Source organism: Janthinobacterium pasteuri (genome assembly GCF_051380775.1).
GTDB lineage: Bacteria > Pseudomonadota > Gammaproteobacteria > Burkholderiales > Burkholderiaceae_D > Janthinobacterium.
The window spans coordinates 1-115343 of record NZ_JBNYXS010000014.1; the positions used below are offsets into that span (position 1 = coordinate 1).

Consider the following 115343-nt stretch of genomic DNA (forward strand, 5'->3'; position numbering starts at 1 on the left):
CCCGTTCGCCACTCGCCACCAGAGCAAGCTCCGTGCTGCCGTTCGACTTGCATGTGTAAGGCATGCCGCCAGCGTTCAATCTGAGCCAGGATCAAACTCTTCAGTTTAATCTCTGTTTAATGTCATTTCTGACAGGTCGGATAGTATTACTACCATCCAAATCTTTTACATTGCAAAAGATTCGCTCACTCAAAAAACTGACAGGCTACTTCCGAAGAAGTATCCTATTTCATTATTTCTTGTGAACATTTGATATTTTAAGTTTTACAGCGATCCGAAGATCGCTGCTGCACTTACATCAAATGCCCACACTTATCGACTGTTAATTGTTAAAGAACGGTATTCGGTACTGCTTTCGCGCTATTGACAAAGCGTTGTGTTTGTCAGCTGCGAAGAAGGAAGAGTATGAAGCGTTTTCAGCATTTCGTCAACCTTCTTTTTTACCCGCTTCACTCAGCATTTGCATGCATCGTTCAGCGAGGGGGCGAATTATAGCGCTGCCCCGCGAACCCTGCAAGGGCTAATTTGATGCCGCAGGCTCCCCTCACCGCCCAGTAAGCCTTGCCTTCACTTCAAGCACCTTTTTGTGCAGCCTGTCGCAATCGACTGGCGTAGTTCGTGGTCTTTAGGCACAGTGGCAACATCAGACTCTGACGCTACTCAACAAGAGGTTAAACTTGCCCGCTGCGTCGATTAACTCTTGTACTTGAAAGTGCCCCCAATGCTTCCGATTTCCAGCCTGCCCCAATTGTTGAAAACCATCCTCGCTTGGTTACAACAGGCATTCGATGCAACGACGACCTGGGTTACTCAACTGTCCTGGTGGAAATTTTTCCTGTTCGCGGCGCTGGCCCTGATCGCGGGCTCCATTTTGCAAGATGAGCTGTTCTCGTCCAGCCCGGACGAAGAAGTTGTCATCAAGTCGCATAAACGCAGCAGCAAGGGCACGGGTGAGACCAATATCCTGATCGATGATACCGGCATCCATTTCAATCCTCGCAACAGCAAGAACCGGCGTAGCAGCACGGCCGATGCCGCCAGTGATCCAACCGATGCCGCCGAGGCGGACGAGCAGGCAAAAACGGTGCCGCCAACACCGCCCGAACCGCCGGCCGCCCCCGCCAAACCCAGCTATCCGGTGACCACCAATGCGTCAGGCGAAGAAGTCCATATCGAATTGCCGCCACAGATCGGCGAAGAGTTGTCGAATGCCATAGAAGAAGCGGTCGATGATGCGGCAGAACAAAAAGTGTCACGCTATCACCAGCAAGCCTCGACCTGGTTCAAGAGCTTTGTATCCTTGCTGGTGCTGGCCCTGTTCGCCATGAAAGCCTTGGTTGGCGGCAAGAAACGTGCGGAAGCGCAAACCGTCACGGCGAACCAGGCAGCCGAACGGGAATCCATGCAGCGCCAGCTCAGCGAAGCGAAGATGCAGATGATGCAAGCGCAAGTCGAGCCGCACTTCCTGTTCAACACGCTGGCCTCCGTCGAGCATTTGATCCAGGTTGATCCACCGCGCGCGGCCAAGATGCAGCGCAGCCTGATCCAATATCTACGCGCCGTGCTGCCGCAAATGCGCGACAACGCCCTGATTACCAACCTGGGCCGTGAAGCGGACATGGTGCAAGCGTACCTGAACCTGCTGAAAATGCGCATGGAAGAACGCCTGACCGTCGATTTCCAGATTCCCGATGGCCTGCGCAGTGCCGCCTTCCCGCCCATGATGTTGCAATCAATGGTGGAAAATGCCATCAAGCATGGCCTGGAAGTCAAGCCGGAAGGCGGCACCCTGCGCATCGTGGCCGAAGTGGCGCACAGCAAGCTGCGCGTTATCGTCACCGATGACGGCCTGGGCTTTGGCGTGGTGCCCAGCGATGGCACGGGACTGGGTTTGCCCACCATCCGCGAACGCCTGAAGCTGCTGCATGGCGACCAGGGCAGCCTGACCATCACGCCCAACCAGCCCAGCGGCGTATGCGCCGTGATCGAAGTGCCATATCAGCTGTCTAAATAAGACTGTTGATAAAAACGCTAAATCATTGAATAATCAATCTTCGCCTGTTCACACTTGAGACCTATGCCTACCGCTATTATTGCCGACGACGAAAGACTGATGCGCGACCAGCTGCGCCTGCGCCTGGGCCAGGCCTGGCCCGAACTGGAAATCATCGGCGAAGCCAAGAATGGCGACGAAGCGATCGAACTGGTGGAGCAACTCAAACCCGACTTTGCTTTCCTCGATATCCGCATGCCGGGCAAGACAGGCATGGAGGCGGCGCAAGTGATAGGCAGCAAGACCCATATCGTCTTTGTCACGGCCTATGATACCCACGCCGTGGAAGCCTTCGAGCGGGGCGCCGTCGATTATGTACTCAAGCCGCCCGAGCATGAGCGCTTGCTGGTGACGGTGGAGCGCCTGAAAACCCACTTGAACAAGCCGGCCCTGGACGTCAACAGCAGCGTCACGGCCATGCTGTCGCAGCTGGCGGAAAAAATAACGGCCAAGCCCACTTACCTGCAATGGATACAGGCCAGCATCGGCCAGGACTTGCGCATGATCCCTGTAGAAGAGATTTTATTTTTCCGTTCTGACGAGAAATACACCTGCGTGCAGACAGCCAAGTATGAGGCGCTGATCCGCAAGCCCGTGCGCGATCTGGCCGAAGAGCTCGATCCATCACTATTCTGGCAAATCCACCGCGCCACTCTGGTCAACGTGAATGCCATCGAAGGCGTGACGCGCGATATCCGGGGTCGCCACCTGGTGCTCATCAAAGGAAAATCCGACAAGCTCGAAGTGAGCCGCAGCTTCTTGCACCTGTTTAAGCAAATGTAAGTCTCCCGCCGCCGCCCGGCCCTGGCCGGCGCGGCGTATAGCTCTCTTCTTTCCCCATCCTGCGCCATATCAAGCCGCGCCTCCCCAGCAGGCATAGGCTATATAAAGTCCCGTCCGCCATTCCTGCCCTGCATTCGTTCACGTTCGCAAGGAGAATCCCATGCCCGACCGAGGCAGTTCCACACTGCTGCGCATCCTGCCGTTGTGCATGGCGGCGGCGCTATTGTTGTGCTTGTTTCCTCCGCTGAAAGCCCGCCGGCAACGGCAGGCGCGTGGCCAGGCCATCATCGACAGCGCCAGCGACGCCATCATCAGCATCGACAGCGGGCAAATCATCCTGCATGCGAACGCGGCAGCAGCCAGATTGTTCGACGACACGCCAGCCGGCATGCGCGGCAGGCACCTGGGCCACTACATCCTGCGCGACTTGCGTACCTTGTGCAGCATGAGCAAGCACGATGGCGATCCGCCGTTTAGCGACATCAATCAAGGGCTACGCCTGACAGGCCGGCGCGCCACCGACTACACCTTGACGGGTCGGCGCAGCGATGGCGCCATGTTCCCCCTCGAAGGCTCGCTCTCAGCCATGCAAGAGGACGGCCAGAGCGTATTTACCGTCATCGTGCGCGACATCAGTGCGCGACAACAAATGCATGAACAACTGGCCCGCTCCTTTTCGCAGCTGCGTGAATTGTCGAGTGCGCTGCAATCCATCCGCGAAGAAGAGCGCAAGCATATCGCGCGCGAACTGCATGACGACCTGGGGCAGTTGCTGGCCACCCTGCGCGTCGACCTGACCCTGGTGCGCCAGCAAACGGACACGACCCCGCCCCTGCAGACCCTGCTGCACAGCATGGACGCCTTGCTGGTGACGGCCATCACCTCGCTGCGGCGCATCGCCAGCAACCTGCGCCCGCGCGCGCTCGATGAAGGCGGATTGTATTTTGCACTACAGAAGCTGCGCCACGATTTCCTGCAGCGCCGCGCCGTACATTTTGACTTGCTGGCCGACGAGGCCGACCTGGTGCTCGACGACGCGCGCAGCACGGCCATCTACCGCATCGTGCAAGAAGCGCTGACGAATATCGCGCGCCATGCCGAGGCGAACCACATCACCATCGCCCTGCACCGCATCGATTCCTCGCTGGCGATCACCGTCCAGGATGACGGCCGCGGTATTGCCGAACTCGACCTGGAAAAAGCCACGGCTCTGGGACTGCTGGGCATGCGCGAACGGGTGTGGGGCTTGAACGGCAGCATCCATATCGGCGCCGATAGCAATCAGGGCGGCACACGCATTGACATCTCGCTGCCCATGCAGGCAGAGGGGGCTACGGCGACGATGCAATAAAAAAGGCGCCCGCAGGCGCCCTTGTCATCCATCACATCAACTGATGCTTAGAATTTGTGTGCGATACCAACTTGGTACGAAGTCAGCGACTTGACGCGCTCGCGGCCAGCGTAAGCGTATACGTCGGTGCGCTTCGACAGGTGGTAGTCGTAGCCGATGCCGAATTCCTTGATGGTGTCCTGATCGTTGACTTTGTTGTTGCTTTGCTCTTGCTTACCATACGACACTTTGGCATCGCCGCCGCCAACCGTATAGTTCAGACCAATCAGGTAGGACTTGTATTCGCCGGTGGTAGCCACCTTGGTGTCGCCTTTCGAGTAAGCTGCCGTGATCTTGGCTGGGCCGAATTTATAGCCGCCACCGATGGACCACAGGTCAGCCTTGGCTGCCGTTGGCGTTGCTTGCACGGCTTTTTCGTAACCGGCGTGCAGGCTGATCGGGCCATTATCGTAGGTTGCCAGGCCGATCACGCCAGCGTCAGCGCTGTTGACTTCGCTCAACACGTATTGCAGGCTGCCCACGAAACCTTCAAAGCTTGGGCTGTTGTAGGTCACGGCATTGTTGACGCGCGACGTGCCGACGCCCGAACGCAGCAGGGCTTCATTGTTCTTGCCGACCACGCCATAGGTGTTGAAAGGGTCGACGCGGGCGATGGTGCCATCGACCAGATTCTTGGTGCGGCCCAGGATGGCGGTACCGAAAGCGCCTTTCAAGCCCACATAAGCTTGACGGTCGAACAACACGCCTTTTTGCGCGCCGGTGTCGGCCAGGAATTCACTTTCCAGATTGAAAATTGCGGACAGGCCACCACCCAGATCTTCCGTACCCTTGAAACCGAGGCGCGACGCATTGTTTTCGCGTTCAACGGTCGGCTGGCCAGTGGTCTTGGCGATGCCGAGGTCAACCAGACCATACACGGTGACATTCGATTGTGCTTGCGCCGTAGCTGCTGCGAAGGTGCCGATGATCAATGCTGCCAGAGTAATTTTTTTCACTTGAGATTCTCTACATTAGGTTGGACAAGTTGAGCTGCTGCTGAGCTGCTTAGCTGCTGAACCGAATCATGCCCACGAAATACTTCAACAATATGACATCGACAAGATGTTGCTTTTTAGCACAATAGCGTGTCACATAAAAACAACAGACGAAAAAAAACCGCCCAAAGGCGGTGGATGTTGCCGTTCTGGCTTTACTTCAGGCGGCAGCTCAGCAGCCAGTAATATTCCAGGCGCTTCATGCGGATCTCGCGGGCCGAGTGGGCAAACTTCTTGCGCAGATGGCTATCCGACGGGAAATTCTTCAGCACTTCATAGCGCTCGCCCCCATCCGTCGTACGGAACTGGTGGGTATTGCCTTCCAGGTCGGTGCGCGCAATCACGGTGCTGCTGCCATCGACATAGGAATTGTCGATCAGCACCAGCAGGATGTCCTTGCCCAGCTTGCTGCGCAATTGCTTCAGGTATTTATCCTGGTCTTCGCGCTTGACGTGCGACCACCAGAAGCCGGCGAACACGGCCGTGAACTTGCCCAGCATGTCATCGGGCAAATTGAACGCATCAAGCTTGGCGAAGGTAACGTTGTCGGGCAAGCCGCGTGCCTGTGCCAGCGACAACATTTCATCGTTGATATCGGTGGCCAGCACGGACTCGGCCGACTCGGCGACCACATCTGTCCAGTAGCCGGTGCCACAGGCCAGTTCCAGCACGGTGTGGCCTTCCAGCACGTCGGCGACCTTGTCGCGTAACACTTCCAGGTCTTCCTGGCGTTCGGGCTTGTCATAAACGCGCTCGTACTGCTGCGCGATGGTAGCGTAATATTTGGCAAGCTGATCGGTAATCATTGTTTCTTCTCTTCTTAAATAATCTTGGCCAGGCACATCGCCAGGCCGACTTCATGCATTGTTATAGTTCGTAGTGCTCTTTATCACCGCTCATCGCCTGCTCGATGAGCTTGCGGTTCAAGGTCGGCGTCAGCAACTCGATAAAGGTATAAATATAGCTGCGCAAATACGCGCCCTGCTTGACGGCCACACGCGACACATTCATGCCGAACAGATGGCCGACAGGGATGGCGCGCAAGCCTTTGTCGCGCTCGGCATCGAAGGCCATACCCGCTATGATACCAATTCCCATACCCAACTCGACATAAGTCTTGATGACGTCGGCATCGATGGCTTCCAGCAAGATGTCCGGTTTCAGGCCGCGCAGCACGAAAGCGTGGTCGATCTTGTTGCGTCCGGCAAATGCGCTGTCATAGGTGATCAGGGGGAAAGCGGCGATTTCTTCCAGGGTCACGGACTTCGATTTGAGCAGCGGATGGTCGACCGGCACCACCACCACGTGCTCCCATTGATAGCAGGGCAAGGTAATCAAGCCGTCGATGGCGGCGATCGATTCCGTCGCGATGGCGAGATCGGCCTGGTCGCGCTGCACCATCTCGGCGATCTGGCGTGGGTTGCCTTGCAGCAAAGACAAGCGTACCTTGGGGAACTTCAACATGAACGCTTGCACGACCTTGGGCAAGGTGTAGCGCGCCTGCGTATGCGTGGTGGCAATGGTAAAACTGCCGCTGTCCTGCGCCGCGAACTCCTTGCCGATGCGCTTCATGCTGTCGATTTCCTGCATGATCAGCTCGACCGATTCCAGCACCAGGCGGCCAGGCTCCGTCAAGCCACGGATGCGCTTGCCGTGGCGTGTAAAAATATCCACGCCCAGCTCTTCCTCCAGCTCGATGATGGCTTTCGATACGCCCGGTTGCGACGTAAACAAGGCCTTGGCGGCGTCCGTCAGGTTATAGTTCTGCCGGACCGCTTCGCGCACGAAGCGCAGTTGATGGAGATTCATTGCTGGTTTGCCCTAGATTGCTGTAATTTGCCGAGTTTCCGCCCCACCCAAGATTTTGCGTTCATGCATATACGCATATCGCATATAAGCAAATGCGTACTAAGTAGTTTGGAATAAACACTAAGTTTATTACTATTGTGGGTACTTTGGGGGTGCAAGCATGACTTTGTCTTATATAGTCTCAGGATTTGCCGTAGGATTACTCGTAGGAATGACCGGCGTGGGCGGCGGCTCGCTGATGACGCCGCTGTTGACCCTGCTGTTTGGCGTACCGCCCTCCGTGGCGGTGGGCACCGATCTGGCGTTCGCCTCGATCACTAAGAGCGCCGGCACTCTGACGCACCGCCTGCGTGGCACCATCCGCTGGGATATCGTCAAGCGCCTGTGCATCGGCGCCCTGCCTGCCGCCGTCGTGTCGACCCTGGCGCTCAAATCGTTCGGCACCCTGTCGCCGGAAATCGGCAAAATCATCCGTTACTCGATCGCCGCCTCCGTGCTGCTGACAGTCGTGGCGCTGATCTTCAAGGGCCGCATGCTGGCCTGGATCAACGCGCACCCTGAAAAACAATTGCAAGGTAACAAGCTTGCTGCCGCGACTATTATTTCCGGCGCCGTGCTGGGCGTGCTGGTGACGGTCTCGTCGATCGGCGCCGGCGCCATCGGCGCAACCCTGCTGGTGATGCTGTATCCACGCATGAGCTCGGCCGAAGTGGCAGGCACCGATATCGCCTACGCCGTCCCCCTGACGGCCATCGCCGCCCTGGGCCACTGGTGGCTCGGCTCCATCCACTGGGAATTGCTGGCCTCGCTGCTGGTCGGCTCCCTGCCCGGCATCACGCTCGGCTCCTGGGTGGCCCGCTCCGTGCCGGAAAAGTTTTTAAGAGTGCTGCTGGCGATGACCTTGACCGGCGTGGCAGTGAAGCTAATCTATTAAAGACAAGAGCATTATCAAGAACATCATCCCAGGCAGTCTTCCAGTACCCCGGCTTTTTTAGGAATTGATATGTACCATTACGATCAGTACGACCACCTCATCATCAAAGAACGCATCGCCCAGTACCGAGACCAGGTTGCGCGCCGTATCGCCAATGAACTGACGGAAGAGGAATTCATTCCGCTGCGCCTGCAAAACGGCCTGTACATGCAACGCCACGCCTACATGCTGCGCATCGCCGTGCCGTACGGCTTGCTGTCGTCGAAGCAGATGCGCATGTTCGCGCACATCGCGCGCAAGTATGACCGCGGCTATGGCCACTTCACCACGCGCCAGAATATCCAGTTCAACTGGATCGAGCTGGAACAGACTCCCGATATCCTGACGGACCTGGCGTCCGTGGAAATGCACGCGATCCAGACTTCCGGCAACTGTATCCGTAATACAACATCGGACCCGTACGCCGGCGTTGCCGCCGATGAAATCATCGATCCGCGCCCGTACGCGGAAGTGTTGCGCCAGTGGAGCACCTTCCACCCGGAATTCATCGCCCTGCCGCGTAAATTCAAGGTCGCCATCAATGGCGCAGAGGAAGACCGCGCCGCCATTGCCGTGCACGATATCGGCTTGACGGCCGTGCGCAACGAGGCTGGCGAAGTGGGCTTCAAGGTGATGGCCGGCGGCGGCATGGGCCGCACGCCGATTTTGGGCAGCGTCGTGCGCGACTTCCTGCCATGGCAGCACCTGCTGACGTACATCCAGGCCATCATGCGCGTGTATAACCTGCACGGTCGCCGCGACAACAAATACAAGGCGCGCATCAAGATTTTGTTGAAAGCCATCGGCGTGGAAGAATTCACGCGCCAGGTGGAAGCCGAGTGGGTTGACCTGAAAGACGGTCCGGAAACATTGAGCGCCGAGGAAATGCAGCGCGTGGCGAACTTTTTCAATCCACCCGCCTACCTCCCCCTGCCAGAACTCGACTACAAGGCCGAACATGCGGACAACAAGGCGTATGTGAACTGGCTGGCGCGCAACGTCAAGCCGCACCAGCGCCCCGGCTACGTGGCCGTGGTGCTGTCGCTGAAGAAGACTGGCGTGCCGCCCGGCGACGCGACGGCCGAGCAGATCGACTTCGTGGCGGATCTCTCCGACCGCTACAGCTTTGGCGAACTGCGTGTCACGCATGAGCAAAACCTGGTGCTGGCCGACGTCGAACAATCGAAACTGTTCAAACTGTGGCAGGAAGCCAAGGCACACGGCCTGGCCACGCCAAACATCGGCTTGCTGACCGACATGATCTGCTGCCCGGGTGGCGACTTCTGCTCGCTGGCGAACGCCAAGTCGCTGCCAATCGCGGCCGCCATCGCGGAGCGCTTCGACAGCATCGACTTCCAGCACGACATCGGCGAGATTGAACTGAATATTTCCGGCTGCATCAATGCCTGCGGCCACCATCACGTCGGCAGCATCGGCATCCTTGGCGTCGACAAGGATGGCAGCGAATGGTATCAAGTGTCGATCGGCGGCGCGCAGGGCAACAACGCCGCCATCGGCAAGATCATCGGACCATCGTTCTCTTCCCTGCAGATGCCTGAAGTCATCGGCCGCCTGCTGCACGTCTACGTGCGCGACCGCCATGAAGGCGAACGCTTCGTCGATACGGCCCAGCGCCTGGGCCTGGCGCCGTTCAAGGAACACGTATATGCAACGCCGATCACGGTCGGCAACCTGGTGGGAGAAGACGAATATGTTTGAAGTACGCGAAGAAATCATCAAGAACGCCGCCGTGGTGCCGAACACCTGGGGCTTGCTGCGCCTCGATGAAAACGACACGCCGGAAACGGTCGTCGTGCCTGCCGGCAAGGTCATCGTGCCCCTGACCGTGTGGCAAGCCCAGCGCGACACCCTGGCCGCCCGCCTGCCCGACATCGGCGTCTGGCTGGCCAGCGACGAGCGCCCGGAAGAACTGGCCGCCGACGTGGCACAACTGCCCCTCATCGGCGTGGATTTCCCGAAATTCACGGATGGCCGCGGCTATTCCATCGCCTTCAACCTGCGCGCCCGCCTGGGTTTCCAGGGTGAACTGCGTGCCATCGGCGACGTGCTGCGCGACCAGCTGTTTTCCATGCACCGTGTCGGCTTCGATGCCTATGCGACGCGTCCGGACCGCAGCATCCATGACGCCCTGAAAGGTTTGTCTGTGTTTTCGGAAACCTACCAGGCGTCGTGGGATCAAAAATCGCCGCTGTTCCGCCGTCACCAGCGCGAAGGCCAGAATCCTGACCTCGACAACGCGGCTGGCATCTGAGGGCCAATCATGAGCGATCTGACTTCTTTAATGAACGCCACCGAGCAAACGCTGACACGCATCGCCGCAGACTTTTCGCCGGCCGTGTTCGCATCCAGCCTGGCAGCCGAAGACATGGTGCTGACCGACATGATTCTCAAGGCGAAGCTACCCATCGGTATCTTTTCTCTGGAAACAGGCCGGCTGCACCAGGAAACCCTGGCCGTGCTCGACAAGGTCAAGGCCCGCTACGAGCACGACATCACTTTGTACCGTCCACAGCCGGAAGCGGTGGCTGCCTACGTGGAACAGAATGGTCTGAACGCGTTTTACAACAGCGTCGAGATGCGCCGCGAATGCTGCCGCATCCGCAAGGTCGAGCCACTGGGACGCGCCCTGGCCGGCAACAAGGCCTGGATCACGGGCCAGCGCCGCGCCCAGTCGACCACGCGCGCCGAACTGCACGTGCAGGAAGACGACGCGGCACACGCGATGACGAAATTCAATCCGCTGGCCGACTGGTCCGAGCAGGATGTGTGGGACTATATCCGTGCCAACGACGTGCCCTACAACGCGCTGCACGACCAGGGCTACCCGTCGATCGGCTGCGAACCGTGTACGCGGGCAGTCAAGCCGGGCGAAGATGTGCGCGCCGGACGCTGGTGGTGGGAAAACCCGGATTCCAAGGAATGCGGCCTGCACATGGTGGACGGCAAATTGATACGCATCAAATCCGTGGCAGCCTGAACAGACACAACAGACTCAGCAGAACAAGAAAGCACTCCATATGAGCAATATTTTGAACCAGCGTCACCTCGACAGCCTTGAATCGGAAGCCATCCACATCATGCGCGAAGTGGCGGCCGAATCGGCCAACCCTGCGCTGCTGTTTTCCGGCGGCAAGGATTCCGTCGTCCTGCTGCGTTTGGCCGAAAAAGCCTTCCGCCCAGGCAAGTTCCCCTTTCCCCTCGTGCACATCGACACGGGCCACAATTTCCCGGAAGTCATCACTTTCCGTGACAAGAAAGTGGCCGAACTGGGCGAGCGCCTGATCGTAGGCTCCGTCGAAGATTCGATCCAGCGCGGCACGGTGCGCCTGCGCAACCCGGCCACGGATTCGCGCAATGCGGCGCAAGCCGTGACCTTGCTGGAAACCATCGCCGAACATACATTCGACGCCTGCATCGGCGGCGCCCGCCGCGATGAAGAAAAGGCCCGCGCCAAGGAACGCATCTTCTCGTTCCGCGACGAATTCGGTGCCTGGGACCCGAAAGCCCAGCGTCCCGAGCTGTGGGACTTGTATAACACCCGCGTACATCCAGGCGAAAACATGCGCGTCTTCCCCATCTCGAACTGGACCGAACTGGACGTGTGGCAATACATCGCCCGTGAAAAACTGGAATTGCCGCCGATCTACTTCGCGCACGAGCGCCAGGTGATCGCGCGCAATGGTTTGCTGGTGCCGCTGACGGATTTGACGCCGCCGCGCGATGGAGAAACGGTGGAAACGCAAGTCGTGCGCTTCCGCACGGTGGGCGATATCTCGTGCACCTGCCCCGTGTCGTCCGATGCGGCAACGGTCGATGCCATCATCGCCGAGACGGCAATCACGCAAATCACGGAGCGGGGCGCCACCCGCATGGATGACCAGACTTCCGAAGCCTCGATGGAAAAACGCAAGAAAGCAGGGTATTTCTAATGAACGCAGCAATCTCCAGCACCACTCTCACCGACAGTGTCGAACGCGGCATGTTGCGTTTTATCACGGCCGGTTCCGTCGATGATGGCAAGAGCACCCTGATCGGCCGTTTGCTGTTCGACAGCAAGGGCATCTTCGCCGACCAGCTCGACGCCATGTCGCGCTCCAAGCACAAGCGCACGGTGGGCGACACGGTCGACCTGTCCCTGCTGACGGACGGCCTGGAAGCGGAGCGCGAGCAAGGCATCACCATCGACGTGGCCTACCGTTACTTTGCCACGCCGAAACGCAAATTCATCATCGCCGACACGCCGGGCCACGAGCAATACACGCGCAACATGGTCACGGGCGCCTCGACGGCCGATGCCGTCATCATCCTGATCGACGTGTCGAAAGTCAAACTCGGCGACGATGGCAGCGTGGAACTGTTGATCCAGACCAAGCGCCATTCGACGATTGCCCACTTGCTGCAGATCGAGCACGTGGTCGTCGCCGTCAACAAGATGGACCTGGTCGACTACGATGAGACGATATATAACCGCATCGTCGCCGCCTACCGCGAATTCGCCCAGTCGCTGGGCTTGAAGGACATCACGCCGATCCCCCTGTCCGCATTGACCGGCGACAATGTTGTCGAGCGCGGCGACAAGCTGGGCTGGTACACGGGCCCGACCCTGATTGAGCTGCTTGAATCCTTGTCCGTCTACGACGAATCGCACGACACGCCATTCCGCTTCCCCGTGCAGCTGGTGGCGCGCCACAACGGCCACGAAGCGAACGACTTCCGCGGCTACATGGGCCGCATCGAAGCGGGCAAGGTCAGCATCGGCGACACCCTGGTGGTGCAGCCGTCAGGCCAGACGGCAACAGTAAAAGATATCGTCACCCTGGACGGTTCGCTGCCAACGGCCGTGGTGGGCCAGTCCGTGACCTTGCTGCTCAATGAATACCTGGATATCTCGCGCGGCGACTTGCTGGCCAGCAGCGAGCGCCCTGCCACCCTGCTGAAACAGGTAGTGGCCGACGTATGCTGGCTGTCGGAAGACGCGCTGGACCTGCGCCGCAAGTACTGGATCAAGCACGGCACCAAGCAGACAGCGGCGAAAGTGACGGCGATTGAATCGATTCTCGATATCAATACGCAGCAGCGCCATCCAGCCGAAGGCTTGAAGCTGAACGATATCGCGCGCATCAGCCTGAACGTGCAGCAGGCGCTGGCAGCCGACGCGTATGCCGATATCCGCGCCACGGGGGCGTTTATCCTGATCGATGAAGTGACCCACCAGACCGTCGCGGCGGGCATGGTTCGGCTGTAACCCGCGTCTCGACTGAGGAAAGCAAACACCATGAACAACTCCACATCTCTCGCTGGCAAGGTCTACCTGATCGGCGCCGGCCCCGGTGCGCAAGACCTGATGACCTTGCGCGGCGCGCGCCTGCTGGCGCAGGCGGACGTCGTGCTGCATGACGCGCTGGTCACCGAAGAGATGCTGGAGCTGTGCCCCCAGGCGCAAAAGATTCTTGTCGGCAAGCGCTGCGGCCAGTTGTCGACGGCGCAAGCTTTCATCAACAAGCAATTGGTCGACAATGCGCGCAAGCACGCCATCGTGGTGCGGCTGAAAGGGGGCGACCCCATGCTATTCGGCCGTGCCGACGAGGAATTGCGGGCACTGGAAGAAGCGGGCATCGCTGTCGAAGTGGTGCCCGGTATTACCACGGCGCTGGCTGCCGCGGCGGTCACACAGCAACCGCTGACCAAACGGGGCGTCTCGCGCAGCGTAGCCTTCTTTACCTCCAGCACGGCGCCGGGCGAACCGGACCAGACGCGCATTTCCGACTGCGATACCTTGGTGCAATATATGGGCGGACGCGAAGCCATCGCCACGGCACAGCGTCTGCTGGCCCAGGGCCGGCGCGTCGACACGCCCGTGGTGGTGATTGAAAACTGCAGCCGCCCGGACCAGCGCATCGTGCGCCTGCCGCTGAGCGCGCTGGCGCATGGCCTGGGCGACACGCACGGCCCAGTACTGGTGATGCTGGGCGACGCCATGGCCGCGCGCGCACAGCAGGCAATCGAAGATGGGGCCACCGCTCTGGCGCGCCATGCTTGAATAAACACACCGTATTTTACCGACTTTAAAGTCAGTAACCGACGTCTTCAGAAGAAACATGATACGATGCCCACGCATCTTTTCTCGGGAAGTTATTGCGTAATAGCAATTAAATTCCCGCTACACGCCGCCATAGCGCTTGCTGTGCGCGCCACCCCTCTGACGGGAAACGCGTAGCATTCTCCCCGAAAAAAGCTGCGCCCGCAGGCTGCAATACCGCGCCGCGCAACTTTAGCCGTTACGATCCGACCATGAATTTCACTTCCATGCGCAAAGCCCTGACTTCGCTCTGCCGCAGCAATGCCGGCGTGGCCAGCGCCGTACTCCTGAGCATGGCAACCTCCATCGCCCTGTGGACGGTATTTCCGAATATCGACGATGAAAACCATTTACTGGAATGGCTGCAGGCGCTGTTCCTGGCCTTGGCCTGTGTGGTGCACGGCGTGCGCGCATGGCAGGACCCCGACCGCCAGTCCCTGCGTTTCCTCATGCATGCCGGCTTGTCGGCCCTGCTGTTCGGCTTCCTGCTGCGCGAACTCGATATCGACCAATTCGGCACGGCGCCCGCCTGGGCTCAGGCTGAAAAAGCCTTGCGCGTAGTGGAGTTGCTGATCCTGATACGCCTGCTGATCTTTTTCGCGCCGCGCGCTCGCAAGGTGTTTGCCCATGCGCCGCAGATTTTCAGCATGCGCATCACCATCCTGACGGCCATCGGCGGCTTGCTGATGGTCGCTGGCTGGCCTTTCGACAAGAAGGTATTTCACGGCATGCCGGACGCTTACGCGCTGCTGGGCGAAGAAGTGCTGGAACTGGGCGCTTATTTGCTGCTGTTCCTCGCGTCGCTGTCCGACAGCACGGCCGCCGCCCGCATCAGCCTGGCGCCGAAGGGCAAACGCTAACCCAATTCAAATGAAGATGGCAGCGGCAGCAGCCGCTGCAAGGTAGCGCCCACGCGCAACAGGCGCGGGTCGTCGTTCTCGGCCTCGTCGCAGGTATCGTTGATACAGAAAAACGGCAAGCTGCCGAAACGCGCCGACAGCTGCGCAAGCTGCTGCGGCGCCTGCGCATCGCCGCTGGCGATATGCAGCGGGTCGAGCATGTGCGACCGCGCCAGTCCCTGATGCACCATCCAGCGCGGCACCAGGTCGGGCAGCAATGCCGGCACCTGCCAGGAGCGAAACACTGTCGCGCGCACGCCGGCAAACATGGCCGGTGCCAGCCCTTCCAATGCATGCAGCGCACTTTTCAGCATCGGCCGCGGCGCGTGTGCATACAGACGTGGCTCATGCAAGTAATCGGCATACTGCGCCGACAGCCATTGCCGCGACAGAGTGGCGCAATTGACGGGCGCCGCCACGTCGGCACGCAAGTCCTGCACCTCATCGTGCAGCGCGCTCTCCGTAAACACCCTCAAACGCCGGTCGCCTTCCCCGCCAAACCAGAATGCGGGCTCGAACGGCGCGCCAAAAAATACGTCGTCGTTCAAATACAGGAAACGCTCGGACAGGCCAGGAATATGATGCAGATACGATTCGATATGGCCGGAATCGAACACAGGCAGCGATGCGCCGGGCATCAGGCTGGCATGATCTATCACCGTCAGGTGCGGCGAGGCGCGCAGCCAGGCGGGCACCTGGCGGTCCGTCAGCAGATAGACATGGCCGTGGTCTGGGAAGAAGCGCTCGAGCGCGCGCAGGTTGTAGCGCAGTTCGCCATTGTCGCGATAGCGCCCTGCCACGTTGCCGTGCAGGGCCAGCTGGCCGGGATGCGCCTGCTCCCAGGCGGCATACGCCTGCTGCCGGCGCGCCTGCCACGCCGGGTCGGCGCCATCGACCCACAGGTAGACGATGTCGATGTGCGCCGCAGGCATCGCGCTGGCGGCGCCGCTCAAGGGACAGGGCTGGAACCTGGCGCCGCCACGCAGTAATCGGCGATGGCAGCGAGCACGCTGGCGTTCTCGCCCACCGCCTCAACCACCTTCAGGCGCAATGGCGGATGCTGCTGGCGCAGTTCTTCCACCAAGAGCGGCAAGTCGCGCAGCACATGCCCGCCCTGCCCCAGGAACACCGGCACCACCGTGACGTCCAGGATGGTGCCGGCGGGCAGCTCGGCCAGCAGCGTCGCTACCAGTTCGGGCAGGCGCGGCGTCATCAGTTCCAGGAAGGCCAGGTGCACGCTCGTATCGGGCATGCGCGCCTGGGTCAGGTCGCGCAGGCGCTCGAAGGGCGCGGCCCACGATGCGGCGCGCGCGCCATGGGCAAACAAAATGAGTGTCTGTTGCACGTTCGTCTCCATCAGTGCCGTTCCACCCACCACAAGGCGCCCAGCGCCAGCAGCAGGTACAGGGTGCTCGGCGCCACCGCCGTCAGGAAGGCTGGCCAGGTGCTGAGCAGCCCAAGATGCGAAAAGAGGGTATTGACCAGCATGAAACTCACGCCGATCATGATGCCGATGAATATCTTCAGGCTGATGCCGCCGCTGCGGGTGTGCATGTAGGCGAACGGCAGCGCCAGCGCCATCAGCACGAAGATGGCCAGCGGATCGATCAGCTTTTTCCAGAAGGCGATGCGGAAACGCTCGGTTTCCTGCTTGTTCTCGGCCAGGTGGCGCGTGTACACGGCCAGTTCGCTGGCCGACATGCGCTCGGGATCGGAAGCCGACACCGTCAGGATCTTCGGCGTCACTTCCGACACCATGTCCTTGCTGGCGCTCTGCACCGTGCGCACCAGGCTCGTTTCCTGCCCAAAGTAGTTCGCCAGCTTCGGCTCGAAGCCGGGCGACGTTGCCGCACTGTTCGAGAACGACGTCTCCGTCACGTCGGTCAGGCGCCAGATATTATTGCCCTGATATGTCGCGCCCTTGGCCACGGTCAGGGTGCGCAAACGCATATCGGTGTCAAATTCATACAGCTTGACGTTTTTCAGCTGGCCATCCGGACGCGCTTCGCCGACATTGAAAAAGCGCGAACCGGTGACGGTGCCCGTCAGGCCGTCGCTCTTGACCATGTCCTTGGTCCACAGGCCGGAGCGAAATTCGCTCGACACGGCCGCGCCGCGCGACGTCAGCTTGAGGCGTTCGGCCAGCGGCTCTGTGCGCGGCGTAATCACCTCACCGAAGATGAAGGTAATGACCACGAAGACGATACCGATGCGTAACAGGAAACTGGCCGCCATCGCCGTCGACATGCTCGAGGCGCGCATGATGGTAAATTCGGAACTGGCCGCAAACTGCGCCATCGTGTAGATCGTGCCGATCAGTGCCGCAATCGGCATCACCTCGTACACATGCCCCGGCACCAGCACCAGCACATACAGGAAGGCATACTGGATGGTGTAGCCGTTGCGCCCCACCTTGGGCAGCTCTCCGGTCAGGTCGATGAAGGCTTGCAGTGCCAGGAAGGCCAGCAGCACGAACAGCACCGCCTGGAATATCGAGACCGCAAAATAGCGCTGTAAAATCTTCATTTCGATGCCGCTTTACTTGGTTTGCCGGCGCGGCGCGCGCGCTTGAAGGACGCCAGCAGGACCAGCGGATGATAGCGGTGATTCACATTCAGGCGCCACGCAAACAGCGCCACCACGGCCAGTGCCGCCAGCAGGTGAAGCGGCCACCAGGCCAGGCCGAATGTCAGGCGTCCCTGTTTCACGCTCGCTTCGACGACCTTGATAAGGTTGCTGTACGTAAAGAAAATCAGCAGGGCCACGATCAGGTTGGCCGAACTGCCGGCACGCGGGTTGACGAAGCCCAGCGGAATGGCCAGCAGGATCAGCATCAGGCCGATCAGGGGCGCACTGACGCGCCACAGCAGTTCGGCCATGGTGTAAGGATTCGGATCGGCGACCAGCGCCATGGTACTCATGGCGCGCACGCCCAGTTCCGCGCCCAGTTCCTGCTGCTTGCTCTCGATACGCATGATGTACTGCTCGAATTCCATGGTCTGGAAGTCCGCCTGCGTCGGCACGCCCTGGTAGCGGCGGCCGCTCTTGAGCACCAGGAAGCGTTGGCCCTTGGCATCGGTATTGATCACGCCTTCCTTGGCGACGACGACGACAGCGCTGCCTTTCTCATCGACGGTATTGACGAAGACGTTCTGCACCACGTTCTTCTCGCCACTGACACCCTCGACAAAGAAGATGCGGTTGCTGCCGGCTGATTCGCGGAACTGACCCGGCGTGACTTTCTGCAGGTCTTCGCGCTTTTCAAAGCGCGCCACGTATTCATCGCTTTTCTTTTGCGCCCACGGCGTGGCGTACAGGCTCAGGACGCCCGTGGCCAGCACCAGCGGCAGGCCGAAGCTCAGGACCGGCCAGATCCAGCGCGACAGGCTCAGGCCGGAAGCGAACCACACCACCATCTCCGACTCCTTGTAGCTGCGGGTGACGACCATCAGCACCGAAATGAAACCGGTAAGGATGATGATGGTGGGCAGCTGCATCAGGGCGGAAAAAACCATCAGCGACATGACGTCGGCCGACGCGATCTTGCCGCCCGCCGCCTTGCCGAGAATGCCGATCAGCATCCAGGTGAGCAGGATGCTGAACAAAACAGTGAAGGTGGCCCCGGCGGCACTAGCCAATTCACGTCGAAGGGCGCGTTGAAAGATCATTCGGAGTTTATAATTCGGGTCAGTTAGTTGAGTAACACGTTACTAGTAAATGAAAACGGAGAACCAAATGGACTTTAGCATAAAAGCATTCGATACCAAGAGCACCCTCGGCACGGCCAAAAGCGGATGCATCGCGGTTGCGGTATTCGAAAACAAAAAACTGTCGCCAGCGGCAAAATCGCTGGACAGCAAGGGTGCGATTTCGGCTGCGCTGAAGTCCGGCGACATCAGCGGCAAGCCTGGCAGCACCTTGCTGCTGCGCGCAGTCGATGGCGTCGCCGCCGAACGTGTTCTGCTGGTAGGCATGGGCAGCGATGAAACTGTCAGCGAAAAAAGCTTCGCTACCGGTGTACACGCGGCCCTCAAGGCTTTCGGCTCGCTGGGCGCTGCGGACGCCATTATCGCATTACCGCTGACGGAAGTGAAAGAGCGCGACGTAAATTGGGCAATCCGTTGCGTGGTGCAAGCCGTACATGACAGCGAATACCGCTGCGACTCGCAAAAAAGCAAAAAAGATCCGGCACCAGCAGGCGTGCGCAAGATCGTCCTGGCGGCGCCAGCAACGGCAGCCACGCGCGGCGCGCTGGCGCAAGCCATCGCCATAGCCAATGGCTCCGACCTGACGCGCAATCTGGGCGACCTGCCAGCGAACATCGCCAATCCGACCTACCTGGCCAGCACGGCCAAGCAGCTGGCCAAGGATTACAAGTTCGAAGTCGAAATCCTGGACCGCAAACAGCTCGAAGCACTGAAAATGGGCAGCTTCCTGTCCGTCACCAACGGCAGCGAGCAACCGCCGAAATTCATCGTCCTGAAACACATGGGCGGCAAGGCCAAGGATGCGCCAGTGGTCCTGGTCGGCAAAGGCATCACCTTCGACACGGGCGGCATTTCGATCAAGGCCGGTCCTGGCATGGATGAAATGAAGTACGACATGTGCGGCGCCGCCTCGGTACTGGGCACCTTCCGCGCCATCGGCGAAATGAATCTGAAGCTGAACGTCATCGGCGTCATCGCCGCCTGCGAAAACATGCCATCGGGCCGCGCCACCAAGCCAGGCGACATCGTCACCTCGATGAACGGCCTGACCATCGAAGTACTGAACACCGACGCCGAAGGCCGTCTGGTGCTGTGCGACGCGCTGACCTACGCCGAACGCTTCAAGCCGGCAGCCGTGGTCGATATCGCCACCCTGACGGGCGCTTGCGTCGTCGCCCTGGGCCACCACAACAGCGGCCTGTTTACGCGCAGCGATGCAGCACATGACCAACTGGCCAATGAACTGCTGGCAGCGGGCAAACAGTCGAGCGACACGGCATGGCGCATGCCGATCGAAGAGGCGTACAACGAGCAGCTGAAGTCGAACTTCGCCGACCTGGCCAACATCGGCACGCCAGGCGGCGGTTCGGTCACGGCAGCGGCGTTCCTGGAAAACTTCACCAAGAAGTACACCTGGGCGCATCTGGACATCGCCGGCACGGCATGGAAATCGGGCGGCTCGAAGGGCGCGACCGGTCGTCCAGTACCCCTGCTGACGACGTTCCTCATCAACCGGGTCTAAATTGACGCCTTGCCGGTAGCGCCCTGCGCTATCGGCGTCGCGAAGCAGCCGCCATGGTCACTGACCCTGGCGGCTTTTTTATGCGTAGTTGAATCAGTAGACGACGGGATTGGGCAAAGGCGATGGCGCCACTTTTGGCTGCATCACCGTTTCCGGCACGGCGGCCGCAGGCGGCGGCGCGGAAATCGGCGCGGGCGGCGGCGCCAGGCGCGCGGGGTCCTGCATGACGATGGTCAGGATCGACGGGTAGTCGAAGCCGGCGCCCGTGTTGCGGTCGACGAAATAGCCGACGCCCAGGGTCAGGATGACATTGCCCCAGACGCTGCCATTGAGCTTGGGATCGATGTGGTCGTCCGTGGCGATGGCGGGCGAGCCATGCTTGCGGCAATCGACTTTTAACGGTTCCTGGCTCTTGCGGATGGTGATGCGTCCTGGCGTGGTGACAAACCACTTGCCCACGTCGTTGCTGAGGATGCAGCCGGCGCCGTTCAGCTCGCGGTTGTCCTGGATGGTTTGCACCAGCACCATCTGCTCGGTGTTGCCAGTCAACGTGGCGCAGCCGCCCAGAGCGAACAGCAGCGTCCCGGCGGCAAAGGCGGCAAGGAGGGCAGACAGCGGCACACGCATGACTGACTCGCTTAACGGACGGGAATCGGCTGGTCGCCGGGCACGGCGACGGCGGTAACGCTGTTTTTCGGACTGCCCTCGATCAGGCGGTCGGAATACACGAGGTAGACCAGCGCATTGCGTTTGCTGTCGACCATGCGCACCACGCGCACATGCTTGAAGAAGATCGAGGCACGCTCGGTAAACACTTCTTCCTGGCGCGGCAGCTTGCCCTTGAATTGCAGCGGCCCCACCTGGCGGCAAGCCACGGCCGCATCGGCCTTGTCTTCAGCCAGGCCGACGGCGCCCTTGATGCCGCCCGTCTTGGCGCGCGAAAGATAGCAGCTGACGCCGGCGACGCGCGGGTCGTCGTACGCTTCGACGACAATCTTGTGGTCAGGACCGATCAGTTTGAACACCGTGTCGACCGAACCGATGGTTTCGGCCTGCGCTGCGGTGCAGGCAACACCCAGCACAAAAGCGGCTGACAGCAATTTATACATGAAGATAATCCCGGGCACGCACGCAGGCGGCCATCAGTTGATGGGAGCGAAACGCTGGACCATGACGCCGTCGACTTCGATCAGCTGAAAGAACACGTCCTTCGGCCGGGTCCAGATGGAACCGTCCGCGGCGCGATACACGATCATCGGCGTCAGATCCGCTTCCAGCGTGGCTTCGCACACCAGTTCATAAATGCCGCCCTTGTAGTGCCGATAACGCATCGCCGTCCCCTCAAGCCGTTGAATCTTCGCTCTTGTCGTCGGCCAGTGCCTTCTGCTTCATCTTCAGGCCCTGGATCACTTTCAGTATGCCTTCCATGCCGGCAGCGCCATCGGCGCCGCTGAAGGCGTCGAGCACCTCATTGAGCACCTTGTTGCGCACGGTCGCTTCATCGGAGGACATTTCCAGCGCGCGCTGGGCTTTCGCCGCCTTTTCGGCCGCGCTCACGCGCGGCTTGGCCGCCGTCTTGCCATGCGTCAGAGCTGCCTGCCAGATAACCCAGCGACGCTGGGTCTCGAAAATCAGGTACTCATCCGGTTTGTCTTCTCTTCGCCGCACAATGTGGCCGTCACGCTGCGCCCACGCTTCAAATGCAGTTCGCATTTTCTTCCTTTGCAAATGCTACGCGCAAGTCTCACTATTAAAACTGCAACATTTCAAAATAGTACCATCTATTGATGTCGCAAAACAGTCTCATAGATATAGTACTGCAATTTATATAACAAGTCTGGCGGCACCAAGGGCGGAATTAACGCTCCGCCCCGGGCACAGTGGTCATGTAATCGGAATAGCAATTACAACTAATTACAACTGCTTCCTGTTCGGTTCTTAACTTGGCAGTAACAAAGCCGTGTGACACAGTTGTTACATTCTGCCATTTTAGTAGTTTTTATAGCTTTTTAGCGAGAAACTTTACACCTTTGTCGCGTTAAATGGCGAGACGCAGCGTGCCACGCCAGCCACTTATGCCAAATCAAACATAGTGGTTGATCAATGATACACAAAAACATAATATTCATGCGCCACGATTGGTTAAATGTAAATACTTTATTGACACCCTTTTTCCCTGCAAGCAAATAAAACATACGCTCGGCAAGCGGGGAGCAGGACGCCGGCGACACGCATGCGGTAAGATTCGCGCCTATCGATACCTATTCAAGCAAGGATTTTTCCCATGAAACTCGCCACCTGGAACGTCAACTCGCTCAAAGTGCGCCTGCCGCAAGTGCTGCAGTGGCTGACAGACAACCCGGTCGACATACTCTGCTTGCAAGAGACCAAGCTCACGGACGACAAGTTCCCCGTCGCCGAGATCGAGGCGGCCGGCTACCAGGTAGTCTTCAGCGGCCAGAAGACCTACAACGGCGTGGCCATCCTGTCGAAGCTGCCGATCACCGACGTGGTGAAGAACATTCCCCGCTATGAAGATGCGCAGCAGCGCATCCTGGCCGCCACCATAGGCGGCATGCGCGTCGTCTGCGCCTACGTGCCGAACGGCCAGAGCGTCGACTCGGACAAGTACGAATACAAGCTGGGCTGGCTGTCCGCCCTGCACGACTGGCTGGCCGAAGAAGCGCTGCAGCACCCGCAGCTGGCCGTCGTGGGCGACTACAATATCGCGCCCGACGACCGCGACGTGCACGATCCTGTCGCCTGGGCCGGCCAGGTGCTGGTCTCGGACAAGGAACGCGCCGCCCTGCAGCGCCTGTTCGACATCGGCCTGACGGACGCCTTCCGCCTGTTCGAGCAGGCGGAAAAATCGTTCAGCTGGTGGGATTACCGCCAACTGGGCTTCCGCCTGAACAAGGGTTTGCGCATCGACCATATCCTGCTCTCGCCAGCCCTGGCGGCCCGCTGCACGGCCTGCGTGATCGATCGCGTGCCCCGTAAATGGGAACAGCCGTCCGACCATGCGCCCGTCATCGCCACCATCGACTGATCATTCAAGAACGCCTGACAGAAGCGTCGCGAGCGGAAGGTAGAGGTGGCCGAGAAGCACAGCCGTGCTCGAGCACGGTAAGCATCGCAGGCTACCTATACCGACGCGCAGCAGCTTATGTCACGCGTTCCAGCAGCGATTGCGCATTTGCCGCTGGAACAGGCGCGGAAAACAGATAGCCTTGCGCATAGCGGCAGCCCTTCTCCTGCAGCAGGGCGAACTGCTCTTCCGTCTCCACGCCCTCGGCAACGGTCGACAATTGCAGGCTGTCGGCCAGCGCGATGATGGCCGACACGATTGCGCGGTCTTCCGCGCTGTGTTCCAGGTCCTTGATGAAGGCACGGTCGATCTTGACCTTTTTCACGGGGAAGCGCTTCAGGTAGGCCAGGCTGGAATAGCCGGTGCCGAAATCGTCGATCGACAGGCGCAGACCCATGCCATTGATCTGCCGCAAAATCTCCAGCGTATGCTCGCCGTGCTGCATCAGCGCCGTCTCGGTGATCTCGAATTCCAGCAGCGCCGGATCGATGCCCGTTTCACGCACCACGGCGCCAATGGCCGCCACCAGGCCCTTGTGCATGAACTGGCGCGGCGACAGGTTCACCGCCAGGGGCACGGGCTGCAAGCCCTGGCGCTGCCAGGCCATGCTTTGCTCGCACGCCTGGCGCATGACCCATTCACCCACCGGTACGATCAAGCCGTTTTCCTCCATGATGGGAATGAAGCGGTCAGGCAGCACCAGGCCGTGGCCGGGTCGGCGCCAGCGCAGCAGCACTTCCATGCCATGCAGGCGGCGCGTGGCGATATCGATGATGGGCTGGTAAAACAGTTCGAACTGCTGCAGCGCCAGCGCCGTGCGCAAGCTGCTTTCCAGGTCGAAGTGCAGGGCCGCCGCCTGGTTCATCGTCTGCGTGAAGAACTGATAATTATTGCGGCCATTGCCCTTGGCGTGGTACATGGCCGCATCGGCATGGCGCATCAGGGTGTCGACATCGCCGCCATCGTCCGGATACACGCAGATGCCGATCGAGGGCGTGACGTGCAGCACATGGCCATCGAGCGGAAAGGCGGGCGTCAGCGCCTCGATGATCTTCTCGGCCACGCGCGACGCTTCGTCGGTGTCGCGGATGCCGGGTACCAGCACGACGAATTCATCGCCCCCCAAACGCGCCACCGTATCGCTGGCGCGCACCGCGCGGCACAGCCGGCCGGCCACTTCCTTGAGCAGCAAATCGCCCGTCATGTGGCCCAGTGAATCGTTGATGGTCTTGAAGCGGTCCAGGTCGATGAACATCACGGCCAGCTTGCGCCCGGAGCGCTGCGAGGACAGCATGGCCCGTTCCAGGCGGTCCGACAGCAGCGCGCGGTTCGGCAAGCCCGTCAGGTTGTCGTGGTAGGCCATGTGATGCACGCGCGCCTCGGCCTGGCGCCGCTCGACGATCTCGCCCTGCAGCAGCAGATTGGCGCCGGCCAGTTCGGCCGTGCGTTCGTGCACGCGCAGTTCCAGTTCGTCGCGCGCACGGCGTACCGCCTCGGCCGCCTCGCGGCGCGCCGTCACGTCGTCGACCAGCCACACGGAACGGCCATGCGCATGCGCCAGGTCAAACGGCCGGCCGGACAGGCGCGCCCAGAAGCGGCTGCCATCCTTGCGCACCAGCTGGTATTCCGACATGTGCACGCGGCCCGCGCCGAAATCGCGCGCCGTCTCGCCGCGCGCCGTTTTCCACGCGGCCGCGTCCGGATACAGGGCCTGCACCGACAGGCCGTTGATCTCGCCGGGGCCATAGCCGAAAAGCTCTTCCATCTTGCTGTTGGCACGCAAATTGTAGCCGCCCTCCACCACCGATATGCCCAGCACGGCGCTATCGAGGATGGCCTGGTTTTCCAGCAGCGCATTGCGCAGGGATTCTTCGGCGCGCTTGGCTTCCGTGCGGTCCTCGATGATCCAGATGGTGCCTGCAGCGGGATCGTCCGGATTGACGACGTAGGCGATCAACTGCGCCCACAAGGTGCTGCCGTCGCGGCGCATCATTTCCACTTCCGTCTGGAACGGCTTGGCCACCGACAGGAAGGGGAAGGCCGCCGCACCCAGCAAGTCGTAGGACTGCTGCGACACGTACAACGCGCGCCCGGGCAAGCCCAGCGCCTCGTCGCCACTGTAGCCGAACATCGCGGCAAAGCCCAGGTTGTAGCGGGTGATCAGGCGGTTCTTGGTATACAAGATGCTCACCGAGGCATTCGTCATGATGGCCGCCACCTCCATCTGCGCCTGGCGGCTGTCCGTGACGTCTTCGAGTATCCAGATGGTGCCCTGCTCGCTGTGCGCCTGGTCGACGGCCTTGGCGCGAATGCGGCACCAGAACAGGCTGCCATCGCGGCGGCGAAACAGCGCTTCATCCTGCTCGTACGGCAAGCCCTGCCCCAGCAGCGGCGTGGCTTGCACGCCAAACTCTGCGTAGGCAGCGGGCGAGGGAAACAGCTCGGCAGCGGGCAAGCCCGTCATCTCCTCCTGCGCGTAGCCGAACATTTCGGCGAAGCGGGGATTGCAACGCAAGACCAGTCGCGAACGCGAAAACAGAATGCCGACGGAGGCATTGTCGAGGATGGCCTGCTGCTCCAGCATCAGCTGGCGCGTCGCCTCCTCGGCGGCCTTCTGCGCGCTGCGGTCGTCGAACAGCCAGATCGTGTCACGCAAGCCGCGGTCAGTCTGGCTCTCCGGGTTCAGTACATAGCCATACGCCAGCGCCCAGAATGTGGAGCCATCGCGGCGGCGCATCTCCATCTCGCCCTGGAACGCCTGCCCGCGCCGCAGCAGTGGCGACGCTTGCCGCACCACGTTCTCATACGCCGCGCGCGACGGATACAGATCGGCGACGGCCAGACCCACGCCGCTGTCGCCATCAAAGCCGAAACATTCGGCAAAGCGGCGGTTGTAGCGCAGCACGCCCTTGTCGCGCTGAAAACCGATGGCCAGCGGCGCGTTGTCCATCACGGCCTGCATTTCCAGCATGGCGCGGCGCAACTGATCTTCATCGCGCCGGTGGTCGCTGATATCTTCGATAATCCATACCGTGCCGTCATGCGTATTCAAGGGATCGATGGCGCGCCCGTGCAGCCGGCTCCAGAACAAGGTGCCATCCTGGCGCCGCAATTCCAGTTCGGTGCGGTACGGCTTGCCTTTGGAGAGCAGTGGCGCCGCCTCCAGCCCCAGGATGCGGCAATGCTCGGCGGAGCGGTACAGCACCGCGCCCGGCATGCCCGTCAACTGGTGGCGCGCATAGCCGAGCATCTCGGCGGCGCGGATATTGCACTCCTCGATGAAGCCGCCCTTGGAAAACATGATGCCGACGGCAGCGCTTTCCAGGATGGCCTGCTGTTCCAGCAAGGTCTTGCGCAAGGCTTGCTGGTCGCGCTGCTGCACACTGATGTCGGCAAACACCAGGGTCGCACCCGGCAAGCCATCGCCCACCGGCAGCGGCTTGGCCCATACCTGCACGGCGATGGCCGCATCGCTTCCCTGCAGGCTGCTGTCCCAGTGCCGTTCGCGCCCGGCAGCGCCCAGCGCGCCACGCAGCATGCTGCTGCTCGACGCGCGGTAGGCGTCGGTAAAACAGTCGGCCAGCAGCCGGCCCGACACATCCCTGCCCAGCAAGACGCTCAAGGCGCCATTCACTGCGACCACCATACCGCAAGCATCGCAGGCGCAGGCGGGCAAGGCGATCAGCTGCAAGGCATCGGCGATGAAATCGGGACTGGTCGGTACGCGGTTCATGGACACCATGGATGGTTAAGGCAAAGTGAACAGACGCCTGGGCAAAAAAATTTTCAAGCATCATGCTGCTGCTAGATCATAAACCAGTTTCCGTGGGTTTTTTCATATTCCTTATTGGCAATATCTGAAACACCACAGACCACTTGCAACACGCCCGTTGCACAACCGTTGCATGGCAATAAAATGAAACAAATCGTTTAGAATAAAGCATGCGCCGCCCTCCCCAACCTCCGCTCGACCACCGCGACAAACCCGTCATCTGGACCGTCTCCGTCTCGCGTCTGTTCGACCTGTTCCGCGACATCACGCTCGAATACGACGACCTGGCGACGATCGAGCCGATCAACCTGGGCTTCGACGACGCCGTGCGCCACATCCGCGAACGCATGGCTACCGAGCGCTGCGACGCCGTCATCGCGGCCGGCTCGAACGGCGCCTACCTGAAAGGCCGGCTATCGGTGCCCGTCATCATCGCCAAGGCCAGCGGCTACGACGTGATGCAGGCGCTGGCGCGCGCGCGGCGCATCTCGCCGCAGATCGGCGTAGTCACCTACCAGGACCCGATGCCGGAACTGGCCGAATTTGCCGCCACCTTCGGCTTCCAGATTGCCCAGCGCACCTATGCCACCGAGGAAGACGCGCGCGCGCAGATCAACGAACTGAAGGCGGCCGGCGTCAAAGCCGTCGTCGGCGCGGGTCTCGTCACCGACCTGGCAGAAGAGGCGGGACTGGCCGCCGTCTTCGTATATTCGGCCACGGCCATCCGGCGCGCCTTCGACGACGCGCTGGAACTGGCGCGCCTGACCCAGATCGAATCGAACCGCGGACGGCGCGCGGCAGTGGCCGACACTTTGCGCGCGCGCCATGGCCTGCACGATTTGCGCGGCGAATCGGAAGCGATGGAAGCGCTGCGCCAGTCGGTGGTGCTGTATGCCCGCTCGCCGGCGACGGTGCTGATCCAGGGCGAGACGGGTAGCGGCAAGGAACTGGTGGCGCAGGCCATCCACCGCGAAAGCCCGCGCAGCCTGGGTGCGAACCGGCCCTTCATCGCCATTAATTGCGGCGCCATCGCCGAGTCCTTGCTCGAATCGGAGCTGTTCGGCCACGAGGACGGGGCCTTTACTGGCGCGCGCCGGGGCGGCCATGCGGGCCTGTTCGAAGCGGCCAACCACGGCACCCTGTTCCTCGATGAAATCGGCGAAATGCCGCTGGCCCTGCAAACGCGCTTGCTGCGCGTGCTGGAAGAGCGCGAAGTGGTGCGCGTCGGCGGCACGCGGCCCATCGCCATCAATGTGCGCATCATCAGCGCCACCCATTGCGACCTGGAGCAGCGCATCCGCGAAGGACGCTTCCGCGCCGACCTGTTCTACCGACTGGCCGTGCTGCGCCTGCATTTGCCCGCCTTGCGCGAACGCGCCAGCGATATTCCCAGCCTGGCTGAATGGTCGCTGAAAAACGCGCTGGCTGCGCTGGGCGCCCGGCCGCACCCCAACCTGCACGCGGAAATCCAGGCTTGCGCGCCGCTGCTGCGCCGCTACGACTGGCCCGGCAACGTGCGCGAACTGCGCAACCTGGCCGAGCGCCTGGCGCTGTTCCTGGCTGCCGAACCGCTGCAGGCGCTGACGCCGGCCTTCGTGCTGGGCGTGGCGCCGGAACTGGCCAACGGCAGCAGCACGCTGGCGCTGCAGCCGGCGCCGGCCGCCAGCGTGCCGCTGCGCCTGGAAGACGAAAGCGCCAGCGCGGTGCTGGCGCGCTTCGGCGGGCGTCGCGACGCCGCCGCCCATTACCTCGGCATCAGCCGCACCACCCTGTGGCGCCGCCTGCGCGCCGGCTGAGGAGGGAAACAGGGCCGTTCATCCCTGCCTGCCGCCGCTCATCCCGCAGTGCTGGCGGCGGGCCGCCTGGCCCGCTAGCATCGTCGTCAAGGAGGAAACACCCCATGAAAAAAACGATACCCGCATTGACCTTGCTTGCCAGCGCACTGCTGACAGGCGCCGCCCACGCGGCCACGCCAACGGCGTTCACGGTCGACGTCACCGGACAAGGCCGCCCGTTGATCCTGATTCCCGGCCTGGCATCCTCGGGCGAAGTCTGGCAAGGCACGGTGGCGCGCCTGTGCGGACCGAAAACAGGACGCGCCTGCCATGTGCTGACCCTGGCCGGCTTTGCCGGCGTGGCGCCCATCGAAGGCGACTTGCTGGCGCAGGCGGAGCAGCAACTGGCCGACTACATCAGCACCCAGAAACTGGGCCGGCCGGCCATCATCGGGCATAGCCTGGGCGGCTTCCTGGCGTTGAAAATGGCCATCGACCATCCTGCCCAAACGGGCAAGCTGCTGATCGTCGACTCGCTACCGGCGCTGGGCGCGACGCAAATGCCAAACGCCACGCCGGAACAGCTGCAAGCCATGTCAAGCCAGATGCAATCGGCCATGCGCGCGCAGGATGCGGACAGCTCCAGCGCCAGCCAGCGCCGCACCGTCGCTGGCATGGCCAGCGCGCCGGCCGACGTGGAGCGCATCATCGGCTGGGGCCAGCGCTCGGACCGCGAAACGGTCATCCGCGCCATGGGCACGCTGATGGCCAGCGACCTGCGCCAGGACGTGGCGAAAGTGCAGTCGCCCACGCTGGTGCTGGGTACCTGGATCGCCTACAAGGATTATGCGCCGCGCGCCGCCATCGAAGCGACCTTCCAGCAGCAGTATGCACAGCTGCCGGGCGTAAAAATCGCGCTGGCCGACACGGCGCGCCATTTCATCATGTACGACCAGCCGGACTGGATGCATGCGCGCATCGAACAGTTCCTGGAGTAGGCAGTGAACGCGCCCTTGCACCGGCCGCCGCTGCTGACCAGGATCAACTGGTACTGGACCTTCCAGCTGGCCGGCTGGGGTGCGCTCACCCTGTTCAACAGTGTGTATGGTGGCTCCTCGCAGCTGCGCATCGTCGTGACGATTGCCTGCTGGGGTTCCTTGGGCGGGCTGTTGCTGTCGCACCTGTGGCATGGCGTCCTGCGCCGGCGCGGCTGGGCGGCGAACGGCTTGCGCTGGAAACGCATCCTGCCCTCGCTGGCCTTGCTGGCCGCCATCCAGACGGCCAGCGTGACGGCCGCCTTTCACGTCATGTATCCGCCCGACGTCCTGCGCGGCCTGGCATGGCTGCCCGGCGCGCTGCTGTTCTGGTTCGGGGTATTCCTGACCTGGACGGTGTTTTACTTCACCGCGCTGTCGCTGCGCCGCGCCACCCACCTGGAAGCGGAAACCCTGCGCCTGCAGCTGCATGGACGGGAAGCGGCACTGCGCGCGCTGCAGGCGCAAGTCAATCCGCATTTTTTCTTCAACAGCCTCAATAGCGTGCGCGCCCTGATCTTCGAAGACCGCGAGGCGGCCGCGTACATGATCGACCAGCTGGCCAACCTGATGCGCCACGCGCTGCAGTCCAGCCAGCATGCGACGGTACCGCTGTCGACCGAACTGGATGCCGTGCGCGCCTATCTGGCGATCGAGGAGTGTCGCTTCGAGGATCGCCTGCGCGTCAGCTTCGCGATCGAGATAAGCGCGCCCGAGCTGGAGCATGTGCGCGTGCCGCCCATGGCCCTGCAAACGCTGGTGGAAAACGCCGTCAAATATGGTGTGGAGACAAACGCCGATGGCGGCGACATCAGCATCACGGCGCAGCGCAGCGCTGGCATGGACGCACTGCAGATCGAGGTGGCCAACACGGGCGAGCTGCGCAACGCGTCCGGCTCCACCGGCATCGGCTTGCGCAATGCGCGCCAGCGTTTGCAGCTGGCCTGCGGCGAGCACGCCAGCCTGGAACTGCGCCAGCAGGCGGGCTGGGTATATGCCACCATCCATTTGCCGGAACTGGCATGAACAGCCTGCCGCTCAAGGTACTGCTGGTCGATGACGAGCGCCTGGCGCGCGCCGAGCTGCGTCGCCTGCTGGCACCGCATGTGCAGCGCGGCGCCGTGGAGATCGTCGGCGAGGCGGCCAGCGCGGCCGACGCCATCGCGCAGATCGGCAAGCTGCGGCCCGACCTGCTGCTGCTCGACGTGCAGATGCCGGGCGGCTCCGGCTTCGACCTGCTGGCCGCGCTGGATGATGCACCCGACGTCATCTTTTGCACGGCCTTCGACCAGTATGCGTTACAGGCGTTTGAAGTGAGCGCCCTCGACTACCTGCAAAAACCCGTGCAGGCGGCACGCCTGGCTACGGCCCTGGCGCGTGCCGGCGCACGGGCGCAAGCCATGCCGCCGCCCGCGCCGCGCAAGGTCTTCATCAAGGATGGGGAACGCTGCTGGTTTGTCGCGTTTGACGATATCCGCCTGCTCGAATCGGAAGGCAACTACACGCGCGTGCATTTCGGCACGCAGCATCCGCTGATGCTGCGCACCCTGAACCAGCTGGAAGAAAAGCTCGACCCCACCCTGTTCTTGCGCGCCAACCGGCGCCAGATCGTCAACCTGGCGCAGGTGGAACAAGTCATACCCAACACCAGCTATGGCCTCGACCTGCGCCTGCTGGACGGTAGCGTGATCGAGGTGTCGCGCCGCCGCGCGCAGCAGTTCAAGGCGGCCACCGGCCTATAGCCGGGCTACTTCAGCGCAGGTATCGGCTGCGCCTGGAACGCGGGGCGCGGCTGCTCCCTGAGCTTTTTCGCCAGCATGTCAAGTGCCACTTCCAGCTGGCGGTCGGCGCCATTGAAGGTGGCGTGCGGCGGATTTTCCACCTCGACATCCGGCACCACACCCACGCCTTCGATCAGCCACTGGCCATCGATGCCGAACTGGCCGTTTTCCGCCACGCGCGCCATGCCGTTATCCAGCAGGCGCGTATTGTCGCTGAGCCAGACGCCGGCGCCGGCCGTGCGCTTGCCTACCAGCGGTGCCAGTTTCAATGCCTTGATGCCGGCGGCGAAGGTTTCGCCATCCGAGTACGTGAGTTCATCGACCAGCACCACCAGGTGGCCGCGGAAGGTGTTCTGCATGTTCGACGACGGCTGCACGCCCGGCGGCGCCCAGTAGGCCCAGGCCTTGCGCAGCAATTTTTCGATGATCCAGCTGTCGATATTGCCGCCGTTATTGCGCCGCACATCGATGATCAAACCTTCGCGGTTGACGTTGGCGTAAAAGTCGCGCGCGAACGAGGCGATGTCGTTCGCGCCCATGGCGCGCAGGTGCAGGTAGCCGATGCGCCCCTGCGAGGCGGCCGCCACCTGTTCGGCGCGGCTCAGTTCCCAATCGCCATAGCGCAGCGCCGTCTGTTTCGCCATGTTGACGGGCGTGACAATGACGGCGCGCGCCGCGCTCCCCTTGCCATTGCCCCGTTTGACCTGCAGCAGCACCTGCTTGTCGGCCTGGTTCAGCAGCAGGTCGCTGATATCGCGCGCGGCCAGCACGTCCTTGCCATTGACAGCCGTGATCACGTCGCCCGCCTTCACATCCACTTCGGGGCGCGACAGGGGTGCCCGCGCCGAGGGCAATTCCGCTTCGCTGCGGTAGACATGCTCGACCTGATAGCCCTCGCTGGTACGTGCCAGCACGGCGCCCAGGCCAGCCGGCGTGCCCTCCTGCTCCGTGCGGCGCAATTCGCCGGGACGGATCTGCGAATGCAGGGCCCCCACTTCGGCCACCATCATGCCCAGCACGTCATTGAGCTCGGCCCGGTCCGTGACCCGTTCGACCAGCGGCGCATATTTGTCGCGCGCCGCCTTCCAGTTCACGCCGCGCATCTTCGCGTCGTACAGGAAATCGCGGTGCAAGCGCCAGGCGTCATTGAACATCTGCTTCCATTCCAGGCGCGGATTCGACACAAACGTCCAGTCGTCTACTTTGACTTTTGCCTTCGACAGGTCGGCCGGCAACTTGGCACCCGCCTCGATCACCAGCATCTCGCCCGGGCCGGTGGCCGCCGCCGTCCTGTAGTACAGATGTTTTTTATCCGTCGCCAGGTCGAATTCACGCACATTGGCCACCAGCAATTCCGGCTTGGAGCCGGTATTACCGATGGCGAGAGTCTTCAGGCTGGACTTGTTCTCGCCGCTGTCGCGCTCAAGGAAATACAGGCGCTTGTCGTCGGCGGCCAGCGCGCTGTAGTTGCCCGCCGCCAGCGGCACCTCATACAGGCGCTCGGCCAGTCCCTTGAAGACGACGTCCGGCAGCGCCGCCGGCGCTTTCTTCACGGCCGTCTTGCCGCCGGCCTTGTCCAGGGCCTTTTCCGCCGCCAGTTCGGCCGCCTTTTCATCGTCCGTTTCCGCCGGTTTCACTCCTGGGCGGCTCAGCTCATCATCGGGCTGGAACGGGAAACGGTTACCCGGCTGTAGCGCCAGCGCATACACGCCGATGCGCTTGTCGAACACGGGTCCCATGTTGCGGTCGCCCCACGGCGACCCATTGGCCAGCTGGAAATTGCGCGCCGACATGAAATACAGCCAACGCCCGTCGGGCGAAAACACGGGCGAGCCGGACGTATAGCGGTCGCTGGTGACGAATTGCAACTGCTTCGAGGCGAGGTTATACAGGCCGATCTGTTCGCGCTGCTCGTTGCTGGCCACGCGCACGATGGCCAGGTTGCGGCTGTCGGGCGACCATTGCACTTCATCGTGCTTGTCCACGCCCGCCTTGCCCGCGTCGTCGATCAGCTGGTTGCCACGGGTCGCCAGGTCCAGCAGCCAGAAACGGCCTTTCTTGTCCGTATGCGCCAGCCAGCGCCCGTCCGGCGACGGATACAGTTTCCAGCGGTGGTTGTCGCCCTGCGTCGTCAGCTGCTCGCCCTTGCCCGAGCCATCGGCGGCATACTTCCAGATTTCATTTTCGCCGCTCGTGTCAACGATGGCGAAGACGGATTTCTCGTCGCTGGAAAAGACGGCATCGCGCGCCCGCGCCCCTTCGGGAATGGCGATATCGACGCGGCGCAAGCTGCCCGTGCCGGCGATGCTGACGCGGCCCCTTGCGGTGAGGATGATGCGTTCATCCTTGCCCGACAGCTGGACATTGCTCAAGGTATCGAGCGGCGAGCGGATCTGGCGCGCGCGCTGCTGGTCGAAGTCGGAAACGAGGCTGATGGCCAGCGGCTGCGAGGTGGACGAAGAGGCCGACGCGCCTGGCGCGTTCAGGTCGAGCACGTGCAAATCGGCACCCAGCTGGTAGACGACCTTGCCATCACCCAGCGCGGCATTGCGCACGTCCCACTGCGTGTGGCTGGTCAACGCGCGGCGGTCGGAGCCGTCGGGCAGCATGCTCCATAAATTGTCGCTGCCGCCCGCGTCGCTAATATAGTAGACGCGGCCCTGCCACCACATGGGGCGCTTGTTGTTGCCCGCCAACACGCTGGCATCCGTGTGCATGCGCACGGCCTCGCCTTTGCCGTCCAGCGCATAGCGCCACAGGGTGGCATGCGCGCCGCCCCGGTAGTTGCGCACATTGTCGTTGGTCATGGCCAGGCCGAAACGCGTGAAGAACAGCGTCTTGCCCGCGTCGTCGAGCACGGCATCGTTGGCGTCGGCCACGGGAAACACGCGCCGCGTCTGCTTCACGGGATCGATGGCGGCGACGATGCGACGCGAGGCGGGGCCATCCGTATTTTGCGTGCTGACCAGCACCTCGCCCTGCGCCGTCCAGCCCAGCACCAGCACGCCGCCATTGTCATACGAAATACGGCGCGGCAAGCCACCGGCCAGCGGCATCACATACGCTTCCTGCGCCCCTTCATAGGCGGCGGAAAACGCCAGCCACAGGCCGTCGCGCGAAATAGCTGCATTCGTTTCATAGCCTGGATGCGTGGTCAAACGCTGCGCTGCGCCACCGCGCACGCTGCTTTTCCACAAATCTCCTTCAGCCGTGAAAACGACAGTGTCGCCGCGCACGGCGGGAAAACGGAAATAGCTGCCGGCAGGAGCGGCGGCAGCGGCGGCAGCGGCGGCGTTGCCCAGCAGGCCGGCGGAAAACAGGAGGGAAGCGAGAGTGCGGGAAATTTTCATTGAGCAGTCTTTCAAGAGCCAGGGACACGAAACGATGTGGGGCATGGCCGACACCGGGATCCTGATTCTTGCATAGCTTGTGCAAAAGCAATACCTATTTTTAAACAAGGTTATTTCAACAACACTTTTCTTGACTGATGGCATGCACGTAAAAAAACCCGCGCCACTTGCGTGGGCGGGTTCTTTTGAAAGCAGCCAGGCTGCGCTTATTCCACTTCCACCGTTTCCGGAGCAGCCGTCGGCGCCGCGTCTGGCGGTTCCGGGAATTCCAGCAAGACCTGGTCCTTGTCGTCGAGGTCGACCGTGACCCGTCCGCCGGTGACCAGGCGACCGAACAGCAGCTCGTCGGCCAGAGCCTTGCGGATCAGATCCTGGATCAGGCGTGCCATCGGCCGCGCGCCCATCAGCGGATCGAATCCTTTCTTGCCGAGGAAAGCACGCAGCTTCTCGGTAAACACGGCTTCGACCTTTTTCTCGTGCAACTGTTCTTCCAGCTGCATCAGGAACTTGTCGACCACGCGCAGGATGATTTCCTGGTCCAGCGCGCGGAAACTGATGGTCGCGTCGATACGGTTGCGGAATTCCGGCGTGAACATGCGCTTGATGTCGGCCATCTCGTCGCCTGCCTGCTTGGAATTGGTGAAACCGATCGAAGCTTTCTGCAAGCTTTCCGCACCCGCATTGGTCGTCATGATGATGATCACGTTGCGGAAATCGGCTTTGCGGCCATTGTTGTCCGTCAAGGTGCCGTGGTCCATGACTTGCAGCAGGATATTGAAAATGTCCGGATGGGCTTTTTCAATTTCGTCGAGCAACAAGACCGCATGCGGCTTCTTGGTGATCGCTTCCGTCAGCAAGCCGCCCTGGTCGAAACCAACGTAGCCCGGTGGCGCGCCAATCAAACGGCTGACCGCGTGGCGCTCCATGTATTCCGACATGTCGAAACGGATCAACTCGATGCCGAGGATGAAGGCCAGTTGCTTGGCCACCTCGGTCTTGCCCACGCCGGTCGGGCCGGAGAACAGGAAGGAGCCGATTGGCTTGTCCGTCTTGCCCAGGCCCGCGCGCGCCATCTTGATGGCCGAGGCCAGCGCATCGATGGCGGGATCTTGCCCGAATACCACATTGCGCAAGTCGCGGTCGATGGTTTGCAGCTTGCTGCGGTCGTCCTGGTTGACCGTTTGCGGCGGAATGCGCGCGATCTTGGCGATGATGTCCTCGATCTCGGCCTTGCCGATGGTTTTCTTTTGCTTCGACTTCGGCAAGATGCGCTGTGCCGCGCCCGCTTCATCGATGACATCGATCGCCTTGTCGGGCAGATGGCGGTCATTGATGAAGCGCGCCGCCAGTTCGGCTGCCGTCGTCAGGGCCGAAGCCGAGTATTTCACGCCATGGTGCTCTTCGAAGCGCGATTTCAGACCACGCAGAATCTGTATGGTTTGCTCGACGGTTGGCTCGTTGACGTCCACTTTCTGGAAACGGCGGCTCAAGGCATGATCTTTCTCAAACACGCCGCGGAATTCCGTGTACGTGGTCGCGCCGATGCATTTCAACTGGCCGTTCGCCAGTGCCGGTTTCAGCAGGTTCGATGCATCCAGGGTGCCGCCCGAGGCCGAGCCCGCACCGATGATGGTGTGGATCTCGTCGATGAACAGGATGCCGTTCGGATTGTCCTTCAATTGCTTCAGCACGGCTTTCAGGCGCTGTTCGAAATCACCGCGGTATTTGGTCCCGGCCAGCAAGGCGCCCATATCCAGCGAATACACGACGGCATTCTGCAGGATTTCCGGCACGTCGCTTTGCGTGATGCGGTAAGCGAGGCCTTCGGCGATGGCCGTCTTGCCCACGCCCGCCTCGCCGACCAGCAGCGGATTATTCTTGCGGCGACGGCACAGGATCTGGATCACGCGGTCGACTTCTTCCTCGCGGCCGATCAGGGGATCGATCTTGCCTTCGGCAGCGGCCTTGTTCAGGTTTTGCGTGAACTGGTCGAGCGGGCTTTCCTTCGGCTGGCCATCGACGGGCGCTTCTTCCACGCCTTCGGAGGCTTTCGCACTTTCCGTCGACTGGTCCTTGCGCACGCCGTGCGATATGAAATTGACCACATCCAGGCGCGTCACGCCCTGCTGGTGCAGGTAGTAAACAGCATGCGAATCCTTTTCGCCGAAGATGGCCACCAGCACATTGGCACCCGTGACTTCCTTCTTGCCATTCGAGGCGGACTGGACGTGCATGATGGCGCGCTGGATCACGCGCTGGAAACCAAGCGTCGGCTGGGTGTCGACTTCGCCCGTGCCAGGCACGGTCGGCGTGTTATCGCCGATGAAATTGGTGAGGGTCTTGCGCAGGTCCTCTAAATTGACCGCGCAGGCACGCAATACCTCTGCAGCGGAGGGATTGTCCAGCAGTGCCAGCAGTAAATGCTCAACCGTGATGAATTCGTGCCGTGCCTGCCGAGCTTCGACAAACGCCATGTGCAAACTTACTTCTAATTCCTGCGCAATCATACTTCCTCCATCACGCACTGCAGGGGGTGCCCCGCCTTGCGCGCATGCGTTAAAACGAACTCCACTTTGGTACACGCTATATCTTTAGAGAACACGCCGCACACTCCTTTGCCGTAGCGATGAACACTGAGCATGATTTGCGTCGCCGTTTCACGGTCCTTGTTGAAATACTCCTCAATGATGGCCACCACAAATTCCATCGGGGTGTAGTCGTCATTGAGCAAGGCCACCTGGTAGAGCGGTGGCGGCTTCAGCACTTGCCGCTCCAGCAGGGTTTCTGTGTCGTGCTTGGTTGCCATACGCTTATTCTAATGCTTTCACAGTGGTTGTCATGCGCAATATCTACGCCTTTCCAATTGTTTTCAATCTTACGCGTTTTCTTAATAGTGCGCAGATGGCGACCTTGCTGTCAAAATCAAGAGTTGCTTTTTTGGTTGCCGTGAAGAATTTGTCAATATCGATGGAAAAGCGCTTGACTTCATTATTTATTCCGCCAACAATGCTGTATCGACTGTTGCAGTAATGTACAGCTTGATAAGAAGTGAGACGTCGAGGAGGGGGCAAGAAGCTTCTTGCTTTTATGGCTCGTGTGATTTGTTTTAATTTTGAAAGTTCTTTTTATGGCAACAGGTACAGTTAAGTGGTTCAATGATTCCAAAGGTTTTGGCTTCATCACTCCAGATGACGGCGGCGAAGATTTGTTTGCTCACTTCTCCGCAATCAACATGAACGGTTTCAAGACCCTCAAAGAAGGTCAAAAAGTTCAATTCGAAGTCACGCAAGGCCCTAAAGGCAAGCAAGCTTCCAACATCCAAGCAGCCTAAGCATCGCCGGCCCTCAGATGTGAAAAACCTCGTTGTCAAACGGGGTTTTTTTTCGTCCGCAGGGTGCGTTGCACCCTGCACTGCCCCGCGTGTTACATATGCTCGATCATCACGTCGCCGAAACCGGAGCACGACACTTGCGTCGCGCCTTCCATCAGGCGGGCGAAATCGTAGGTGACGCGCTTCGAGGCAATCGATTTCTGCATCGACGAAATGATCAGGTCGGCCGCTTCCAGCCAGCCCATGTGGCGCAGCATCATTTCCGCCGACAGGATCAGGGAACCGGGGTTCACGTAATCCTTGCCCGCGTACTTCGGCGCCGTGCCGTGCGTCGCCTCGAACATGGCGACGGAGTCGGACAGGTTGGCGCCCGGCGCGATGCCGATGCCGCCCACTTGCGCCGCCAGCGCGTCGGAAATGTAATCGCCGTTCAAATTCAAGGTGGCGATGACGCTGTATTCGGCCGGACGCAGCAGGATTTGTTGCAGGAACGCGTCAGCGATGGAATCCTTGACGATGATGTCGCGACCCGTCTTCGGATTCTTGAACTTGCACCAGGGTCCGCCATCGATCAGTTCGGCGCCGAATTCCTTTTGCGCCAGCGCATACGCCCAGTCGCGGAAGCCGCCTTCCGTGTACTTCATGATGTTGCCTTTGTGCACAATCGTCACGGACGGCTTGTCATTGTCGATCGCGTACTGGATGGCCTTGCGCACCAGGCGCTGCGTGCCTTCGATGGACACGGGCTTGATGCCCAGGCCCGAGGTGGCCGGGAAGCGGATCTTGGTCACGCCCATTTCATTGATCAGGAAATCCATCAATTTCTTGGCTTCGGCCGAGCCTTGCTGGTATTCGATGCCGGCATAGATATCTTCCGAGTTTTCGCGGAAAATCACCATGTCGGTCTTTTCCGGCTCTTTCACGGGCGACGGCACGCCCGTGAAGTAGCGCACAGGACGCAGGCAGACATACAGGTCCAGCTGCTGGCGCAGGGCCACGTTCAGCGAGCGGATGCCGCCGCCGACAGGCGTGGTCAGCGGGCCCTTGATCGAGACGACGTAATCTTTCAGTACGGCCAACGTTTCTTCCGGCAGCCACACATCGGGGCCGTACACATTCGTCGATTTTTCGCCCGCATAGATTTCCATCCAGCTGATCTTGCGCGCGCCGCCATAGGCCTTGGCCACGGCAGCGTCGATCACCTTGATCATGACCGGGCTGATATCGATGCCCGTGCCATCGCCTTCAATGAAGGGAACGATGGGATTATCTGGTACATTCAGCGAAAAATCGGCGTTGACGGTGATTTTTTGGCCGTCAGCAGGTACAGTGATATGTTGATACATCGTGATCTCCGAAGTGGGACACACCGCTGGCGGGCAACACGGGCCGGCGACGCGCTCTGCGGTTGCAGAGTTTACAAAAACAAGTCCGAACATGGCGGCAACAACGCACTTTAGCAGGGAAGGAACAGCCGGGCCATCCGCATCGCCATGCAGAATGCAGCGCCAAAGAACCCTATCGCCACACTGACCCAAGTCTTCTATAAGACATAAGACCAGCGTTTCACATTATGCACCAGTATCTTACAGGGCGCCACGCTTTTGCGGCGCCAATCAGCGACCACCATCGTTTGCATCAATTCATCTATCAGCATGCCACTCATCCTCTTCAATAAACCATTCCAGGTCTTGTGCCAGTTTTCGCCGCAGGACGGCCGCGTCACCCTGGCCGACCATTTGACCATTCCCGGCATCTACCCGGCCGGCCGCCTCGACGCCGACAGCGAAGGCTTGCTGCTGCTGACGGACGACGGCCGGTTGCAGCACGAAATCAGCCACCCCGACCGCAAGGAAGCGAAAACCTACCTGGTGCAGGTCGATGGCGTGCCCGACGCTGCCAGCCTGGCGCGCCTGCAGGCGCCGCTGGACCTGGGCGACTTCATCACCAAGCCGTGCAAGGCCGTGCGCATCGCCGAGCCGGACTGGCTGTGGCCGCGCGACCCGCCCATCCGCGCGCGCGCCGACAAACCGACCTCGTGGCTGGCGATCACGTTGAAAGAAGGAAAAAACCGGCAAGTGCGGCGCATGACGGCTGCCGTCGGCCTGCCCACCCTGCGCCTGGTGCGCAGCGCCATCGGCCCGTTCTCGCTGGCCAGCCACCCTCTGCTGCCTGGCGAATGGTGTGAAGTGCCGGCCGAGAACATTGGAAAAACGTGAGCAGGACAAGAACAGTGGCTTCGGCACTAAAATTTTGCCAATAAGCACTATTTATTTTTAGATAATGTATTAAAATCATCCTACCTTAACATGATGGAAAAGGAAAGATGATGAAAAAAGTAATGCTGACGCTGGCCGCCTCCCTGCTTGCCGGCACCGCATTGGCGCAATCGGGTGCCCAGGTGCATGCTTCCGCAGCGACCGATGCCGTCAAACCGCCCCCTGCATCGGCAGCCAGCCATGCTTCGGCCGCCACCGATGCCATCAAGCCGGTGCCGCCAGCAGCGGCCTCGACCAAGGCCTCGGCCGCAACCGATGCGCCGCGCCTGATTCCCCAGGCGCGCAAGACGAAGCAGCCAGCCGCTGAAGCAGGCAAGCCGGTGAAATAGGCGCCATCCCCGGGATTACAGCAACCATGTTGCTGTAATCCCACGCTTTCGGCGCGGCCAGGCAGCCAGCTTGACCGGGCGGCGGCCAGCATGGCTTAATCGCCGCTTCGCAGCCACCATCGCGCTCCATGAAAACTTCTCTTCGCCTTCTCAGCTTCTCCATCGCCCTGATGACTTGCGCCAGCATTGCGCAAGCACAAGCATCGCAAGGCAAGCGCTTGCAGCTTTCGGCCGGCATGCATTTGATCCAGGCGGAAGTGGCCGCCACGCAAGAGCAACGCGAACAAGGCTTGATGTACCGCGAAAAAATGCCGGTGAATGCGGGCATGCTGTTCGTCTTTGGCAACCCGTCCACGCAATGCATGTGGATGAAAAATACGCCGCTGCCCCTGTCGGTGGCCTTTATCGACGCCAGTGGCAAGATCGTCAACATCGAAGATATGCAAGCGCATACACTCGACAGCCATTGCTCCACCAGGAGCGTGCCCGTGCGTTATGCGCTGGAAATGAACCTGGGCTGGTTCAAGCAAAAGAACATCAAGCCAGGCATGAACATCGGCAACTTGCCCGCCTTGCACTAAGCCATGGTGGCCGGCAGCGGGCCGCTGCCGAAAACGCGGCCGAAGATGAGCATAAAAAGCACGCGCGCACGCGAAAAAACCCGCCAGAACGAATCTGCGGGTTTTTGCTTTTCAACCAGTGCCAGCGTACCGGCACAGGCAGGCCACCTTGATGGCTTGCCTGCTGGCGAATATTAAGCGGACAGTGCTTTCAAAGCAGCTGCCAGACGGCTCTTATGGCGAGCTGCCTTGTTTTTGTGGATGATCTTCTTGTCAGCGATACGGTCGATGGTCGACACGGATGCTTGGAAGATTGCAGCAGCTGCTGCCTTGTCGCCGCCCTGGATCGCTTTGCGAGCAGCTTTGATAGCCGTGCGCAAGGTCGAACGTTGGGACGAGTTGTGTGCGTTTTGCTTAACTGCTTGACGAGCGCGTTTGCGCGCTTGTGCGGTATTTGCCATGGAATTTCCTAAAACAGGGTCAAAGTGCGTTTGCAAACATTAGTGTTTGCCAACCGGTGCGTTCTGTGCGTCTGCCGAACCATGTGTGCCAAACCAGTGCCTGTCAAACATTAGTGTCTGCGTAACAGAATTCTGTACAGCCTTCGATTATAGCGATATTTTCAAGCGGGGGCAAATCAAAAAACCGTGTGTGACGCCAAAAACACCTGAAAATGGGCCTGGCAATGGCGAATCAACAGCGATTGTTACCATATTTTAAGCGTTTTCCAGGGCCGTGCGCGGCTATAATCTGCCCCCATGAACTTGCTTAAAACCCTCGCCGCCATCTCCAGCATGACCATGCTGTCCCGTGTAACCGGATTATTGCGCGAAAGCCTGTTCGCGCGCGCCTTTGGCGCCGGTGCCTACACGGACGCCTTCATTGTTGCTTTCCGCATCCCCAACCTGTTGCGCCGCTTGTTTGCCGAGGGTGCGTTCTCGCAAGCCTTCGTGCCGATCTTGTCTGAATACAAGAACCAGCACGGCCAGGAAGCCAGCAAGCAATTGGCCGACCATGTCGCCACCACGCTGGTCTGGGCCACCCTGCTCGTGTCGCTCCTCGGCATCGTCGGTGCGCCGTGGTTCGTGTACGCGATTGCCACGGGCCTGACCAAGGACCCGGGCGCTTTTGACGCGGCCGTATGGATGACGCGCTTGATGTTCCCTTATATTACCTGCATGTCCTTCGTGGCCCTGGCCGGCGGCATTTTGAATACCTGGCGCGAATTCAAGATTCCTGCATTTACGCCAGTGTTGCTCAATTTATCATTCATTGCCGCCTCGCTGTTCCTCGCGCCGTACTTGAAACAGCCGATCTACGCCATGGCCATTGCCGTGTTCGCCGGCGGCTTGCTGCAGGTGGCCATCCAGATTCCCGCGCTGATCAAGATCGGCATGCTGCCGCGCCTGTCACTCAATCCCGCCATCGGTCTGTCCGACGGCGGCGTGCGCCGCGTGCTGAAAAAGATGGGACCAGCCGTCTTCGCCGTCTCGGCAGCCCAGATCAGCCTGATGATCAACACGAGCATCGCGTCGCGTCTGGCCGAAGGCAGCATTTCCTGGCTGTCGTATGCGGACCGCCTGATGGAGTTCCCCACCGCCATGCTGGGCGTGGCCCTGGGCACCATCTTGCTGCCCAGCCTGTCAAAGGCGAATGTGGATGGCGACAAGACGGAATACTCGGCCCTGCTGGACTGGGGTTTGCGTCTGACTTTCCTGTTGGCACTGCCCGCCGCCGTCGGCATGGCGACCCTGGCCACGCCGCTGATCGCGACACTCTTTCACTACGGCAAGTTTACAGCCGAATCCGTGACCATGTCGACGCAGCCGCTGGTGGCGTACAGCCTGGGCCTGATCGGCATCATCCTTGTGAAAACCCTGGCGCCCGCGTTCTATGCGCGCCAGGACATCCGCACGCCCGTGAAAATCGCCATCGGCGTGCTGATCGCCACGCAGCTGATGAATCTGCTGTTCGTGCCCTATATCGCCGTGGCCGGCCTGGCCCTGTCGATCGGCCTGGGCGCCTGCCTGAACGCCTCTTTTCTCTACTGGGGCTTGCGCAAGCGCGGCATCTACCAGCCGAAACCGGGCTGGGCCAAGTTCTTCCTGCGCCTGTTGCCGGCGCTCATCGTGATGGGCGGCGTTGCCGCCTTCGGCGCCCTGCGCATCGACTGGATCGCTATGCAAGCCCATCCGCTGTTGCGGGCCGGCGCGCTGGCCCTGCTGGTGAGCTTGTGCGGCGTGGCCTACTTTGCCACCCTTGTCCTCGTTGGATTCCGCTTCCGCGACTTCAAGCGCCACGCATGACAACGTGCGCAGGACGTTATTGCCCGCGTCTCGCCGTACTAGCCCTGCGCTTGTTGTCGCCATCGCGCATCTTGTAAAAACAAAAAAACCCGCCTCGGCGGGTTTTGTCATTCTGGCTGAAAAACAATCAAACGGCTTTGCGGGCGCGGCGGCGGGCGGCGAAACCGACCAGTGCCAGGCCACCCAGCAGCATGCCGTAGGTTTCAGGTTCCGGCACTGGCAAGGCCGATACCGTGCCCACGTATTGGCCGTTCTGCAAACCGGTCAAGCCGGAAACGCGCACCTCGTAGCTGCCGGCTGCCAACGGCCCCGCCCAGCTCAGGCTCTGGATACCGGATACCGATGCCCAAGTCAGGTCGCCATAGCCCACCAGTGTGGCGGCAAAGTTGCTGATTGCGCCGTCGGGAACGGAAAACGTTTGCAATGCACCGAAAGACGCCGACGATGGCGTCAGCAGTTTAAAGGTCCACAAATCGTCGATCACCGAATTGGCAGCAAAATTGGTGGTGATGGATGACCGTGTATCAAATCCGCTCGGGTCCAGGATACCCAGATTGTAAGTGGCCGCCGACGCGCTGAACGATGCTGCAGCCAGAATGCCAGCTGCGATAAATTTCAATTTCATAACTTATCCCTTAAAGTAAATTATGGCCGCCAGGTAGGGCCAGCCACCGTTTTAGTACTGAAAGTACCAGATACAATGGTAGCATAAAGATATTAAATTACTTGCAATTATTTTATTTAAATTACATTTAAAATAAGTATTTCCGCTACGAAATGGTTGCGTACGCAGGAGAATTTCCTATTGAAAATAGTTCTCGCCGTATCGCTCTCGATTGACTTATGGTTACAGCGGATTGGCTGCTTCCTGCTGCGCGCCAGCCTCTTCCTCCGGTTCCGGCACCTCGGGCGGCGCGGGTTTGGGCACGACGGGTGCTGGCGCAGCACGGGGAAACAAGGCCGGCGGCGCGGCTGTGTCTGCCGGCACCAGCGCCAGCCCTGCCGGCGGCACGGGGCCGCCGACGACAAACTGCCACTCGGACAGCTGCGACTTGCCTTCGAAGCCAGTGAAGCGGGCCTCGAAATTGCCCACTTTTAAAGGCGCGGACGACGACAGGCTATGCATGCCGATGATGCCCTGGCTGCCAGGCTGGTACAGCAAGCCCCACTCGGCGCGTCCAGTGATGGGGTCGACATACAGCTTGCGCAAATGGCGGCGCACCTGCGGAAAGCGGGGGTCGCGCAGCAAGGCGGCCAGATTCGGCGGCTGCTGCGGCTGGCCGGCAGGCGTGGCGCCCGCGTAGCTCTGCAGCGCATCGACAAACTGCGCGCCGATGTCGAGCAATTCCTGCTCGGCAGCCTGGCGCTGCAGCAAGGAGCCCATCTTCAGACCAGCCGCGCCCACCAGGCCGAGGATGGCCACCACGATGATCAGGCCCAGGTAGGTAAAACCGCGCTGGCGGCGCGCAGAACAAGGCATCGCCGCTACCAGTCGGCAAACGGCGTGCCGCTGCGGTCCTTGCCGGGCGCGCCGCTTTTCACGTCATATACCTGGCCCTGCGTGTCGTCGGGCGGCGGCACGATGCGCCAACTGCTGTCGCTGTCCGTAATGGGGTCGATGGGCATGGCACGCAGGTATTTCTTTTCCACCAATTGCTCCAAAGTATCGGGATAGCGGCCCGTATCGCCGTGGAACTGGTCGATGGTCATGCGCAGGTTGCGCAAGTTGTCTGCCAACACGGTTTCCTTTGCCTTGTCGAGGCTGGGAAAGTAACGGGGCACGGCCAGGGTCAGCAGCAGTGCCACGATGCCAAGCACCACCAGCAATTCGATCAGGGTAAAGCCGCGCGCGCGGGCAGGAAGGATGTCAGCAGCCATGGTTCACCATAGACGGTAAGGCACGTTGTTCAAGCCCGTCTTGCCGGACGTGCAATACACATCGTACACATCGTCGCCTTCGCGCGGCTCGGCCGCCTCGCTGGCGTAGCTGCGCTTGCCCCACGTTTGCGCATCGCTCAAGCCCGCGTCTGCGTGGAACGGGTCGCGCGGCACGCGGCGCAGGAAAAACAGCTTGCTGCGCTTCGGGTTGCGCTGGTCCGGCACGCCCTCGACCAGCAATTCCAGGCTTTTCGGGTAGCCGCTGGCGTCTGGCGCACGCAGGATGCGGCCCTCGTCGCCGGCCCGCTTATAAGCGTCGAGCCCCTGGCGGATCTCGCGCAGAGCGCGCCGCAAGTCCTGCTCCTGGCGCCGCTGCATGGCCACCTGCGTGACGGGCACCACCAGCGTGCCCAGCACGCCCAGGATGGCCAGCGTTACCAGCAGCTCGATCAGCGTAAAACCGCCGTGCGTGCGCGCCAGTCTCATTTGGCGACCGGCACCGGCTGGCTTGACGACAGCGGCAAGGGCGCCGCCTGCAACGGCGCGGGCTGGCCAGGCGATATCGGCAGGGGCGATGCGGCCGGCTCGGGCGATGGCGCCACTTCCGGCGCGGGCACGCTCTGCGGCAATGTCTGTGGCAAGATCGGCGGCACCTGGCCAGGCGCCATCAGCGGCTGCGCGGGCGCCGGCTGCATGCCGACTGCCGACGGTCCGGAACGCACGATCAGCGTGCCTGGCATTTGTGTGGGCGCCTTGGCCGCCATGTCGGGACGGCGGCGGAAGCTGCCTTCCGTGCCGGCCGAGAATTCCGATTCCTTCGCCTCCGGACGCTGCACCGTGCGCACCAGGTGCGGCGTGATTGACAGCACGATTTCCGTCTTCTGGCTGTCGTCCTTGCTGCTGCCGAACAGGCGTCCCAGCACGGGAATGTCGCCCAGGCCAGGCACCTTGTTGCCCGAGCTGCGCTCTTCATTGTTGATCAGGCCCGCCAGTACCTGGTTTTCGCCATCCTTCAACTGCAGCATGGTCGACGCCTGGCGCGTGCCGATCTGGTACAGGGTCGAACCGCTCCTGGTGGTGGTGGCCGCGCCCAGGTTGCTCACTTCCAGCGAGATGCGGATGCCCACTTCATTGTTCAAATAGATGGTCGGCTCGGCGTTCACCGTCAAGCCCACGTCCAGGTAGCTGACCGATTCCGAAGCAAAGCCGCCCGTGCCCGGCGAAATGGTGGTGGTCACCACGGGCACCCTGTCGCCGATGACGAATTTCGCCTTTTCCCGGTTGCGCACGCGGATACGCGGATTGGCCAGGATGTTCGCATCGCCGTCCGTCTTGTTGAGGTTGGCCGTCACGGACAGGTCGCTCACGCCGATGCTGCGCTGGTTCAGCTTATTCAGGTCATTGATGGTCAGACCCATCCCGCCCGACGTGGAAAGCGGCGTCAGCGTCAGGCTCGCTGGCCAGGCCACGCCCAGTTCCAGCAGGCGGCTGCGCTTGACTTCGAGGATTTCCAGCTCCAGCACCACTTCCGCCTCGGGCACGTCCTGCAGCGCGATCAGGCGCTCGGCCAGGCGGATCGCCTCGGGCGTGTCGCGCACGATGACGAGGTTGAGTTTTTCATCGGCCACCACGTCGCGCGTCTTGAGGATGGTCTTGAGCGTGTTGGCCACCTGCTTGGCGTCCGCATTGGCCAGGAAGAAGGTTTTCACCAGCACTTCCTGGTATTCCTTCAGCTTGGCCGCCACATTCGGGTAGATCAAAATGGTGTTCGCATCCATCACCTGCTGCTCCAGCTGGTTCGTCACCAGCAGGAAGTAGACGGCCGATTCCACCGTGCTGTTCTTCAGGAAGATCGAGGTTTTCGCGTCGGCCTTGACGTCCTTGTCGAAGACGAAATTGAGGCCGGAGCGGCGCGCGATCAGCTCAAACACCTGCTTTAAAGGCGCGTCGCGAAACTCGATGGTGATCGGCTGTTTGTACGACCTGGCCAGGCCCGATTCGACGATGGGCGGCGCCGTCTTTTCATCGACCTCGCGCAGCAGCGCGCGCGCGCCCGCATGGTTCGGCTGCTCGGTGAGGATGGCGTTCAGGCGCTGGCGCGCCGGGTCGTATTGTTTCGCCTCCAACGCCGTGCGTGCATCCGCCAGCAATTTGCCCTGGCGCTGCGCGCGCTCGAGCGCGCGCAAGCCGCTGTTGGCCCGCTCGTTTTGCGCATCGATTTCCAGCACGCTCAGAAAGCCCGCGCGCGCCTGCTCGCCCTGCCCCGCTTGCGCCAGGCGCTCGGCCTGCTGCAAGCGGGTGCCCGTGGCCCGTTCGCGCGCCTGCAGCCAGGCGCTGCGGTATTGCGCATTACCGGGGTCTTGCTGCAGTGCTTCCTGCAGCTTTTGCAGGCCGGCCGGGATGTGATCTTGCGCAATCAGTTCGCGCCCGTCGCGGTAGGCTTGCTGCCCGGCGCAGCCGGCCAGCAGCACCAGCAACACCAGCAACGGCGCCGATGAAAAGGAACGAGACATCAATCGAGTACTCCAATGTTGAGCTGCTGAACCTGGTTCAACGGCAGATAAGTGAGCGTCATGACGGGCGGCGCGATCGTCACGACCTTGTAGGCGCCATCGATGACGGTATTGGCGCGCACGATATACGTCTTGTCGGCGCGCGACAGGAACACTTCCCAGGCGCCGTCGGCGGCCGCCTTGCCCAGATAGACGAAAGGCAGTGGCGGCGCCATCGGCGCCGGTGGCGGCGGCGCGGCGGTCACGGCCATTTTCGGTGGCGGCGGGGTCCAGTTCTGGCTCTGGAAGACACCACCGGCGCCGCCAAAGGTATCGCCATCCTCGCCCGCCACTTCACTGCGCGGCAGCAGCGCCACGATGACCGGCTGCGCGGCCTGCGCCCTGGCGGCTGCATGGCGCGCCGGCACGACGACCCGCTCCACCGCCTCGGCCACGTCGGCCACGGGCTGGCGCTCGCCGAACAGCAGCAAGGCGCCGGCACCCAGCACGCCGGCCAGCATGAGACTATGGCGCGGGGTCATGGCGCCTCTCCCGCGCTGTCAGCCAAATAAAATGTCAGGCGCACGCGCGCTTCGAGCTCGGTATCGGCGATCTGCTCGCGGCGAAAACTCAGTTCGTCGAGCGAGGCAAAGGGGGCCGCGCGCAGCGCTTGCAGCGCGAACTGCCACACGGCCGCATAACTGCCCTTCAACGGCAAGGTCACCTGCCAGGTGGCGACACGGCTGGCCTTGTCGTAGCCGTTTTTATATTCGCCCTGCGCCAGCACGAGGCCGTTTTTCGCGGCCAGGTCGAACAGCTGCTTGACCTGCTGCTCCGCGTGGCGCTGCTGTCCCAGGGTGGCATAAAAGCGCGCCAGGTTTTCGCTGGCCGTCGCCGGCGGTGCCACGGCCGCCACGGCCAGCGATGGCTGCGGCAAGGGCCGCGCTTCCAGCTGCGCCGCCACGACGCGCTGCTGCCAGGCCCAGGCCCAGGTGGCCATGCCCAGCACGAGCAGGACCACGGCCAGGCAGGCGGGCGCGCCCGCGCGGCGCAGCAGCAGTTGCGCGCGCAGGCGCAAGAGGCTGATGTCGATGGCCATCATGGCGTGCCCCAAACGGCTTCCAGCTGGAAGCGCAGCGGTTTGTTCGGATCGAGCGCATTGATTTCATGACGCAGCAGCTGCACGCGGGTGCCGAACAGCTCCTGCTGCTTCAATTGCGCGATGTAGGCCACCATGGCGTCGCTGCCGGTCGTCTCGGCCGTGATCTTCAGCACGCGCTTGCGCGCATCCGGTTCCAGCGCCAGCAGCGCGATGCCGGGCGGCGTGGCGCTGGCCAGCGCATCCTGCACGTCGCGCCACGGCAAATTCAATTGCAGGATGGCGGCATTCACGGCCGCCGCCTGCGCGGGCGCAATGGGTACTTGCGGTGTCGGCACCGGCCCCTGCGTGGCGGTCATCACGCGCTGCTGCGCCAGATGCCAGCGTGCCTCGCTTGCCTGCTGGCGCTGCAGCGCGACGCTGCCGCTGTACGCTGCCGTGACGCTCAGCGCCACGCCCAGCGCACCAACGCACCACGCCCACGCGGGCACGCGATGCAGGCTGCGGCGCCAGCTTGATGGCGCAAAATCGATATCGAGGCGCGTCATGCCACGCCTCCGCTGCGGGCCAGACGGGCGCCCGGCGACAACGCGCCGTCCCCGTCTGGCGTGGAAAAAACCTGGCAGTGGAACGCTGCAGCCGGCGCCAGCCAGCCCGCTGGCGGCGCGCCGCACAGCTGCAGCAGCGCCGGTGAGGGCACGCCTTGCAGCAGCGCCTCGCGCGCCAGCGCCTGCAGCAGCCAGTCCCGGCCCGCGCCCGGTGGCACGGGAAGCGCGCGCACGGCGCGCAGGCAGCCATCGTGCCGCACGCCGAGGGTCAAGGTGTGCTCCTGCAGCTGGCCAAACCAGGCGCACGGTGTGAACGCACCGTTCCAGCGATTCCAGTGGCGCGCGAATTGCGGCGTGATGAAAATCAGGACCAGCTTGCGCGCAGCAGCCACGCGGGTCAGCTGCGCCAGCAACGCGCGCGGCACGGCACAGAAAAACGGCGCGCGCGCATCCCAGGCGCTGCTGCTGTGCCACAGGCCTGGCGCATCGCCGTACAGCGACTGGAAGCGCAGCGCGGCGGCCGCCTCGATATCGGCCAGGCGCGCGGCGCCTTGCGGCATGTCCACTTGCCACAGGCGCGCCAACCCATCGTCGAGCACCACGGACAGTGGCCAGCCCGCGTATTGCCCCGCCGGCAGCAGCTGTTCCAATGCCTGTCCCAGGGCTGCGAAGTCGCCATGCAGCGTGCCATCGGGTACATACGCAGCTTCGCCCAGCGGCGTCCAGGCGGGCGCGCGCCAGCGGCTGCTGCGCCACAGGCTCACTGTGCCCGACGCCACGCCCAGGCGCAAACCTTGTCCAAAACCTTTACGCATGCAGGGTGACCCTCTTGATTTCCGTGATGGTGGTGGCGCCCCGTTTGACCAGTTCCAGCGCCGCCAGGCGCAGGCTGCGCGTGCCGTTCGCATACGCTGCCGCCTTGATCTGGCGGATCGGTTTTTTATCGACGATCAGTTCGCGAATTTCATCGGTCAGCACGAGAATCTCGGCGATCGAGCGGCGTCCCTTGTAGCCCGTGCCGCGGCAATCGCCGCAGCCCTTGCCCTGCTTGAATTCATACTCATCAACGTCGGCGCGCGCCAGGCCCACGCTGGCCAGTTCCAGATCGTCCGGCGTGTAGCCGGTGGCGCAATGGGGGCAGTTGGTGCGGATCAGCCGCTGCGCCCAGATGCCGTTCAGGGCCGAGACAAACGCATACGGATCGATGCCCATGTGGGTAAAACGGCCAAACACGTCGAAGACATTATTCGCGTGCACGGTGGTGAGCACCAGGTGGCCAGTGAGGGCCGACTGCACGGCGATTTCCGCCGTTTCGCGGTCGCGGATTTCGCCCACCATGATCTTGTCGGGGTCGTGGCGCAGGATCGAGCGCAAGCCCTTGGCAAACGTCAGCCCCTTCTTTTCGTTGACGGGGATTTGCAGGATGCCGGGCAGCTGGTATTCGACGGGATCTTCGATGGTGATGATCTTTTCGCGCCCGTTGTGGATTTCCGTCAGCGCCGCGTACAGGGTCGTGGTCTTGCCCGACCCCGTGGGACCGGTGACGAGCAGCATGCCGTAGGCTTCCTGCGCCAGCGCGCGCAAGGCTTGCAGCGACGGCGCGTCAAAGCCCAGCGCTTCGAGGGTCAGGGCACCATACGCCTCGATCATCGCGCGCTTGTCGAGGATGCGGATGACGGCATCCTCGCCATGGATGCTGGGCATGATGGAGACGCGCAAATCGATTTCGCGCCCGCCCGACTCGACCCGGAAGCTGCCGTCCTGCGGCACGCGGCGCTCGGCGATATCGAGTTCGGCCAGCACTTTCAGGCGCGAGATGATGTGTTCGGCCACTTCGATGCCGTTGACGGACGTGGCGTGATCGAGCACGCCGTCGACCCGGTACTTGACGGCCAGGCCGCCGGCCGTGCTTTCCAGGTGGATGTCCGAGGCGCCCGCCTTCAGCGCGTCATATAAAGTCGAATTGACCAGCTTGACGGCCGGGCTGGCCGCTTCCGAGACGCTGGCGAACGACAGCACGGCGGCCGTCTTGCCATCACGCCGCGCGTCAGTGGCGGCGCCGGGCAGCAGGCTGTCGACGGCGCGCGCCGACTCTTCCTGCTTCGACAGGTAGGCACCGATGTCGGCCTGCAGCGCCAGGCGCACGTTCAAGACGCCCTGCCCGGCGCGCGCACTGAGCCAGGTTTGCAGGTCGAGGTCGAACGGGTCGGCGATCACGCCCACCAGCTGGCCGTCGGCGGCGCGCAGCAGCACGCTGTGGCGCGCCAGCGCCTGCGACAGCGGCAGCAGGTCGAAGGCGGGAGAAAACGCCAGCATGTCGGCCGTTTCCAGCACCTCCAGGGCGAACGGGCGCGCCAGCTCGCGCACCACGGCGCGCGCCTCGATGCCGCTCAGCTGCTGCAATTCCTCGACCAGGCTGCGCTTCGATTGCCGGCACAGGGCGCGCGCGCGCTGCAGCAGCGCAGGGTCGATGGCCACGCTGGGCACAGTGGATTCGGCAGCGGTTTGCATCATGAAATGTCGCCGGCGAGGTCAAAGATGGGCATGTACAGCAAGATCACGATAGCGCCCACGACCAGGCCGATGGCGGCCATCAGCAAGGGTTCGAAAGTGCGCGTAAAACGGTCGATCCAGCGGCTGATTTCGCCGTCGTAAAAGGCGGCCGACTGCGTCAGCATGGGGCCCATGTCGCCCGTGCGCTCGCCCACGCGCAGCATGCGCAGGGAAATGGGCGTGGTCAGTTGATATTGCTCAAACGCGGACGACAGGGGCTGGCCCGCCTCGATGGCGCCGCGCGCGCCTTGCAAGGATGCCTGCATGCCCGGCGAAACCATCGCTTGCACGGTGGTAATCGCCTGCACGATGGTGATGCCGCCTTCGGCCAGCATGCCCAGGGTCAGGTACAGGCGCGACAGTTCATAGATGCGCACGCGCTCGCCGATGCCGGGCAACTTCGCCAGCAGGCGCGCCACGCCGCCATGGCGCAGCACGCGCCGCACGGCGGCAAATACGACGCTGCCGATGAGCGCCAGCCCGAGCAACAGCAGCACGCCATGCTGCGTGACGAACTGGCCCCAGCTGAGCATCACTTGCGACATCCACGGCAGGTTGCGCCCGGCGCCCTGATAGACCTCGGCGAAACGGGGCACCACATAGCTGATCAGGAAGACGCTGACGCCGCCACCCACGGCCAGCAGGATGGCGGGATAGATGGCGGCGCTGACGATCTTGCCACGCACCGTATCGATGCGCTGCTGGTAGTCGATGTAGCGCGACAGCGCGCGCGGCAAGTCGCTGGTGCCCTCGGCCGCCTTGACGATGCCGATATACAGAGGGGGAAACAGTTCGGCCTGCTCCGCCAGGACGGCGGAAAAGCGTTTGCCTTCGCGCAAGCCTTCCAGCAGGCGCGTGAGCACGCTGCGCGTGGCCGGCGACGCTTCCTTTTCCAGCAAGGCTTCCAGCGCCTCGACGATGCCGAGGCCCGCACAGAGCAAGGCCAGCAATTCCTGGCTGAACAGCACCAGGGGCATCGCCCGCGCGCGCTGGCGCCCGGCTGCGCTGAACGGCGTGGCGCGCAGGGGGCGGATGGCGCTGACGAACAGTCCGCGCGCCTCGGCCTGGCGACGCGCGTCGGCTTCATCGCGGCCATCGATCACGCAGGTTTGCAAGGTGGCGACTGCCTGGTCTGTGGAAAGCGCGCGTACTTCAAACTGCATGATGGCTTGTCCGTGGCGAAAGAGTGGGCGCGCTGGCCTTATTGCGAGCTGATGTCGGCATTTTCGCCGCTGCCGCCCGCCTGGCCATCCTTGCCCATGGAGACGATGTCATATTCGCCCTTGCTGCCGGGCGCGCGATATTGATAGGCATGGCCCCAAGGGTCGAGCGGCACGGCCTTTTTCAGGTAGGGGCCATTCCAGCGCGTGCCGGCGGCGGGCGGCGCGACCAGCAGCGCGGCCAGGCCCTCTTGCGTCGTGGGATAACGTCCCACGTCGAGGCGGTAGGTGTCGAGCGATTTTTCAAACGCTTCGATCTGTGCCTTGGCCACCGTCACTTCCGATTTGCCCAGCTGGGCGAAATACTTGGGGCCGACATAGGCCGCCAGCAAGCCGATGATCACGATCACGACCAACAGTTCGAGCAATGTAAAGCCACGCGCATGGCGCGTCGCCGCAAAGTTCTGCCTGTGAGCTGCATGCATCCGGTAACTCCTTATTGCCTACCTTCAATACATTGCCGCCATGTGCACCGCTGGTGGCTGCGCACAGGCGGCGCGTGCTTGCCTGATGCATAGCAGGCTACCATGCCACTTATGCTTAATACAATCTTTTATTTGTACTGAAAACAACAAAAATCCGGGGAAACCATCGAGTGTGCACTAACGCAAGTCGCGCGCCGCTTGCGCCGCCGCGTGGCGCGCGTACAATCGGCGCATGAGTGGCCATGCCGCCACCACGCACCGAGGAGCATCCATGCCGGCCTTCCGCCTGAGCTTTGCCATCCTGGCCAGCGCCTGTATCTTGCCTGCCGCGCCGGCGGCGCCCCCGCGCCACGCCTACATTGTGCAATTAGCAGCCACACCGCAGGCGCCGCAGGCTGATGGCGATGCGGCCCGGCGCGCAGAACGGCAGCGCGCCGTGCTGGCGCTAGTGCCTGACGCCACCGTGCAATACCGCTACACGACCGCCCTGCACGGCTTTTCCGCCCTGCTCTCACCGGCCGAAGTCAAGCGCCTGCGCGCCAGTCCCCTCGTCGCGCGGGTCTCGCCCGATACCGAAGAGCATGTCAACGACGGCGGCACGCACCGGGGCAGCGGACCCGCCCCGCAACATTAAGTCCGCGCAATGACATGACGCACCGACGTGCGCCGTGCCGCAAGGCTCACACGGTGTGGCGGCGGCGCAGAGCAAAACCGATCAGCGCCAGGCCACCCGTGAGCATCATCCATTCCGACGCTTCCGGCACGGCCGAGATCGTCGCGATGCTGGCGTAGGTGCTGCCGGCAATGCTGGCGGGCAAACCGCCGTTGAGCGGGGTCAACTCGAATTGCAGCAAGTTGCCATTTGCATTGCCCAGGTAGGAGGTGGCCGTGGCATCAAGCAAGCCCACGCCAAACGTCGTGCCCGCGTTGCCGGCCGTATTCAGGAAGTCGCCGCCAAAGACGATGTTGAAGCCGAACTTGCCACCCAGGGTCACGTTGTGAAACCAGTCGTTGTAGGCACCGCTATTGCCGAAGGTCAAAGTGCCGGGCAAGCTGCCGCTGACGCTGCCTTCCTGCGATGCCAGTGCGCCGTACGCCCCCGAGAAATTGTTCAAGGTGGCGCTGGCGCCCGGCGCGGGACTGTTGCCCGCGATAAAGGAGAAATCGAGAAAACCGGCGCCCGAGAACGCGCTGGTGTCGATTTCCACGTGGTAGCCGAGCGGGTCCGCCAGCGCCAGGCTGGAGCTGGCAGCCAGCACGGCGGCCAGGATGGCGCGGCGCATGGTCAGATGGAATGTCGTTGTCAACATGATGGTGTCCTTAGAAGTTGCCGGCGTAAACGCTGGCGGAATAATGGATCGTCACTTTCGACGGATTGATGAAACTGACGGCAAACGAGGCCGTCACGCCCGGCGCCAGGCTGGCCCCGTTGACGGTGACATACGCGGCGCCTGCATGGCTGCCCGTGGCATTCGCCAGGCTCACACCGGACGGCAAACCGCCGAACACCACCTGGAACGGGCCGGCCAGCGCACTGCTGCCTGTGTTGGTGAACGAGAACGTGCCCGTGTACTTTTGCGTCACGCGGTTATACGTGAGGCCGGAACTGGCTTGCGCTACGCCGGCCGTGATGTCGCGGTAGGCGGGCTGCAAATCCAGGCTGATGACGACAGGGTCGTGGTCCGAGGCGCGGTAGGGCAAGGCGTTGTACAGGTCTTGCGGCTTGGCGGCATCGATGTTGTAGTCGATCACTTCCGGCTCGTCCGCATTCACATGCCACTCGGCGACGCCGGCCACTTGCGGGCTCAGCGAGGCGCTGGCCAGCGCATGGTCGAGGTAGCCGCTCAGGCCGCCGAACACGTACGAGTACGGCATGCCGGACGGCCGCACGAAACGCTCGAGTTCATTGACGAAGCCGGCACCCGTGATGCGCTGGATCGGATCTTCCGCGCCATACGAATTCAAGTCACCGATGACCAGCACGTCCGGGTCGCCGGCGGCGGCAGCCACCTGCGGCACGAAGCTGCCCACCAGACGCTGGGCCTGCTGCACGCGGGTGGCGTTCCAGCAGCTCTGGCTATCGTTCTGGTCCGCGTCCGGCCCACTGGCAGGGCAACTGCCCTTCGACTTCAGGTGATTGACGACCAGCGAGAATTTTTCGCCATTGCCCGCCTGAAAGGTTTGCGCCATCGGTGGACGGTTGTTGATGGCGTTGGCATCCGACAAGGCACCGCCCACCAGCCCCAGCCTGGCTGGCTTGTAGATCATGGCCACGCGGATGGCGTCCGTGCCCGTGGCGACCGGTTTCGGCACCACGGCATACTTGACGCCGCCGATGGCCGCGTTCAGTTGCTCGACCAGGTAAGTGACGGCCGTTTCGCCATTGTTCTGGATTTCCATCAAACCCACCACGTCCGCATCGATGGCCTTGAGCTCGGCCACGATCTTGTCGCGCTGGCGCTCGAACTCGGCCAGGTTGTCGGCGCCCCGGCAATTGCTCTTGCTGCTAGACGAGCCCAGGGTGCAGCCCTGCCCCGTCTGGCCAAAGATATTGTTGCCATTCGTAAAGGTCGTGAAGAAATTCAGCACATTCGCACTGGCCACCTTGACGTTACCTGCGACCAATTCCGGCGCGCCGCCACGCGGATTGTCGCGCGAAAACTGCGGCAGCTGCGTCGGCTGCAATTTGTATGCGGCGCCGCCACCGCCGATGGCGCCAAAATCCACCACGCCCGTCAGGTCGGCAACCGTGTCGCCGCTGCGCACGGTGCCATCCTGGCCGATGTACGGAATGCTGGGCGGCGTGACGAAAATGCCATCATCGAGCACGATCAGATTGTTCGCATTGGCCGCGATCAAGGCTTGCGCCTCAATCGAGCCGGCCGGATGGCGGTTGGTCGGCACTTCGCGCCGTCCCGCCGACAGGGTCAGTTCGCCACGCGCGCCCAGGTAGGCGTTTTGCGACACGCTCAACGGTTGCGTGAAGCGCACCAGCATGCCTTCCACGGCGGCCAGCTTGTCGTTCGGCAAGGTCACATTCGTGGGCACGATGCTGTGGCCTCCGCTTTGCGTGAGGATGGCCGTCACATCTTTCAATTCCGTATAGGAATGTTTCGCGCCCGTGGGCGTGTATTCGAAGACCGTGCCCGTCACGCGCACCAGTTCGCCCGGCTGCACGGTGGTAACGGTCGTGCCCGTGTAGACAAAGATGCCGTCCGAGGTTGACGGATCACCATCGCCGGCCATGTCCTGGAGGAAGAAACCGGTACCCACCTTCAGGGTGACCACGCCTTCGGTCGTTTGCACGGAATTGGCGTAGGGACTGGCCGCGCCCGATCCCTGAATTTGCGGAATCGTGTGGCTGATGGCGGCCAGGCCTTGCACCGCGACGTCAATCTTGCAGCTGGCACTTTGCTGCTGGTCATTGCTGAAGCTGACGATGACGGGATAATTGCCCACCGGCACGCCAGCGGCCACCAGCAGGCTGGCCGTGGCGCTCTCGCCCGCCACGCCGGCTGCGCTGAAACTGGCCAGGCTGATGCCGGCCACGGCGGGCGACGTCACGCTGGCGGCAGTCACGACGCCATCCACGTCGGAAGCGCGCAACACGGCGCTGCCGCCATTGCCCACGGCCAGGGCCAGGCTGGCCGGGCAGCTGGTGACGATCTGGTGCACGACGGGGCCGCCGCACACATGCAGCGGCGAAGCCGTATTGCGCGGCGTCACGCTGCCGGTGGCGAAGTCCACGCTGTTGTCGTCCGTGTCGCCGCAGCCGCCATTCGCGCGCGCAATCGACAGGGTATTCGACGGCGCGGGCGCCACGGCACCTTCAAAGCCATTGGCCGTGCCAAAACCGACCAGGTCGATGACGGCCGCGCCCGTGGGGCTGGCCCCCGTTTGCGCCGTCTTGGCATTGCTCAAGAGCACCTTGCCCGCCGTGCCCGACAAGGCCAGGCTGCCCGTGGCGTCCGGCGTGGGCAAGTCTTGCGTGCCGCCCGTGCCCTTGGCTTGCTGGACCAACAAATACTGGCCAGCTTGCAATTCGATAGCCGGCAAGGCCGTCACGGACCAGCTCGTATTGGCGGCGGACGCGTATTGCACGCTCCAGTTGCTCAGGTTGACGGGGCTGGCACCGCGGTTGAACAGCTCGATAAAATCGTTGCGGTACACGGCACCCGTGTTGCCGCCGCCACCATACACCTGGCTGATGACGACATCGGAGGCAGCCAAGGCTGGCAGGGACAGGCTGGCCAGCACAGCGGCCATGACCGTCAGGCGCAACGGTTTACGCAGGGACAAGGGCGGGATGGACGCGGCGGCAAGGTGGAAATTCATGGTTTTCCTGGTCAGTTAAGTGTGAGCCAGCCTGGGCTGGCGCTGGCAGGCTGGTCTTGACAAATTGATGACGAACTTATGATTTACATACTAAACAGCCCGCATGACGGGTTGATGACATTTAATTAAGCTAAACGGAGTAATGCTCAACCCGAATCCAGGCTGGCGGCCGCATGCCAACAGTATCTTTCCCGCAACGCCAGACTTTACAAAGCAATCCCGGCGCGTACTTGGCCGCACAATATGATAAAATTCAAACAAATAAGTTTAGTTCCTGATAAGGAATTGAACGGCAACACCAGACCCCGTAGTGCAGGCCCCATCCATGCCTGACCTTGAAGTGCACTCCCGGCCTTGCTCGCAAAGGTAGCCTGGACAGGAGTGACGACAATCGCATGTGGATACACGCGTTGAGCAACGCACCCTTCCATGCTTTTTGAGAGATCGATCATGCCAACAGCAATTTTCACGCCAGCCTCTTCCCGTCCCTTGCTGCTGGCCGCAGCATTGATGCTATTCGGCGCCAGCGCCCAAGCGCAAACGGCCCCGTCTGCGCAAAAGAATGAAAAGAATTGCCAGGCAAGCACGCAGGACGCGAATGGCAATGCGAAAGATGCCAATCTGGACGGCACCTACAGTGCCTGCAGCCTGGCCAACGGCTTCATCGGCTTCGGCAATCGTCTCGGCGACGGCAAGAACACGACACCGGAATTTGACGGCAAAATCTCCGACCAGGAATTCCGCAAGGTCCCATCGGCCAATAATACGAACAGCCTGGCCACGCGCCAGTTGCCTGCCGATGCCGACGCCAGCGAGCCGCGCCAGACACTCGCCAGCAGCGATCGCAACTATCGTGTTGCCACGCGCGATTTCGTCGCCGCCGAAGAAAACCGTCCCTTCGATGACGCCGCCGGATACCGCGGCCCGGGCCGTGTGTACAACCAGGGCCGCAGCGACGACACCACTCTTCCACTGATCTTCTCCTCGTCGCTCGGCGAAGGCTTGCCTGCCACTGGCGGTGGCGTTGGTAGTGGCGGTTCCGGTGGCGGCTTCACGGGCGGCAGTTTCATCCCCGTGACGCCAAGCATTCCAGGGGTGACGCCAGACATTCCAGGTGTGACGCCAGACAATCCGGGCGTGACGCCGAACATTCCAGGCGTGACGCCAGACATTCCGGGCGTGACGCCAGAGATTCCAGCCGTGCCGGAACCGGAAACCTATGCCATGCTGCTGGCAGGACTGGGCCTCGTCGCCCTGGCACGCCGCCGCAAGTGCAAATAACGCACCAACATGAAAAAGGCCCGTGAGGGCCTTTTTTTTATTGCGTGTAAGAATCAGGTTTCAACGCCGGAAGCCCGCATACGGTGCCGCCAGCGGGTCGCCGATAAACAGGCCCTGGGCCGGCCACAGCACGCTGCCCCAATACGCTTCCAGTGCCGTGCTGCCGGACAGGTAGCGGCGCAACAGCACGGTCGGATTGGGAAACTTCTGCCAATAGTTGCACGGTTCGCTGACGGTGCCATAGCTGGCCGTCGCACCAGCCTCCAGCCAGCGCTGGCTGCTCATCTGGCTACTGCCTTGCAAGTCGCCGCCAAACGAGGTCAGGTGGTCGGCCAGGGCGCCGGGCAGGAAATGCAGCGTCTCCAGCTTGGCCACCTTGGCCAGACCCGTCTGGTACACCATGATGTCTTGCGCTCCTTCCAGGCTGTCCGCCTTGAGGTTCTTGATGGTCAGCTTACGCTGGCGCACCACGCCGGCCGGCGGAAAGAAAGCGGCACGGCTATTGCGTGCCGCATCGCTGGTCGTCAGGTAATAAGCGCTGGCGGCCGGCACGGAAAAGCCGATGACCGAGCCGCGATCCACCACGGCCTTGGCTTCGTCCACGAAATCGACAGGCAAGAGCATCGACAAGCGCATGCCCAGCTGCCTGTAGGGCTGGCCAACGTCGCTGTTGAAATACGCGCTCGGCTTGCCCGGGCCGCAGGTCTTCGCACATTGATCCCCGTCATAGCCCAGGGTGAAGGCGGACGTGATGGCATTGCATTCGACGGCATATGGCGCGCTCCATACCATCAGAACGGCCTGGATCTCGGGTTTCAGCTGGGCCTCGATGCGCTCCTTTAATTGCGCGAACTGATCTGCGCTGAGCTTGGGCGGACGGTTGGGGATCTTCACGTGCACAACGTTCGCCACAGGGATGGCATGGGCCTTGCGGTAATATTCACCCACTTCAATACTATTCGGCTCGGCATCGTTGATGACGATGGCCAGTTGCGACGGCTGCAATCGTGGCGCCTCAAGCGGCACCTCGGCATGCGCGATGCAGGCGACCAGCGCCAGCGAAAAACAGAAAAAGTTATGCAATGGTGAATCTCGCCCGATGAGGTGGAATCGAAGCCGCCACGTGGCAGCCGCCAGCTATGCCAAATGATTATAGCGCCATGCAATCGACAGGCGAAAAAAAGCGCTGTCCACGCCAAACAGGGGGACTCCAGCGTTTTTTCCCTGTGCCCCTGCTGTCTGACTGTGCATGTATCGAACAAGTATGTTTCATTGTTCGATAGGTTAACAATACTATTCGTTCAGCACAACAATATGGATACGGCTATAATTGCTAAAATTATATCAAACTATTTTTTAATGTACTGGGGCACGCATGTCAGCATGGATGGAGTTACGGGCAGATACCTATCGTCAATATGGCCGCAGCAGCGCGCTCTTGACGCTGCAGACTGCGATACGCAGTCGCACATTCCGGGTGGTGGCGACGGCCCGGCTTTGCCAGGCAGCGCGCAATTCCAAAGGCGCGGGGAAGTTGCTGCTGCCAGCATGCAAGCTGCTGCATCGATGCGCTGCCTCGATGGCCGGCGTGGATTTCCCTTGGCAAACAAAAATTGGGGCCGGATTTGCCCTGACGCATGGCTGGGGAATGGTCATGAGTCCTGACGCAGTCATTGGCCGAAATGTGACATTATTTCATGGTGTAACGCTAGGTCGGCGTGACCGCATTAGCGCAGATGGACAGCGCATGACGGGCTACCCGACACTGGAAGATGAAGTGTGGGTCGGTCCGCATGCGATCATCACGGGCGGCATCACTATCGGGCGCGGCAGCCGCATTGCGGGCGGCGCCGTCGTCAGCGAAAACATCCCCCCCTACTCCATCGTTGCAGGAAACCCCGGGAAAATCATCAAGAGCGACTGCATTCCCGACGTCATGCATCCGGCGCCACTTGACGAGTAGTGCACCGCACAGCCCCAGTCGCACATCAGACACGCCGATACACGTCCTCCAGGCGCACGATATCGTCCTCTCCCAGGTAACTGCCCGACTGCACCTCGATCAGGTGCAAGGGTAGCTTGCCCGGGTTTTCCAGCCTGTGCGTCATGCCAATCGGGATATACGTCGATTCGTTTTCCGTCAACAAGGTCACCTTCTCGCCGCACGTTACTTGCGCCGTGCCGCTGACCACCACCCAGTGTTCGGCGCGGTGATGGTGCATCTGCAGCGACAGTTTGCCGCCAGGATTGACCGTGATGCGCTTGACCTGGAAGCGTTCGCCGATATCGATGCCTTCATAGCTGCCCCACGGGCGGTACACCTTGCGGTGCTGCACATGCTCGCTGCGTCCCGCCTGCTTCAAGTGATCGACCACCTGTTTCACGCGCTGCACCTGGTCCTTGTGCGCCACCAGGACAGCGTCGTCCGTTTCCACCACGATCAAGTCCTGCACGCCCAGCACGGCCACCATGCGGCGCTCGGCGCGCACCAGGCAATTGCTGGCGCCATCGAGATATACGTCGCCGCGCACCACGTTGCCGTTGGCGTCACCCTGCTTCTGCTGCACTTCCCACAGGGCCGACCAGGAACCGACATCGCTCCAGCCGATGGCGGCCGGCAACACCACTGCATGCGCCGTATGCTCCATGACGGCATAGTCGATCGAATCGGATGGGCAGGCGGCGAAGGCCTTCTCTTCGAGGCGGCAGAAATCGAGGTCGCGGTAGCCGTCGCGCACGGCGGCCTCGCTGGCGGCCAGCATGGCCGGCTGGAATTGCCCCAGCTCGCTCAGATAGCGTTCGGCGCGGAACATGAACATGCCGCTGTTCCAGAAATAATTACCGGCGGCGAGGAACGACTGCGCCGTGGCCAGGTCCGGCTTTTCCACGAAGCGCTCGACCTTGCAGCCCACGGCACCGGGGCTCACGGGCGCACCGCTGCGGATGTAGCCATAACCCGTTTCCGGCGCCGTCGGCACGATGCCGAAGGTCGCCAGCGCGCCATCGGCCGCCAGCAGCGCCGCCTGGGCGATGGCCTGATGAAACGCGGCCACATCGGTAATGACATGGTCGGCCGGCAAGACCAGCATCAGTGCCTGCGGGTCGATGGCCAGCAGGTATTTCGCAGCCACGGCCACGGCCGGCGCCGTGTTGCGCCCTACCGGTTCGAGCAGGATGCCCAGCGGCGGCAAGCCGATCTCGCGCAGCTGTTCGGCCACCATGAAGCGGTGCTCATTGCCGCACACCACCAGCGGCGGCATGACGTCGACATCGGCCAGTCCGCTATCACCGGCACGGCGGTTGGGCAGGCTGAGCACGCGCAGCGCTGTTTCCTGCAGCATGGTCTTGTCCGTTACCAGCGGCAGCAACTGCTTGGGCAGCACGGCGCGCGACAGCGGCCAGAGACGGGTGCCCGAACCGCCGGACAGGATGACTGGATAAATTTTCATGGTGTCATTTCAAAAACAGTTTATTTGGCAGCATACAGGGCCGGCGGGGTAACAGTGCGGCGCAGGCTGCGGCGGTCGCGCGCATTGGCCCATGCCTCAGTCTCATACTCGGAAACATGGCGCATCTGGCCGACACGATCCACACTATAATCCTTGAAGACGATCATTTCATCCAGTACCACGCCAGGCAGCACGCGCGTGTATTCGAACAGCACGCTGCGCACCACTTCGGCACCGCTGCAGACATGGCTGCCGTGGCCGATCCAGGCAGGCCCGATGATGGTCGCTCCCGCTTCGATGCGGCAGCCCGAGCCGATGTAGACGGGGCCCTCGATGCGCGTGCCGCCGCTCCAGTCGATGCTCGTGTTCAGGCCGGCCCACACGCCATCGGCGATCTGGGTGCCAGGCACATGCAAATGAGCAACTTCGCCCATCAGCACGTTTTGCAGTACTTCCCAGTAATCCTTGACGCTGCCGATATCGATCCAGTTGTACTGGCGCTTCTGCGCATAGAAAGGCAAGCCCCGTTCTACCAGCAAAGGAAACAGTTCCGAGCCGATATCGAAGGGCTGGCCGGGGGGAATCAGCTGCAGCACTTCCGGCTCGAAAATATAGATGCCGGTGCTGACGCAATTGGACAGCGCATCAGCCTCTGCCGGCTTTTCCTGGAAGGCGCGGATACGCCCGTCGGTGTCGCTGACCACCACGCCATAGCTCGATACCTTGTCCCACGGCACTTCCAGCGTGATGACGGACGCCAGCGCCCCCACGCGGCGGTGCTCGCGCAGGGCCGCTTCCAGGTCGAGGTCGATCAAGGCGTCGCCGCACAGCACGATCGTCGTGTCATCGAAAAAGCCGCCAAACTCCTGGATCTTCTTCATGCCGCCGGCCGAGCCCAGCGGTTGAGGCACGACCTCGCCCACATCGTTCGTGTAGCCTTCGAAGGAATAGCCGATGCGCACGCCGAACTGGTGGCCTTCGCCGAAATACTCCTCGATCTTGTCATGCAGGTAGCTGACGTTGACCATGATGTCGGTCACGCCATGCTGCACCAGGTGCTCCACCAGGTACGCCATCACGGGCTTGCCCAGGATGGGGATCATCGGCTTGGGCAAATCATAGGTCAGGGGCTGCACGCGCGTGCCCTTGCCTGCTGCCAGTATCATTGCTTTCATCGTCGAACATGCTCCATCAGAGTGGGACGCACTTCAGCGGCCATCCTTGCTCAAGGTCACGGGAGCGGCGGGCGCGGCGGCGGGAAACAGGCGCGCATACGCAGCCAGCAGTTTGGGCGCTTCGTATTCCCATTCCAGTTCGTTGACCACGCGATGGCGGCCGAATGCCCCCATCTGCTCGCGGCGGGCGGGGTCGTCCAGCAATTCGACGATCTTGCGCGCCATGTCGACAGGATCGTTCTTCAATGCATACAAAGATGCCTGCTGTGCAGAAACCTTGCCCTCGACCAGATCAAACTGCACGATCGGTTTGCCCAGGGCCATGTATTCCATGATCTTGTTCATGGTCGACTTGTCGTTCATGTCGTTGGCCACGTCCGGGTTCACGCACACGTCCGAGGTGTTGAGCATTTCCAGCAATTGCTGGTCCGGCACGCGCCCCGTAAACGTCACGTAGTCGGCAATACCCAGGTCCTGCGCCATCTGCTTCATCTGCTCCAGCGAGGTGCCGCCGCCCACCAGGCCAAACTGTACATCCTCGCGCTTCAAGGTCTGCACGATGTATTGCGCCGCCTGCAGCAGCAGATCGATGCCTTCCTGCGCGCCCATCACGCCCACGTAGCCGACCAGGTAGGTGCGCCCCTTCTTGAGTGCTGGCACGGGCGGCAGTACGCGCAAGCGGTCCAGCTTGGGTCCGCTGCGCACCACGTAGACATCCTCGGGCTTCATGCCGCCGCGCTCGATGGCAATCTTCTTGTACGACTCATTGGTGGCGATCGACACGTCGGCGCTCTGGAACGACCAGCGCTCGAACAGCACCATCAGCTTGTAAAAGAAGTCGCGCCGGCCGAACTTGGCTTCGTACAGCTCGGGGTTGATGTCATGGTGGTCGAACAGGAAACGCTTGCCCATCGTCAACTTGAAGAAGCCGCCGATGAGGAACAGCAAATCGGGCGGATTGCAGGCGTGAATCACGTCGAAGCCATGCGCAAAATGGACTTTCCATGCCAGGCGGAAAGTGTGGAACAGGGCCAGCGAATATTCCACCAGGTAACCCTTGGCCCCTTCCGCTTCCAGCGGCAGGTTGTAGCGGTAGATATGAATGCCGTCGATGGCTTCGTAGCGCGCTTCATAGCCCTTGCCCGTTGGGCAGATGATCGACACTGCATAGCCATTCGCATGCAGGGTGGTCGCTTCCTGCCACACGCGCCGGTCAAATGGCGAAGGCAGGTTTTCCACCAGGATCAGCACTCGCCTGGGCTGGGCACCCATGCCCACGGTTTTACCAGCAGATGCCGTCATACTGTTCTCCACTTTGTTCTTTGCTGATGCGCACCAGGTCGACGATGTGCTGATGCGGCTTCAGGCTGTTTGGTACGCTCTTGAATTCGGCCGCGCCGTTGCCGATGACGATGGTGTCGGCGAAGTCCAGTACGTCCTGCATGTTCGTCACCATCAGCTTGGAAATGTGCGGGATGTGATTCAGGATGTAATCCTGGTTGGCGCCCGTCAAGGCGGCCAGGTTGACGTTCTTGTCGTACAGCTTCAGCTCGTAGCCCTTGCCCAGCAGATACTCGATGACATCAACCAGCGGCGACTCGCGCAAGTCGTCCGTGCCGGCCTTGAACGAGAAGCCCAGGATGCCCACTTTGCGCGCGCCCTTGTCGACGATCATCTTGATGCCCTTTTCCACCTGCCGCTGGTTCGACGGCAGGATGGAATTGAGCAAGGGCAAATCGAGGTCCAGGCTGCGCGCCTTGTAGGTCAGCGCACGCACGTCTTTCGGCAGGCACGAGCCGCCGAAGGCAAAGCCCGGCTTCATGTAGTACGGCGACAGGTTCAGCTTGGTGTCCTGGCAAAAGATTTCCATCACCGTGTGGCCATCGATGCCGACAGCCTTGCAGATGTTGCCGATTTCATTCGCGAACGCCACCTTGACGGCGTGCCAGGTATTGTCCGTGTACTTGACCATTTCGGCCGTTTCCACATCCGTACGCACCAGCGGCGCGTCCATCTTTTCATACAGCTGCACCAGCAGCGCGCCCGCCTTTTCATCGGACTCGCCGATAACCGTCTTCGGCGGATGGTAGTAATCGTAGACAGCCGTGCCTTCGCGCAGGAATTCCGGGTTGTTGCACACGCCGAAATCGACGCCGGCCACCTTGCCAGATGCCGCTTCCAGGGTCGGGATCACCAGCGAACGCATGGAGCCAGGCAGCATGGTCGAGCGCGCCACGACGACGTGGAAGCTGTCTTTTTCACGGATGGCGGCGCCGATTTCCTGGCACACCTTGCGCACGTGGCTCAGGTCCAGGTTGCCATTGAGCTGCGACGGCGTGCCCACGCAGATGAGCGACATGTCCGAGCCGAAGACGGCGTCGCGCACATCGAAGGTGGCGCGCAAATGGCCGCTCTTCACGGTGGCGGCGATCATCTCGCCGATGTCTTTTTCAATGATGGGCGTGGTGCCCTGGTTGATCAGCTCCACCTTGGTCCTGTTCGGATCGACGCCGATCACTTCGTGTCCATCCGTTGCCAGGCAACCAGCCGAAACGGCACCCACATAACCCAAACCAAATATGCTAATTTTCATGTTTTCCTCGTATTTTCTGACAGATCAGGGGTAGCCAAACTCAGGTGAAACTCCGTGCGCAAGGTGGCCGCGCCATGCAGCCGCCCGCGCCAGACCAGCACAGGCGCAGCCTGTTTTTCATCGAAGCGGTGCGACATCCAGCCCAGCGGCGGATCGTCGCTGCCGCACACCAGTTGCACGGAGGCATCCGGCAAAGGCGGCACATGCATGTCCAGCGAGAAAGCATCGCCCGCCACGTGCAGCACATAGCCGTCCAGTTGCAAGCGGCAGCGGGGATCGAAGTGCCAGAACAGCTCCACCTCATGCGCGCCCTGGCATTCGAGCACGTCATCGACCACGATCAGCGCGGCGCCGGGCGCCACGCGTACGTCGCGCCGGTGCAGCACGCCGTCTTTCAAGCTCAGGTAGCCGTCATGGCTGGCGCTCCAGAATTGCCCGTCGGCATCGTCACGCCACGCCAGGCACTGGGCCTGGGCCTTGCGCAGCCACAGGAAGTTGCCGCCCGACTCGGACTGGTCGCGGCCATCGATGCGCACGGTGTTGTGCGCACTGGTGCCGCGGAAATAGTCGCGCCACTGTTTTTGCGTGTGATAGGCATAGGTGCCCGGATCGACCAGCACCATCTGGCCCGCCACAGACAAAGTCAGCGCCAGCGCATCGGCGTGGCCGTGCGCGGCAATGCCCAGGTAGCCCAGCGGACCGGCATCGGCAATCAGGCGCACTTCGGACGACGTATCGAAACGCGCGCCCATCAGGTAATAGCCGCCGTCGGGGAAGGCGCGCGGCAAGGTATCCGGCGCTGCGTCCGGCAAGGCGTCAAACGCCTGGCGCCCCGCTTCGCCCAGCAGCCAGGCGCTTTTGTCGTCGAAAACGCGGGCCTTGGCCTTGAAATCGGCGCGGCCGAACAGGGCCGCAGCGCTGGCCAGCAGCGAAATGTAGGGATTGGCGCCCGGGGACTTGTCCCAGTGCGCCAGCAGCGCATCGTCGGCGTCGCCGATCATCGGCACCTCGCCCGCCACGTTCGTCATGGCGGCGATAAATGCCAGCATGGCTTCCAGGCGCTGCAAAAAAGCGGCAGAGCGGGGACGGCCATTGGCGCGGCCCGCCAGCACACACAGCAGCATTTCATCGGCCACCGTGTGCTGATAATAAATGGCTTGCTCGCGGTTCACGCCATCAGGAGCGTTTTGTTTCAACGCCTGCGCTTCCAGTTCGCGCTCCGTCTGCGCCAGCCAGCCGGCACTTTCCGGCCAGCACGGCCACGTCAGCGCAGCGATATGCAAGCCCGTCAATTCACCAAACAAATGGTTGTTGGCCGATGAGTGGCGCGAAAAGTGGCCGGCGATGAAATGGCAATGCTGGTAGATGCTGTCGAGCCAGCGCTGCAGGAAGGCTTGCCCATGCCCCCCCTCAAACAGGGGGCTGTTGATACCACCAAGCAAATGCCACGCATGCGACCAGCTGACCAGGCGCAAGGCCAGTTCCAGCGCGCTGCTCCAGTTCGGCCCCAGCGGATACGGACACTGCTGCCACCACGATTCGAGCAAGGCTTGCGCCCCATGCGCATGGCGCAGGTCGCCCCCCAGGCGATACGCCATCGCCAGGTCGGCCACGGCCAGGTGGCGGTTCGGTTCCCACAGGCATTTGATGTCGCCCACCACCGCTTCATCGCGGTAATTGAGCGTCTTGCCAAAGCCCAGCGGCACCACGGTGCCCGTCTTCGGATCGCGGTTCCATTCGGGCGGGAAACCCAGGTCCGCATCGCGCAAGGCGAAGACGTCGAAGCGGCCCGCCAGAATGCGTTCGGCGGCCGCCAGGTGCGGCGCCGCATCGCTGGGCAGTCCCAGCCAGGGCGCGCCGAAACGCTGGCGCGCAGCGGGCGGCGGTACATGCGCCAGGCCATAGCCGCGCGCTTGCAGCCGCTGCTGCAGCGCATCGCGCACGCGGTGCGCCACCTCGGGCGCCCCCATGGCGCGCAAGCGGTTCAGTTTCCAGGACAGATTGCTCAGCATGGGCATCTCACAGATACTGGCGATGCCAGATTTCCAGGGTGAGCAAACTCCACAGCAGCTTTTCGTGGTTTTGCCGCCCTGCCACGTGTTCCGCCAGCACCTGCTGCAGGGCTTGCGCATGGTAGTAGTGGCGCGTGCGCGACTCGGCGCCCGTCAGGTGTTCGTACAGATAATCCTTCATGGGGCCGCGGAACCATTCGTTGACAGGCACGCGGAAGCCCACTTTCGGCCGCTCCAGAATAGCTTGCGGCAACAGCTGCTTCATGGCTTCGCGCAAGATCCACTTGGTGGTGCGGCCACGCACGCGGTACTCGTCCGGCAGGCTCGACACATACGCGGCCAGCTCGTGATCCATGAAGGGCATGCGCGCTTCCAGCGAGGCAGCCATGGTCATGCGGTCGCCCCGTTCCAGCAGATTGTCGGGCAGCCAGCTCAGTTGATCGAAGCACAGGATGCGGCGCAAAGCGCTGTTGCCGGCGCTGCCGCAGCCCAGCGAGGGATCGCGCTGGCGCGACGGCGCCGGCATGGCCACCAGGCGCGCGCGTTCCTGGTCGGACATCATGCCGAACCAGCGCGGCATGCGTTCGTCGAACGCCTCCAGGCCCAGGTTGACGATGGCCGTCTTGGCGCGCCGGAAACGGTAGGGCAAGGCGCCGATGGCCGGCTCGATCAAGCCGTGGCGTAGCAGGCCCGGCAGCATCTGGTAATTGCCCGCATAGCGCTCGTACACGTGTTTCGGGTAGCCGCCGAGGATTTCATCGGAGCCTTCGCCCGTCAGGACCATTTTCACCGTCTTGCGCGATTCTTTCGCCAGCAGGTAGATGGGAATGTCGGACGGCTCGGCTACGGGGGCGTCGCGGAAGCGCACGAGGTCGGGCAGCAAGGCGATGACCTGGTCGACGGACACTTCCAGCTCATGATGTTCCGTGGAAAATTGCCGCGCGATATCGGCCGCATACGCCAGCTCGCTGAAGCCGCCCTCCTTGAAGCCGACGGAAAAGGTTTTCACGGGCACGCCCGCATGGCGCGACATCAGCGCCACCACAGCCGACGAGTCGATGCCGCCAGACAGGAAAGCGCCGAAAGGCACGTCGGAAATCATGCGGATGCGTACCGATTCATCGAGCTTGTCGAGGAAGGTGGCGACGGGGTCGGCAGGCAACGGGGCCGCCACGCGGGACCGGCTGTCGGGTGGCGTGTAGTACACGCGCTCGCGCAGCACGCCGTTTTCCCACGTCGCCGTGGAACCGGGCGCCAGCTTGCGGATGCCTTGGAATAAAGTAGCCGGACCCGGCACGTAGCGGTAGGCGAAATAATCCCAGATAGCGGCCTGGTCAGCCTGCGGCACCACGTCGGGCAAGGCCAGCAAGGCCTTGATTTCCGAGCCGAAGGCCAGCTTGCCTTCGTGCTGCCACAGGAACAGGGGTTTCTTGCCGAACGGGTCGCGCGCCATGAACAAACGCTCATGGCGCGCATCCCATATGGCAAATGCAAACATACCCCGGAAGTGCTGCACGCACTCCTCGCCCCATTGCACGTAGGCATGCACGATGGTTTCCGTGTCGGAAGCCGTGCGGAAATGGTGGCCCAACGCGATCAGCTCGTCGCGCAGCGGCTGGAAATTGTAGATTTCACCATTGAAGATGATCTGTACATCGCCCGCCGCGTTGCCCAGCGGCTGGTGGCCCGTGGCGATGTCGATGATGGACAGGCGGCGGTGCAGCAAACCCAGCTGCCAGGCGCCGTCGGCCGTGGTCGCCTGCAGCACGCCCGTGTCATCGGGGCCGCGGTGCGCGATGGCGCGCCCCATGACGTCGAGCGCAGCCGGCAGGCCGGTGATGGACGAAGGGAAAATCAAACCGGCAATACCGCACATAAATGGCTCGCTTAAAAAAAGAGGGGCCGACTAGAGCGCTGGCGACGCCAGCAAGGCGCGGTAGACACGGCGGAAATCCTGCGCCAGCCGCTCGACCGTGTAGTGGCGCTCGATGCGCTCGCGACACGCCTGTCCCATGCGCTGCAACAAGGCGCGGTCGCCATCGAGGCGCACGATGGCATCGGCTAGCGCCTGCGGATTGCGCGGCGGCACGAATACGCCATGTATGCCATCCTGCACCACATCGGGAATCGCGCCCACGGGGCAAAGCAGCGCAGGCGTACGCGCCGCCATGCTTTCGAGCAAGGCATACGGCAAGCCCTCGTGATACGTGGGAAACGCGAACAGGTCGGCATTGCGCCACGCCGCGTCTTTCTCCGCGCCAAATTTTTGTCCCAGGAACGTCACTGTGTCCTGCAAGCCCAAGGCCGCCACCCGCTCGCGCAGTGCCGCCTCGTGCGGACCGCTGCCAACCAGCGACAGGCTCGCCGCCACGCCGGCAGCGCGCACCAACTGCATTGCCTCGATCAGTTCAAACAGCCCTTTGCTGTCCACCAGGCGGCCCACGTACACCAGAGACAAAGGGCGCTGCGGCGCAAGCGGCTTGGCGCCCGCGTCCAGACCCGCATCGATGGCGTTCGGAATCACCTCCAGCGCCAGGGTTGCATCGAAGCTGCGATAGCCGCGCAATTCGCACTGCGCCAGTAGCACCACCGCATCGGGCAGGCGCAGGACGCGCCGCAGCAAGCCCGTCAACAGATGCCGGCCACCGAAAAACTCTTGCGGCAGGGCGCCACCATGCACCTGATACACCACCTTTTTACGCATCAGCTTGGCAATTGCCAGATACACGACATCGCGCCAGTAGCTCTTGGGCTCCATCGACGTATTCAAATGCACGATCGCCGGACGCTCACGCAACAAGGCGATGAAAAACAGCACAGGACTAAATAACAGACGCCATACTTTGCCCGGCAGCGATTCCGCCCTGCCCTCGCTACCGACTTGAAAAAGCACGAAGCGAAACTCACCGGGTAATGCCGACTGCAACAGCTGATTCAAGTGAGTGCTCACCCCACTGACGGCACCCAGGGAAGGACCGAGCAACATGATAGTAGTCATATCCGCGAGTATAATTTATTTCTTAGCAACAAGGTTGGCAAAAACACGACATTTTTCCAAAATATATTTATTGTTGTTTAGTGACTCTTTGGTGCCCATGGCGCGACAAGCTCCCCCAGCTGTGCTAGCGCCGTCAGGCAGGCGTGGACAACAAGCTGTGGTAGCGTTTGGCCAGCATGGCCGCCAGCTCGCGGTAGCTGCGCTGCGCTTCGATAAACGCTGGCCCCGTGGCGGCGCGTTTGCGCGCGGCAGCCGGGTCGACAAGGATTTCGTTCAGTGCCTGCGCCAGCGCAGCGGGGTCGCTGGCGGTCAGCCAGCCGGCGCCGCTACTTTGCAGCACATGTACCTGGTCAGGCGTGTCATTCCCCACGGCCGGCATGCCCAGCGCCAGGTACTCGAGCAGCTTGGTGGGGGAACTGACGTCGTACAGCGGCCCGCGGGGGATGTATGACACGGCTGCATCGGCGGCAACCAGCAATTGCCACGCCTGCGCCGATGGCAGCCAGCCCGTGATACGCACGGCGTCTGCCAGTCCAACCTGGCGCACATATTCGAGCAGCATGACTTCATCATGTGGCGTCGGCGAATTGCCGATCAACAGCAGGCAAGCCGTCGGCGAAGTTGCGCGCACGATCGCCAGCGCGTCGATCACCCGTTCCAGCTGGCGCGACTTGTCCAGCGTACCGAGATAGGCAATCAGCGGCACATCCTCCCAGCCTTCCGGCCGGAGCGGCTGAGGCTGGGAATTGCCGAGCAACTCCATATCGACGCCCATCGGTACCGCTGTCATGCGCTGTGCGGCAATACCCTTGGCCTGCAGTACCGCCAGCATGGCGTCGCTTTGCACGAAAACGTGTTGCGCGCGTGGCAAGACCACCTTGTACAACAAGGCCTGTTCCAGCTGCCCCTTCCATAACACCAGCCGGCTGCGCAAGCCTGCGCCGCGCTGCAATTGTTCCTGTGCCCGCTCAATGCGCCCTTCGCTCATCAGATACGACACCCAATAATAGAAGGGAATGCCCTTGCGTCGGGCGATCAGCATGGCCAGCCAGCCCAGCGGCACCATGTCGCGCACCTGAATGGCGTCACACTCGCCCCGTTTCACTGCCAGCAAGGTGTTCAGGCTCAACCACAAATATGCCAGCTCACGACGCACCCGGCTACGCTGGTAAGCTGGCCGACGCGCCGAGCGAAAGCCTTGCAGGTCGGGGGCATCGGGAGACGCCTCGCCGACCACATCGCACAACACTTGGTGGCGGGGCAGATACTTGCCAAACAACACGCTGACATCGGCGCGGAAAGTGGGCAAGGTCTCGGGCACGAACTGCAAAATTTTTAGAAACATAGTCGATCAGAAAAATAGCCAAAAAATGCAGATAGAGGCCGAATACGGCTAGCCACGACACATAAAAATTGCATGATATACCAGCGATCAGGAAAAAGTTATCTTGAGGACATCTTTTTGCGTGCATATGTCGCGCCGCTGGTAATTAATATGATAATAGCCAGACCAGGCAGCACATGGCGCGTAGCAGCGGCCCGGGGGAAGAAATCGAACGGTTTCTGTTGTGAAATTGAAAAAAGCCTGCGGCACGCCGCAGGCTTTTCAAGGCAGACACTGCATGACAGTGCCTGCGTGAACGTCATATCTTTAGTTCGGTATCGTGATCGTCTGCGCTCCCACCGTCAGAACCCTGCCCGTCTGCGTCGACGTGAGCGTAGTCTTCGGACGCTTGCATCCCACGTCAAGCAAAACGATAAATTCGGCAGACTTCGCCGTCACCGTCTTGACGAAGGCACCATGGTCTTCTGTCGTGCCCTCCTTTGGCGGTGGTCCTGTGCGGACTTGATAACCATTTTTTTCAGTGCCCAGGGAACTGATACACAGCGTGCGGTCGACTTTGCTAATCTTCACAGCGGTCGCACTCTCCTTGAGAATCGGCCCACCCGCATGCAGATTCCATTCAAACGACAGCGCCGTCGGCGCGCTCAGCTTGTCGACCACGACCACCGCATCCTGTCCGCGCAGATACCATACCTTGCGCACGGCCGAACTCAGTGCGCCGCCATAGGCAGGCGTCGCATCGCCGGCCGCATAGTCCAGTGCTGGCGTCGTGGAGAACGCCGTGATCTTGCCATTCATGGCCAGATTCTGCGTGTTTTGATCGATGATTTGCCCAACACCTTTATTGAAAGTGATGGCGTTTTTAGCCTTGGTCTGGCGATACCATGACAAACCCAGCGGCGAATAGAAATAGTCCTGGTAACCCGATTCAATCAACAAACGGCGTCCACCGCTATCGATCACCAGCGAATTCTGGTCTCCGTGGCTATGATTATAAGAACCGTAGGGACTGGACTTGAAATACACCGAGGTGCGCTTGAGGTCGGACAAATTGCTGTGCATGGCGACCCAGCCGATACTCGGATACAAGGCGGCATTTGGCGGAGGAAGCGGCGCCTCGGTAACCGTCTGGACCGGCAGCGGGTATGGCGCTTGCAACAATGTCAAATCATCTTCGTCGCCTGGTATATTCTTGGCATACCATGCGGCATTAGCCGACTTGATGCGCGACGAAAAACCTTTCAGCACAAAGTTATACATCTCCTCCTCGTGCGCATCGCCAAATACATGGCCGGGCGCTCCAGGCGGCACGAACTGCATCAGGTAGCGTGAAAAGCCGGCAGCCCACGGTTTATCGAAGATATTCACGCCTGTGATTTCGGCCATCGGCTGCCACATTTGCAACATGTTATCCGCGCTGTACATGCCGTAGGCAGAGCCATTGGAAAAGCCGCCTTCCGGGCCGCTCCAGACACTGATGGAATTAACATAGGGACGGAAGGAGAAATCGAACCATTTATCAGCAGCAGGGATATCACCTATCGTCAGGGTCGAGACCAGAGCCAGAAAACCGCGTGCCTCCGTACCGTGGGAATCATACGGCTGATAGTCGAGGCGACCATCGTCGCTGGAAAGATCGGCGTACAGCGCGCCAAATCGCGCATTGATCGACGCCATCCAGCGGGCCTTGCGGGCACCATCCTTCGCCAATTCGGCGTAGAGCAAATCCGCAGTCTTCGCCAGTGCCATAGTAATGTTGTTCGAGCCGATATCGTGATTGACATAGCTCGTCATGCCAGCGGGACTCAGCGCCGCCAGTTGGTCGCCTCGGGTCAGCGCTTCCTGCAAATACTTCGACTCGCCTGTGATGCGATACAGCACCGCCGCACCAAGAGTCTGATTGCCGACATCGCCCACCGACTGTGAAATTTGGTTAATGTACAAAGTCCGCGTTGCCGATGGCAAGGTCGAGGTCAACGGCCATTTTGCATCCGAGGGCGCTGCCAATGCGTATTGCTGGCCAACAATCTGGCTACTCACGTACGAGCTCAGCCGAGTCAGGGCCGGGCCACGCGCTGTAATCATGGCTTGCGTCCATTTGGACCTGGGCAAAAAAGTGCTGGCCTGCTGGCGCGGGCGCGCATGCGCCAGTATTCTGGCCTTGATCGTCGCAGCCTCCGGCACTTCAAACAACTGCGACGAACTGTCGATCGTAAAGCTGCGCGGCGTCGACCAGTCAGCCTTGGTGCTGGGCCGCACCCGCCAGGTGTACTCACCGGCAGCAAAAGCCTTTGAAGGCAGGTAAACGTTACTGGTCGACGTAAACGTCGCGACCGTCGCGCCGTTTTTTTGCACTTCCAGCGTGTAAGAGGGAGGCTTGGTTGCGCTGGGGTAGCGCGACCAAGCAAAGGCTGGCGGGTTCTGCGCTTGTATCTGGCGATCCACAGGCGCTGGTCGCACGACGGATAAATCTGTCGTTTCTGCCCAGTCTGCCCTGCCCGGCCCGGAAAACACACTCATTGTCAACGCAATGCCGACGGAAAAAAAAGACTTTTTGTGAATCATTATTGGCTCCTGCACTAGAGAATAATCGGACATAAGCGGGAGCGACACCGCAACCTTATCGAGTTTGCCAGGCTGCCGTATAAAAAAACACAGTGCATCATCGTTATGCACTGTACTTGAATATCACTCCTCATACTTCCTTTTCACAACTATACACCTGATATAAAGAAATTGCGTTACCAGAAGTCAACAAACAGCCATAAAACCAAGAATAAAGTTCAAAAAAAAATCTTCTCCAAGCACACCAGTTACAATATACAAACACAATCATCCGAGCTATAAAAAACATAATATTTCAAACGAATCAAAGAACTTGAAATAATAACCATATTGCAAATATTTCTCATAATTCATCAAATTTTCATTACTGCAAGCCTGAATGCCAGCAATGAAACAATGATTTAATTTCAATCCATTAGAAAAATATAATACAGATACCCGCAGGGAAATTTATCAATTTTTCAAATGCAAAAAATCAAGAAGCGTTGCACACCCCACAGAGTTGACATATATTAATTGCCAGCAGATATGGCACAAAAAAACAGTGCCATACCGCACACATACACTGTGGAACAATTCCAGACAATCAATCGCAATATCTTTGAATATTAAAAAAAACAAGACCTTGCCTTCACGAAGAATATTCGAGGTCAAATACATTTCTATATGGCCGAAGGCGAGAGGTGAGGATATTGCTATCGCCTTAGACCGAGGCACACGGCGGGTGATTGCCAATTGGCCAATTTTTCAGCGCCATCATCATGCCATTTCCCGCTGTGATTCTTCCTCAGCATTATCCAACTTGCACATCTTGTTTCATATCACAAGCAGGCGATTGGCGCACGATGCCCTCGAAATCCACCCAACGGCGATAAACAGGCCCGGAATATAAAATGCCATGGGCTTGAGTTGCATAAAACTCTTCCAGGAAATTTATTTTTGCATTGATATTTTTTGCGATAAATTTTGGCGCTTCCAGCTCTCTCAAGACAGGTGGCATCAACAGCACTGAGGTTGAGAAATCAACTAATTTTCTGACGCAGTGGGAAATTTGCATGTGGTGGCTATGCCCATATTCACCTTCGGCATTATGCGTAGCAACGGCACGCCATGCCTTCAACGACAAATAGTGAGAGAGTACATATTCCAGTTCGGATTCCGGCAAGGGTTCATTAAGAACATCTCTAAAATCATGAATGATACCCTTTACTCCTAATGCTCTCATTGCATAAATAAACTCCGTGCGGCGCGCCAAATTGTCGCCATTGGTCAGGCATACCACAAATGGCTTATGCTCCTTGATATAATTATAAAAGAAAATCACATCATCATCGGGATGGGCGATAAAGAGAATATTCTCGAAATCAGCAACCATATCCAATGTCGGAAATTTAACCTTCCAGACCAAGGACTTTACGCGCGCGTAAAATTTCCGGAAGATACTTACGCGAGAAATAAAAACTATAATGGGTAACATCTTCCCTCCGACCACATTGATATTTAACTTATCCATATTTGGATAGCTTGGTGCTATCTAGCGAGGAAATTGATAAATTTAAAATATGTCACTGGAACAGCTTTGGCTATCTAAATAAATGAGACTGTAACAATCCCATTCCCTACAGATGTCCTGATAGAATCCGGCTCTATGCTGCTCTAACATTCAGAAAACAACACGAGCACGGCTGGCGCGCAAAGATGCGCCATCGTCGTAACGGACGGCCGGCGCATCGAGCAAGATGGTCATCCGTCAAGCGGGACGAACGACGAGACATAGTCGAGTCACTTTGTCGACGAAGTATTTGCAATAATAGTAACATATTGCTCGCACGGCATCAATAAACGCGCCACCGCTCAGACAGCCACTCAGGACAAAACAGAATGACAGCCTTATAAGCGCCAGAGAAGCGCCAGAGAAGCGCAAGAGCGGCACAGATGCAACAGCCCTGACAAGCAGCCGACGGTTGTTACCAGATAGTTAGAAGCCGCTCATTAGCATGCCCAACCACAGCGGTCTGAGCCGCCAAGGCTGTGCAGGATATTCAGCCAGATTGACGTATTCGACGCAATTGTTTGCATGGAAGGTCTGGATTCACGCAGATGGAAAAACGCTTGCCTATCAACTGCCAGGCTTCTACCAGTCTGGATGAGGGTGATTATTCACCAAGCCAAAGCGGATTCCTCCTCTGGACCCGCCACATTGTGCGCACACGACGTCTTTCCCGTTAATGGCATCGTACTTCATGATACTAGCGCTGCCAAAAAAGTTAACATTGCCAGGGGCGTCAGCCAACATCGGCAATACGGCTGTCCTTCTCGAACGGTGTAAAGGAAATATCCCAACGGCGCAGCAATACTGAGCCTCCAAGAACTTTGAAAATCAGCCGCTTGATGCGGCTATTGAACCAAGATCCCGTCAGTCCGTAATGATGGATGCCAATAGTCTGCGGGGTAATGTCGCTATACATCAATTGCATTGCATTACGCGGATTGCTACGATCATACGGATTAAATGGGTAGAAGGTAGCCGGATCGAGTTGCGTGCTGTTCCCGCCGCGATCCAACTCCACCGCTCTCTTCAGCACCATAGGCGAAGTAGCGAATAGGCGCCGCGCTACCAGCTCGCGCAAAATCAGGCTGCAGGCCGTCGCCATCACAGGATTGCCTGCTTCGCACGCCAAAAATCCTGTGCCGTAACCCTGGCCCACCTCCTTGACCGTTTCGCGGGCCATCACGCAACCACGCAAACCCAGCATGGGATCGAGCGACGTAATCAACTCCAGGTCAGTATCAAGGTAGATGCCACCATGCTTGGATAGCACATCGAAACGTACCCAGTCGGCAACGAAGGCCCACTTCTTTTGAATAATCGCCTCGCGACAGTAATCATTGTCGATATCGGCATTATCCTCATTCCATAATTTCAACTCGTATTCTGGACAATATTTCTTCCAGGATTCGATACAGCGGCGATGCAAGGTACTCATTTCGCCACGGCCAAACCAGCAGTAATGTATAACTTTAGGAATCATTTATACCTCAAGGAAATTTTTTGCAGCAAGACGATTATGACAGCGGATACAAATATGACATGGATAAGAAAGGCAAATACAGCGCCAAATAATCCGAAATACACAGTCAGCAGCCACAATTCCAGTAAATACAATACATTTGTCGCCACAGAAATGATGGTCGTTTGCCGCAATTTCCCGAGCGCCCAGTAAAACGAATGCGTGGTCACGAAAGTACCGGCGATGACAGCGGTCAAAAGAACGACGGTAAATTCCGGCAAATAATCTTGCAGCACGGGGAAGAGTCTCGGCATCCAGAGGAATTTACTCACATAACACAGGATTCCGGCCACTGCCGTCACACCAAACAACATCTTCATCGTCTTGATCCACAAGATGAATGCCCCCCTCAAATCGCCAGCATTAACGCGTTCGGCAAATGTAGGAATCGAAGTAGTATAAAATGGTGCCGTGGCCAGATTCACGAGGGAATAGATGCGCTTTAATATACTGAAAACACCGAGGCTGGCGCCGGGTAAAGCGAAACCAATAATGACACGATCCAGTTGCGCCACGGGCAAGTCGCTGATTGCCTGCAAGGTACTCCACTTGCCCGCTTCCATCAGGCGCCCCTGATGCAGATCAGTCACAGGCAATGCGCCTTCGACCCCACATCTGCTGCGGAAGATCAGGAAGAACAGGACCAGGCAACGAAGCACTTCCGGCACCGTATACGCCAGTATCATGCTCGATAAGGTGGGGTGATAGCGCGACACGGCAAACAGCACAATCAGCTTGAACAGATTGGTCAGAAAACCGGCATACATCAGCACATTGTATTGATTGACCAGCCTGAAATAAGCATTGTGCGTGCCGATCACGGGAAAGACTGCTGCCAAGGATAACAATAGCAAATTGACCACGGAAAAATCCGCAACTTGAGGCAATGCTGAAATGGCCAAGCCGCAGGCTACCACCACCACAGCCACTATCGCCAGCAGTTCATAGCGCACGCTTTTGATGACAGCGCCGCGCAATATTGCGGCCTCGATGTTGTGGCCTGGCAACGCTACCAACATGCCTTGCCAGTACTGGAAGCCACAGATGGTAAAGACCGTCAGGGCAATCGACTGCACCAGCACCAGATGGCCATACGTCTCCACGCCCGCAATAGCCAGCATCACCGGTATGGTAAGCACACTCACCCCTGCGCCCACCACATTCAGCAAAAACATCATCGAGCTATTTTTGACCAGGTTGCCAAATGCCTTGTTTGCGGTACTCATTCAGGCAATGACTTCGCGTAAATTCTTGCCCTTTTCAGGCAGGATTTCAGCGACCTTGTCCAAGGGGTTCGCCGGCTGGCCAAAGCGGACAAACTGCACGATGCAGCCCAGGCAGAAATAGCACACTAATTGCATTGCAGGTTCGTCTATCAGGGTGCGGTTATACACCAGCGTACTCACGAATAGCATCAGCATGATGGTACTCGTGTCCGCCATTGCCAAGCGCTCAGCGCTCTCGGCGTTACGCGCCACATAACGAATGCCCAGGCGAATGCCGAGCACAAAAATGGATAAATACACCAAAGTTCCAAGTATCCCGACGTCCCACAGCAGAGTCGCCATACCGGTGGAGCCAATCTGCAGGGTGCGGTAACGGGCCGCGACTACACCGCGTCCAACAGTCGGGCTGACCGCGCTGGCGCCAGGTCCGGAGCCAATCAGGCGCTCCTGAATGGTGAGTGCGGGATCGTTGTACCAAAACGCCAGTGTTGCAGCACGGCTGACTTCACCGGTGACGTAATTAATGTTATTGGGATCGACCGCATAGGCGCCCAAGGTATTCACCTTGTCTTCGGTGGTTTCAGTCTTGGTGCCCTCGCCCCAATACAGGGCGTGATAGGTCATGAAGATGCCCGAACTGATCACCGACATCAGGGCTACAAAAACAATGAACGCCATGACATTTTTCATGACCCTGCGACGCAATATCCAGAAGACACCCAAAGGCAGCCACAGGAAAACCGCCTTGACCTCTCCCAGCAGAATGATCGCCAGGCCAATCACAAATACGAACACCACCTGCCACAAGGGGCTGATACCGCGTACCCAGCGCGCCAGCATATACAGCATGGCGGCGACGGTAAATAGAACCAGTACCGGACTCATATTCGCACCAAAAGAACCGACGACGCTATCCCAGTCCAGTTTGGCTACCATGAAGAAGTGCTGATATACGACCAGCGGAAGTTGCATGAAAGTAATGACAATCACCATCGACCACAAGAGCAACAAGCGTTTGTCGGACCATTCGAACCAGTACATGGCAAACAGCACGCCAAACATTGGCAAGCAGAAACGCAGGGTGGAAATCAACTGCCCAGTGGTGGCGTGACCGAGAAAAATACTAAAGGCATAAAATGCCAAATATATCCACACAGCGACAATGACGCGCGTCGCGCCCTGGGAGTGGGCGCCCAGATGATCGTTCCCCAAGCGGTTCGACAAGCTCACCTCGAGAACGGCCCGGGCAAAAAACAGGGCGCTCAGCCCGCTGGCCATCCATGTTGCCAAACGCATCTCGAAAAAAAACTGCACAGCGCCTGCGATGAAAAACACGGCGAAGAAAAGGATGGGCATCAATTTCTTCGTGCTCACCAGCAGCAGGATCGGTATGAAGATCAGCGCTCCGGTCAGTACAACGGTCAGCTGTATCTCCCCAAGAGCGATGACCATGCCAAGCACGAGCGCCGTCGCCAATCCTCCAAGAATCAGCAGGAAAGCGCTCAGGCCAGGCATGCCCTGTTTGGCCTTGCCTGGCCTGGCGCGTACGGCTTGCACAGGGGCGGTGTTCAAACGCAGTTTCTGGGAAAAAAAACTCATATATATTCCATGCACGGCGTGGACGCCGGGCTCAATAAGGTGAAACGCTGTCAGAGCACCGGTTACAGCGAGGTGCCAGCAAAGTGCTGGCGCAAGTTCGCCGGCATGGCCTGCAGTAACTGATCAACAAACGCCTGCTGCAAACGATAACCCTCTTCTGTATCGCCGCCGATACTCGATACCCGCATCAGCGTCGCGTCGGGAATCAGGCCCCGCACGGCATACGCCAGCTTGGCCTTCTTGACTGCCCACAAAGTGGGTACGGCCTTGTCGCCAACGACGACCCAATACGTGATCGGCTCAATACGGCTATTGAGTGTGGCGACCATGCGGGACGCGGAAATCGCACCTGCCTTGGTCGGCAACGCTATCTGGGTAGTCTCGCCTACCGCAAAACCCTGTCCGCCATAGCAACCCTCCGGGAAATGCACGGACAGATCGTCGCGCTGATTGGTACCATAGGCGATCGACAGCATGATGCGCTCGCCCTGCTGGTTCACATAAGTGCGCGACAACGTTTCGGCATAAATTTTATTGAGTTCTGCGAGCGTGGTGGGGTTGATCACGGCAGCGACCTGGGTCGTATCTTCCTGCCAATCGCCGAACTTGGCCGGAATCGCCGTACTGAGGATGACTCGCGGACGCGTATCGGCCAGGCGCATCGTGGGAGTGACCGCCTTGGTACACAAGGCGCCGACCAGCATCATGGCCGCCATGGACCAACTGATCATCGTACTTTTTTTCATGCAGCCACCTTTCGGGCGTGCCACAACCGCGCCAGCCATTGCAGCAGGGAGTCCAGGCTCAATATCAGCACCAGCGCGCTAATGAACAGTACCATCCCCGCAAAACCATGCAGGAAACCTTGTCCTGCGGCGTCGCCGAAATAATAAGTGACCAACGTCAATGTGAGCACGCGCGTCACGTTTGCGGTAAAGGAAATGGGGATAATCAGGATCGCCAGGCCTATGTTGCGGATGGCCGAGGTATGACGTACCAGATTCAGATAAAACAGGCCAAGCGCTTCCAGCGTCAGCAGCGTTTGCAGGCCGGCGCAAGCGTCAGCGACCAGAAGCTGGTATTGGCCGATCTGCAGAATTACGCCAGTGCGTGCGATCGGATAGCCGAACCAGAACAGGATATGCTCACACACATACGAGACAGCCATCTTCATCGGCAAGGTCAGCGCACTGACGACCGAGCTTGGCAGCGGAATCATGAACAACATGAAGAAGAACGGAAACCAGGCCACGCGCAGCGCCTCTACGCCCAGCTTGAGCACCAGGATGGCAGCCGTGAGCATGACAAATGAGCCAATCTCGAAGGCAAGAATCTGCTGGGAACGGCCGACAATATAAATCAGGAGCCCGGCGATGAAAAGCAGCCAGCCAAACAATGGCGCACGGTTAAATTGCGCAACGGCCAATATCCGTTCGCGCTGGCGCCAGATGAGCCAGAACGCGAGCAGCAGAATAATGGGACCGTGCGCCTGTTCCTCGGTCATCCAGATGCCGGTAAACAAAGTATAAAACGATGGCACATACAGCACTGCGAACCCAACCACTACAGGCAGCCATTCCAGCAGCAAATCGCGGCCTTGCAGGCTACTCCCAAGGTCAGGTCGAGCGCTCGTACTCATCAGAAGTCCACCAACACCGAGCCGATTACTTGCGCGCCGCTGTGCAACATCTTTTCAGTCATGGCATTGATGTCGGCGACAGGGGTGTGATTCTTGCGTGCCACCAGCAGTACGCCACCGGTGCGTGCGGCCAGGGCCAGCGCATCGGAACCGAGCGAGAATGCCGCCGAGTCATACAGCACGACGTCATACGTCGCTTCGAGCTCGGTGCGCAAGGTGGAAAATGCCGGGCGGCTCAACAGTTCCTGCGGATTCGGCGGCAAGGTGCCCGCGCCCAGCACGGACAAGTCGACAAACGATTCGATGCGCGTGATCACATCGCGTTCGGCTCGACCGGCCAGGATGTCCGACAAGCCCTGGCGTCCTTCCATGCCGAAAATCTCATGCTGGCTGGGATTACGCAAATTTGCATCGACCAGCAAAGTCTGTTCGCCCAACTGGGAAAATACCACGGCCAGGTTGGCAGCAAACAAGCTGGTTCCGTCACCATCATTGACACCGACCAACACCAGGGATTTTCGACCCATCGCCATCCAGCGCAACATCAGCTGGCTGCGGATGGCACGCAAGGTTTCCACCTGCGGGCTGAAAGGCTGGTAGGCAGCGATCAGCTTGTCGGAATACTTGCCCTCGCCCTGCTGCAGATAGGGATAGTCAAACTGGCGCGCCAGGACTTGCTGGATATCCGCCTCAGTCACCAGCCCCAGACGCTGGGCGGCCTCGCCAAAGCGTATGCCCAACTCTTTTTGCATGCGCAGGACACGTTCGGCACTTTCAGGCGTGATCTTGCCCAACGAAAGCAAAAGTGCACCGATGCTTGAGTCGGCAGTCCGCGGCGTCGCAGATACTAGCGGTTGCAATGCTGGATTCATATTATCCCCAATACTTAATTACTTAATTAAAACGCAAACTACGCGGCAACAACAATTTAAATCGGCTCAGGCGCGGACGTGTCGGCGCACTCCAGTCGATCGAACCGAGCACAGGCAATTGCAACAATTCGCTGAGGTCAGCCTCCGAACGCACGCGGCGGTCAAGCATTTCCGCCAGCAAGGAAAAGCCCACACCGAGCAAGCCGCCCAGGAACAGGGCCAGCAGCGTATTCAACATGACTTTTGGGCCAGCAGGCTTGATCGGTGCAACGGCAGGGTTGAGCAAAAATATATCGGATTGTTCAGACTTGCCCTCGATACTGGTCTGCGAGAAGCGCTGCGAAGCGATATCGAAGGCACGTTGGGCGCTTTCCACATCTTTTTGCATGACGCCCATTTCGTCACGCGTACGGTTCAACTCAAGCACCTTGTTCTTTTGTGCCGTCAATGCGGCGCGCACCGAGCCTTCGCGCTGCTGCATGATACCGGCGTTCTTGCTGACCGAATTTGACGTCACGCGCGTGCTGTCAGCCAGTTCGCTGCGCATGCGTTCGACCTCGGCGCGCAGGCTTTCGTATTGAGGATGATTGCGCCCCAGTCGCTGTCCCATCTCGGCCAGCCTCGATTCAGCCGTTGCCAGGCTCAGTTTCAAGTTCTGGACCAGCGGGTTCGACGCCACATCGGGCGACTCAGAGCCCGCATTGCCTTCGGCCATGCGCTGGCGCGACGACGCCTCCATCGCCAGGCCTTGCACGGCCACCAATTGAGCCGATAGATCGTTCAAGCGGTTCGATTCCACATCGAGGCGGTTATCCACGCTGACAATACCGTGCTCTTGCTGGTACTTCGACAAGCGGCTTTGCGCCGCTTCCAGGCTGTCGCGCAACAATTTCGTTTGCTCATTGAAATACAAGGCCACCTTTTTCAGCGGATCGACTTTCAGCTGAATACTGGTTTTTTGGTACTCATCGGCAAAAGCATTGGCGATGGCCGCGACGAACTGCGGGTCGTTGCCCTTGAAGCTGATATCAACCACACTGCTTTCGCGCGACGGCACGATTTCCAGCTTGGACAGCAACAGATCCGCCAACCAGTCGCGTACGGTGCCCTGGCCTTCGGTGACCTCATTGAACTGGGCAATGACGGCGGGACTTTCCGCCAGCCGCAGCTGATCGACGACCTTCAGCGCCACGTTCTTGCTGCTGATAATGTCGATTTGCGTCGACATAAAGCCCGGCAACAACTGCATAGGCAATGCCAGTCCGGTCACTGGATCGACGCCCTTGTAGCTAATCAACACGGACGCCGTACCCTTATAGGTCTTCGGCAGCATAAGGCTGACCACCACCGTCGCCCCGACCGTGATGAGCAAAGTGAATAGCAAGATTCGTTTGCGGACAAACAAGACGAGCAAAAACTGGTGGAAATTCATGGTTAACTCTCATATCAGTAAAACAAAGCCAGTCAGGCCGGCGCGCCGGAACTATTCAGCTTAAAACAAACTTTCTTTGACATACACGACATCATCAACTTGAATGATGTCGTCATGCTTGGCATCGAGCACTTGCATGACGCCTGCAGCATCGCGGCGCTTGATGCGCACGCCACGCTCCGTACCGCGCTGCGTCAAACCTCCGCCAACGGACAGGGCTTGCAACACCGTCATTGCGCGCTCCAGGCGGAATGCTCCCGGACGCTGCACTTCGCCATAAATATAAAAACGCGGCGCCCGCTCCACATACAGGATATCGTTGCCAGCCAAGTCAAAGTCGCGCGCCAGATCTGCACTACGCATCATGTCGACGATGTCAACAGTCTCTTTGGTGGTGGTATCAGCGCGCTTGCGAATCAGGCTGACCACATCTCCGGCGTCAGGACTTTGGCCTCCAGCCATGGCCAGAATATCGAGCAGACTACGCTTGCCCTCAATCGGATAGCGACCAGGGCGATTTACCTGACCCAGCACAGACACTTGCTGGCTCTGCAATGCAGTCACAATGATATTGACTTGAGCCTTGCGTAAAAAACCGCCACTTTCGAGCGCCTGGCCAAGCTTTTTCTCTGCCGCAGCAACAGACAAGCCTCCCACAGCAACTGCCCCTACCAAAGGAAAGGTAATGTTGCCCGCCTCGCTGACACGTGTTTCCAGGCCAAGATCAGGACTGCCATACACGGAAATCTTCAGCACATCACCAGCACCGAGCAATACCTCGGCGGCACCTGCCATACCAACGCTGCATGCCATCAGTGCAGCTGCCATCCACATTGCAAGTCGTTTCATGATTTGCTCTATCCTTTTAAAAACTCTGTTGTACCCCAAAATACCTGCCTGCACTTACTTCAAACCAAGTCCGGCGCGCGCATTCACCTCGCCATTGTCAGCCGCCGGCGCCGGTGGTGCAGCGACGGGCGGTGCCGCCGCCGGCACTGAAACAGCTGCCGCGGATGCGGATGCGGATGCGGATGCGGATGATGACTTCTCGGTCTTGTTCAGGTATTCGATCTTGGCGCTGGCGCGCAAGCGTTTCAGCTCGGCTTGCGCGGCATCCTTGTTCTTCTTATTGAAGAGGAATTGTTCGATCTGCGGCGTCGCTTGCGCCAGAACCACCGGGCTATCCTTGATATCGGCCAGAGAAATCAATAAGGTGCGTTCACCTTCGCGGACGATGAACAGCTGACCTGCCGGCATCGCCGCCAGCTTGGTGCTCAATTCAGGCGCGAGATCGGCACTGGTACGCGACAGTTGCATACGGCCATACTTGACATGATTGGCGTCCAACCATGCCGCCACTTCTTCCAGCGACTTCGCACGATCCATCGCCTTCTTCAACGCATCATTCATGTCCGCCGAGGCGATAACCAATTCACGCATGTCAAACTGTTTGCGCTGGCTAAAGTACTGCGGATTCTTGTTAAAGTACTCCTCCACCTCAGCCGCTGTTGGCTTGGCAATCACACCGATGCGTTTTTGCATATAGGCCTGGGCAACGATCAAGGCCTTGGCACGCTCAATAGCTTGCACCACTTTGGGGTCACGGTCGATTTTGTCTTTAACGGCCTCATTTTGTAATAACTGACGGTCGATCAACGACTCCAGCAATTGCTTGCTGGCCGCTTCCTGCTGAACTGCGGGTACATTGGCATGCTGCAACTCGTCATTCAGTTGCAATACCGTGATTTCCTCACCATTGACGCTCGCCAATGCCTGGCCGACCCTTTTTTCCTTGCCGCCACAGGCCGCCAGTCCGACGGCGACCATGAGGACCAATGCAACGCCCGACAAGCGCGTATTGGCGACTGATCTGCGGAGTGTCAAACCAGAGTTGTGAAAATGATTCAAGATTACTCCTTCGATTTAGCGTCCAAAAACGCAACTAATTACCACTACGCAATCTCCTTCCGACATCGGGAGGTTGCCTAAAATAACACGCATCTTCAGAAATTAGTGACCTGATGCAAACAATTATCAATATAATAAAATATCATACACAAAATACAAGGAAATGGGAAATTATTTGCTTAAAAATCTACGAAGAAGGTTTTAATACAACTGTTTCTAGTGTCGAGTTATCGAAAAAGCCCCCCCCGAATGGACCACTTCCTACAGTGCAATATTTTTTAAGCAATAGCCTTCAGTGTACGCAGCATGTCTTGCTCAGATGCAGCTGATCCGCAGGTCGCCTGCAGTGGATGCAGGCAAGGAAGAGTCGGTACAAGTTGCGAATGCATAGCAAGCATAAGCACTCGTCAGAGGCGGGGGCTGCAGGTAATCCCGAGGATGACCTGTCTGCGCATATTTTATCGCGTATTGACTGAGCGCAAAACAAATCCTTCCCCCTCCCCCGTCCTGTCAATGTGCATTATCGCGTTTCAGCACCACCTTCACGGTCCGCATGATGATCCACAAATCGAGCCATAATGACCAGCTACGCAAGTAATCGAGGTCAAAATGAATGCGTGCCTCCATCTTGTCCAAGGTCTCCGTCTCGCCGCGCAAGCCATTGACTTGCGCCCATCCCGTGATGCCAGGTTTGACTTTGTGGCGCAGCATGTAGCCTTTGATCAACTTGCGGTACTGTTCGTTGTGCGCTACCGCATGCGGACGCGGCCCGACGATACTCATACGCCCTTGCAACACGTTGATAAACTGCGGTAATTCGTCAAGCGAACTCTTGCGCAGAAAAGCGCCAATAGAGGTCAGGCGCTGGTCATTCCTGGTGGCTTGCACCACCTTGTCGCCATCTTCGCTCACCGTCATTGAACGAAATTTATAGACAATAATCTCCTCGCCATACAGGCCATAGCGGCGCTGGCGAAAAATCACGGGCCCCTTCGACGTCAACTTGACGGCGATGGCGATGACCAGCATCACCGGCAGCAACATAATCTGGATCAATAAACCCAGCACGATATCGCTACTGCGCTTGACCATGCTGTTAAAGCCCGTGAACGGTGACTCGCGGATGGCGATCACCGGCATGCCGCCCACGTTGTCGAAACGCGCCTGCATCAGGTCGAAAATATAAATATCGGGCAAAAAGTACACGGAAGCCGTCGTATCTTCGAGCTCATCGAGCATCTTGCGGATGCGCGGCTGGGCCGAAATCGGCTGGCTGATGAATATCATCTTGATATTGTGTTCGCGCACATAGGCGGCAATATCGCTCATTTTACCCAGCATGGGCTCGCGCATCTTCTCCGGCCAGCGGTCATCTGTGCGATCGTCGAAAAAGCCGCGCACGCTCATGAAGAGATTCGGATTGCGCTCGATGATGGTGGCAAACTTCAGGCTGGCGTCATTGGCACCGATGATGACCACCGAGCGCACTTCGCTGTCGCCGTCCGGACGCAGGCTGAATTTGCGCCCGGCCAGGTGCCCGGCCAGCAGCACGAAGGGCGTGAGGATGAACCAGGCCAGCACCACCTGCGTATCAAAGTGATAAGTGAGGCCCGTGGCCGAGCCGAGGAAGGTCAGAATGAGCGCGGTGATCGTCCAGGCCACCAGAATATCGCGCGCATACGCCAACATGCGCCCGCTGCGCCAGGTACGGTAAGGATCGACGTGATGGAATACCGTCGACGCAATGAAAACGGCAAGTATCATCAACACCAGCGTATAGCCGGTAAATGGCGAACCTGACAGGACCGTCATCACGTACAGCAAGCCCATGATGATCATCGGATCGAGGACGCGCTGAAAAAACGAAATCAGAGGTATATCATTGACAGTCATGTTGATCTTTAAAACTGTACGCTGCCATTGAAGGAAATGCCCTTGGCCCGATAGCCGCCGCTATCGACGATGGCGACGCCATCGCGCCGCTCGTGAAACAGGCGCACGCCAAGCTGGACTTTCGGATGTGGCGCATACGTGGCGCCAAGCGAGGCGGTACGGGTGGTGTCGCGGCCGTCCCCAGGCAGCACCAGGCCGCTGACGGCAGAGAAATCGCGCCGTTCCTGGCGCAGCTGCGCATCGACGCTCACCTTCGACGTGGCCGCCCACGTGGCGCCCAGGCTGGCGCCAGTGTTCAGGCTGCTCGTCACCAGCGAATTGTCGACCGAACCGAATTCGCGCCAGACAACGCCCGTGAAATTGACCTTGCCCAAAGGCTTCCAGTACACGCTCAGCCGGCCATTCGTGCCGCTGGCATCGTGCCCGGACAGCAAGCTGTTGCGGTGGCGCACCCAGCCACCCAGAAACTCCACCTGCGTAATGCCGCTGAGCTCCCAATACACGTTTGCCTTGATCTCGTCCTGGGTATAGCCATTGCCGTAAATGCTGGCATCGAATGCATTGCGGTTCGGATAGTTGCCGTTCAAGTGACGCAGCTGCAGGCCGATGCGGCTATTGCTGGGCGCCAGGTAGTCGACGCCAAATTCCGTCGCGTCTTCCGTCCAGTTGGAAAAAGCCTGCGATGGCAAGTCGTACGAATAACGATTGCGCGTCAGGCCGCCGCGCACGCGCCAGCTGGGGTGAAAGCGCCAGGCGCCATTCAGGTACTCTTGGCGCTCCGTGCGCAAATTGCGCAAGTTGGTCTGAAAATCGCTGAACGGTGTCAGGCTCTGCGAATAACTGGCGCCCACATGGCCTTCGAGGTGGTTGGCGATGTGCCACTCCAGGTCGGCCAGGTAATCCTTGCCATCGTAGTCGAACTGGCTGAAGCGGTTGAAGCTCACCTTCGACCACTTGGCCTGGCCCGTGAGTATCTGGCGGCCGATGGGACGGTTGAACAGGAAGCCCGCCTGCAGCATCCTCGACGTGTCCGAGCGGGGACCGGAAAAACCCGGTACATCGTCCGGCAAGCGCATCAGGTTGTCATCGTACGAGTACGTCGTGGCAACGAAAGGCTTGATCGTGTCGCTGATATCGGCCAGTGCGGCGCCACTGGCAAAGGTGCTGGCGAGAAAGAGTGCGCCGTGCAGGCATGGGCTTGCCGAGACGGCAACGGCAATGGCTTTTTTACGCAAGGAATTCAACATGGATTTTATCTTCGAAAGATCACACAGTTGATAGGCAATACTACCAGTAAATCCAGTGCCCACCAGAAACAATCCAGAACCCCAGCACGCCGTTCGTCACGCCATGCGCGAGGATAGGCGACCACAGGGACTGGCTACGCATGTACAACAAACTATATGCAGCACCGGCCACGATACCGGCCAGCCATAAATTGTGTTCAAAACCAAACAGCAGCACGCTGATGACGAAAGCCCTGGCGCTGACAAGGCGGGGATCAGCCCGCAAAAAATCCGGCTTGTCGATCCAGCGCATCAGGAAGGAGCGCCAGAACAGCTCCTCCATCACGGGCACCACCAGCGCGGCGCCGGCGATACGCAGCAGCACCAGGCTCCACTCGATACGGCCATCGTTGCGGGGATCGAATCCATCTGGGTTGCCAATGCGCATCCAGTGGGCGTCGAGATTGATCCACAACAGAAAAACAACAAACCCCGTTACCAGCGCCCCGAGAATGGCACGCGCGCCCAACGGCGTCCACATCAATTCCGTGTAACTGCGGCGCCAGTACAACAACATGCCCAGCACGACGCCGATCTTGACGGCATACAGCCAGCGCAACTCCTGCGCGGCAACGCCCAGGCGACCGAGCATGTCGGCAATGAAAATGAAGGAGAGATAGGCCAGGAAGGGTGCTACCCGGGGCAAGGCGGCGCGGTCAAACATATTGCCGCACATTAGAGGAGGAACCACGCGCCGGACGCGGTGGTCCGGAGCGCGTGTTTTTCATGACAAACATGCATCCCCCGATGTAATAAATATAATTGTATAATTATATCAAGCGGGACTGTTGCCGTGGCAAATAATCCTGACTTAATTACAACAGGGTATGCAAAAAAGCATTAGCCGTTGGCGCGTGCCTCGATCTGCTCCCACTTTTCCAGCGCTTCCAGCAGTTCGCCTTCGATTTCGGCCACGCGTGCATTCAGGCGCTTGCCTTCGGCCGGCGTCTTCTTGTAGAAGTCCGGGTGCGACAGCTCGGCGGCCAGCACCGATTGCTCGTCTTCCAGCTTGGCGATCAGCTTCGGCAACTCTTCCAGTTCGCGCTGTTCCTTGTAGCTGAGCTTTTTCTGCTTGGCGGCCGGTGCGGCAGCCTCGACCTTCACGACAGGCTTGCTGGCTGGCGCCGTGGCGATCGGCAAGGTGCGCACGCGCTCCCAGTCCGTGTAGCCGCCGACGAATTCACGCCACTTGCCCTCGCCTTCGGCGACGATCACCTGCGTGACCACGTTGTCGAGGAAGGTGCGGTCATGGCTGACCAGGAAAACGGTGCCCGTGTATTCTTCCAGCAACTCTTCCAGCAATTCCAGGGTATCGATATCCAAGTCATTGGTCGGCTCATCGAGCACCAGCACGTTGGCCGGCTTGGCGAACAGGCGCGCCAGCAGCAAACGGTTGCGCTCGCCACCGGACAGCGACTTGACGGGCGAACGCGCGCGTTCCGGCGCAAACAGGAAGTCGTTCAGATAGGTCATCACGTGGCGGCGCTGGCCATTGATCTCGACCCAGTCGCTGCCCGGCGCGATGGTTTCCATCAGGTTCGCTTCTTCGTTCAGCTGCGTACGCATCTGGTCGAAATACGCCACTTGCAGCTTGGTACCCAGGCGGATGGTGCCCGTGTCCGACTCTTCCTGGCCCAGGATCATCTTCAGCAAGGTGGTCTTGCCGGCGCCGTTGGCGCCGATCAGGCCGACCTTGTCGCCGCGCAAGATGGTGGCGCTGAAATCCTTGACGATGACCTTGTCGCCATAGATCTTCGAGACGTTTTCCAGGTCCGCCACGATCTTGCCCGAACGTTCGCCGGCCGAGACGTCCAGCTTGACTTGTCCCTGCTGGTCGCGGCGTGCATTGCGCGTCAGACGCAGCGCTTCCAGGCGGCGCACGCGGCCTTCGTCACGCACGCGGCGCGCCTTGACGCCCTTGCGTATCCACACTTCTTCCTGCGCCAGGAACTTGTCGAACTTGGAGTTTTCCACTTCTTCGATTTCCAGCTGCTCCGCCTTGCGCGTCTGGTAAGCCGTGAAGTTGCCCGGATACGACAGCAAGCGGCCACGGTCGAGCTCGATGATGCGCGTGGCAACGTTGTCGAGGAAGGAGCGGTCATGGGTAATGAACAGCACGCTGCCCTTGAAGTCGCGCAGCAAGCCTTCCAGCCACAGGATGGAGCTGAAGTCCAGATGGTTGGTCGGCTCATCGAGCAGCAGCACATCGGGCGCCGACACCAGCGCGCGCGCCAGCGCCACACGCTTTTGCATCCCGCCCGACAGGGTTTTCATCAGCATGTCGCCCGTCAGGTTCAAACGGTCGAGCACGGTTTCCACCTTGTTGGGCAAGCTCCATGCATCGGCCGCATCGAGTTTCACCTGGATGTCGTGCATGCGCTCCATCAATTCGTCGTCATTGCCCTGGCCAAACTGGCCCGTCAACGCATCGTATTCCTTGAGCCATGCCTGCGATTCGCCCATGCCGGAAGCGACGGCGTCGAACACGGACATGTCCGGGTCGAATTGCGGCTCCTGCTCCACATAGGCGATGTTGATGCCTTGCTGCATCACCAACAAGCCGTCATCGAGCTTGAACTTGCCCGAAATAACCTTCAACAGCGACGATTTACCCGTGCCGTTGCGGCCGATCAAGCCGACCCGCTCCGTGGTTTCCAGTGAAAATTCCGCGTGATCGAGCAGCGCGACGTGACCGAACGCAAGTTGCGCCGATGAAAGAGAAATGACAGCCATAATGAGTAAGAGTGCTCGGGCGCCGTTCCCTGCACACCGCGTGGTGTGCAAAACAGCCGCCGATTAGATGAATGAAGCACGCATTGTACCGATAACTCGGACTTCAATCGCCATCGATCAGTAAATTGCTACCCGCATGGACTCGGGCCGCCGACGCGCGCTGCGTGGAATGTGGTGTCGCCAGCAGGAATCGAACCTGCATTTAAGTCTTAGGAGGACCTTGTACTATCCATTGTACGATGGCGACACGCGCAGCGGCATTATACAGGCTAGTGCCGGCCATTAACAGTCCGGCAAGCGGGCGCGTGCGTGGGGCCAGCGCATCAGTGCCCTGCCACCTGGCGCAATGGTGCTGGCAAACCGGGCGATGCCGAAGGCAGCAAGGGCAGGATTTGCTGCGCCGCCAGCTTGTGCGCCACCGGGTTCCAGTGGCCATCCGCCGGCAGGAAATCCATGCGCTCGCGCTGCTGCTGCCAATGGCGCGCGAATACAGGCTGCATGTCCACCACCTGATAGCCGTGTCGCAATGCACTCTGGATAAAAAATGCGCGATCGCCCGCTTTCCAGTTAGGCACCGCCTTCCGCGGCGCGTACAGCATGTTCCGGTCAGCATCGACCACGAAGATAAAGCGGGTATCGCCAGCGCCGCCCAGCACGCGCAATTGTGTCATGTAGTACTCGAGCGCGGCAGCACGGCGCGCATCAGGCGCGGCGGCGGCCGAGTCCTGCGCCGCGGCAGGGGGGCTGCGGTGCAACTGGTTCATCAGCCAGTCAGGAAATTTCAAGTTGTAATAGATGTAGCGGGCCAGGGCCGAATAGGCAACCAGCTGCTTGGCCTTGGACTCGACATAGGGAACATGCACCAGCTTGATATTGCTCCCCTCGCTGACAAACATGCTATGGCCCCGCAGCGCTGGCGCCAGGATCTCCAGCATGTCCATCGGCTCGACAAACATGACTACCGTGCGCGGATGCAACTGCGCACGCGTATAACGCAACACTTCCAGCGCATCGGCAAACCCGTTGCCCGAGGCGGAAGCTGCATACACGCCGCCGCCCAGGGCCTGACTCAACTGGCCTTGCAGGGTTTCCGGATAATCCAGCATCAAGCTTTCAATAAAGCTGTCGCCGATGACAAGAACGGCAGCATCATCCTTGAAATCAGGGGAATTGGTAAAGCCTTGCCGATTCGTCTTGCCATGCCGGGCATTCGCCAGGGCCCAGCCGTGCGAATACACGTATTCCTGCTGCGGCAGATAACGGGCATACGGACGCTGTTCACTGCTCTGCTCAATGCGCAAGCCGGACACCACCGGCATGCATTGCAGGAACGCTTCCAACGCCAGTGCCGTAACCAGCACACCCAGGCCTATCGCAAATATGGAGCGCATATTATTTATCAGAAATTAAAATACAAGAATTCAGAAACGCCACGCGTCTCGCTAATGGCCAGCAAGAGCAGGCACAGCATCAACATGCCCCCGAGCAAGATGTTGCCCCGGCCACTTTCCAGTCGCTGCTCCGCCGACAGGCGCAAGCCTCGCCCCAGCAGCTCATACACATTCGGCATGCAGAAAACGATGGCGGCACACACGCCAAGCCACCACAGGCAGGAACTCAGTTGCATGATGCGGTTCACACCCAGCATGCTTTCCTGCATGGCGGGCGTCAGCGTGCCGCCGCCCATGGCCTGGAGCACGTCCAGCGCCACGTCGACGGAACTCGCGCGAAAAAACACCCAGGCCAGCACCACAGCAAAAAACGTCGCCAATGCGCCGCCGGCGCGTAGCGCCAGGTTGCTGCGCTCGCCCAACAGATGACGCAGCGCATGGTTGACGATGAGATACAAGCCATGCAAGCCACCCCATACCACGAAGGTCCAGTTGGCGCCGTGCCACAGTCCGCCCAGCAGCATCGTGATCAGGAGGTTGCGGTAACGCAAGAACCCGCCCTTGCGGTTGCCGCCCAGGGGGATATACAGATAATCGCGCAGGAAATTGGACAGCGTGATGTGCCATCTGCGCCAGAAATCGATAATCGAGGTCGCCTTGTATGGCGAGAAAAAGTTAATGGGCAAGATAATGCCGAACATATACGACAGGCCATAGGCCATGTCGCAATACGCCGAAAAGTCAAAATACAGCTGGAAGGTATATGCCAGTGCACCGGCCCAGGCCTCCAGCATGCTCAAATGGGCGTGATGGAGGTCGAAGACGGGAGCGACATAGCGCGCGATGCCATCGGCCAGAATGACTTTCTTGAACAAGCCTATCGTGAAGAATGACAGGCCGACGATCAGGCGCCCGCGGCTGAAAACATGCGATTCTGCCTGTACGAACTGCGGCATCATCTCTTTGTGATGCAGGATGGGGCCGGCGATCAGGTGAGGAAAGTAAGTGACGAACAAACCATAGCTTTCCGGCTGATAGTCCTTGACTTTGCCGGCGTGGCAATCGACCAGGTAGGCGATTTGAGTGAAGGTGAAAAACGAGATACCAATGGGCAAGGTAATTCCCAAGGGCTGGAATGGCGCCCCCGTCAAGGTGGCAACAATACTGATCACAAAATCAAAATACTTGAAAAACACCAGTAACAACAAATTGAAGGCGAGTCCGGCCCACAGCCAGCGCTTTGCCTCGCGCTTGCGGCCCGTCTCCTGACGTTTCGAGACGACTCGGCCAATGGTGAAGTTGCAGCAGATTGACAGCAGCAACAGCGGCAGGTAGGCGACATCCCAGTAACTATAGAATGCAAGCGAGGCCAGCAACAGGAAAATAATGGATAAGCGCAGTGAATATTTTGACAGGAGAAAGTATCCCAGCAGCGCCAAAGGCAAGAACACCAGAAAGAACGGAAATGAATTAAATAGCACAGTGCGATTCCATAAAGTTGCTTGTACGTAACGCTTTAGCGATCAGCAATGGCAAGTTTATGCTTTTCATGGCGATATTTGTTTACTATTATTTTTATCATCATGACGAGACGGGCTCTTGCCCGCACGACCTGCAACATGCGCAGCACGACCGCGACCATGCGCACCGTCGCCGTTAACCATTCCTGCGCACCATTTTCCGCCACACTGCGGATGCCGCAACAGCGTCCTGTCTTACTTGACAGGCGTCGCCGCAAGCGGCTGCACGCTCAATTTCCTGTGCCGCACGGCGCCTGCGCCGACAAGCAACAAGCCTGCCAGCAACAGCTGCAACATCGCTGGTTCGGGCACGGCACTGATGGAAAATATCTGGATGGCACCAAATGTCACATCGTAGCCCTTCCAGATGGAGCCGTCGAGCAGACTGACGCCAGTCGATGGCTGCCCCAGATAATTGTAGGTGTAAAGCAAAGAGCTGCCGCCGTTCGTCAGATCCCGCGGAACATACAAATCATGTCCGTAGCCGAAGGTGGGGCCGTAATCGGCATTGTTGTACGTTTGATCTTTGCCGATCCCATCGCCATTGAAATACTGCTTCAATTGCGGAAGCATGACACCGCTCGTCAAGTTGAACAGGAAGGCGGTGCGGGAACTATCGTCCATCGTCACATGCATGCCATCGGTGGAACTCCAGCTTTGCGGATTATAACCACCGACGAGCCAGGTCTGCCCAGAGCTGTTAGTTGCCTCCATGACAGAAAAAGTGCGCCCCTTTGCATCGGACGCCTTGTGAAAATCCAGCGAAGTATCACCGGCCGTCTTGGTATAAATATTCGTCAAGGACAACTGGCCTTCACCGAGCCAGTTCTCCAGTTGCGTCTGATAGCCGGGGGAAAGTAATGACGTACCGGAATCGGCCTGGGCATCCAGGCACATACACACACAGCTCACGGCCAGCGCCATACTTCTTGCTGCTCTGAAATTGTTTTGCATCTTGCACCTCAACTGTCAATATTGTAAAACGACGCACCACTTAAGATTACCAATATAACACGATAGATGGTATTTTTATATTTATAATTGAGATATCAAAACACAATATTTCTTAGCAGAAATTTAAACAGGCAGCACCGCCGTCACCTCGATTTCCACGCGTGCGCGATCCTCGATCAGGCCGGCGACCTGCACCGCCGTCATGGACGGGTAGTGCTTGCCGATAATTTCCCGATAGGCCACGCCGATTTGCGGGTACGCCGCCACATATTCCTTCTTGTCGAGCACATACCAGTTCATGCGCACGATGTGCTCAGGCAAGGCGCCCGCCTCGGCCAGCACGGCGACGATATTTTGCAGCGCCTGACGCACCTGCCCCGCGAAATCGTCCGTGTGAAACTGGCCCTGTGCATCCCAGCCTATCATGCCGCTGACGTACACCGTGCGTCCGCTGGCGGCCACACCATTCGCATAGCCGCGCGGCCTGGCCCATCCCGGTGGTTGCAGCACTTGCATCTTGTTCTCCTCGTTGTTCATGCGGTTCATGCCGTTCATGCCGTTCATGCGTTGGCCGCCTCGCGCAGCAATTCGCGCGCGATGATCAATTGCTGTACCTCGCTGGCCCCCTCGTAGATGCGCAAGGCGCGAATTTCCCGGTACAGGCACTCGACCGGGTGCCCACTGACCACACCCATGCCGCCGAACATCTGCACGGCCGCGTCGATCACCTGCTGCGCCGTTTCCGTGGCCGTCAGCTTGGCCATGGCCGCTTCCTTCGTCACCTTGCGGCCCTGGTCGCGCTGCCAGGCGGCGCGGTAGGTGAGCAGCGCGGCGGCGTCGATGCCGGTGGCCATCTGCGCCAGCTTGGCCTGCGTCAGCTGGAAGTCCGCCAGGGTCTGGCCGAACATCTGGCGCTTTGTCGCGTGGCGCAGCGCTTCATCGAAGGCGCGCCGCGCAAAGCCCAGGGCGGCGGCGGCCACCGACGTGCGGAACACGTCCAGTGTCGCCATCGCCACCTTGAAGCCCTGCCCCGCCTCGCCCAGGCGCTGCGACACAGGCACGCGGCAATTGGCAAAGCGCAGGCGCGCCAGCGGATGGGGAGCGATCACCGCAATGCGCTCGGCGATCTCCAGCCCGGGATTGTCGGCATCGACGATGAAGGCACTGATGCCGCGCGCGCCAGGCGCTTCGCCCGTGCGGGCGAACACCACGTAAAAGTCGGCGATACCGCCGTTCGAAATCCACGTCTTTTCGCCGTCGAGCACATACGCGTCGCCGTCGCGGCGCGCCGCGCACGCCATGGCCGCCACATCCGATCCGGCCTGCGGCTCGGACAGGGCAAAGGCGGCGATACGCTTGCCGCTGGCCACGTCCGGCAGATAGCGCGCCTTGTTCTGCTCGCTGCCGAACAGGCCGATGGCGCCCGCCCCCAGGCCCTGCATGGCGAAGGCGAAATCGGCCAGGCCATTGTGGCGCGCCAGGGTTTCGCGCATCAGGCAAATGGCGCGCGTGTCGATCTTGCCGTCGCTGCCCGTGGCATGCGCGAGCCAGCCGCCCTGCCCCAATTGGGCCACCAGCGCGCGGCAAGCCGCATCGACGTCGGCGCCATGGGCATCGCTGAGGTGCTGCGCTGCCCAGGCATCGAGATCGCGTTCAAGTTCGGCATGGCGCGCCTCGAAAAACGGCCAGTCCAGGTAAGTCGTGTCGCGCGTATTTTTCATCGTCTTAATCGCCCTCGAATTGCGGTTTTTCCTTTGCCACGAAGGCGTGATAGGCGCGGTGGAAATCGTTGGTGGCCATGCAAATGGCCTGTGCCTGCGCTTCCGCCTCGATGGCTTCGTCGACACCCATGTTCCACTCCTGCTGCAGCATTTTCTTTGTCATGCCGTGCGCGAAGGTGGGGCCGCTGGCCAGACCGGCAGCGAACAGCTGCGCCGCTTCGCCCAATTCCTCCGGCTCGACCAGGCGGTTGAGCCAGCCCCAGCGCTCGGCTTCCGCCCCCGGCAAGGAGCGGCCCGTGTACAGCAGTTCGGCGGCGCGGCCCTGGCCGATCACGCGCGGCAGCAAGGCGCAGGCGCCCATGTCGCAACCGGCCAGGCCCACGCGGGTAAATAAGAAGGCCGTCTTGCTGCGCGTCGTGCCGATGCGGATATCGGAGGCCAGCGCCAGCATGGCGCCGGCGCCCGCGCAAATGCCGTCGATGGCGGCGATGATGGGCTGCGGGCAGGCGCGCATGGCTTTCACCACGTCGCCCGTCATGCGCGTAAACGCCAGCAGGCCGGGCATGTCGAGCTGCGTCAGCGGGCCGATGATGTCGTGCACGTCGCCGCCCGAGCAGAAATTGCCGCCGCTGCCAGTGATCACCACGGCCTTGACGTCGTCCGCATGCGCCAGCGCGCGAAACAGCTCGCGCAATTCCGCATACGAATCGAAGGTGAGCGGATTCTTGCGCTCGGGCCGGTGCAAGGTCAAGGTGGCGACGCCGGCGTCGACGGCAAACAGAAAATGCCGCGCGACGTAGTTGGCCAGGCTGGCGCGGTTGCCTGGCAGGTCTTGCGGCTGGCCGGGTAGATGGCGCATGGTCAGTCCTTTATGGAAATGTCATTGAGCTGCTGTTTCATCTGCGACAGCAGTTCGATTAATTGGGTTTTATCGTCCGGCGTCACGCCCTGCAGCAGTTCGGCGATCCAGCCTTCGTGCACGCGCGCCATTTCGTCAAAGGCGCGCCGGCCCGCTGGCGTCAGCTTGACGCTGTACGAGCGGCGATCTTTCGGATCGACCACGCGCACCACCAGTTTTTCCTGCTCCAGCTGGTCGGTGATGCCCGTGATATTGCCACCTGTGACCATCATGCGCTTGGACAGTTCACCCATGCGCAAGCCATCGGGAAAGCGCTCGAGCTGCGCCATCAAATCAAAGCGGGGCAAGGTAATGCCGAAGCTGGCGCGCAAGCGCGTGCGCACCTCGTTTTCGATTTTCACCGTGCACGAGAGCATGCGCAGCCACAGCTTGAGCGACTGGTGGTGATCTTGCGTCAGGCGGCTGGCCAGGTCCAGCACCGGTTCGGCCTGCGGGAGGTCGCGTTCATTGTCCATTTTATCCATTGTCTACATGACTTCACCGCCGGCGACGGCGATCGATTGTCCATTCATGGCAGCCGACGCGGGCAGGCATAGCCAGGCCACCGCATCGGCCACTTCCTGTGGCTGCACCAGACGCTGCTGCGGATTGGCCACTGCCAGTTCCGCGCGCGCCGCGTCTTCGCCGCGCCCCGTCTTGCGCACGATATTCTGCACGGCCTGCGCCACCATCTCCGTTTCCGTGTAACCAGGGCAGACGGCGTTGACGGTGACGCCACGCGGCGCCGCTTCCAGCGCCAGCGCGCGCGTCAGGCCGATCACGCCATGCTTGGCGGCGACGTAGGCGCTGACATAGCGATAGCCTTTCAGGCCCGCCGTCGACGCCACGTTAACGATGCGCCCCCAGCCCGCCTCCAGCATGGCCGGCATGGCCGCCTGGCAGCAGTGGAAAACGCCCGTCAGGTTCACGGCCAGCATCTGCTGCCAGATGGCGGCGTCCGTCTTGCCGAACGGCGCCGCATGCGCCTGCCCCGCGTTATTGATCAATATATCGATGCAGCCGAAATGCGCGGCGGCCTGCGCGAAGCCCGCTTGCACGGATGCTTCCACGCTCACGTCGAGCACGCAGATGGCCACCCTGCCTGCGTGACCGCCCTCTTCCAGCTGCATGCGTGCGCGCGCCAGCCGCGCGCCGCCGCGCCCGGCCAGGGTGACCCGGGCGCCCGCATCCAGCAAGGCGCCCGCGCACGCCAGGCCGATGCCGCTGCCGGCGCCCGTCACCAGCGCATGTTTTCCTGATAACGCGCCTATCAATGTTTGCTTGCTCATGTCATCCTTCCAGCAGCCGCGCGGCCACCTGTTGCGGGGTGAGGCCCGTATTGGCGGCGGCCAGTTGGCGCTCGCGCTGCAGATTGCGTTCCAGCTGCTGCTGGCCCGGCCGGTACTGTTTCGGCCAGGTTGCGCCTTCCCCGGCGCCGCTGTAGCCGATGCGCGCCGTCTCCGTCAGGGTCCAGGCCGGGTTGGCCAGGTGCGGCCGGCCCACGGCGCACAGGTCGGCGCGCCCGGCGGCGATGATGCTGTTGGCATGATCGGCTTCGAAGATGGAGCCAACGGCCATGCTGGCGATGCCCGCCTCGTTGCGCACGCGGTCGGCGAACGGCGCCTGGAACATGCGCCCATATACCGGCTGTTCCCGCTTGCTGACCTGACCCGAGGAACAGTCGATCAGGTCGGCGCCGGCCTGTTTGAACAGGCGCGCGATGTCGACCGCATCGTCGGGCGTGATGCCGCCTTCGACCCAGTCGTGGGCCGAGATGCGCACACTCATCGGCTTGTCCTGCGGCCAGGCGGCACGCATCGCGCGAAACACGCGCAAGGGATAACGGCAGCGGTTTTCCAGGCTGCCGCCATATTCGTCCGTGCGGCGGTTGGTCAGCGGCGAGATAAAACTCGACAGCAGATAACCATGCGCGCAATGCAATTCCAGCCAGTCGAAACCGGCGACGGCCGCAGCCAGCGTGGCGCGCACGAAGTCCTGTTCGATGCACGCCAGGTCGCTTTCCGTGGCAGCGCGGGCCACCTGCGACACGCCGGCCAGGTACTGCTGTTCCGAGGCGGCCAGCAGCGGCCAGTTGTCCTCTTTCAAAGGCAGGTCGATACCATCCCACATGGGGCGCGTCGAGCCTTTCGGCCCCGCGTGGCCCAGCTGCAGGGCGATCTTCGCATCGCTGCTGGCATGCACGAAATCGACGATGCGCCGCCAGGCCTGCGTGTGCGCTTCGCTGTACATGCCGGGGCAGGCGGGCGTGATGCGCGCGTCGGCCGACACGCAGGTCATTTCGGCAAAAACCAGTCCCGCGCCGCCCATGGCGCGCGCGCCCAGGTGCATCAGATGATAGTCGCCCGCCACGCCATCGACGGCGCTGTACTGCGCCATCGGCGAGACGGCGATGCGGTTTTTCAGCAGCACGCCGCGCAGCCTGAACGGCGTGAGCATGGGCGGCAAAGCCTCATCCCGCATCTCCACGCCGGCCTGCTCGCCCGCGCGCCGCGCCAGCCACCGTTCGTAATCGGCCACGTACGCGGGATCGCGCAGGCGCAGGTTTTCATGCGAGATGCGCTGGCTGCGCGTGAGCATGGAATAGGCAAACTGCGGCGCTTCCATGGCGCTGTAGCGCTCGACGTTTTCAAACCATTCCATGGAATTGCGCGCCGCGCTCTGGATTTTCAGCACCTCGATGGCGCGCAGCTGCTGGTAGGCGGCCAGCGCGGCATCGGTATCGGCATGCTGGCCAAAGCAGCGCGCCAGCTCGATGGCGTCTTCCAGCGCCAGCTTGGTGCCGGAGCCAATCGAGTAATGCGCCGTGTGGGCCGCGTCGCCCATCAGCACGACGGGCACGCCGTCCTGGTGATGCACCCATTGCCGGCAGACGATGCGCGGGAAGGTGATCCACTGGGCCGAGCCGCGCAAGTGCGGCGAATTGCTCAGTAAACCTTGGCCATCGAGTTCCTCGGCGAACAGCGCTTCGCAAAAGGCGATGCCCTCTTCCTGAGTCATGGCATCCAACCCCGCCGCGCGCCACACGTGTTCCGGCGTTTCGACGATGAAGGTCGAGGTATCGCCGTCATATTGATAGATATGCGCCTGGAACCAGCCGTATGGCGTCTGGCGAAAGGCAAATGTGAAGGCCTCGAATTTCTTGCGCGTGCCCAGCCAGACGAAGCGGCAATGACGCTGGTCGATCTCGGGCTGGTAGCTGGCCGCATAACGCGTGCGGATGCGGCTGTTCAAGCCATCGCTGGCGATCACCAGGTCGGCACCGTACTGGCGCGCGATGGCCTGGTCGTCCTGCACTTCCGTCTCGAACAGCAGCTGCACGCCGAGTTCCTCGCAGCGTGCCTGCAGGATATTGAGCAGCCGCTTGCGGCCGATGCCGCAAAAGCCATGGCCACCGGAACGCACGGTCTCACCCTTGAAGTGGATCTCGATATCGTCCCAGTGGTTGAACGCCTGCAGGATGGCGCGTGCCGTCGGCTCGTCGGCATTGGCCAGGTTGCCCAGGGTCTGGTCGGAAAACACCACGCCCCAGCCAAACGTGTCATACGGACGGTTGCGCTCGATGACCGTGATGCGGTGCTCCGGGTTCTGCTTTTTCATGAGCAGGCTGAAATACAGGCCGGCGGGGCCGCCGCCGATGCAGACAATATTCATGGGATGTCCGTGCGAAGTTTGAAGCGCTGCAGCTTGCCCGTTTCCGTGCGCGGCAGGGAAGGCAGGAAACGGATGGCGCGCGGATATTTATACGGGGCGATCTGCTGGCGCACGAAGTCCTGCAGTTCGGCTGCCAGCGCGTCGCTGGCCTGGTAGCCATCTTTCAGTACCACGTGCGCCTCGACGATCTGACCACGCTCGGCATCGGCGCGCCCGACCACGCCGCATTCGGCCACGGCCGGGTGGCGCAGCAGCGCCTCTTCCACTTCCGGGCCGGCGATGTTGTAGCCGGCCGAGACGATCATGTCGTCGCTGCGCGAGCGATAATAGAAATAGCCGTCGCCATCCATTTCGAAGGTGTCGCCCGTCAGGTTCCAGCCGTTCTGCACATACTCGCGCTGGCGCGGGTCGGACAGGTAGCGGCAACCGGTGGGGCCTTTCACGGCCAGGCGGCCCGTCACGCCGGGCGGCTGCGGCACGCCCGCATCGTCGACGATGCACGCCTGGTAGCCGGGAATGGCCTTGCCGATGGCGCCGCGGCGTATGCCCTCGCCCGTGGCGCAGATGAAGATGTGCAGCATCTCGGTGGCGCCGATGCCGTCCGTCATGGCAAGACCCGTCGCCGCCTGCCAGGCGTCGCGCGTGGCCAGCGGCAGCGCCTCGCCGGCCGAGACGGACAGGCGCAGGCTGCGCAGGTCGTGCTGCGCGGCCAGGGGCGCCATCTGGCGGTAAAAGGTGGGCGCCGTGAAGCAGATCGTGGCCTGGTATGCACCGATGGCGCGCAGCAGGGCCTCGGGCGTGAGTTTTTCCAGCAGCACGGCGCAAGCGCCAAAGCGCAGGGGAAACAGCAGCAAGCCGCCCAGGCCGAAGGTGAACGCCAGCGGCGGCGTGCCGATGAAAATATCGTCGGCGCGCACCTGCAGCATGGAGCGGGGAAAGCAGTCGCAAATGGCCAGCAGGTCGCGGTGCATGTGCATGGTGCCTTTGGGGACGCCTGTCGTGCCCGAGGTAAAGCTGATCAGGCAGACGTCGTCGGCCGCCGTGTCGCATGCGGAAAATGGCTCGACGTGGGCAGACATGCGCTGCTCCAGGTCGGCGCCATCGGCACCAAAGCACAGCATGGGCGGCAGGCCAGGCACGGCATCGAGTTCCGCGCGCAAGCCCTGCGCGCACAGCACGGCGTTCACTTGCGCCTTGGCGAGGATGGTGGACAGTTCGCGCGCGCGCAGCAGCGGCATGGTGGGCACGGCGATGCACCCGGCCTTCAGCACGGCCAGCAGGCAGGCAGCCATCATGGGGGTATTCGCGCCGCGCAGCAGAACGCGGTTGCCGGGGATCAGGCGCAGGTCCGTCCGCAGCACGTGAGCAATGCGGTCAACCTGGCGCGCCAGCTGTGCGTAAGTCCAGCGCTGGCCGTCGGCAAGGATGGCGGTGCGCGCGCCGCCGCCGTTGGCCACGGCGGCATCGAGCAGCGCGGCAACGCAGTTCAGGCGCGCCGGATACTGCAGCTCGGGCAAGTCCAGGCACAACTGCGGCCAGAGAGCGCGCGGCGGCAGGTGCGCGCGCGCAAAGTCGTCCTGGGGAGATGCGGTGCTAGGCGAAGGGTCGCTGCTCATGCTCATCCTGGCTGGTAGCGGGCGCGTGCACAGGGCCCGGAAGCAGATACTTTAAACCTAAAGTATTTTCCCGGCAAGCGGAAAACAGCAAATTCAGTCGATCCCGCCCTGCTGTCGCAGCAGGCGCGCCTGCTGCGACACGCTACGCGCCAGCGCGGCCAGCGCCGCCTGTATCTGGCCGCCATCGAGCACCGCCGACTGCAGTAGTGCGCTCATGCCAGCCTCCGCGCCATGCAAACCCAGGGTACGGCAACCGAGGTGCAGCCGTTCGAGCTGCTGGCGCGCCTGGGCCGGTTCGCCGCGCGTCAGCAAGGCGTCGACCTGTTCGCTGGCGGCGCCGACCTGCCCCTGGAAACCCGTCAGATAGGCCAGCAAGCGTTCACTGTCGATGCCGAGCCGCTGCAGTGTGTCGCGCGGCGCCTCGGCCGGCAACCCGGAGACGTCGAAGCAGGCGTCGATATGCTGGCGCACCTGCTCCGGCTGGAAGGGTTTGACGATATAGCCCGCAGCACCGGCCTGCACGGCGTCACGCACCGTGTCCTGGTCATTGGCCGACGACACCAGCACCAGCGGCATGGCATCGAGCGCGCTGTCGGCGCGGATTTTCTGCAGCAACTCCATGCCGGACAGGCGCGGCATGCGCAAATCGCAAAAGCACAGCGACGGGCGCAAGCCACCTTCGAGCTGCGCCCATGCCGCCGCGCCATCCTCGGCTTCCACGATATCGTGCACGCCGCAGCTGTCGATCAGATGCATCAATACCATGCGCGACACGACATCATCGTCAACCACCAGTACTTTCATTGCTTTCTCCATTGCCGGCAGCGTCAGAGTGCCTGGCCATATACTAACCAGTTTCGCCGCGCGCTACACGGCTGCAATTGCCTATTTTACATTTCCTTGCCCGAAACGGCTATTTGCGCCAACAGTGCGCGCAATTGCGGCAAATGCAAGGCCACCTGCATCCAGCGTCCGCCGTCCGCCGCCTCTTCCAGTTCCGTACACAGCATGTGCAGCTGCGTTTCATCGAGATAGGCGGCACTGCCCTTCAAGCCGTGCAGCAGGCGCCCGGCGTTATCCTTGTCCTGCGCCGCCAGTGCGGCGTCGAGTTCACGCAGGCGCCCCTCCAGGTCGGCGACGAAGGCGACACGGATGCGCCGTTGCAGTTCGCCGCTGCGGCCGGATGGAGACGGCGCCGCGACGGGGGCTGTCGGTGCGATGCCGAACAAGGCATCGAGTTCGGCCTGCCCCCGCAAGACGCCGCGCTGCACGTTCGACGGCATGCGCGGCAACATGAAACCGCGCTGCAGCTGGCGCTCGATGGCGCGCGCCAGCAAGCCATGCAGCGCCGCCTCGTCCACCGGTTTACTGAGGAAATCATCCATGCCGACGCCAAGATAGCGACTGCGGTCTTCTTCGCTGGCGTTTGCCGTCAGGGCCACGATCATCAGTTCCTGGTCGCGCACGGGCTGGTCCGGCCAGCCGCCCACGCGGATCAATCGCGTCGCCGTGGCGCCATCCATCTCCGGCATGCGCCCGTCCATCAGGATCAGGTCATAGCGCGTATGCACGCACGCCGCCACCGCCAGCGCGCCGTTGGCCACCACGTCGACGCGGTGCCCCAATTCTTCGAGCATGACGCGGATGATGATCTGGTTGGTGGGGAAGTCTTCGGCGCACAGCACGCGCAACTGGTGACTGTGCGGCGCCAGCGCCACCTGTGGCACCTGCGGCGGCGCCACGCCATCGGCCAGCGGCAAGGTGAAGGCAAAGGTGCTGCCCTGCCCCGGCGTACTGGCCACCTCGATCTCGCCCTCCATCAGTTCGACCAGCTGGCGGCAGATCGCCAGGCCCAGCCCCGTGCCGCCGTAGCGCCGCGTGGTGCTGGCGTCGGCCTGCTCGAACTTCTGGAACAAGCGCGCCATCGCGTCGGCATCGATGCCGATGCCGCTGTCGCTGACGGTAAAGCGGATCAGGTTGATACGACGCCCGCCGCTGCCGCTGGTCACGCCGGCCCGCTCGACGCACACGCTGACGCCGCCGCGCTGGGTGAACTTGAAGGCATTGCCGACCAGATTGACCAGCACCTGGCGCAAACGGGTCGGGTCGCCCACCACGAAGGGCGGCAGGTCGGGCGCGAAATCGATGGCAAAACCGATGCTGCGCGCGGCCGCCTGCTCCTCGAACAGGCTGACGACCGTTTCGATCGCCGCGCCGAGCGCGAAATCGATATTTTCTATACTCAGCTTGCCCGCCTCGATCTTGGAAAAGTCGAGCAAGTCATTGATGATCACCAGCAGCGACTGGGCATTGGCCTGGCCCCGCAAAATCTGCTCGCGCGTGGCGTCGTGCAGCTGCTCGTCGCGCAGGGCAAAGCCCAGCATGCCGATCACGCCGGCCAGCGGCGTGCGCATCTCGTGGCTCATGTTGGCCAAAAATTCCGACTTCTGGCGCGTCGCGTCCTCGGCCTTGCGCTTGGCCTGGCGCAGGCTTTCCTCGTTTTTCGTCAGGCTGCTGTTGACTTGCGCCAGCTTTTCCGACTGGGCCAGCACTTCGATTTCCTTGCTCTGCAACTCGGCCGTGCGTTCGCTGACCTGCTTTTCCAGCTCGTTCTGCTGGCGCCGCAGCGCGCGCACGCGCTGGCGGTAAGCGCCATACACGGCGCCCAGCAGCAGCGCCGCCATCAAGGTGCGGAACCACCAGGTTTTCCAGAACGGCGGCAGGATCGTGATGGCCAGCGTGGCGCCGCTCTCGTTCCACACGCCGTCCTTGTTCGCCGCCTTGACGCGAAACACGTAGTTGCCCGCATCGAGGTTGGTGTAGGTGGCAAAGCGCCGCCCCGCATCCGTCATGACCCAGTCCTGGTCGAAGCCTTCGAGCCGGTAGGCGAACATATTGCGCTGGGGTGCCGCGAAATGCAGGGCCGCAAATTCCAGCGAAAAGACGCTTTCGCGGCTGGTCAGCACCAGTTGGCGCGTATGGTCGATCGCCGTCCTGAGCACGTGCGCGAACTCGCCGCGGCCGATGGCCACCGGCTTGTTAAAAATCTGCAGCTCCGTGATCGCCACCAGCGGCGGCACGCGGTTGTCGTGGATATCCTGCGGCACGAACGCCGTCATGCCGTTAAAACCGCCGAAATACATGGTCCCGTCCGACGCGCGCAGGGCCGCGCCATCGAAGTACGAGCCTTCCACCGTGCCATCGGCGCTGTCGTAGTTGCGGAACAGGCCACTGCGCATGTCGAGCCGCGTGATGCCGCTATTCGTGCTCAGCCACAACTGCTCGTTATCGTCGCCCAGGATGCTGGCGACGGCATCGTCGGCCATGCCATCCTTGCGCACGAAGCGCCGGAAGCGGATCTCGCCCTTCGCATCGACGTCCATGCGGTTCAGGCCATTGGCCGTGCCCACCCACAGCACGCCGCGCTTGTCCTCGTGCAGGAAATGCACCTCGTCGTGGCTGAGACTATGCGGGTTTTGCGGATCATGGCGGAAATGCCGGAACTGGCCGCTGGCGCGGTCGAGCAAATCAAGGCCATGGAAAGAGCCTATCCACAGCCGCCCCTTGCCGTCTTCCAGCACGGGCCGCACCATGTTGTCGGACAGGCTGTTCGGGTTGGCCGGATCGTGGCGGTAGGTAGTGAAGGCCCGGCTAGCGGGGTCGAAACGGTGCACACCGCCCCGCGTCGAGACCCACAGCATGCCGCTGCGGTCACTCACGACATTGCGGATGGTGTCGCTGTTCGGATCACCGGCGGCAAAGCGCATGGTAAAAAAGCGCCCGAGTGCGGGATCGAAGCGGTGCAAGCCCGTCGAGCCGCCCACCCACAGGGTGCCGTCCGGCGCCTTGTACAGGGTGGTAACCTGCTCGTCGCGCGACATGCCGGGCGAACTGCGCAGGTCAAACAGCCGCGAGCTGCCGTCGCGCGTATCGTACAGTTTCAGGCCGCCCTTGGTGGCCAGCCACAGCTTGCCATTGCCCGCATCGGCCACGGCGCGCACTTTCTTGTCCGCCAGCGCGCCCACATCGCCGGGCGCACGCGCCATGCGCGAAAAGCCGCCGCTGCCCAGGTCCACCCGGCTCACGCCGTTGTACCAGGAACCGACCCAGAAGGTGCCGGCCCGGTCGCGGTACAGCGACGACAACTGATTATCGGCGACGCTGAATTTGTCGCCCGTCTGGTGCCGGTACTGCAGGAAAGTGTCGCTCTCGGGCAGCCAGCGGAACAGGCCATCGGCATTGCTGCCCAGCCAGACGGTGGCATCGACATCCTGGTACAGGCTGGCGACGCGGATGGCGGAAAAGCCCTGTTTTTCATTCAGGCGCAGGCGCGACTGCGGTGCCTGCCCGGCGCCGCCCAGGCGCCAGCGCTCGGCGCCGGCCATGGTGCCTATCCACAGATTCTGCTGGCGGTCGACCAGCAGCGACTGGATCACGTTGTACTTCGAACCGGACTCCGTGTCGACAGCGAAATGCTCGAAGCGGTCACTGCCCGGCGCCAGCATGTCCAGGCCCGTGACGGTGCCTATCCACAGGCGCTGTTGCGCGTCCAGCACCAGCGCCTTGATTTCATTGTCGCCCAGGCTGTGCGGATTGCCTTCTTCATGGTGCCACGTGCGGAAGGTGCCCGTGGCGGGGTCGAAATGCTGCAAGCCGTCCGAGGTGGCGATCCAGAAGCCGCGCGCGCCATCGTCAAGAATGGCGTGGATATGCCGGTTACCGTTGCCGCGCTTGCTTCTTTCGGCCGGGACGTAGTGAATGAAAGTCTGGCTGGCGGCATCGAAGCGGTCCAGGCCGTTATCGGTGCCCACCCACAGCTGACCCTGGCTATCGACATGCAGTTCGCCAACCCAGTTGTCGGCCAGGCTGGTCTTGTCGCCTTCGATATTCTTGTAGACGACCATGCGGTAGCCATCGTAACGGCTCAGGCCAGACTGGCTGCCGAACCACATATAGCCCTGCCGGTCCTGGGCGATGGCCAGCACCGATTCCTGCGCCAGGCCCTGGTCGACGCTGAGCTGGTCGAAACGCAGGGTGGGCGCAGGCGCCGCCACGGTCGGGCCGCCCGGCAGCAGCAAAGACAACAGCAATACCACTTCGCAAGCACGTCGAAATACCAGCACAATCGTCCTGTCAAAAAAAACGCAAAAAACCCGCACGCCGCTCCAAGGGCCGTCTCAAGAACCAAAGAACGCCAGGACATCATCCTTGCGGGCTTGCGTATCGCGCTGTCCAAGACGGATCAACTCGTTAGTATACGTCGATTCGAACAATAAATACGATGCCAATGCCGCGCCGCGCGCTTCGGCCGCGCCGATGCCCGACAACATGGTGCGGATGGGACGGGGCAAACTGCCGATATGCCGGCTGGCGATGGCATCGAGCCGTTCGGACGGCGCGATGACCAGCAACTCCACCGGTTTCAATGCCGTCTTGCCCAGCAATTCAGGCGGCAGCATCGACAAGGTGAGGTTGATGCGGTTCAGACGCTCGATGTCGACGGCCAGGCCATCGAGGAAGATCGACGACAGCGCATGACCGGCGATCTGCGCCAGGCTGGGGTAGCGCGCCGCGTCGCCCGCACCGGGCGCCGGTTCCGTCATGCGCCCCGCGCCCACCACCAGCACCTTATTCGCACCCAGGTGAATGGCCGGCGAAATCGGCGCCAGCTGGCGCATCGATCCGTCGCCGCAGTACTCGCGCTGGCCGCCCACATACAGGGGCACGGCGGGAAAAATAAAAGGGATAGCGGCCGAGGCGAGCAAGTGTTCCACGCCGATCTGGTCTTGCAAGGCCAGGCGCTGCGTGCGCACCCATGGCGCGATCTCGGCCCCCGTCTGGTAAAACGTCATGTGGCGGCTGCCCGAATATGACGACGCCGTCACGGCCAGCGCATGCAGCAAGCCATCGGCCAGCGCCGCGTCCAGGCGCGGCAGGTCGAGCATGCGGTGCAGCAGGCTGACCAGCGGAGTATTGTCGAGCAGGGAATTGGGCGGCGAGGCATGCCACTGGCGCAGCAGCCAGCCGAACGACAGCAGCGACAGCCAGCGCGCGCCCGAACGGATCACGCCCAGCGAATCGGCGCGGTAGACTTGCTCGACCTGGATGTGCTGCCACACGTCGAGCAGCTTTTGCACCCCTTCGCCGAAGTTGTCGGCCCGGCAGGCCAGCGCCGTGGCGTTGATGGCGCCGGCCGAGGTGCCGCAAATGATGTCGAACGGGTTGCGCGCAGGCGCCCAGCCCGCTTCCCACAGTATCGCCGAAATCGCCTGCAGCACGCCCACCTGGTAGGCGGCACGGGCGCCCCCTCCCGTGAGTATCAAGCCTGTTTTATTTTGCATTCCCATGCCGGCAGATTAGCAGGGTCTTGATGCTTTGTGGAAAAGATTAGTCTCCTCGTACCATGCCTTCGCGCCGTGGATCGGCCCCGCCAAACCAGAAATCCTTGCCGTGCGCATTCAGGCGCATGATGCCCTGCAGGCCGGAATTCTGTTCGATGACGCGTACCTCGTGGCCCATGGCTTGCAGCGCCTCGACCTGGGCGGCCGGCGCGCGGCCCTTTTCCAGCTCCGTCGGGCCATTGCGGCTGCCGAAGTTCGGCAGGCTGATCGCCTGCTGCACGTTCAGGCCCCAGTCCATGGTGCCGACCAGCACCTTGGCGACATAATTGATGATGGACGAGCCACCCGGCGATCCCGTCGCCAGCACCAGCTTGTGCGTACTCTTTTCAAACACCAGCGTGGGCGACATGGCGCTGCGCGGACGCTTGCCAGCCTGTACGCGGTTGGCGATGGGGCCATCCGCATCGCGCGAATCGAACGAGAAATCCGTCAGCTGGTTATTCAGCAAGAAGCCGTCGACCATCTGGCGCGAACCGAAGGCGTCTTCCACGCTGGTGGTCATCGACAGGCCACCGCCGAAGGCGTCCACCGCCACCAGGTGCGACGTCGACGGGCGCTGCAGCGCATTGTCCATGCCCCACGCCACCTGCATGCCGGGCGGCGTGCCGGGCGAGGCGCGGCCCATGGATTTCTCGCCGATCAAGGAGGCGCGCTGCTCCAGATAGGTTTTATCGAGCATGGAGGCGATGCCCTTGCCCGGCAGCGGCACGAAGTCCGTGTCGGCCACGTAGCGGTTGCGGTCCGCGTAAGCCAGGCGCCCCGCTTCCGAGAACAAATGGATCGCCTGCGCATCGAGCACGCCGTCGACGGGCGCATACGGGCGGATATCTTTCACTTCCAGCATGCCCAGCATCTGCGCGATGGCGATGCCGCCCGACGATGGCGGCGGCATGCCGCACACGGTCCAGGCCTTGTAGTCGCTGCAGACAGGCTCGCGCACCTTGGCCTGGTAGCCGGCGATATCGACCGCCGTCAGCTTGCCCGGATTAGTGGGATGCGACGCCACCTTGGCGGCGATGTCGCGCGCGATGCGGCCCTGGTAAAAGGCGTCGGCGCCGCCGCGAGCGATCTCGCGCAGGGTGCGCGCCAGCTGCGGGTTTTTCAGCAGGTGGCCGACGGCCCAGGGCTTGCCGTCCTGGTCATAGAAATACGCGGCGGCGACAGGGTCGCGCTTCAGGGCCTGGTCCCAGCTTAACAGGCCGTTGAGGCGCTGGCTGACGGGAAAGCCGCCGTGCGCCAGGCGGATGGCGGGGCCGAACAGGGTCGCCCACGGCAGCTTGCCATGCTCCTTGTGCGCCAGTTCCAGCATGCGCAGCACACCCGGCGCGCCCACGGAACGCCCGCCCACCACGCCCGTGGCGCGCGAGACGGGGCTGCCATCGGCATTCTGGAACAGGTGTTCGTCGGCGGCGGCGGGCGCCGTTTCGCGTCCGTCGAACGCCTGCACGCCCTTGGCCGAGGAGTACAGCAAAAAGGCGCCGCCGCCGATACCCGACGATTGCGGTTCGACCAGGGTCAGCACCAGTTGCGTGGCGATGGCCGCGTCGATGGCGCTGCCGCCTTTTTTCAGCATCTGGTAGCCGGCATCGGCGGCCAGCGGATTGGCAGCGGCGACCATGAATTTCTGCGCCGCCCAGCCCGATTTTTCCGCATACGCGGTAGCAATTTCCGGCGCCTTTTGCGGCACTTCGGCAAATACGGGACTGGCAGCCAGGGCTCCCAGCAAGGTCAGGCTCAGCGCCAGCGGCTTTAATGTGATCATGGATTCTCCGATAAAAAAAGGGCGCACAGCCGAGCAAGGCTGTACGCCCCATACGGGGGTATCCTACATCAAATGCCCGTCAAGGCACTGCCTTCGCAAGAGTGCCTGGCGATGTTCAGGGCTAGGCGCGTGGCCGAAGATAGTACGAATAGTACAAAGTATGACAAGCCCGGGCCATGCAACAACGCCCTGGGCATTGCCCAGGTGCGCTTACTTTGGCTGCATGCGGATGGCGCCGTCCAGGCGAATAGTTTCGCCATTGAGCATGACGTTTTCCACGATGGCTTTCACCAGTTGCGCGTATTCGCCGGGCTTGCCCAGGCGCGATGGGAACGGCACCATCTTGCCCAGCGCGTCCTGCACTTCGGCCGGCATGCCCAGCAGCATCGGCGTCTCGAAGATGCCGGGCGCTACCGTCATCACGCGGATGCCGTTGCGCGACAGGTCGCGCGCCATCGGCAGGGTCAGTCCCACCACGGCTGCCTTCGACGACGCATATGCCGCCTGGCCGATCTGGCCATCGTAGGCCGCCACGGAAGCCGTGTTGATAATGATGCCGCGCTCGCCTTCAGCGGTCGCATCCTGTTTGGCCATGGCATCGGCCGCCAGTCGGCACATATTGAAGGTGCCCACCAGGTTGATGTTGACGACTTTCTGAAACAGGGCCAGCGGATGCGGGCCATCCTTGCCCACGGTTTTCACGGCAGGCGCCACGCCGGCGCAGTTGACCAGGCCGCGCAGGGTGCCGAGCTTGCATGCCGCCGCCACCACGGCCATGCCATCTTCTTCCGACGTCACATCGCACTGCACGAACACGCCGTTCAATTCAGCGGCCAAAGCCTGGCCCGCCTCCGTCTGCACGTCGGCCAGCACGACCTTGCCGCCGGCGGCCGTCAGCATGCGCGCCGTGGCTGCGCCCAAACCCGATGCGCCGCCCGTGATGATGAATACATTGTCCTGAATCTGCATGAAATCTCCTGAGTATCCTGAGTAATAGGGGCCGTGTTCCCGGCGCCTGATGGTTGATGCACGATGCCATCATTACGCGCTATTACGTTTACGTAAACGTAATGTCAGCGACAATTGTAGCCATTTTTGCGCTCACCGAGCGAAAACTTGCAGCGCTGGCGAATGGCAGGCCTAAAAACACTGCATGAAAGCGCCGTTGCGATGGCAGATGCGGCCGTTGGCATCGAGCGTGGCATTGCCCGCGCCGTTGTAGCGCGCGCCGGCCGCATCGCGGCAACCGCCTGTGTCGCAGGCACCGATGGGCTGCGGCGCGCCAGGCATGGGCACGGCCGGGCTGGGCGGCAGGGAAGGCATGGACACGGCAGGTGGCGCCGTGCGCTGTACGGGCATGCGGCCGATCACCTGCGCCACGGAACGGCGCGGCTGCACGGGCGGCGCCGGGCGGCAGGGTACCACTGCCAGCTTGCCGCTATCGCGCGGGTCGAGCCGGCAGACTGGCAAAGGCTCAGTCAAGGACTCGGCGGGCGCCGCCTGCTCCTGCGACCAGGCATGGCCGCCAGCGAGCAGCATGGCGCAGGCCAGCGCCGGTATGGTTCTTATCATCGTCTTCATGCCACCTCCCCAAGCATCGATCATACCGCTTTCATTATTGGCACACGCTGCGCCAGACGCCAGCGCACTTTGCAACGGTGTTTTATTTCCTTTCAGCGCTTTCCTTCTTGCCAGCATGGCATTACAATAAGAACGATTCTTATTCTCATTAGCGGAATTCGAGCGCAGTTTATTCTCTTTTCATTCATTTATACCCGAGCCACCCGGAAGGCAGCCAGGAAATAACAACCTCCGGAAAGTTCACCATGACCAAGCGTAGTCCCGCCATCGCAGCCCCCGTCGCCACTCCCGCCCGTGCTATCAATTCCGCCGCCCTGCTCCTGCCCTGCCTGCTGTCGCTGGCCGTCAGCAACGCCTGGGCCGA

The 115343-nt window shown here is 60.9% G+C and carries 97 protein-coding genes, 1 tRNA gene, 1 rRNA gene and 1 pseudogene (1 of these 100 running past the window's edge); 26 read left to right on the forward strand and 74 right to left on the reverse strand.

Annotated elements, in window-relative coordinates:
- A 16S ribosomal RNA gene (locus ACQ4WN_RS15175) occupies positions 1–107 on the reverse strand; the annotation flags it as partial.
- 614 nt (positions 108–721) lie between these two features.
- On the opposite strand from ACQ4WN_RS15175, the gene ACQ4WN_RS15180 reads away from it, so the two are divergent.
- From ACQ4WN_RS15180 to ACQ4WN_RS15190, 3 genes are all read left to right on the forward strand, one after another.
- Positions 722–2014: a sensor histidine kinase gene (locus ACQ4WN_RS15180; RefSeq protein ID WP_436552293.1), complete on the forward strand. Its 1293-nt coding sequence runs from the start codon at positions 722–724 to the stop codon at positions 2012–2014.
- A gap of 63 nt (positions 2015–2077) precedes the next feature.
- A complete protein-coding gene (locus ACQ4WN_RS15185) occupies positions 2078–2836 on the forward strand; it encodes a LytR/AlgR family response regulator transcription factor (RefSeq protein WP_101480230.1) in 759 nt (252 codons plus the stop codon).
- 160 nt (positions 2837–2996) lie between these two features.
- Positions 2997–4187, forward strand: a complete 1191-nt coding sequence (locus ACQ4WN_RS15190; RefSeq protein ID WP_436552294.1) for a PAS domain-containing sensor histidine kinase — start codon at positions 2997–2999, stop codon at positions 4185–4187.
- A gap of 47 nt (positions 4188–4234) precedes the next feature.
- Here ACQ4WN_RS15190 and ACQ4WN_RS15195 read toward each other — a convergent pair whose 3' ends face one another.
- The 3 genes from ACQ4WN_RS15195 to ACQ4WN_RS15205 form a co-directional block, all read right to left on the reverse strand.
- Positions 4235–5182, reverse strand: coding sequence for a porin (locus tag ACQ4WN_RS15195; RefSeq protein WP_436552295.1), 948 nt, complete (start codon positions 5180–5182; stop codon positions 4235–4237).
- A 194-nt stretch (positions 5183–5376) separates the two neighbouring features.
- Complete coding sequence (locus ACQ4WN_RS15200; RefSeq protein ID WP_436552296.1) at positions 5377–6027, reverse strand: class I SAM-dependent methyltransferase; 651 nt, start codon at positions 6025–6027, stop codon at positions 5377–5379.
- 61 nt (positions 6028–6088) lie between these two features.
- Positions 6089–7030, reverse strand: a complete 942-nt coding sequence (locus tag ACQ4WN_RS15205) for a CysB family HTH-type transcriptional regulator (RefSeq protein WP_034751505.1) — start codon at positions 7028–7030, stop codon at positions 6089–6091.
- A 160-nt stretch (positions 7031–7190) separates the two neighbouring features.
- On the opposite strand from ACQ4WN_RS15205, the gene ACQ4WN_RS15210 reads away from it, so the two are divergent.
- The 8 genes and pseudogenes from ACQ4WN_RS15210 to ACQ4WN_RS15245 all read left to right on the forward strand — a co-directional run bounded on the left by ACQ4WN_RS15210 (position 7191) and on the right by ACQ4WN_RS15245 (position 14963).
- The gene (locus ACQ4WN_RS15210; protein WP_436552297.1) at positions 7191–7964 is read left to right on the forward strand and encodes a sulfite exporter TauE/SafE family protein; all 774 of its coding nucleotides are present in this window, start codon (positions 7191–7193) and stop codon (positions 7962–7964) included.
- Positions 7965–8033: 69 nt separating this feature from the next.
- Complete coding sequence (locus ACQ4WN_RS15215) at positions 8034–9722, forward strand: nitrite/sulfite reductase (protein ID WP_436552298.1); 1689 nt, start codon at positions 8034–8036, stop codon at positions 9720–9722.
- Complete coding sequence (locus ACQ4WN_RS15220; RefSeq protein WP_436552299.1) at positions 9715–10275, forward strand: DUF934 domain-containing protein; 561 nt, start codon at positions 9715–9717, stop codon at positions 10273–10275. Before ACQ4WN_RS15215 ends, ACQ4WN_RS15220 begins: the two co-directional genes overlap by 8 nt.
- 9 nt (positions 10276–10284) lie before the next feature.
- Positions 10285–11001: a phosphoadenylyl-sulfate reductase gene (locus tag ACQ4WN_RS15225; RefSeq protein WP_436552300.1), complete on the forward strand. Its 717-nt coding sequence runs from the start codon at positions 10285–10287 to the stop codon at positions 10999–11001.
- 37 nt (positions 11002–11038) lie between these two features.
- Positions 11039–11953: pseudogene (cysD, locus tag ACQ4WN_RS15230) on the forward strand (sulfate adenylyltransferase subunit CysD); the annotation flags it as partial.
- The gene (locus ACQ4WN_RS15235) at positions 11953–13269 is read left to right on the forward strand and encodes a sulfate adenylyltransferase subunit 1 (protein WP_436552301.1); all 1317 of its coding nucleotides are present in this window, start codon (positions 11953–11955) and stop codon (positions 13267–13269) included. The pseudogene cysD and the gene ACQ4WN_RS15235, both read left to right, overlap by 1 nt.
- Positions 13270–13299: 30 nt before the next feature.
- Positions 13300–14064, forward strand: a complete 765-nt coding sequence (gene cobA / locus ACQ4WN_RS15240) for a uroporphyrinogen-III C-methyltransferase (RefSeq protein WP_436552302.1) — start codon at positions 13300–13302, stop codon at positions 14062–14064.
- A 251-nt stretch (positions 14065–14315) separates the two neighbouring features.
- Complete coding sequence (locus ACQ4WN_RS15245) at positions 14316–14963, forward strand: hypothetical protein (protein ID WP_436552303.1); 648 nt, start codon at positions 14316–14318, stop codon at positions 14961–14963.
- Here ACQ4WN_RS15245 and ACQ4WN_RS15250 read toward each other — a convergent pair.
- The 4 genes from ACQ4WN_RS15250 to lptF are packed head-to-tail and all read right to left on the reverse strand — an operon-like array spanning position 14960 to position 18670.
- Positions 14960–15955, reverse strand: a complete 996-nt coding sequence (locus ACQ4WN_RS15250) for a Stealth CR1 domain-containing protein (protein WP_436552304.1) — start codon at positions 15953–15955, stop codon at positions 14960–14962. The genes ACQ4WN_RS15245 and ACQ4WN_RS15250 overlap by 4 nt on opposite strands.
- Positions 15952–16359, reverse strand: coding sequence for a sirohydrochlorin chelatase (locus ACQ4WN_RS15255; protein ID WP_436552305.1), 408 nt, complete (start codon positions 16357–16359; stop codon positions 15952–15954). Before ACQ4WN_RS15255 ends, ACQ4WN_RS15250 begins: the two co-directional genes overlap by 4 nt.
- Entirely contained in the window at positions 16359–17528 is a 1170-nt protein-coding gene (gene lptG, locus ACQ4WN_RS15260) for an LPS export ABC transporter permease LptG (protein WP_436552306.1), read from the reverse strand. The genes ACQ4WN_RS15255 and lptG overlap by 1 nt, the downstream gene beginning before the upstream one ends.
- The gene (lptF, locus tag ACQ4WN_RS15265; RefSeq protein ID WP_436552307.1) at positions 17525–18670 is read right to left on the reverse strand and encodes an LPS export ABC transporter permease LptF; all 1146 of its coding nucleotides are present in this window, start codon (positions 18668–18670) and stop codon (positions 17525–17527) included. Before lptF ends, lptG begins: the two co-directional genes overlap by 4 nt.
- 67 nt (positions 18671–18737) lie before the next feature.
- Here lptF and ACQ4WN_RS15270 point away from each other — a divergent pair, with 67 nt between their 5' ends.
- On the forward strand, positions 18738–20231 hold the full coding sequence (locus ACQ4WN_RS15270; RefSeq protein WP_436552308.1) for a leucyl aminopeptidase: 1494 nt from the start codon (positions 18738–18740) through the stop codon (positions 20229–20231).
- Between the two features lie 93 nt (positions 20232–20324).
- Here ACQ4WN_RS15270 and ACQ4WN_RS15275 read toward each other — a convergent pair whose 3' ends face one another.
- The 4 genes from ACQ4WN_RS15275 to ACQ4WN_RS15290 are packed head-to-tail and all read right to left on the reverse strand — an operon-like array spanning position 20325 to position 21944.
- Complete coding sequence (locus tag ACQ4WN_RS15275; protein WP_436552309.1) at positions 20325–20858, reverse strand: hypothetical protein; 534 nt, start codon at positions 20856–20858, stop codon at positions 20325–20327.
- An 11-nt stretch (positions 20859–20869) separates the two neighbouring features.
- Positions 20870–21340, reverse strand: a complete 471-nt coding sequence (locus tag ACQ4WN_RS15280) for a CreA family protein (RefSeq protein ID WP_436552310.1) — start codon at positions 21338–21340, stop codon at positions 20870–20872.
- A gap of 33 nt (positions 21341–21373) precedes the next feature.
- Positions 21374–21562, reverse strand: a complete 189-nt coding sequence (locus ACQ4WN_RS15285; RefSeq protein ID WP_071078859.1) for a DUF1653 domain-containing protein — start codon at positions 21560–21562, stop codon at positions 21374–21376.
- Between the two features lie 10 nt (positions 21563–21572).
- The gene (locus tag ACQ4WN_RS15290) at positions 21573–21944 is read right to left on the reverse strand and encodes a phiTE_015 family protein (protein WP_096234395.1); all 372 of its coding nucleotides are present in this window, start codon (positions 21942–21944) and stop codon (positions 21573–21575) included.
- A gap of 571 nt (positions 21945–22515) precedes the next feature.
- On the opposite strand from ACQ4WN_RS15290, the gene xth reads away from it, so the two are divergent.
- Positions 22516–23280, forward strand: coding sequence for an exodeoxyribonuclease III (gene xth / locus ACQ4WN_RS15295; RefSeq protein WP_436552311.1), 765 nt, complete (start codon positions 22516–22518; stop codon positions 23278–23280).
- A gap of 115 nt (positions 23281–23395) precedes the next feature.
- Here xth and ACQ4WN_RS15300 read toward each other — a convergent pair whose 3' ends face one another.
- Entirely contained in the window at positions 23396–27052 is a 3657-nt protein-coding gene (locus tag ACQ4WN_RS15300) for a sensor domain-containing protein (RefSeq protein ID WP_436552312.1), read from the reverse strand.
- Between the two features lie 209 nt (positions 27053–27261).
- Between ACQ4WN_RS15300 and prpR the strand changes: the two genes are divergently transcribed.
- The 4 genes from prpR (at position 27262) to ACQ4WN_RS15320 (ending at position 31642) form a co-directional block, all read left to right on the forward strand.
- Positions 27262–28887 carry a propionate catabolism operon regulatory protein PrpR gene (prpR, locus tag ACQ4WN_RS15305; protein ID WP_436552313.1) on the forward strand — a complete coding sequence of 542 codons (1626 nt, stop codon included), beginning with the start codon at positions 27262–27264 and terminating at the stop codon, positions 28885–28887.
- A gap of 104 nt (positions 28888–28991) precedes the next feature.
- On the forward strand, positions 28992–29864 hold the full coding sequence (locus ACQ4WN_RS15310) for an alpha/beta fold hydrolase (RefSeq protein ID WP_436552314.1): 873 nt from the start codon (positions 28992–28994) through the stop codon (positions 29862–29864).
- 3 nt (positions 29865–29867) lie between these two features.
- Positions 29868–30926 (forward strand): sensor histidine kinase, encoded by a 1059-nt coding sequence (locus ACQ4WN_RS15315; protein WP_436552315.1) that lies wholly within the window; start codon positions 29868–29870, stop codon positions 30924–30926.
- Positions 30923–31642 carry a LytR/AlgR family response regulator transcription factor gene (locus ACQ4WN_RS15320; RefSeq protein ID WP_436552316.1) on the forward strand — a complete coding sequence of 240 codons (720 nt, stop codon included), beginning with the start codon at positions 30923–30925 and terminating at the stop codon, positions 31640–31642. Before ACQ4WN_RS15315 ends, ACQ4WN_RS15320 begins: the two co-directional genes overlap by 4 nt.
- A 5-nt stretch (positions 31643–31647) precedes the next feature.
- Here the strand turns inward: ACQ4WN_RS15320 and ACQ4WN_RS15325 are convergent, their stop codons facing one another.
- The 3 genes from ACQ4WN_RS15325 to clpS all read right to left on the reverse strand — a co-directional run bounded on the left by ACQ4WN_RS15325 (position 31648) and on the right by clpS (position 37837).
- A complete protein-coding gene (locus tag ACQ4WN_RS15325; protein WP_436552317.1) occupies positions 31648–35031 on the reverse strand; it encodes a S41 family peptidase in 3384 nt (1127 codons plus the stop codon).
- A gap of 206 nt (positions 35032–35237) precedes the next feature.
- Entirely contained in the window at positions 35238–37538 is a 2301-nt protein-coding gene (gene clpA / locus ACQ4WN_RS15330) for an ATP-dependent Clp protease ATP-binding subunit ClpA (RefSeq protein WP_436552318.1), read from the reverse strand.
- Positions 37535–37837 (reverse strand): ATP-dependent Clp protease adapter ClpS, encoded by a 303-nt coding sequence (gene clpS / locus ACQ4WN_RS15335; RefSeq protein WP_096234388.1) that lies wholly within the window; start codon positions 37835–37837, stop codon positions 37535–37537. The genes clpA and clpS overlap by 4 nt, the downstream gene beginning before the upstream one ends.
- Before the next feature lie 321 nt (positions 37838–38158).
- On the opposite strand from clpS, the gene cspE reads away from it, so the two are divergent.
- Positions 38159–38362: a transcription antiterminator/RNA stability regulator CspE gene (cspE, locus tag ACQ4WN_RS15340; protein WP_010395943.1), complete on the forward strand. Its 204-nt coding sequence runs from the start codon at positions 38159–38161 to the stop codon at positions 38360–38362.
- A 92-nt stretch (positions 38363–38454) separates the two neighbouring features.
- Here the strand turns inward: cspE and icd are convergent, their stop codons facing one another.
- Positions 38455–39708, reverse strand: coding sequence for an NADP-dependent isocitrate dehydrogenase (icd, locus tag ACQ4WN_RS15345; protein ID WP_436552319.1), 1254 nt, complete (start codon positions 39706–39708; stop codon positions 38455–38457).
- Positions 39709–40017: 309 nt separating this feature from the next.
- On the opposite strand from icd, the gene ACQ4WN_RS15350 reads away from it, so the two are divergent.
- The 3 genes from ACQ4WN_RS15350 to ACQ4WN_RS15360 all read left to right on the forward strand — a co-directional run bounded on the left by ACQ4WN_RS15350 (position 40018) and on the right by ACQ4WN_RS15360 (position 41551).
- Positions 40018–40581: a pseudouridine synthase gene (locus tag ACQ4WN_RS15350; RefSeq protein WP_436552320.1), complete on the forward strand. Its 564-nt coding sequence runs from the start codon at positions 40018–40020 to the stop codon at positions 40579–40581.
- 107 nt (positions 40582–40688) lie between these two features.
- Positions 40689–40970 (forward strand): hypothetical protein, encoded by a 282-nt coding sequence (locus ACQ4WN_RS15355; RefSeq protein WP_436552321.1) that lies wholly within the window; start codon positions 40689–40691, stop codon positions 40968–40970.
- Positions 40971–41098: 128 nt separating this feature from the next.
- Positions 41099–41551: a DUF192 domain-containing protein gene (locus tag ACQ4WN_RS15360; protein ID WP_436552322.1), complete on the forward strand. Its 453-nt coding sequence runs from the start codon at positions 41099–41101 to the stop codon at positions 41549–41551.
- 173 nt (positions 41552–41724) lie between these two features.
- Here ACQ4WN_RS15360 and rpsT read toward each other — a convergent pair whose 3' ends face one another.
- Positions 41725–41991 carry a 30S ribosomal protein S20 gene (gene rpsT, locus ACQ4WN_RS15365; protein WP_010395935.1) on the reverse strand — a complete coding sequence of 89 codons (267 nt, stop codon included), beginning with the start codon at positions 41989–41991 and terminating at the stop codon, positions 41725–41727.
- 297 nt (positions 41992–42288) lie between these two features.
- On the opposite strand from rpsT, the gene murJ reads away from it, so the two are divergent.
- On the forward strand, positions 42289–43836 hold the full coding sequence (gene murJ / locus ACQ4WN_RS15370; protein ID WP_436552323.1) for a murein biosynthesis integral membrane protein MurJ: 1548 nt from the start codon (positions 42289–42291) through the stop codon (positions 43834–43836).
- 127 nt (positions 43837–43963) lie between these two features.
- Here the strand turns inward: murJ and ACQ4WN_RS15375 are convergent, their stop codons facing one another.
- The 12 genes from ACQ4WN_RS15375 to gspG all read right to left on the reverse strand — a co-directional run bounded on the left by ACQ4WN_RS15375 (position 43964) and on the right by gspG (position 54051).
- Positions 43964–44461 carry an FxDxF family PEP-CTERM protein gene (locus ACQ4WN_RS15375; RefSeq protein WP_436552324.1) on the reverse strand — a complete coding sequence of 166 codons (498 nt, stop codon included), beginning with the start codon at positions 44459–44461 and terminating at the stop codon, positions 43964–43966.
- A gap of 222 nt (positions 44462–44683) precedes the next feature.
- On the reverse strand, positions 44684–45316 hold the full coding sequence (locus tag ACQ4WN_RS15380) for a type II secretion system protein (protein WP_436552325.1): 633 nt from the start codon (positions 45314–45316) through the stop codon (positions 44684–44686).
- 5 nt (positions 45317–45321) lie between these two features.
- Complete coding sequence (locus ACQ4WN_RS15385; RefSeq protein WP_436552326.1) at positions 45322–45714, reverse strand: type II secretion system protein; 393 nt, start codon at positions 45712–45714, stop codon at positions 45322–45324.
- Positions 45715–45717: 3 nt separating this feature from the next.
- On the reverse strand, positions 45718–46200 hold the full coding sequence (locus ACQ4WN_RS15390; RefSeq protein WP_436552327.1) for a type II secretion system protein: 483 nt from the start codon (positions 46198–46200) through the stop codon (positions 45718–45720).
- Positions 46197–48227 carry a secretin GspD/PilQ domain-containing protein gene (locus ACQ4WN_RS15395; protein ID WP_436552407.1) on the reverse strand — a complete coding sequence of 677 codons (2031 nt, stop codon included), beginning with the start codon at positions 48225–48227 and terminating at the stop codon, positions 46197–46199. Before ACQ4WN_RS15395 ends, ACQ4WN_RS15390 begins: the two co-directional genes overlap by 4 nt.
- Positions 48227–48748 carry a hypothetical protein gene (locus ACQ4WN_RS15400; RefSeq protein ID WP_436552328.1) on the reverse strand — a complete coding sequence of 174 codons (522 nt, stop codon included), beginning with the start codon at positions 48746–48748 and terminating at the stop codon, positions 48227–48229. Before ACQ4WN_RS15400 ends, ACQ4WN_RS15395 begins: the two co-directional genes overlap by 1 nt.
- Entirely contained in the window at positions 48745–49308 is a 564-nt protein-coding gene (locus tag ACQ4WN_RS15405) for a hypothetical protein (protein ID WP_436552329.1), read from the reverse strand. Before ACQ4WN_RS15405 ends, ACQ4WN_RS15400 begins: the two co-directional genes overlap by 4 nt.
- Positions 49305–49853: a ubiquitin family protein gene (locus ACQ4WN_RS15410; RefSeq protein WP_436552330.1), complete on the reverse strand. Its 549-nt coding sequence runs from the start codon at positions 49851–49853 to the stop codon at positions 49305–49307. Before ACQ4WN_RS15410 ends, ACQ4WN_RS15405 begins: the two co-directional genes overlap by 4 nt.
- Complete coding sequence (locus ACQ4WN_RS15415) at positions 49850–50668, reverse strand: hypothetical protein (RefSeq protein WP_436552331.1); 819 nt, start codon at positions 50666–50668, stop codon at positions 49850–49852. Before ACQ4WN_RS15415 ends, ACQ4WN_RS15410 begins: the two co-directional genes overlap by 4 nt.
- On the reverse strand, positions 50661–52367 hold the full coding sequence (locus tag ACQ4WN_RS15420) for a GspE/PulE family protein (protein WP_436552332.1): 1707 nt from the start codon (positions 52365–52367) through the stop codon (positions 50661–50663). Before ACQ4WN_RS15420 ends, ACQ4WN_RS15415 begins: the two co-directional genes overlap by 8 nt.
- The gene (locus ACQ4WN_RS15425) at positions 52364–53569 is read right to left on the reverse strand and encodes a type II secretion system F family protein (RefSeq protein WP_436552333.1); all 1206 of its coding nucleotides are present in this window, start codon (positions 53567–53569) and stop codon (positions 52364–52366) included. Before ACQ4WN_RS15425 ends, ACQ4WN_RS15420 begins: the two co-directional genes overlap by 4 nt.
- Before the next feature lie 38 nt (positions 53570–53607).
- The gene (gspG, locus tag ACQ4WN_RS15430) at positions 53608–54051 is read right to left on the reverse strand and encodes a type II secretion system major pseudopilin GspG (RefSeq protein WP_436552334.1); all 444 of its coding nucleotides are present in this window, start codon (positions 54049–54051) and stop codon (positions 53608–53610) included.
- Positions 54052–54322: 271 nt separating this feature from the next.
- Between gspG and ACQ4WN_RS15435 the strand changes: the two genes are divergently transcribed.
- Positions 54323–54685: a protease inhibitor I9 family protein gene (locus ACQ4WN_RS15435; RefSeq protein ID WP_436552335.1), complete on the forward strand. Its 363-nt coding sequence runs from the start codon at positions 54323–54325 to the stop codon at positions 54683–54685.
- A gap of 46 nt (positions 54686–54731) precedes the next feature.
- Here ACQ4WN_RS15435 and ACQ4WN_RS15440 read toward each other — a convergent pair whose 3' ends face one another.
- Together ACQ4WN_RS15440 and ACQ4WN_RS15445 are read right to left on the reverse strand one after the other, a co-directional pair.
- A complete protein-coding gene (locus tag ACQ4WN_RS15440; RefSeq protein WP_436552336.1) occupies positions 54732–55361 on the reverse strand; it encodes an NF038129 family PEP-CTERM protein in 630 nt (209 codons plus the stop codon).
- A gap of 10 nt (positions 55362–55371) precedes the next feature.
- Positions 55372–58386 (reverse strand): ExeM/NucH family extracellular endonuclease, encoded by a 3015-nt coding sequence (locus tag ACQ4WN_RS15445; protein WP_436552337.1) that lies wholly within the window; start codon positions 58384–58386, stop codon positions 55372–55374.
- Between the two features lie 450 nt (positions 58387–58836).
- Between ACQ4WN_RS15445 and ACQ4WN_RS15450 the strand changes: the two genes are divergently transcribed.
- Positions 58837–59667 (forward strand): PEP-CTERM sorting domain-containing protein, encoded by an 831-nt coding sequence (locus tag ACQ4WN_RS15450; protein ID WP_436552338.1) that lies wholly within the window; start codon positions 58837–58839, stop codon positions 59665–59667.
- Between the two features lie 60 nt (positions 59668–59727).
- Here ACQ4WN_RS15450 and ACQ4WN_RS15455 read toward each other — a convergent pair whose 3' ends face one another.
- Complete coding sequence (locus ACQ4WN_RS15455) at positions 59728–60750, reverse strand: TIGR03790 family protein (protein ID WP_436552339.1); 1023 nt, start codon at positions 60748–60750, stop codon at positions 59728–59730.
- A 292-nt stretch (positions 60751–61042) separates the two neighbouring features.
- On the opposite strand from ACQ4WN_RS15455, the gene ACQ4WN_RS15460 reads away from it, so the two are divergent.
- The gene (locus ACQ4WN_RS15460) at positions 61043–61630 is read left to right on the forward strand and encodes a serine acetyltransferase (protein ID WP_436552340.1); all 588 of its coding nucleotides are present in this window, start codon (positions 61043–61045) and stop codon (positions 61628–61630) included.
- Between the two features lie 25 nt (positions 61631–61655).
- Here ACQ4WN_RS15460 and ACQ4WN_RS15465 read toward each other — a convergent pair whose 3' ends face one another.
- The 41 genes from ACQ4WN_RS15465 to ACQ4WN_RS15665 form a co-directional block, all read right to left on the reverse strand.
- The gene (locus ACQ4WN_RS15465; protein WP_436552341.1) at positions 61656–63116 is read right to left on the reverse strand and encodes a mannose-1-phosphate guanylyltransferase/mannose-6-phosphate isomerase; all 1461 of its coding nucleotides are present in this window, start codon (positions 63114–63116) and stop codon (positions 61656–61658) included.
- 20 nt (positions 63117–63136) lie between these two features.
- Positions 63137–64291 carry a nucleotidyltransferase family protein gene (locus ACQ4WN_RS15470; RefSeq protein ID WP_436552342.1) on the reverse strand — a complete coding sequence of 385 codons (1155 nt, stop codon included), beginning with the start codon at positions 64289–64291 and terminating at the stop codon, positions 63137–63139.
- A 33-nt stretch (positions 64292–64324) separates the two neighbouring features.
- Positions 64325–65593 (reverse strand): glycosyltransferase family 4 protein, encoded by a 1269-nt coding sequence (locus tag ACQ4WN_RS15475; protein ID WP_436552343.1) that lies wholly within the window; start codon positions 65591–65593, stop codon positions 64325–64327.
- A complete protein-coding gene (locus tag ACQ4WN_RS15480) occupies positions 65574–66884 on the reverse strand; it encodes a nucleotide sugar dehydrogenase (protein WP_436552344.1) in 1311 nt (436 codons plus the stop codon). The genes ACQ4WN_RS15475 and ACQ4WN_RS15480 overlap by 20 nt, the downstream gene beginning before the upstream one ends.
- Positions 66881–68896: a heparinase II/III family protein gene (locus tag ACQ4WN_RS15485; RefSeq protein WP_436552345.1), complete on the reverse strand. Its 2016-nt coding sequence runs from the start codon at positions 68894–68896 to the stop codon at positions 66881–66883. The genes ACQ4WN_RS15480 and ACQ4WN_RS15485 overlap by 4 nt, the downstream gene beginning before the upstream one ends.
- Positions 68897–68903: 7 nt before the next feature.
- Positions 68904–70772 (reverse strand): asparagine synthase (glutamine-hydrolyzing), encoded by a 1869-nt coding sequence (asnB, locus tag ACQ4WN_RS15490; RefSeq protein ID WP_436552346.1) that lies wholly within the window; start codon positions 70770–70772, stop codon positions 68904–68906.
- 30 nt (positions 70773–70802) lie between these two features.
- Positions 70803–71654, reverse strand: coding sequence for a glycosyltransferase family 4 protein (locus ACQ4WN_RS15495; RefSeq protein WP_436552347.1), 852 nt, complete (start codon positions 71652–71654; stop codon positions 70803–70805).
- A 373-nt stretch (positions 71655–72027) separates the two neighbouring features.
- Positions 72028–73239 (reverse strand): glycosyltransferase, encoded by a 1212-nt coding sequence (locus tag ACQ4WN_RS15500; RefSeq protein WP_436552348.1) that lies wholly within the window; start codon positions 73237–73239, stop codon positions 72028–72030.
- A 306-nt stretch (positions 73240–73545) separates the two neighbouring features.
- On the reverse strand, positions 73546–75804 hold the full coding sequence (locus ACQ4WN_RS15505; RefSeq protein ID WP_436552349.1) for a DUF4962 domain-containing protein: 2259 nt from the start codon (positions 75802–75804) through the stop codon (positions 73546–73548).
- 793 nt (positions 75805–76597) lie between these two features.
- Complete coding sequence (locus ACQ4WN_RS15510) at positions 76598–77317, reverse strand: PIG-L family deacetylase (RefSeq protein WP_436552350.1); 720 nt, start codon at positions 77315–77317, stop codon at positions 76598–76600.
- Between the two features lie 772 nt (positions 77318–78089).
- Positions 78090–78836, reverse strand: a complete 747-nt coding sequence (locus tag ACQ4WN_RS15515; protein ID WP_436552351.1) for a glycosyltransferase family 32 protein — start codon at positions 78834–78836, stop codon at positions 78090–78092.
- A complete protein-coding gene (locus tag ACQ4WN_RS15520; RefSeq protein ID WP_436552352.1) occupies positions 78833–80101 on the reverse strand; it encodes a lipopolysaccharide biosynthesis protein in 1269 nt (422 codons plus the stop codon). Before ACQ4WN_RS15520 ends, ACQ4WN_RS15515 begins: the two co-directional genes overlap by 4 nt.
- Positions 80102–81700: a hypothetical protein gene (locus tag ACQ4WN_RS15525; protein WP_436552353.1), complete on the reverse strand. Its 1599-nt coding sequence runs from the start codon at positions 81698–81700 to the stop codon at positions 80102–80104.
- A gap of 62 nt (positions 81701–81762) precedes the next feature.
- Complete coding sequence (epsI, locus tag ACQ4WN_RS15530; RefSeq protein WP_436552354.1) at positions 81763–82416, reverse strand: exosortase-associated protein EpsI, B-type; 654 nt, start codon at positions 82414–82416, stop codon at positions 81763–81765.
- A 26-nt stretch (positions 82417–82442) separates the two neighbouring features.
- Complete coding sequence (gene xrtB, locus ACQ4WN_RS15535) at positions 82443–83339, reverse strand: exosortase B (RefSeq protein ID WP_436552355.1); 897 nt, start codon at positions 83337–83339, stop codon at positions 82443–82445.
- The gene (gene epsG / locus ACQ4WN_RS15540; RefSeq protein WP_436552356.1) at positions 83339–84211 is read right to left on the reverse strand and encodes a chain length determinant protein tyrosine kinase EpsG; all 873 of its coding nucleotides are present in this window, start codon (positions 84209–84211) and stop codon (positions 83339–83341) included. Before epsG ends, xrtB begins: the two co-directional genes overlap by 1 nt.
- A 22-nt stretch (positions 84212–84233) precedes the next feature.
- Positions 84234–85643, reverse strand: a complete 1410-nt coding sequence (gene epsF, locus ACQ4WN_RS15545; protein WP_436552357.1) for a chain length determinant protein EpsF — start codon at positions 85641–85643, stop codon at positions 84234–84236.
- Positions 85644–85703: 60 nt separating this feature from the next.
- Positions 85704–86492 (reverse strand): polysaccharide export protein EpsE, encoded by a 789-nt coding sequence (gene epsE / locus ACQ4WN_RS15550; protein WP_436552358.1) that lies wholly within the window; start codon positions 86490–86492, stop codon positions 85704–85706.
- Positions 86493–86546: 54 nt separating this feature from the next.
- The gene (locus tag ACQ4WN_RS15555; RefSeq protein WP_436552359.1) at positions 86547–87551 is read right to left on the reverse strand and encodes an EpsD family peptidyl-prolyl cis-trans isomerase; all 1005 of its coding nucleotides are present in this window, start codon (positions 87549–87551) and stop codon (positions 86547–86549) included.
- A gap of 510 nt (positions 87552–88061) precedes the next feature.
- Positions 88062–89444 (reverse strand): undecaprenyl-phosphate glucose phosphotransferase, encoded by a 1383-nt coding sequence (locus ACQ4WN_RS15560; RefSeq protein ID WP_436552360.1) that lies wholly within the window; start codon positions 89442–89444, stop codon positions 88062–88064.
- A gap of 8 nt (positions 89445–89452) precedes the next feature.
- Positions 89453–90691: an XrtB/PEP-CTERM-associated polysaccharide biosynthesis outer membrane protein EpsL gene (gene epsL, locus ACQ4WN_RS15565; protein WP_436552361.1), complete on the reverse strand. Its 1239-nt coding sequence runs from the start codon at positions 90689–90691 to the stop codon at positions 89453–89455.
- Positions 90692–90731: 40 nt separating this feature from the next.
- Entirely contained in the window at positions 90732–91394 is a 663-nt protein-coding gene (locus ACQ4WN_RS15570; protein WP_436552362.1) for a CAAX prenyl protease-related protein, read from the reverse strand.
- A gap of 176 nt (positions 91395–91570) precedes the next feature.
- A complete protein-coding gene (locus ACQ4WN_RS15575; RefSeq protein WP_436552363.1) occupies positions 91571–93463 on the reverse strand; it encodes an ATP-binding cassette domain-containing protein in 1893 nt (630 codons plus the stop codon).
- Between the two features lie 172 nt (positions 93464–93635).
- Positions 93636–93710: transfer RNA gene (locus ACQ4WN_RS15580), tRNA-Arg, on the reverse strand.
- Between the two features lie 76 nt (positions 93711–93786).
- The gene (locus tag ACQ4WN_RS15585; RefSeq protein ID WP_436552364.1) at positions 93787–94854 is read right to left on the reverse strand and encodes a hypothetical protein; all 1068 of its coding nucleotides are present in this window, start codon (positions 94852–94854) and stop codon (positions 93787–93789) included.
- An 8-nt stretch (positions 94855–94862) separates the two neighbouring features.
- Entirely contained in the window at positions 94863–96335 is a 1473-nt protein-coding gene (locus tag ACQ4WN_RS15590) for an MBOAT family O-acyltransferase (protein ID WP_436552365.1), read from the reverse strand.
- A 35-nt stretch (positions 96336–96370) separates the two neighbouring features.
- On the reverse strand, positions 96371–96541 hold the full coding sequence (locus tag ACQ4WN_RS15595; protein ID WP_436552366.1) for a hypothetical protein: 171 nt from the start codon (positions 96539–96541) through the stop codon (positions 96371–96373).
- A gap of 28 nt (positions 96542–96569) precedes the next feature.
- Positions 96570–97328, reverse strand: coding sequence for a PEP_CTERM-anchored TLD domain-containing protein (locus ACQ4WN_RS15600; protein ID WP_436552367.1), 759 nt, complete (start codon positions 97326–97328; stop codon positions 96570–96572).
- A 123-nt stretch (positions 97329–97451) separates the two neighbouring features.
- On the reverse strand, positions 97452–97844 hold the full coding sequence (locus ACQ4WN_RS15605) for a RidA family protein (RefSeq protein WP_436511602.1): 393 nt from the start codon (positions 97842–97844) through the stop codon (positions 97452–97454).
- A gap of 44 nt (positions 97845–97888) precedes the next feature.
- A complete protein-coding gene (locus ACQ4WN_RS15610; protein ID WP_436552368.1) occupies positions 97889–99049 on the reverse strand; it encodes an acyl-CoA dehydrogenase family protein in 1161 nt (386 codons plus the stop codon).
- A gap of 4 nt (positions 99050–99053) precedes the next feature.
- Entirely contained in the window at positions 99054–99908 is an 855-nt protein-coding gene (locus ACQ4WN_RS15615; RefSeq protein WP_436552369.1) for an enoyl-CoA hydratase family protein, read from the reverse strand.
- A gap of 2 nt (positions 99909–99910) precedes the next feature.
- A complete protein-coding gene (locus tag ACQ4WN_RS15620) occupies positions 99911–100423 on the reverse strand; it encodes a MarR family winged helix-turn-helix transcriptional regulator (protein ID WP_436552370.1) in 513 nt (170 codons plus the stop codon).
- Positions 100424–100435: 12 nt separating this feature from the next.
- Positions 100436–101236, reverse strand: coding sequence for an SDR family NAD(P)-dependent oxidoreductase (locus tag ACQ4WN_RS15625; RefSeq protein ID WP_436552371.1), 801 nt, complete (start codon positions 101234–101236; stop codon positions 100436–100438).
- Position 101237: 1 nt separating this feature from the next.
- Entirely contained in the window at positions 101238–103619 is a 2382-nt protein-coding gene (locus ACQ4WN_RS15630) for a bifunctional salicylyl-CoA 5-hydroxylase/oxidoreductase (RefSeq protein ID WP_436552372.1), read from the reverse strand.
- Positions 103616–105235 (reverse strand): AMP-binding protein, encoded by a 1620-nt coding sequence (locus ACQ4WN_RS15635; RefSeq protein WP_436552373.1) that lies wholly within the window; start codon positions 105233–105235, stop codon positions 103616–103618. The genes ACQ4WN_RS15630 and ACQ4WN_RS15635 overlap by 4 nt, the downstream gene beginning before the upstream one ends.
- Positions 105236–105328: 93 nt before the next feature.
- The gene (locus ACQ4WN_RS15640) at positions 105329–106039 is read right to left on the reverse strand and encodes a response regulator (RefSeq protein ID WP_436552374.1); all 711 of its coding nucleotides are present in this window, start codon (positions 106037–106039) and stop codon (positions 105329–105331) included.
- A gap of 86 nt (positions 106040–106125) precedes the next feature.
- Entirely contained in the window at positions 106126–110331 is a 4206-nt protein-coding gene (locus tag ACQ4WN_RS15645) for a hybrid sensor histidine kinase/response regulator (protein ID WP_436552408.1), read from the reverse strand.
- Between the two features lie 81 nt (positions 110332–110412).
- On the reverse strand, positions 110413–111582 hold the full coding sequence (locus ACQ4WN_RS15650) for a patatin-like phospholipase family protein (protein ID WP_436552375.1): 1170 nt from the start codon (positions 111580–111582) through the stop codon (positions 110413–110415).
- Between the two features lie 40 nt (positions 111583–111622).
- Positions 111623–113398 (reverse strand): gamma-glutamyltransferase, encoded by a 1776-nt coding sequence (gene ggt / locus ACQ4WN_RS15655; RefSeq protein WP_436552376.1) that lies wholly within the window; start codon positions 113396–113398, stop codon positions 111623–111625.
- A 210-nt stretch (positions 113399–113608) separates the two neighbouring features.
- The gene (locus ACQ4WN_RS15660) at positions 113609–114367 is read right to left on the reverse strand and encodes a 3-hydroxyacyl-CoA dehydrogenase (RefSeq protein WP_436552377.1); all 759 of its coding nucleotides are present in this window, start codon (positions 114365–114367) and stop codon (positions 113609–113611) included.
- A gap of 171 nt (positions 114368–114538) precedes the next feature.
- Entirely contained in the window at positions 114539–114979 is a 441-nt protein-coding gene (locus tag ACQ4WN_RS15665) for a hypothetical protein (protein WP_436552378.1), read from the reverse strand.
- 245 nt (positions 114980–115224) lie between these two features.
- Between ACQ4WN_RS15665 and ACQ4WN_RS15670 the strand changes: the two genes are divergently transcribed.
- A protein-coding gene (locus ACQ4WN_RS15670; RefSeq protein ID WP_436552379.1) for a TonB-dependent receptor domain-containing protein crosses the window boundary here: on the forward strand, positions 115225–115343 show its 5' portion. 1942 nt of this gene lie beyond the right edge of the window; 119 of the gene's 2061 nt are visible here — the first part of the coding sequence; it begins with the start codon at positions 115225–115227; the stop codon falls past the right edge of the window.

Coding starts and splice junctions, on each gene's coding strand:
- ACQ4WN_RS15180 (WP_436552293.1), top strand. CDS start 722: ATGCTTCCGATTTCCAGCCTGCCCCAATTGTTGAAAACCATCCTCGCT.
- ACQ4WN_RS15185 (WP_101480230.1), top strand. CDS start 2,078: ATGCCTACCGCTATTATTGCCGACGACGAAAGACTGATGCGCGACCAG.
- ACQ4WN_RS15190 (WP_436552294.1), top strand. CDS start 2,997: ATGCCCGACCGAGGCAGTTCCACACTGCTGCGCATCCTGCCGTTGTGC.
- ACQ4WN_RS15200 (WP_436552296.1), bottom strand. CDS start 6,027: ATGATTACCGATCAGCTTGCCAAATATTACGCTACCATCGCGCAGCAG.
- ACQ4WN_RS15205 (WP_034751505.1), bottom strand. CDS start 7,030: ATGAATCTCCATCAACTGCGCTTCGTGCGCGAAGCGGTCCGGCAGAAC.
- ACQ4WN_RS15210 (WP_436552297.1), top strand. CDS start 7,191: ATGACTTTGTCTTATATAGTCTCAGGATTTGCCGTAGGATTACTCGTA.
- ACQ4WN_RS15215 (WP_436552298.1), top strand. CDS start 8,034: ATGTACCATTACGATCAGTACGACCACCTCATCATCAAAGAACGCATC.
- ACQ4WN_RS15220 (WP_436552299.1), top strand. CDS start 9,715: ATGTTTGAAGTACGCGAAGAAATCATCAAGAACGCCGCCGTGGTGCCG.
- ACQ4WN_RS15225 (WP_436552300.1), top strand. CDS start 10,285: ATGAGCGATCTGACTTCTTTAATGAACGCCACCGAGCAAACGCTGACA.
- ACQ4WN_RS15235 (WP_436552301.1), top strand. CDS start 11,953: ATGAACGCAGCAATCTCCAGCACCACTCTCACCGACAGTGTCGAACGC.
- cobA (WP_436552302.1), top strand. CDS start 13,300: ATGAACAACTCCACATCTCTCGCTGGCAAGGTCTACCTGATCGGCGCC.
- ACQ4WN_RS15245 (WP_436552303.1), top strand. CDS start 14,316: ATGAATTTCACTTCCATGCGCAAAGCCCTGACTTCGCTCTGCCGCAGC.
- ACQ4WN_RS15255 (WP_436552305.1), bottom strand. CDS start 16,359: ATGGAGACGAACGTGCAACAGACACTCATTTTGTTTGCCCATGGCGCG.
- lptG (WP_436552306.1), bottom strand. CDS start 17,528: ATGAAGATTTTACAGCGCTATTTTGCGGTCTCGATATTCCAGGCGGTG.
- lptF (WP_436552307.1), bottom strand. CDS start 18,670: ATGATCTTTCAACGCGCCCTTCGACGTGAATTGGCTAGTGCCGCCGGG.
- ACQ4WN_RS15270 (WP_436552308.1), top strand. CDS start 18,738: ATGGACTTTAGCATAAAAGCATTCGATACCAAGAGCACCCTCGGCACG.
- ACQ4WN_RS15275 (WP_436552309.1), bottom strand. CDS start 20,858: ATGCGTGTGCCGCTGTCTGCCCTCCTTGCCGCCTTTGCCGCCGGGACG.
- ACQ4WN_RS15280 (WP_436552310.1), bottom strand. CDS start 21,340: ATGTATAAATTGCTGTCAGCCGCTTTTGTGCTGGGTGTTGCCTGCACC.
- ACQ4WN_RS15285 (WP_071078859.1), bottom strand. CDS start 21,562: ATGCGTTATCGGCACTACAAGGGCGGCATTTATGAACTGGTGTGCGAA.
- ACQ4WN_RS15290 (WP_096234395.1), bottom strand. CDS start 21,944: ATGCGAACTGCATTTGAAGCGTGGGCGCAGCGTGACGGCCACATTGTG.
- xth (WP_436552311.1), top strand. CDS start 22,516: ATGAAACTCGCCACCTGGAACGTCAACTCGCTCAAAGTGCGCCTGCCG.
- ACQ4WN_RS15300 (WP_436552312.1), bottom strand. CDS start 27,052: ATGAACCGCGTACCGACCAGTCCCGATTTCATCGCCGATGCCTTGCAG.
- prpR (WP_436552313.1), top strand. CDS start 27,262: ATGCGCCGCCCTCCCCAACCTCCGCTCGACCACCGCGACAAACCCGTC.
- ACQ4WN_RS15310 (WP_436552314.1), top strand. CDS start 28,992: ATGAAAAAAACGATACCCGCATTGACCTTGCTTGCCAGCGCACTGCTG.
- ACQ4WN_RS15320 (WP_436552316.1), top strand. CDS start 30,923: ATGAACAGCCTGCCGCTCAAGGTACTGCTGGTCGATGACGAGCGCCTG.
- ACQ4WN_RS15325 (WP_436552317.1), bottom strand. CDS start 35,031: ATGAAAATTTCCCGCACTCTCGCTTCCCTCCTGTTTTCCGCCGGCCTG.
- clpA (WP_436552318.1), bottom strand. CDS start 37,538: ATGATTGCGCAGGAATTAGAAGTAAGTTTGCACATGGCGTTTGTCGAA.
- clpS (WP_096234388.1), bottom strand. CDS start 37,837: ATGGCAACCAAGCACGACACAGAAACCCTGCTGGAGCGGCAAGTGCTG.
- cspE (WP_010395943.1), top strand. CDS start 38,159: ATGGCAACAGGTACAGTTAAGTGGTTCAATGATTCCAAAGGTTTTGGC.
- icd (WP_436552319.1), bottom strand. CDS start 39,708: ATGTATCAACATATCACTGTACCTGCTGACGGCCAAAAAATCACCGTC.
- ACQ4WN_RS15350 (WP_436552320.1), top strand. CDS start 40,018: ATGCCACTCATCCTCTTCAATAAACCATTCCAGGTCTTGTGCCAGTTT.
- ACQ4WN_RS15355 (WP_436552321.1), top strand. CDS start 40,689: ATGATGAAAAAAGTAATGCTGACGCTGGCCGCCTCCCTGCTTGCCGGC.
- ACQ4WN_RS15360 (WP_436552322.1), top strand. CDS start 41,099: ATGAAAACTTCTCTTCGCCTTCTCAGCTTCTCCATCGCCCTGATGACT.
- rpsT (WP_010395935.1), bottom strand. CDS start 41,991: ATGGCAAATACCGCACAAGCGCGCAAACGCGCTCGTCAAGCAGTTAAG.
- murJ (WP_436552323.1), top strand. CDS start 42,289: ATGAACTTGCTTAAAACCCTCGCCGCCATCTCCAGCATGACCATGCTG.
- ACQ4WN_RS15375 (WP_436552324.1), bottom strand. CDS start 44,461: ATGAAATTGAAATTTATCGCAGCTGGCATTCTGGCTGCAGCATCGTTC.
- ACQ4WN_RS15380 (WP_436552325.1), bottom strand. CDS start 45,316: ATGCCTTGTTCTGCGCGCCGCCAGCGCGGTTTTACCTACCTGGGCCTG.
- ACQ4WN_RS15385 (WP_436552326.1), bottom strand. CDS start 45,714: ATGGCTGCTGACATCCTTCCTGCCCGCGCGCGCGGCTTTACCCTGATC.
- ACQ4WN_RS15390 (WP_436552327.1), bottom strand. CDS start 46,200: ATGAGACTGGCGCGCACGCACGGCGGTTTTACGCTGATCGAGCTGCTG.
- ACQ4WN_RS15395 (WP_436552407.1), bottom strand. CDS start 48,227: ATGTCTCGTTCCTTTTCATCGGCGCCGTTGCTGGTGTTGCTGGTGCTG.
- ACQ4WN_RS15400 (WP_436552328.1), bottom strand. CDS start 48,748: ATGACCCCGCGCCATAGTCTCATGCTGGCCGGCGTGCTGGGTGCCGGC.
- ACQ4WN_RS15405 (WP_436552329.1), bottom strand. CDS start 49,308: ATGATGGCCATCGACATCAGCCTCTTGCGCCTGCGCGCGCAACTGCTG.
- ACQ4WN_RS15410 (WP_436552330.1), bottom strand. CDS start 49,853: ATGACGCGCCTCGATATCGATTTTGCGCCATCAAGCTGGCGCCGCAGC.
- ACQ4WN_RS15415 (WP_436552331.1), bottom strand. CDS start 50,668: ATGCGTAAAGGTTTTGGACAAGGTTTGCGCCTGGGCGTGGCGTCGGGC.
- ACQ4WN_RS15420 (WP_436552332.1), bottom strand. CDS start 52,367: ATGATGCAAACCGCTGCCGAATCCACTGTGCCCAGCGTGGCCATCGAC.
- ACQ4WN_RS15425 (WP_436552333.1), bottom strand. CDS start 53,569: ATGCAGTTTGAAGTACGCGCGCTTTCCACAGACCAGGCAGTCGCCACC.
- gspG (WP_436552334.1), bottom strand. CDS start 54,051: ATGCATGCAGCTCACAGGCAGAACTTTGCGGCGACGCGCCATGCGCGT.
- ACQ4WN_RS15435 (WP_436552335.1), top strand. CDS start 54,323: ATGCCGGCCTTCCGCCTGAGCTTTGCCATCCTGGCCAGCGCCTGTATC.
- ACQ4WN_RS15440 (WP_436552336.1), bottom strand. CDS start 55,361: ATGTTGACAACGACATTCCATCTGACCATGCGCCGCGCCATCCTGGCC.
- ACQ4WN_RS15445 (WP_436552337.1), bottom strand. CDS start 58,386: ATGAATTTCCACCTTGCCGCCGCGTCCATCCCGCCCTTGTCCCTGCGT.
- ACQ4WN_RS15450 (WP_436552338.1), top strand. CDS start 58,837: ATGCCAACAGCAATTTTCACGCCAGCCTCTTCCCGTCCCTTGCTGCTG.
- ACQ4WN_RS15460 (WP_436552340.1), top strand. CDS start 61,043: ATGTCAGCATGGATGGAGTTACGGGCAGATACCTATCGTCAATATGGC.
- ACQ4WN_RS15465 (WP_436552341.1), bottom strand. CDS start 63,116: ATGAAAATTTATCCAGTCATCCTGTCCGGCGGTTCGGGCACCCGTCTC.
- ACQ4WN_RS15470 (WP_436552342.1), bottom strand. CDS start 64,291: ATGAAAGCAATGATACTGGCAGCAGGCAAGGGCACGCGCGTGCAGCCC.
- ACQ4WN_RS15475 (WP_436552343.1), bottom strand. CDS start 65,593: ATGACGGCATCTGCTGGTAAAACCGTGGGCATGGGTGCCCAGCCCAGG.
- ACQ4WN_RS15480 (WP_436552344.1), bottom strand. CDS start 66,884: ATGAAAATTAGCATATTTGGTTTGGGTTATGTGGGTGCCGTTTCGGCT.
- ACQ4WN_RS15485 (WP_436552345.1), bottom strand. CDS start 68,896: ATGCTGAGCAATCTGTCCTGGAAACTGAACCGCTTGCGCGCCATGGGG.
- asnB (WP_436552346.1), bottom strand. CDS start 70,772: ATGTGCGGTATTGCCGGTTTGATTTTCCCTTCGTCCATCACCGGCCTG.
- ACQ4WN_RS15495 (WP_436552347.1), bottom strand. CDS start 71,654: ATGGAGCCCAAGAGCTACTGGCGCGATGTCGTGTATCTGGCAATTGCC.
- ACQ4WN_RS15500 (WP_436552348.1), bottom strand. CDS start 73,239: ATGTTTCTAAAAATTTTGCAGTTCGTGCCCGAGACCTTGCCCACTTTC.
- ACQ4WN_RS15505 (WP_436552349.1), bottom strand. CDS start 75,804: ATGATTCACAAAAAGTCTTTTTTTTCCGTCGGCATTGCGTTGACAATG.
- ACQ4WN_RS15510 (WP_436552350.1), bottom strand. CDS start 77,317: ATGGATAAGTTAAATATCAATGTGGTCGGAGGGAAGATGTTACCCATT.
- ACQ4WN_RS15515 (WP_436552351.1), bottom strand. CDS start 78,836: ATGATTCCTAAAGTTATACATTACTGCTGGTTTGGCCGTGGCGAAATG.
- ACQ4WN_RS15520 (WP_436552352.1), bottom strand. CDS start 80,101: ATGAGTACCGCAAACAAGGCATTTGGCAACCTGGTCAAAAATAGCTCG.
- ACQ4WN_RS15525 (WP_436552353.1), bottom strand. CDS start 81,700: ATGAGTTTTTTTTCCCAGAAACTGCGTTTGAACACCGCCCCTGTGCAA.
- epsI (WP_436552354.1), bottom strand. CDS start 82,416: ATGGCGGCCATGATGCTGGTCGGCGCCTTGTGTACCAAGGCGGTCACT.
- xrtB (WP_436552355.1), bottom strand. CDS start 83,339: ATGAGTACGAGCGCTCGACCTGACCTTGGGAGTAGCCTGCAAGGCCGC.
- epsG (WP_436552356.1), bottom strand. CDS start 84,211: ATGAATCCAGCATTGCAACCGCTAGTATCTGCGACGCCGCGGACTGCC.
- epsF (WP_436552357.1), bottom strand. CDS start 85,643: ATGAATTTCCACCAGTTTTTGCTCGTCTTGTTTGTCCGCAAACGAATC.
- epsE (WP_436552358.1), bottom strand. CDS start 86,492: ATGAAACGACTTGCAATGTGGATGGCAGCTGCACTGATGGCATGCAGC.
- ACQ4WN_RS15560 (WP_436552360.1), bottom strand. CDS start 89,444: ATGACTGTCAATGATATACCTCTGATTTCGTTTTTTCAGCGCGTCCTC.
- epsL (WP_436552361.1), bottom strand. CDS start 90,691: ATGTTGAATTCCTTGCGTAAAAAAGCCATTGCCGTTGCCGTCTCGGCA.
- ACQ4WN_RS15570 (WP_436552362.1), bottom strand. CDS start 91,394: ATGTTTGACCGCGCCGCCTTGCCCCGGGTAGCACCCTTCCTGGCCTAT.
- ACQ4WN_RS15575 (WP_436552363.1), bottom strand. CDS start 93,463: ATGGCTGTCATTTCTCTTTCATCGGCGCAACTTGCGTTCGGTCACGTC.
- ACQ4WN_RS15585 (WP_436552364.1), bottom strand. CDS start 94,854: ATGCGCTCCATATTTGCGATAGGCCTGGGTGTGCTGGTTACGGCACTG.
- ACQ4WN_RS15600 (WP_436552367.1), bottom strand. CDS start 97,328: ATGCAAAACAATTTCAGAGCAGCAAGAAGTATGGCGCTGGCCGTGAGC.
- ACQ4WN_RS15605 (WP_436511602.1), bottom strand. CDS start 97,844: ATGCAAGTGCTGCAACCACCGGGATGGGCCAGGCCGCGCGGCTATGCG.
- ACQ4WN_RS15610 (WP_436552368.1), bottom strand. CDS start 99,049: ATGAAAAATACGCGCGACACGACTTACCTGGACTGGCCGTTTTTCGAG.
- ACQ4WN_RS15615 (WP_436552369.1), bottom strand. CDS start 99,908: ATGCGCCATCTACCCGGCCAGCCGCAAGACCTGCCAGGCAACCGCGCC.
- ACQ4WN_RS15620 (WP_436552370.1), bottom strand. CDS start 100,423: ATGGACAATGAACGCGACCTCCCGCAGGCCGAACCGGTGCTGGACCTG.
- ACQ4WN_RS15625 (WP_436552371.1), bottom strand. CDS start 101,236: ATGAGCAAGCAAACATTGATAGGCGCGTTATCAGGAAAACATGCGCTG.
- ACQ4WN_RS15630 (WP_436552372.1), bottom strand. CDS start 103,619: ATGAATATTGTCTGCATCGGCGGCGGCCCCGCCGGCCTGTATTTCAGC.
- ACQ4WN_RS15635 (WP_436552373.1), bottom strand. CDS start 105,235: ATGAGCAGCGACCCTTCGCCTAGCACCGCATCTCCCCAGGACGACTTT.
- ACQ4WN_RS15640 (WP_436552374.1), bottom strand. CDS start 106,039: ATGAAAGTACTGGTGGTTGACGATGATGTCGTGTCGCGCATGGTATTG.
- ACQ4WN_RS15650 (WP_436552375.1), bottom strand. CDS start 111,582: ATGGGAATGCAAAATAAAACAGGCTTGATACTCACGGGAGGGGGCGCC.
- ggt (WP_436552376.1), bottom strand. CDS start 113,398: ATGATCACATTAAAGCCGCTGGCGCTGAGCCTGACCTTGCTGGGAGCC.
- ACQ4WN_RS15660 (WP_436552377.1), bottom strand. CDS start 114,367: ATGCAGATTCAGGACAATGTATTCATCATCACGGGCGGCGCATCGGGT.
- ACQ4WN_RS15665 (WP_436552378.1), bottom strand. CDS start 114,979: ATGAAGACGATGATAAGAACCATACCGGCGCTGGCCTGCGCCATGCTG.